General features: G+C 74.6%; 77 protein-coding genes, 1 tRNA gene and 1 pseudogene (1 of these 79 only partly in view). 30 read left to right on the forward strand and 49 right to left on the reverse strand.

Annotated elements, in window-relative coordinates:
* The 4 genes from ACFYXV_RS18500 to ACFYXV_RS18515 form a co-directional block, all read right to left on the reverse strand.
* Nucleotides 1-667, reverse strand: partial view of a ferritin-like domain-containing protein gene (locus ACFYXV_RS18500; RefSeq protein ID WP_389383465.1) — the 5' portion only. The gene continues 83 nt to the left of window position 1, outside the view; the window shows 667 of its 750 coding nt (coding positions 1-667); it begins with the start codon at nucleotides 665-667; its stop codon lies beyond the left edge, outside the window.
* Nucleotides 668-786: 119 nt separating this feature from the next.
* Nucleotides 787-2,058, reverse strand: a complete 1,272-nt coding sequence (locus ACFYXV_RS18505) for an HRDC domain-containing protein (RefSeq protein ID WP_383337652.1) — start codon at nucleotides 2,056-2,058, stop codon at nucleotides 787-789.
* Between the two features lie 173 nt (nucleotides 2,059-2,231).
* Nucleotides 2,232-2,894 carry a response regulator transcription factor gene (locus tag ACFYXV_RS18510; RefSeq protein ID WP_007267191.1) on the reverse strand — a complete coding sequence of 221 codons (663 nt, stop codon included), beginning with the start codon at nucleotides 2,892-2,894 and terminating at the stop codon, nucleotides 2,232-2,234.
* A gap of 321 nt (nucleotides 2,895-3,215) precedes the next feature.
* Nucleotides 3,216-3,872 (reverse strand): DUF3000 domain-containing protein, encoded by a 657-nt coding sequence (locus ACFYXV_RS18515; RefSeq protein WP_385460713.1) that lies wholly within the window; start codon nucleotides 3,870-3,872, stop codon nucleotides 3,216-3,218.
* A 91-nt stretch (nucleotides 3,873-3,963) separates the two neighbouring features.
* On the opposite strand from ACFYXV_RS18515, the gene hemE reads away from it, so the two are divergent.
* Nucleotides 3,964-5,028 (forward strand): uroporphyrinogen decarboxylase, encoded by a 1,065-nt coding sequence (hemE, locus tag ACFYXV_RS18520; protein WP_385460716.1) that lies wholly within the window; start codon nucleotides 3,964-3,966, stop codon nucleotides 5,026-5,028.
* A 307-nt stretch (nucleotides 5,029-5,335) separates the two neighbouring features.
* On the opposite strand, the gene ACFYXV_RS18525 is transcribed toward hemE, so the two are convergent.
* Together ACFYXV_RS18525 and ACFYXV_RS18530 are read right to left on the reverse strand one after the other, a co-directional pair.
* Entirely contained in the window at nucleotides 5,336-6,724 is a 1,389-nt protein-coding gene (locus ACFYXV_RS18525) for an FAD-dependent oxidoreductase (protein ID WP_385460719.1), read from the reverse strand.
* A gap of 78 nt (nucleotides 6,725-6,802) precedes the next feature.
* Nucleotides 6,803-7,822 carry a DUF4349 domain-containing protein gene (locus ACFYXV_RS18530; protein ID WP_389383467.1) on the reverse strand — a complete coding sequence of 340 codons (1,020 nt, stop codon included), beginning with the start codon at nucleotides 7,820-7,822 and terminating at the stop codon, nucleotides 6,803-6,805.
* Between the two features lie 164 nt (nucleotides 7,823-7,986).
* On the opposite strand from ACFYXV_RS18530, the gene hemG reads away from it, so the two are divergent.
* On the forward strand, nucleotides 7,987-9,441 hold the full coding sequence (hemG, locus tag ACFYXV_RS18535; protein WP_389383503.1) for a protoporphyrinogen oxidase: 1,455 nt from the start codon (nucleotides 7,987-7,989) through the stop codon (nucleotides 9,439-9,441).
* Between the two features lie 47 nt (nucleotides 9,442-9,488).
* A complete protein-coding gene (gene hemQ, locus ACFYXV_RS18540; RefSeq protein ID WP_376008474.1) occupies nucleotides 9,489-10,202 on the forward strand; it encodes a hydrogen peroxide-dependent heme synthase in 714 nt (237 codons plus the stop codon).
* A 130-nt stretch (nucleotides 10,203-10,332) separates the two neighbouring features.
* Here the strand turns inward: hemQ and ACFYXV_RS18545 are convergent, their stop codons facing one another.
* From ACFYXV_RS18545 to ACFYXV_RS18565, 5 genes are all read right to left on the reverse strand, one after another.
* Complete coding sequence (locus ACFYXV_RS18545) at nucleotides 10,333-12,027, reverse strand: alpha/beta hydrolase (RefSeq protein ID WP_385460725.1); 1,695 nt, start codon at nucleotides 12,025-12,027, stop codon at nucleotides 10,333-10,335.
* 100 nt (nucleotides 12,028-12,127) lie between these two features.
* Nucleotides 12,128-13,021: a TIGR04222 domain-containing membrane protein gene (locus ACFYXV_RS18550; RefSeq protein WP_389383468.1), complete on the reverse strand. Its 894-nt coding sequence runs from the start codon at nucleotides 13,019-13,021 to the stop codon at nucleotides 12,128-12,130.
* A complete protein-coding gene (locus ACFYXV_RS18555; protein ID WP_389383469.1) occupies nucleotides 12,922-13,995 on the reverse strand; it encodes a TIGR04222 domain-containing membrane protein in 1,074 nt (357 codons plus the stop codon). The genes ACFYXV_RS18550 and ACFYXV_RS18555 overlap by 100 nt, the downstream gene beginning before the upstream one ends.
* Nucleotides 13,992-15,314, reverse strand: coding sequence for a DUF692 domain-containing protein (locus tag ACFYXV_RS18560; protein ID WP_389383504.1), 1,323 nt, complete (start codon nucleotides 15,312-15,314; stop codon nucleotides 13,992-13,994). The genes ACFYXV_RS18555 and ACFYXV_RS18560 overlap by 4 nt, the downstream gene beginning before the upstream one ends.
* A 127-nt stretch (nucleotides 15,315-15,441) precedes the next feature.
* Nucleotides 15,442-16,209, reverse strand: a complete 768-nt coding sequence (locus ACFYXV_RS18565) for an aminoacyl-tRNA hydrolase (RefSeq protein ID WP_385460734.1) — start codon at nucleotides 16,207-16,209, stop codon at nucleotides 15,442-15,444.
* 71 nt (nucleotides 16,210-16,280) lie between these two features.
* Here ACFYXV_RS18565 and ACFYXV_RS18570 point away from each other — a divergent pair, with 71 nt between their 5' ends.
* The 4 genes from ACFYXV_RS18570 to ACFYXV_RS18585 are packed head-to-tail and all read left to right on the forward strand — an operon-like array spanning nucleotide 16,281 to nucleotide 18,638.
* Entirely contained in the window at nucleotides 16,281-16,955 is a 675-nt protein-coding gene (locus ACFYXV_RS18570; protein WP_385460737.1) for an AIM24 family protein, read from the forward strand.
* Nucleotides 16,952-17,767 (forward strand): ATP-binding cassette domain-containing protein, encoded by an 816-nt coding sequence (locus ACFYXV_RS18575; RefSeq protein WP_389383505.1) that lies wholly within the window; start codon nucleotides 16,952-16,954, stop codon nucleotides 17,765-17,767. The genes ACFYXV_RS18570 and ACFYXV_RS18575 overlap by 4 nt, the downstream gene beginning before the upstream one ends.
* Entirely contained in the window at nucleotides 17,764-18,423 is a 660-nt protein-coding gene (locus tag ACFYXV_RS18580; RefSeq protein WP_389383470.1) for an ABC transporter, read from the forward strand. Before ACFYXV_RS18575 ends, ACFYXV_RS18580 begins: the two co-directional genes overlap by 4 nt.
* A gap of 14 nt (nucleotides 18,424-18,437) precedes the next feature.
* Nucleotides 18,438-18,638 carry a hypothetical protein gene (locus tag ACFYXV_RS18585; protein WP_385460743.1) on the forward strand — a complete coding sequence of 67 codons (201 nt, stop codon included), beginning with the start codon at nucleotides 18,438-18,440 and terminating at the stop codon, nucleotides 18,636-18,638.
* Nucleotides 18,639-18,665: 27 nt separating this feature from the next.
* On the opposite strand, the gene ACFYXV_RS18590 is transcribed toward ACFYXV_RS18585, so the two are convergent.
* The 5 genes from ACFYXV_RS18590 to zapE all read right to left on the reverse strand — a co-directional run bounded on the left by ACFYXV_RS18590 (nucleotide 18,666) and on the right by zapE (nucleotide 23,896).
* On the reverse strand, nucleotides 18,666-19,610 hold the full coding sequence (locus tag ACFYXV_RS18590; RefSeq protein WP_389383471.1) for a polysaccharide deacetylase family protein: 945 nt from the start codon (nucleotides 19,608-19,610) through the stop codon (nucleotides 18,666-18,668).
* A gap of 84 nt (nucleotides 19,611-19,694) precedes the next feature.
* Nucleotides 19,695-20,525 carry a PPK2 family polyphosphate kinase gene (locus ACFYXV_RS18595; protein ID WP_389383506.1) on the reverse strand — a complete coding sequence of 277 codons (831 nt, stop codon included), beginning with the start codon at nucleotides 20,523-20,525 and terminating at the stop codon, nucleotides 19,695-19,697.
* A 327-nt stretch (nucleotides 20,526-20,852) separates the two neighbouring features.
* Entirely contained in the window at nucleotides 20,853-22,193 is a 1,341-nt protein-coding gene (locus ACFYXV_RS18600; protein ID WP_389383472.1) for an alkaline phosphatase PhoX, read from the reverse strand.
* Between the two features lie 88 nt (nucleotides 22,194-22,281).
* The gene (locus tag ACFYXV_RS18605; protein ID WP_385460754.1) at nucleotides 22,282-22,707 is read right to left on the reverse strand and encodes an OsmC family protein; all 426 of its coding nucleotides are present in this window, start codon (nucleotides 22,705-22,707) and stop codon (nucleotides 22,282-22,284) included.
* Between the two features lie 76 nt (nucleotides 22,708-22,783).
* Nucleotides 22,784-23,896, reverse strand: a complete 1,113-nt coding sequence (gene zapE / locus ACFYXV_RS18610; RefSeq protein ID WP_385460757.1) for a cell division protein ZapE — start codon at nucleotides 23,894-23,896, stop codon at nucleotides 22,784-22,786.
* A 36-nt stretch (nucleotides 23,897-23,932) separates the two neighbouring features.
* On the opposite strand from zapE, the gene ACFYXV_RS18615 reads away from it, so the two are divergent.
* The 4 genes from ACFYXV_RS18615 (at nucleotide 23,933) to msrB (ending at nucleotide 27,284) form a co-directional block, all read left to right on the forward strand.
* The gene (locus ACFYXV_RS18615; protein ID WP_385460760.1) at nucleotides 23,933-24,736 is read left to right on the forward strand and encodes a pyrimidine reductase family protein; all 804 of its coding nucleotides are present in this window, start codon (nucleotides 23,933-23,935) and stop codon (nucleotides 24,734-24,736) included.
* Nucleotides 24,737-24,882: 146 nt separating this feature from the next.
* Nucleotides 24,883-25,350, forward strand: a complete 468-nt coding sequence (locus ACFYXV_RS18620; RefSeq protein WP_383337688.1) for an indole-3-glycerol phosphate synthase — start codon at nucleotides 24,883-24,885, stop codon at nucleotides 25,348-25,350.
* Nucleotides 25,351-25,457: 107 nt separating this feature from the next.
* A complete protein-coding gene (murC, locus tag ACFYXV_RS18625; protein ID WP_385460764.1) occupies nucleotides 25,458-26,855 on the forward strand; it encodes a UDP-N-acetylmuramate--L-alanine ligase in 1,398 nt (465 codons plus the stop codon).
* 21 nt (nucleotides 26,856-26,876) lie between these two features.
* A complete protein-coding gene (msrB, locus tag ACFYXV_RS18630) occupies nucleotides 26,877-27,284 on the forward strand; it encodes a peptide-methionine (R)-S-oxide reductase MsrB (RefSeq protein WP_383337692.1) in 408 nt (135 codons plus the stop codon).
* On the opposite strand, the gene ACFYXV_RS18635 is transcribed toward msrB, so the two are convergent.
* The 4 genes from ACFYXV_RS18635 to ACFYXV_RS18650 all read right to left on the reverse strand — a co-directional run bounded on the left by ACFYXV_RS18635 (nucleotide 27,265) and on the right by ACFYXV_RS18650 (nucleotide 30,175).
* The gene (locus ACFYXV_RS18635) at nucleotides 27,265-28,032 is read right to left on the reverse strand and encodes a hypothetical protein (RefSeq protein ID WP_385460768.1); all 768 of its coding nucleotides are present in this window, start codon (nucleotides 28,030-28,032) and stop codon (nucleotides 27,265-27,267) included. The genes msrB and ACFYXV_RS18635 overlap by 20 nt on opposite strands.
* Nucleotides 28,033-28,051: 19 nt before the next feature.
* Complete coding sequence (locus ACFYXV_RS18640; RefSeq protein WP_385460771.1) at nucleotides 28,052-28,969, reverse strand: hypothetical protein; 918 nt, start codon at nucleotides 28,967-28,969, stop codon at nucleotides 28,052-28,054.
* A 97-nt stretch (nucleotides 28,970-29,066) separates the two neighbouring features.
* Complete coding sequence (locus ACFYXV_RS18645) at nucleotides 29,067-29,540, reverse strand: response regulator transcription factor (RefSeq protein ID WP_389383473.1); 474 nt, start codon at nucleotides 29,538-29,540, stop codon at nucleotides 29,067-29,069.
* On the reverse strand, nucleotides 29,537-30,175 hold the full coding sequence (locus ACFYXV_RS18650) for a LuxR C-terminal-related transcriptional regulator (protein WP_385460777.1): 639 nt from the start codon (nucleotides 30,173-30,175) through the stop codon (nucleotides 29,537-29,539). The genes ACFYXV_RS18645 and ACFYXV_RS18650 overlap by 4 nt, the downstream gene beginning before the upstream one ends.
* A 389-nt stretch (nucleotides 30,176-30,564) precedes the next feature.
* Between ACFYXV_RS18650 and ACFYXV_RS18655 the strand changes: the two genes are divergently transcribed.
* From ACFYXV_RS18655 to ACFYXV_RS18665, 3 genes are all read left to right on the forward strand, one after another.
* Nucleotides 30,565-33,891: a type 2 lanthipeptide synthetase LanM family protein gene (locus tag ACFYXV_RS18655; protein WP_389383474.1), complete on the forward strand. Its 3,327-nt coding sequence runs from the start codon at nucleotides 30,565-30,567 to the stop codon at nucleotides 33,889-33,891.
* 40 nt (nucleotides 33,892-33,931) lie between these two features.
* Nucleotides 33,932-34,162 (forward strand): hypothetical protein, encoded by a 231-nt coding sequence (locus ACFYXV_RS18660; RefSeq protein WP_383337704.1) that lies wholly within the window; start codon nucleotides 33,932-33,934, stop codon nucleotides 34,160-34,162.
* A gap of 108 nt (nucleotides 34,163-34,270) precedes the next feature.
* The gene (locus ACFYXV_RS18665; protein ID WP_389383475.1) at nucleotides 34,271-37,189 is read left to right on the forward strand and encodes a helix-turn-helix transcriptional regulator; all 2,919 of its coding nucleotides are present in this window, start codon (nucleotides 34,271-34,273) and stop codon (nucleotides 37,187-37,189) included.
* A gap of 14 nt (nucleotides 37,190-37,203) precedes the next feature.
* Here ACFYXV_RS18665 and ACFYXV_RS18670 read toward each other — a convergent pair whose 3' ends face one another.
* The 9 genes from ACFYXV_RS18670 to ACFYXV_RS18710 all read right to left on the reverse strand — a co-directional run bounded on the left by ACFYXV_RS18670 (nucleotide 37,204) and on the right by ACFYXV_RS18710 (nucleotide 61,448).
* Nucleotides 37,204-38,469, reverse strand: a complete 1,266-nt coding sequence (locus tag ACFYXV_RS18670; protein WP_389383477.1) for an MFS transporter — start codon at nucleotides 38,467-38,469, stop codon at nucleotides 37,204-37,206.
* A 32-nt stretch (nucleotides 38,470-38,501) separates the two neighbouring features.
* Nucleotides 38,502-39,866, reverse strand: a complete 1,365-nt coding sequence (locus tag ACFYXV_RS18675) for a cytochrome P450 (RefSeq protein ID WP_389383479.1) — start codon at nucleotides 39,864-39,866, stop codon at nucleotides 38,502-38,504.
* Entirely contained in the window at nucleotides 39,863-47,194 is a 7,332-nt protein-coding gene (locus ACFYXV_RS18680) for an amino acid adenylation domain-containing protein (RefSeq protein ID WP_389383480.1), read from the reverse strand. Before ACFYXV_RS18680 ends, ACFYXV_RS18675 begins: the two co-directional genes overlap by 4 nt.
* A gap of 52 nt (nucleotides 47,195-47,246) precedes the next feature.
* A complete protein-coding gene (locus ACFYXV_RS18685) occupies nucleotides 47,247-53,603 on the reverse strand; it encodes an amino acid adenylation domain-containing protein (RefSeq protein WP_389383481.1) in 6,357 nt (2,118 codons plus the stop codon).
* Between the two features lie 186 nt (nucleotides 53,604-53,789).
* Complete coding sequence (locus tag ACFYXV_RS18690) at nucleotides 53,790-56,081, reverse strand: lantibiotic dehydratase (RefSeq protein WP_389383483.1); 2,292 nt, start codon at nucleotides 56,079-56,081, stop codon at nucleotides 53,790-53,792.
* A gap of 9 nt (nucleotides 56,082-56,090) precedes the next feature.
* Nucleotides 56,091-56,372: an acyl carrier protein gene (locus ACFYXV_RS18695; RefSeq protein WP_385460801.1), complete on the reverse strand. Its 282-nt coding sequence runs from the start codon at nucleotides 56,370-56,372 to the stop codon at nucleotides 56,091-56,093.
* A 98-nt stretch (nucleotides 56,373-56,470) separates the two neighbouring features.
* Nucleotides 56,471-57,595 carry a threonine/serine dehydratase gene (locus ACFYXV_RS18700; protein WP_389383484.1) on the reverse strand — a complete coding sequence of 375 codons (1,125 nt, stop codon included), beginning with the start codon at nucleotides 57,593-57,595 and terminating at the stop codon, nucleotides 56,471-56,473.
* The gene (locus ACFYXV_RS18705; protein ID WP_389383485.1) at nucleotides 57,592-59,097 is read right to left on the reverse strand and encodes an amino acid adenylation domain-containing protein; all 1,506 of its coding nucleotides are present in this window, start codon (nucleotides 59,095-59,097) and stop codon (nucleotides 57,592-57,594) included. The genes ACFYXV_RS18700 and ACFYXV_RS18705 overlap by 4 nt, the downstream gene beginning before the upstream one ends.
* Nucleotides 59,097-61,448, reverse strand: coding sequence for a lantibiotic dehydratase (locus ACFYXV_RS18710; RefSeq protein WP_389383486.1), 2,352 nt, complete (start codon nucleotides 61,446-61,448; stop codon nucleotides 59,097-59,099). The genes ACFYXV_RS18705 and ACFYXV_RS18710 overlap by 1 nt, the downstream gene beginning before the upstream one ends.
* Before the next feature lie 232 nt (nucleotides 61,449-61,680).
* On the opposite strand from ACFYXV_RS18710, the gene ACFYXV_RS18715 reads away from it, so the two are divergent.
* The 5 genes from ACFYXV_RS18715 (at nucleotide 61,681) to ACFYXV_RS18735 (ending at nucleotide 65,827) form a co-directional block, all read left to right on the forward strand.
* On the forward strand, nucleotides 61,681-61,887 hold the full coding sequence (locus ACFYXV_RS18715; RefSeq protein ID WP_385460813.1) for an MbtH family protein: 207 nt from the start codon (nucleotides 61,681-61,683) through the stop codon (nucleotides 61,885-61,887).
* Nucleotides 61,888-62,118: 231 nt separating this feature from the next.
* Nucleotides 62,119-63,465 carry a serine/threonine-protein kinase gene (locus ACFYXV_RS18720; protein WP_389383487.1) on the forward strand — a complete coding sequence of 449 codons (1,347 nt, stop codon included), beginning with the start codon at nucleotides 62,119-62,121 and terminating at the stop codon, nucleotides 63,463-63,465.
* Complete coding sequence (locus ACFYXV_RS18725; protein WP_385460818.1) at nucleotides 63,458-63,865, forward strand: hypothetical protein; 408 nt, start codon at nucleotides 63,458-63,460, stop codon at nucleotides 63,863-63,865. The genes ACFYXV_RS18720 and ACFYXV_RS18725 overlap by 8 nt, the downstream gene beginning before the upstream one ends.
* Before the next feature lie 57 nt (nucleotides 63,866-63,922).
* The gene (locus ACFYXV_RS18730) at nucleotides 63,923-65,425 is read left to right on the forward strand and encodes a hypothetical protein (protein ID WP_385460821.1); all 1,503 of its coding nucleotides are present in this window, start codon (nucleotides 63,923-63,925) and stop codon (nucleotides 65,423-65,425) included.
* A 72-nt stretch (nucleotides 65,426-65,497) separates the two neighbouring features.
* Entirely contained in the window at nucleotides 65,498-65,827 is a 330-nt protein-coding gene (locus ACFYXV_RS18735) for a hypothetical protein (protein ID WP_385460824.1), read from the forward strand.
* A gap of 14 nt (nucleotides 65,828-65,841) precedes the next feature.
* On the opposite strand, the gene ACFYXV_RS18740 is transcribed toward ACFYXV_RS18735, so the two are convergent.
* From ACFYXV_RS18740 to ACFYXV_RS18775, 8 genes are all read right to left on the reverse strand, one after another.
* A complete protein-coding gene (locus ACFYXV_RS18740; protein ID WP_385460827.1) occupies nucleotides 65,842-67,173 on the reverse strand; it encodes a protein kinase in 1,332 nt (443 codons plus the stop codon).
* Nucleotides 67,170-68,150, reverse strand: a complete 981-nt coding sequence (locus ACFYXV_RS18745) for a protein phosphatase 2C domain-containing protein (RefSeq protein WP_385460830.1) — start codon at nucleotides 68,148-68,150, stop codon at nucleotides 67,170-67,172. Before ACFYXV_RS18745 ends, ACFYXV_RS18740 begins: the two co-directional genes overlap by 4 nt.
* Before the next feature lie 80 nt (nucleotides 68,151-68,230).
* The gene (locus tag ACFYXV_RS18750; RefSeq protein WP_383337816.1) at nucleotides 68,231-68,896 is read right to left on the reverse strand and encodes a tellurium resistance protein; all 666 of its coding nucleotides are present in this window, start codon (nucleotides 68,894-68,896) and stop codon (nucleotides 68,231-68,233) included.
* Nucleotides 68,897-68,932: 36 nt separating this feature from the next.
* Nucleotides 68,933-69,061, reverse strand: a complete 129-nt coding sequence (locus ACFYXV_RS18755; protein ID WP_385460833.1) for a hypothetical protein — start codon at nucleotides 69,059-69,061, stop codon at nucleotides 68,933-68,935.
* A 46-nt stretch (nucleotides 69,062-69,107) separates the two neighbouring features.
* Nucleotides 69,108-70,781, reverse strand: coding sequence for a hypothetical protein (locus tag ACFYXV_RS18760; RefSeq protein WP_385460836.1), 1,674 nt, complete (start codon nucleotides 70,779-70,781; stop codon nucleotides 69,108-69,110).
* Entirely contained in the window at nucleotides 70,778-73,321 is a 2,544-nt protein-coding gene (locus ACFYXV_RS18765; protein ID WP_389383488.1) for a GTPase-associated protein 1-related protein, read from the reverse strand. Before ACFYXV_RS18765 ends, ACFYXV_RS18760 begins: the two co-directional genes overlap by 4 nt.
* A complete protein-coding gene (locus tag ACFYXV_RS18770; protein ID WP_389383489.1) occupies nucleotides 73,318-74,613 on the reverse strand; it encodes a hypothetical protein in 1,296 nt (431 codons plus the stop codon). Before ACFYXV_RS18770 ends, ACFYXV_RS18765 begins: the two co-directional genes overlap by 4 nt.
* A 1-nt stretch (nucleotide 74,614) precedes the next feature.
* The gene (locus ACFYXV_RS18775; RefSeq protein WP_389383490.1) at nucleotides 74,615-76,933 is read right to left on the reverse strand and encodes a hypothetical protein; all 2,319 of its coding nucleotides are present in this window, start codon (nucleotides 76,931-76,933) and stop codon (nucleotides 74,615-74,617) included.
* Between the two features lie 187 nt (nucleotides 76,934-77,120).
* Between ACFYXV_RS18775 and ACFYXV_RS18780 the strand changes: the two genes are divergently transcribed.
* Nucleotides 77,121-79,181, forward strand: coding sequence for a phosphocholine-specific phospholipase C (locus tag ACFYXV_RS18780; protein ID WP_385460848.1), 2,061 nt, complete (start codon nucleotides 77,121-77,123; stop codon nucleotides 79,179-79,181).
* 153 nt (nucleotides 79,182-79,334) lie between these two features.
* Nucleotides 79,335-80,090: an alpha/beta fold hydrolase gene (locus ACFYXV_RS18785; protein WP_385460851.1), complete on the forward strand. Its 756-nt coding sequence runs from the start codon at nucleotides 79,335-79,337 to the stop codon at nucleotides 80,088-80,090.
* Nucleotides 80,091-80,151: 61 nt separating this feature from the next.
* Here ACFYXV_RS18785 and ACFYXV_RS18790 read toward each other — a convergent pair.
* Nucleotides 80,152-80,224 (reverse strand) — tRNA-His (locus tag ACFYXV_RS18790).
* Between the two features lie 285 nt (nucleotides 80,225-80,509).
* A complete protein-coding gene (locus ACFYXV_RS18795; RefSeq protein WP_385460854.1) occupies nucleotides 80,510-81,025 on the reverse strand; it encodes a hypothetical protein in 516 nt (171 codons plus the stop codon).
* A 281-nt stretch (nucleotides 81,026-81,306) separates the two neighbouring features.
* Between ACFYXV_RS18795 and ACFYXV_RS18800 the strand changes: the two genes are divergently transcribed.
* Nucleotides 81,307-82,428, forward strand: coding sequence for an aminopeptidase P family protein (locus tag ACFYXV_RS18800; protein ID WP_385477421.1), 1,122 nt, complete (start codon nucleotides 81,307-81,309; stop codon nucleotides 82,426-82,428).
* A 46-nt stretch (nucleotides 82,429-82,474) separates the two neighbouring features.
* On the opposite strand, the gene treZ is transcribed toward ACFYXV_RS18800, so the two are convergent.
* Nucleotides 82,475-84,229, reverse strand: a complete 1,755-nt coding sequence (gene treZ, locus ACFYXV_RS18805) for a malto-oligosyltrehalose trehalohydrolase (protein WP_389383491.1) — start codon at nucleotides 84,227-84,229, stop codon at nucleotides 82,475-82,477.
* Nucleotides 84,230-84,341: 112 nt separating this feature from the next.
* Here treZ and ACFYXV_RS18810 point away from each other — a divergent pair, with 112 nt between their 5' ends.
* Together ACFYXV_RS18810 and ACFYXV_RS18815 are read left to right on the forward strand one after the other, a co-directional pair.
* Nucleotides 84,342-84,905, forward strand: a complete 564-nt coding sequence (locus tag ACFYXV_RS18810; protein ID WP_383337760.1) for a DUF1707 and FHA domain-containing protein — start codon at nucleotides 84,342-84,344, stop codon at nucleotides 84,903-84,905.
* Between the two features lie 136 nt (nucleotides 84,906-85,041).
* A complete protein-coding gene (locus ACFYXV_RS18815) occupies nucleotides 85,042-85,569 on the forward strand; it encodes a GNAT family N-acetyltransferase (RefSeq protein WP_385476544.1) in 528 nt (175 codons plus the stop codon).
* Here ACFYXV_RS18815 and ACFYXV_RS18820 read toward each other — a convergent pair.
* Together ACFYXV_RS18820 and treY are read right to left on the reverse strand one after the other, a co-directional pair.
* Entirely contained in the window at nucleotides 85,559-86,944 is a 1,386-nt protein-coding gene (locus ACFYXV_RS18820; RefSeq protein WP_385476541.1) for a M14 family zinc carboxypeptidase, read from the reverse strand. The genes ACFYXV_RS18815 and ACFYXV_RS18820 overlap by 11 nt on opposite strands.
* A gap of 157 nt (nucleotides 86,945-87,101) precedes the next feature.
* Complete coding sequence (treY, locus tag ACFYXV_RS18825; protein WP_389383492.1) at nucleotides 87,102-89,372, reverse strand: malto-oligosyltrehalose synthase; 2,271 nt, start codon at nucleotides 89,370-89,372, stop codon at nucleotides 87,102-87,104.
* A gap of 82 nt (nucleotides 89,373-89,454) precedes the next feature.
* Here treY and ACFYXV_RS18830 point away from each other — a divergent pair, with 82 nt between their 5' ends.
* Nucleotides 89,455-90,807: an MFS transporter gene (locus ACFYXV_RS18830; protein ID WP_389383493.1), complete on the forward strand. Its 1,353-nt coding sequence runs from the start codon at nucleotides 89,455-89,457 to the stop codon at nucleotides 90,805-90,807.
* Here the strand turns inward: ACFYXV_RS18830 and glgX are convergent.
* Nucleotides 90,792-92,906 (reverse strand): glycogen debranching protein GlgX, encoded by a 2,115-nt coding sequence (glgX, locus tag ACFYXV_RS18835; protein ID WP_385476532.1) that lies wholly within the window; start codon nucleotides 92,904-92,906, stop codon nucleotides 90,792-90,794. The two genes, ACFYXV_RS18830 and glgX, sit on opposite strands and share 16 nt — an antisense overlap.
* 307 nt (nucleotides 92,907-93,213) lie before the next feature.
* Between glgX and ACFYXV_RS18840 the strand changes: the two genes are divergently transcribed.
* Nucleotides 93,214-94,512 (forward strand): SAV2148 family HEPN domain-containing protein, encoded by a 1,299-nt coding sequence (locus tag ACFYXV_RS18840; RefSeq protein WP_383337772.1) that lies wholly within the window; start codon nucleotides 93,214-93,216, stop codon nucleotides 94,510-94,512.
* Between the two features lie 72 nt (nucleotides 94,513-94,584).
* Nucleotides 94,585-95,310, forward strand: a complete 726-nt coding sequence (locus ACFYXV_RS18845; protein WP_383337774.1) for a 3'-5' exonuclease — start codon at nucleotides 94,585-94,587, stop codon at nucleotides 95,308-95,310.
* A 4-nt stretch (nucleotides 95,311-95,314) separates the two neighbouring features.
* Here the strand turns inward: ACFYXV_RS18845 and ACFYXV_RS18850 are convergent, their stop codons facing one another.
* Both ACFYXV_RS18850 and ACFYXV_RS18855 read right to left on the reverse strand, forming a co-directional pair.
* Nucleotides 95,315-95,950, reverse strand: coding sequence for a hypothetical protein (locus tag ACFYXV_RS18850; RefSeq protein WP_389383494.1), 636 nt, complete (start codon nucleotides 95,948-95,950; stop codon nucleotides 95,315-95,317).
* A gap of 23 nt (nucleotides 95,951-95,973) precedes the next feature.
* Nucleotides 95,974-96,834, reverse strand: coding sequence for a phosphotransferase enzyme family protein (locus tag ACFYXV_RS18855; protein WP_389383495.1), 861 nt, complete (start codon nucleotides 96,832-96,834; stop codon nucleotides 95,974-95,976).
* Nucleotides 96,835-96,910: 76 nt separating this feature from the next.
* Between ACFYXV_RS18855 and mgt the strand changes: the two are divergent.
* Nucleotides 96,911-98,193, forward strand: a pseudogene (gene mgt, locus ACFYXV_RS18860) (macrolide-inactivating glycosyltransferase).
* Nucleotides 98,190-98,741 carry a DUF1697 domain-containing protein gene (locus ACFYXV_RS18865; protein ID WP_385476523.1) on the forward strand — a complete coding sequence of 184 codons (552 nt, stop codon included), beginning with the start codon at nucleotides 98,190-98,192 and terminating at the stop codon, nucleotides 98,739-98,741. Before mgt ends, ACFYXV_RS18865 begins: the two are co-directional and overlap by 4 nt.
* Nucleotides 98,742-98,792: 51 nt before the next feature.
* Here ACFYXV_RS18865 and ACFYXV_RS18870 read toward each other — a convergent pair whose 3' ends face one another.
* Nucleotides 98,793-99,641, reverse strand: a complete 849-nt coding sequence (locus ACFYXV_RS18870; RefSeq protein WP_389383496.1) for an aldo/keto reductase — start codon at nucleotides 99,639-99,641, stop codon at nucleotides 98,793-98,795.
* A 45-nt stretch (nucleotides 99,642-99,686) separates the two neighbouring features.
* Here ACFYXV_RS18870 and ACFYXV_RS18875 point away from each other — a divergent pair, with 45 nt between their 5' ends.
* Entirely contained in the window at nucleotides 99,687-100,688 is a 1,002-nt protein-coding gene (locus ACFYXV_RS18875; RefSeq protein ID WP_389383497.1) for a ketopantoate reductase family protein, read from the forward strand.
* Between the two features lie 7 nt (nucleotides 100,689-100,695).
* Here the strand turns inward: ACFYXV_RS18875 and ACFYXV_RS18880 are convergent, their stop codons facing one another.
* The 3 genes from ACFYXV_RS18880 to ACFYXV_RS18890 form a co-directional block, all read right to left on the reverse strand.
* The gene (locus ACFYXV_RS18880; protein ID WP_389383498.1) at nucleotides 100,696-101,139 is read right to left on the reverse strand and encodes a hypothetical protein; all 444 of its coding nucleotides are present in this window, start codon (nucleotides 101,137-101,139) and stop codon (nucleotides 100,696-100,698) included.
* Nucleotides 101,140-101,268: 129 nt separating this feature from the next.
* The gene (locus tag ACFYXV_RS18885; RefSeq protein WP_389383499.1) at nucleotides 101,269-102,051 is read right to left on the reverse strand and encodes a sirohydrochlorin chelatase; all 783 of its coding nucleotides are present in this window, start codon (nucleotides 102,049-102,051) and stop codon (nucleotides 101,269-101,271) included.
* 8 nt (nucleotides 102,052-102,059) lie between these two features.
* Nucleotides 102,060-102,389, reverse strand: a 330-nt coding sequence (locus ACFYXV_RS18890; protein WP_389383500.1) for an ABC transporter permease, incomplete at its 5' end; no start/stop codon positions are given.

The following is a 102,389-nucleotide window of genomic DNA, read 5'->3' on the forward strand; positions in this document are numbered from 1 at the left end:
AGCGCAGCACGTCCGCGGTGAAACGGCCGCGCCGGACGCCGAGGTGGCGCAGGGCCGGGCCGTGGTCCACCGCCACGACCGCGCCCGCCCCGGCGAGCAGCCCCTGCCAGGCCAGCGTGGCCGCCCGGCGGGCCGGTGCCGGCAGCGGCGCCAGCGCCTCGCTCAGCCGCCGGCAGTGGAAGGGGACGTGGCGTTCCTCGTCCGCCAGGATCCGCCCCGCGACCTCCGCCACCAGCGGATCCGGGGCCCCGTCCCGCACCGCCCGGTAGTACCGCAGGGCCACCGCCTCCGCCACCATCAGGACCAGCAGCTCCACCCGCAGCCCCAGTAGCCGCCGCAGCCGAACGAACACCGCGTCGCTCCAGTGCCCGGCCAGGGTCCCGGCCCCGCCCGCCGCCAGGAGCAGCGCCAGCATCCGCGCGTGGTTCTGCTCCTCGGCCACGAAGAGCCGCACCGCCCGCGCGTAGACCGGGTCCCCGGCCCGGTCCGCCTTGCCGATCAGGGCCGAGCCGTCCCCGTCCTCACCCACCTGGAACCGCTGGAGGCTCCGTACGAGCGCCGGATCGAGGGCGGCTCCCCGCTCCCACTCCGGGTCCCCGACCGCCGCGCGGCGCTCCCGCTCGGCCTCGAACTGGCGTACCCATGTGTCGTATCCGTTGTTGAGCATGTTCAAAAGCTAGCCCTGTTTGAGCATGTTCAAAAGTGCCCCGGTGGCCCTGTTGCGGAACCGGGACGAAAAAGAGCCCCCGGCCAACGGCCGGGGGCTCTGCGTGATGTGGTGCCGTGTCAGGCGGTCGCCGCCAGTGCGCGCACCAGCGCCGGCGTCACCTGTTCGATCTGCCACGGGCGCGCACCGTGGCCCGCGAGGGCCTGCGCCACGGCCTCCGGCTCCGGCCGCTGCGGCGGCTCCCAGCACAGCCGGCGGACCGTGTCCGGGGTGATCAGGTTCTCCTGGGGCAGGTTCAGCCCCTCCGCGAGCGCCGACACGGCGGTCCGCGCCGCCGCAAGCCGCGCCGCGGCCGCCGGGTCCTTGTCCGCCCAGGAGCGCGGGGGCGGCGGACCCGCCGGGGTCGCCCCCGGCTGCGGCAGCTCGTTCTCGGACAGGGCCTTCGCCCGGTCGACGGCCGCCATCCACTGCTCCAGCTGGCGCCGGCCCATCCGCTGCCCGTACCCGGGCAGGGCCGACAGCGCGTGCACGTTCGCCGGCAGCGCGAGCGCGGCCTCGACGATCGCGGCGTCCCCCAGCACCTTGCCGGGCGACACGTCACGCCGCTGCGCGATCCGGTCCCGGGACTCCCACAGCTCCCGTACGACGGCCATCTGCCGGCGCCGGCGCACCTTGTGCATCCCGGACGTACGGCGCCACGGATCCTTGCGCGGCGGCGCGGGCGGGGCGGCGGCGATGGCGTCGAACTCCTGGCGGGCCCATTCCAGCTTGCCCTGCCGGTCCAGTTCCTTCTCCAGCGCGTCCCGCAGGTCCACCAGCAGCTCCACGTCGAGCGCGGCGTAGCGCAGCCACGGCTCGGGGAGGGGGCGGGTGGACCAGTCGACGGCGGAGTGGCCCTTCTCCAGCGCGTAGCCGAGCACGCTCTCGACCATCGCGCCCAGTCCGACCCGGGGGAAGCCGGCGAGGCGGCCGGCCAGCTCGGTGTCGAACAGGGAGGTGGGCACCATGCCTATTTCGCGCAGGCACGGCAGGTCCTGGGTGGCGGCGTGCAGGATCCACTCGGTTCCGGACAGGGCCTCGCCCAGTGCGGACAGGTCGGGGCAGCCGACCGGGTCGATCAGCGCGGATCCCGCGCCCTCGCGGCGCAGCTGCACCAGGTAGGCGCGCTGGCCGTAGCGGTATCCGGAGGCGCGCTCGGCGTCGACGGCCACGGGGCCGGTGCCCGCGGCGAAGGCCGCGACCACCCGGGCGAGGGCGTCCTCGTCGGCGACCACCGGAGGGATCCCCTCGCGGGGCTCTAGCAACGGAATCGGCGCCTTTTCGACGTCGTCCGGGGGGCCGCCCCCGGTGGTGGTGCGCAGGTCTGCTGCGGTCTCTTGGGCGTCGGTCACCGCTCAAGGGTATCCGTGGATGCGGCGCACCCGTCGCCGGAACGTTCCGTCGACGGGCGCGGGGCGCAGGCGGGGGCGTTTCTCCGGGTTCGCCGGGAGTTTGCCCGGGAGCCGCCGGGCCGGTGCGGGCGTCGGCCCGGGTGTGTCGGCCCGGGTGGGCCGGCGGGCGGGTATCAGTGGATGATCCCGGTCCGCAGGGCGACGGCGACCATTCCGGCGCGGTCACCGGTGCCCAGCTTGCGGGCGATGCGGGCGAGGTGGGACTTGACGGTCAGGGCGGACAGGCCCATCGAGACGCCGATGGCCTTGTTGGACTGGCCCTCCGCGACGAGGCGCAGGACCTCGACCTCGCGGCCGGAGAGCTCGCGGTAGCCGCCCGGGTGGCTCGGGGCACCCGGGGGGCGGCGGTGCATGCGGGCGGCGGCGGCGCCGATGGGGGCGGCGCCGGGCCGGGTGGGGAGCCCGATGTTGGTCCGCGTGCCGGTGACGACGTAGCCCTTGACGCCGCCCGCGAGGGCGTTGCGCACGGCGCCGATGTCGTCGGCGGCGGACAGGGCCAGGCCGTTCGGCCAGCCGGCGGCCCGCGTCTCGGAGAGCAGGGTGAGACCGGAACCGTCGGGCAGGTGTACGTCGGCCACGCAGATGTCGCGCGGGCTGCCGACGCGGGGGCGGGCCTCCGCGATGGACGACGCCTCGATCACGTCACGTACTCCGAGGGCCCACAGATGGCGGGTCACGGTGGAACGGACGCGCGGGTCGGCCACGACGACCATGGCCGTCGGCTTGTTCGGGCGGTAGGCGACCAGGCTTGCGGGCTGCTCGAGAAGAACGGACACCTAGGCCTCCTGGGGGAGTGGCGGGACGGCCGGCTCGGGGAAGGAAGCCGGTGCGAACCGTGCGGATGGTCACTGACTCCTTCGGCACGTCACCCGCCCGGCTTTAGGGAATGATCACGATTTGGTGAGTAACAATTCGGGCAATTCGGACGCACGATCGATCATCGGGTGATCAGAAGCCCACAACGGGCGCCCGGTTCCGACACGGGGCCGCCGAAGATCGATCGGCCGTTCTACGGGGCGCAGCGCATTCGGCCGCCCCGTCCGCCCGGCGGCGGCTCCGGCGTACGGCCGCACGCGTGCCGCCGTACGGGGGCACGGCTACGGGTGGTGCGGACCGCGCCGCTGTGGCAGGGACACCACGCCCGTCCCCGAGTCCGTCGGCCCCACCGGCGGCAGCCCCGCGATCTGGCACAGCAGCTCGCACCAGGCCGACAGGTGAGCCGAGGTGTCCGGGACCCCGCCGACGCCCTCCCGCGGGGTCCACGAGGCCCGGATCTCGATCTGGGTGGCGGGCCGCCGCTCCGACAGCCCGCCGAAGTAGTGCGAGCCCGCCATGGTCACGGTCCCGCTCGCCTCCCCGTACGCGAGGCCCCGCGCCTCCAGCGCCCCCGTCAGCCAGGACCAGCACACCTCGGGGAGGAGGGGGTCGGCGGCCATCTCGGGTTCGAGTTCGGCGCGTACGAGCGTCACCAGGCGGAAGGTCCCGTGCCAGGCCTCGTGGCCGGAGGGGTCGTGGAGCAGGATGAGCCGGCCGTCGGCCAGATCGTCCTCGCCGTCCACCACCGCGGCCTCGAGGGCGTAGGCGTGCGGGGCCAGGCGCTGGGGCGGTCTGGCGGGGTCGATCTCGATCCCCGGCCGCAGGCGAGCCTTCTTCAAGCCGTCGACCGCCCGCCGGAACGGGAGCGGGACGGAGCTCTCCTTCGCGCTGTCCATACCGTCAGCGCCATCTGAAAATCGTCCCTGAGCCGCAGCCATGCGGGGAAGACTAGGCGGAACGAGCGTCCGTGCGGCGCAGGGACACCCGCGCCGGGCCGGGCACTTCTTCATACGTGCGAAGATTTGGCGCGTGAGCGCCAACGACCGCCCCAAGGGCCAGCCGAGTCAGACGTACGATTCCGCCTTCCTGAAGGCGTGCCGGCGGGAGCCGGTGCCGCACACCCCGGTGTGGTTCATGCGGCAGGCCGGGCGCTCGCTCCCCGAGTACCGCAAGGTGCGCGAGGGGACCCAGATGCTGGAGTCGTGCATGCGGCCCGACCTGGTCACGGAGATCACGCTCCAGCCGGTCCGCCGCCACAACGTCGACGCGGCGATCTTCTTCTCCGACATCGTGGTCCCGCTCAAGGCCATCGGTGTCGACCTGGACATCAAGCCGGGCATCGGCCCGGTCGTCGCCCAGCCGATCCGCCGCCGCGAGGACCTCGCACAGCTGCGCGACCTCACCCCGGAGGACGTCTCGTACGTCACCGAGGCGATCGGCATGCTCACGGGTGAACTCGGCGCCACGCCGTTGATCGGCTTCGCCGGTGCGCCTTTCACCCTCGCGAGCTACCTGGTCGAGGGCGGCCCGTCGAAGAACCACGAGCACACCAAGGCGCTGATGTACGGCGACCCGCAGCTCTGGGCCGACCTGCTGGACCGCCTCGCGGACATCACCTCGGCCTTCCTCAAGGTCCAGATCGAGGCCGGCGCCTCCGCGATCCAGCTCTTCGACTCCTGGGTCGGCGCGCTCGCCCCGGCCGACTACCGCCGCTCGGTGATGCCGGCGTCGGCCAAGGTCCTGGAGTCCGTCGCCTCGTACGGGGTCCCGCGCATCCACTTCGGCGTGGGCACGGGCGAACTGCTCGGCCTGATGGGCGAGGCCGGCGCGGACGTCGTGGGCGTCGACTACCGGGTCGCGCTCGACGAGGCGGCCCGCCGCGTCGGCCCCGGCAAGGCGCTCCAGGGCAACCTGGACCCGGCGGTGCTCTTCTCCACCGAGGAGGCCGTACGGGCGAAGACGGACGAGGTCCTCGCGGCCGCGTCGGGCCTGGAGGGCCACGTCTTCAACCTCGGCCACGGCGTCCTCCCCACCACCCCGCCGGACGCCCTGACCCGCCTGGTCGACTACGTCCACACCCGGACGGCCCGCTGAGCCGGACGGGCTCGACAAGATCGCTGACGTCGGTACCGTGCCCTGCACCACATGGCACGGACCGACGTTTCGCATATCCGACGGAGAGCGGATCGACGGGGCCCGGTGCCTCGTACGGCGCAGGCACGACCTGATCGCGCAGCACCGCCCCGAGAACCTCTTCGTCCACGCGGACGGCCGGATCACCGTCGGCCGGTACGAGGAGACCGACCTCGCCGGGCCGGAGCGGTGGCCGGCCTCGGGGAGGATCGCCCGCTGCGCATCCTCACGACCGGCATCGGGCGGCCCGGGACCTGCCCCGGCCGGGCTACCCCGCCGCCCGCAGGGCCGAGACGGTCTTGCGGGCGGCCACCAGGATCGGGTCCCAGACCGGGGAGAAGGGCGGGGCGTAACCGAGGTCCAGGGAGACCACCTGGTCCACCGTCATCCCCGCCGTCAGGGCCACCGCCGCGATGTCCACCCGCTTCGCTGAGCCCGCTCCGCCGACGATCTGGACTCCGAGCAGGCGGCCCGTGCGCAGCTCCGCGAGCATCTTCACCGTCATGTCCGCGGCCGTCGGGTAGTAGCCCGCCGTCGTCGTCGAGGTGATCGTCGCCGTCACGAAGCGCAGGCCCACCGCCAGGGCGTCCTTCTCGCGCAGGCCGGTACGGGCGATCTCCAGGTCGCAGACCTTGCTCACCGCCGTGCCCACCACCCCGGGGAAGGTGGCGTAGCCGCCGCCCACGCCCGAACCGATCACCTGACCGTGCTTGTTGGCGTGCGTGCCCAGCGGGATGTGCCGCATGCACCCCGCCACCAGGTCCAGGACCTCCACGCAGTCGCCGCCCGACCAGATGTTCTCGTGGCCCCGCACCCGCATGGACAGGTCCGTCAGGATGCCCCCGGACTCGCCCAGCGGCAGCCCCGCCTCGCGGGCCAGCGCCGTACGGGGTTCCACGCCGATGCCGAGCACCACCACGTCCGCCGGGTACTCGTCGCCCGCGGCCGTGGCCACCGCGCGGACCGCGCCCCGGTCGTCTTCAAGGATCTTCGTGACCTCCGCCCCGGACACCGTGCGGATCCCCATCCGGTTCATCGCGGTGTGCACCAGCGTGCCCATGTCCGGGTCCAGCGTGGCCATCGGCTGCGGTCCGCGGTGCAGGACCGTGACCTCGTACCCGCGCGCGACCAGCGCCTCCGCCATCTCCACGCCGATGTAGCCGGCGCCGACGACGACCGCCCTGCGGCCCTCGGTGCCCTCGGTCCGCTCCAGGGTGTCCATCAGGCGCTGGCCGTCGTCCAGGGTCTGCACCCCGTGCACCCCGTGCGCGGCGATCCCGGGCAGCCTGGGGCGGACCGGCCGGGCGCCCGTGGCCAGGACGAGCTTGTCGTAGCCCGTCCACGCCTCGGAACCGGAGTCCAGATCGCGGGTGCGCACCCGGCCCCCGTCGAGGTCGAGTTCCACCACCTCCGTGCGCATGCGCAGGTCGATGTCCCGGGCGCGGTGCTCCTCGGGCGTACGGGCGATCAGGTCGTCCCGGCCGGGGACCTGGCCGCCGATCCAGTACGGGATCCCGCACGCGGAGTACGAGGTGAAGTGCCCGCGCTCGAAGGCCGTGATCTCCAGCTCCGCCGGGCCCTTGAGCCGCCGGGCCTGGGACGCGGCGGACATCCCCGCCGCGTCACCGCCGACCACCACCAGTCGTTCCGTCGCCATCGTCCGCCCCGTTCTCCGTGCTCCGCGCGTACGGTCACCGCCGTCTCGTACGGAACACGCTACGGGCGCAAGGCGTGTTCAGTCGGAGACCCCCGCCGTTTCCGTCGGGTCAGCGGGCCGGGCCGCCGGGATCGTCTTCGGGGTCGGGCCCGTCTTCGGCCTCGCCGGGCGCAGCCGCCGGTACACGCGCAGGGCCAGCAGCACCAGCGCCGCCGTCACCGCGAACGGGAGCACCACGGCGACCGCCAGGGCCAGGTAGCGCAGGATCTTCGTGAAGGCGTTCCAGCCCTTGCTCAGGGCGGCCGTGAAGGAGGGCTCCTCGTCCTTCTTCTCTTCCGCCTTCGGGGCCGGCTCCGAGACCTCCATCGTGATCGTGCCCATCGAGGTCTGGTCCTTCAGCGCCGTCTGCTGCGCGAGCAGCGACTCCAGGTCGGACTGGCGCTTGCTCAGCTCGCTCTCCAGCATCACCACGTCGGAGAGCGCCGTGGCCTTGTCCATCATGTCCCGCACCCGGGCCACGCTCGCCTGCTGCGATTTGACCCGGCTGTCGACGTCGGCGACCTTCTCCGTCACGTCCTGCGCCTCGACCTTGCGCTGGAGCAGCCTGCCGCTGCCCTCCATGGCGCCGAGCACCGCGTCGAAGCGGTCGCCCGGCACCCGCAGGGTCAGCGTCGAGGTCATCCGGCCGTCCCCGCCGCGCCGGGTCGACTCGTTGCCCACGTACCCGCCCGCGCCCTCCGCCGCCGTACGGGCCGCGGCCAGGGCCTTCTGCGCGTCCGCCGTCTCCAGGGCGAGCGTGGCCGTACGGATGACGTGCGGGCGTACGGCGGCCGGCTGCTGCCCGTTCTTGGCCGCGTCGGATCCCCCGGTGCCGGCCTGCCCGGCGGCCGCCGGGGGAGCCGCGGCCGCTCCCGGCTTGCCCTGGGCCGCCCCCTCCGGGGCACGGACCGCGGCCTTGTCGGCGGAGGCGGAGCCCGCCGTGTCCTGGCCGGCGGAGCACCCGGTGAGCGCGAGCGCCCCGGCCAGGGACAGCCCGGCCAGGGCGGCCGCGCCGCGGTGACGTACTGCGGTGCCTCTGGTGCTGCGGACGGTGCGCATCGGTGGTCCCCCCGGGGGTCGGCTGATGTCGCCGGTGAGACGTACGGGGTGGCGCCCCGGGTTTCGCCCGGGCGGTCCCGAGCCGATCCCGATGCGGTCACGGTCCGGCCTCGGTGATCGTCCGCGGCACGGTCTGAGACGATGTGTCCATGCACGAAGCGGACATGCGTACGGACGGCCCCGCCGGCGCGGCCGGCGAAGGCGCCCCGGCCCGCCACGCCGTCGTCATCGGCGGCGGCATCGCCGGCCTCGCGGCGGCCCACCGGCTGCTCGCCGACGGCCTGCGCGTCACGCTCCTGGAGGCCGGCCCGCGCCTCGGCGGCAAACTGCTCGCCGGCGAACTCGCCGGCGCCCCCGTCGACCTCGGCGCCGAATCCGTGCTCGCCCGCCGCCCCGAGGCCCTGGACCTGGCCCGGGCCGTGGGCCTCGGCGAGGCCCTCCAGCCGCCCGCCACCGCCACCGCCCACCTGTGGACCCGCGGCGCGCTGCGCCCCATGCCGCGCGGCCACGTCATGGGCGTCCCCGGCGACCTGGCCCCGCTCGCCGCCTCCGGGGTGCTCTCCGCCGAGGGGCTGGCCCGCATCGAAGCCGAACGAGAGCTGCCGCCCACCGAGATCGGCGAGGACGTCGCCGTGGGCGAGTACGTGGCCGCCCGCCTCGGCCACGAGGTCGTCGACCGCCTCGTGGAGCCCCTCCTCGGCGGGGTCTACGCCGGCAACGCCTACCGCATCTCCATGCGCGCCGCCGTCCCGCAGCTCTTCGAGGCGGCCCGTACGCACGCCTCGCTGGGCGAGGGCGTACGCGAACTCCAGGACCGGGCGGCCGCGCAACAGGCGGGGCAGGCCGGCCGGCCCGTCTTCGCCGGCATCGACGGCGGCATCGGCCGGCTCCCGCAGGCCGTGGCCGAGGCCTGCCGGGCGGCCGGGGCGCGGATCGCCACCGGTACCCCGGTCCGCGGGCTCCTGCGCACGGCCGGCGGCTGGAAGGTCGTCACCGACGGAGCGGCGATCGACGCCGACGCCGTGGTCCTGGCCCTGCCGGCCGGGCCCGCCGCCCGGCTGCTGGAGGCGCTCGCGCCGGCCGCGGCCACCGAGCTGCGGACCGTCGAGTACGCCTCCATGGCACTGGTGACGATGGCCTTCCGCCGCTCCGAGCTGCCCGCCGCGATTACCGGGGGCGGCGCCAGCGGATTCCTCGTACCCCCCGTCGACGGACGGACCATCAAGGCCTCCACCTTCTCCAGCAACAAGTGGGCCTGGGCCGGGGCCGATCCCGAGCTCTTCCTGCTGCGCACCTCGGTCGGCCGGTACGGGGACGAGGGCGACCTGGGGCGCGAGGACCCGGAGCTGGTCGACGTCTCGCTGGGCGACCTCGGCGAGGCGGTGGGCCTCGCGGCCCGGCCGGTCGCCTCCACCGTCACCCGCTGGGACGCGGGACTGCCCCAGTACCCGGTCGGCCACCTGGCCCGAGTGGAGCGGATCCGATCCGCCGTCGCGGCACTGCCCGGCCTCGCCGTGTGCGGGGCGCTGTACGACGGCGTGGGCATCCCGGCGTGCATCGCGAGCGCAGGAAGGGCCGCCGACGTGGTGAAGGCCACGTTTGCCGCGGTTTCCGCGTAAGGCACCCCTGGCACAGACCACTGATCAGCACACGGGACAATGGACACATGACTGCACCAGAGAAGATTCCCAACGCGGGGAAGAAGGCGAAGGACCTCAACGAGGTCATCCGCTACACCCTGTGGTCCGTCTTCAAGCTGAAGGACGTCCTGCCCGAGGACCGCGCCGGCTACGCCGACGAGGTCCAGGAGCTGTTCGACCAGCTGGCCGCCAAGGACATCACCGTCCGCGGCACCTATGACGTCTCCGGCCTGCGCGCCGACGCGGACATCATGATCTGGTGGCACGCCGAGACCTCGGACGAGCTGCAGACCGCGTACAACCTGTTCCGCCGCACGAAGCTCGGCCGCGCGCTGGAGCCGGTGTGGTCGAACATGGCCCTGCACCGCCCGGCCGAGTTCAACAAGTCGCACATCCCGGCCTTCCTGGCCGACGAGGTCGCGCGCGACTACGTCAGCGTCTACCCCTTCGTGCGCTCGTACGACTGGTACCTGCTGCCCGACGAGGACCGCCGCCGCATGCTCGCCGACCACGGCAAGATGGCCCGCGGCTACCCGGACGTCCGGGCCAACACCGTCGCGTCCTTCTCGCTGGGCGACTACGAGTGGATGCTGGCCTTCGAGGCCGACGAGCTGTACCGCATCGTCGACCTCATGCGTCACCTGCGCGCCTCCGAGGCCCGTATGCACGTCCGTGAAGAGGTGCCCTTCTACACCGGGCGCCGCAAGTCCGTCGCCGATCTGGTGGCCGGACTCGCCTGATACCTCCCCTGGGGGGAAGGAACCGGAAGACGCTCTCTTGACTGGGGAGCGGCCTCCGGTGGATCGGGAGGCTGGTCCGGATGACGGCCTGACCCCCGAAACGACGCAGCCGGAGATCCCGCCCGGAAGTTCAGACGACTGGCGGCAGCAGAGCCCTGGGTACCTTCCCGGGGCCTCGTGCTGCCCGGTCGTCCAGCGACACCGGTGCGGGCTCCGGATGCGGCGCACACGTGACACGCCACCCTGAGGTGTCACCCGTGAGCAAGTACCGCTCCACGTGACGGTCCACGCAGTCATTGCGTCCGCCGACCACTCCGTGGGTCCCCGCCCCCTCCTCCGTGACCAGCGCGGCCTGGGCGCCGAGCCGGCGCTGCAGCTCCAGCGCACCCGGGTACGGGGTGGCCCCGTCCCGTTCGGCCGCGACGACCAGGGTGCGGGGGAGCGCCGCCGATCGCGCGCCGACCGGTGCCGATCGCGCGCCGACCTCCACCGGCTGCTGCCGCTCGTGGACGGGCCAGTACGCGCACGGCAGGTTCAGGAAGGCGTTGGCCCAGGTCTCGAAGGGCGCCCGGCGGGCCAGTTCGGTGTTGTCGCGGTCCCAGGTCTCCCACGCGGCGGGCCAGGCGGCGTCGTTGCACAGCACCGCCGTGTACACCGCCCGCGCGTTCTCGCGCGCGGCCGCCGACTCCGGGTCCGATCGGGCCTGTTCGGCCAGCGGGCCCGCATCGCCGGCCAGGAACGCGCTGAGCGCGGCCGCCCGCTCCGGCCAGACGTCGTCGTAGTACGCCGCCTGGAGGAAAGCGGCCTGGAGCTCGCCGGTCCCCACCGCCCCGCCCGCAGGAGTGCGCGCCACCGCCTCCCGTACGCGCTCGTAGCTCGCCCGCACCGCCTCCGGGGTGGCGCCGAGCCGGTACGTGGCGTGGTGGCGGGCGGCCCAGGCGCGGAAGTCGAGCCAGCGGCGCTCGAACGCCGGGGACTGGTCGAGGTTGTCGAGGTACCAGATGCGGCGCGGGTCGGGGTCGACCGCGGAGTCGAGGACCATCCGGCGGACGTGGCCGGGGTGGAGGGTGGCGTAGACGGCGCCCAGGTAGGTGCCGTACGAGGCGCCGAAGAAGGACAGCTTCTCCTCGCCGAGCGCGGCGCGCAGCACGTGCAGGTCGCGGACGTTGTCGAGGGTCGTGTAGTACGCCAGCGCCGCGCCGGCCCGCCGCGCGCAGCCGCGGGCGTAGGCCCGGGCCTCGGCGACGCGCTGCCGCTTGTACGCGGCGGAGGGCTCGGCCGGGACCTGGGTCGGTCCCTTCGCCCGGACGGCGGGGTCCTCGCAGGACAGCGGGGCGGAACGGCCCACTCCGCGCGGGGCGTAGCCGACGAGGTCGTACGCGGCGCCGATCCGCTGCCACTCGGGGAGGTCGGCGACGAGGGGGAAGAACATCCCGGAGGCGCCGGGGCCGCCGGGGTTGTGGACGAGCGCGCCCTGTCGTGCGGCCCCGCCGCGCCGGGTCGCGGCGACGCGGCTGACGGTGAGCGAGATCTGCGGCCCGTCGGGCCGCGCGTAGTCGAGCGGAACCCGCAGGGTCGCGCACCGTACGGGCGCGGGCAGCTCCTCGGCGGCGGGGCAGGCCCGGAAGTCCAGCGCGCCGCCGGGTCGGGCTCCGGCCGCCTTCGCGGCACGCGCCGCCACGAGTTCGGCGCCCGCGTCCGCGGCGGCCGTCCGGGCCGCGGCGGAGGGGGCGTGGGAGTGGGCGTGGGCGTGGGGGGACGGGATGCACAGGGTGAGGGAGAGGACCGCCGCGGCGACTCCGCAGCGGGCGAGCGGAGTCAGCATCACGGGCCGCCTTCATCTCTTCGGATGAAGCGATCAGATGTGCTGAGCGGGGTTCTTGTACAGGACCGCCGCCCGGTGTCGGGCGCAATCCCCCCGTTGCCTAGGCCAGTGCCGCCCGGAGGGCGGGATCCGTCAGCACGCGGACCCCGCGCAGCGCCACCGCCGTGAGGCAGTCCCCCTCACCCCGCTCCCGGTCCAGCGCGACGAGCAGCCGCTGCCCGGCCGGGGAGGCCCACGCGGAATACGGGTACGTCTCGAAGCGGGCGATGGCCAGGCACCCCAGCGTGAGCAGCAGCGGCATCGAGAACCAGCCCAGGATCACGGCCCAGGTGGTCCCCTCCGCCGGGAGGCACAGCGCGGCCGCCGCCGTCGCCGCCACCATCGCGGCGGCCCGCCGCACCGCCCGGACCCCGCCGGCCACCGCGCTGCGCGCGGCGGCCGGCAGGGCCAGGCCCGCCGCGTCCAGCCGGTCCGCGAGGATGCGTACGGCCTCGTCCCGGGCCGCCGCTCCGCGTACGGCGACCACCGGAGCCTGTCCGTCGGGACCGAACGCGCCGAGCACCGACCGCTCGTGCGGATCCCGCCCCACCGGGTCGACGACGGTCGCCCAGCCGGTGTGGGCCAGCAGCAGCCGGCGGCCCCGCTGCATGGAGAGCAGCGTCAGCTCGGCGACCCGCCGGGGGCCGCCGGCGAGGTAGGCGGCCTCGTACAGGTTCAGTTCGCCGGGGCGGTGTCCGGCGCCCGCACCGACCTCGGGCGGAGCGGGCGAGGGCACCGAGGCCATGGCGGCGGCCCTCAGCAGGAGGGTGCAGGACGTCAGCACCCCCGCCCAGGCCGTCAGGAGGAGCAGGACCCAGAACATGGCTGACTCCCACGAGGTGGAGAAGTGCCCGGTCAGGAACTGCTGCTGCCGCAGCTCGAACCGGACGAACTGCTGCAACTCGAACTGCTGGAGCAACTGGAACCGCTGGAACAGCTCGATCCGCTGGAGCAACTCGATCCGCTGGAACAGCTCGAACCACCGGAACCGCCGGAGCAACCCGAACCGCTGCTCCCACAGCTGCCGGAGGAGGAGCCACCGTCGCTGCTCGCGCACCATACGACGGGCAGGACCTCCGCGGAAGACCCGCAGTTGACACCCGAGGAGGACGAGGACGAAGAACCGGACGAGGTGGCTGAGCCGCGCCGGGCGCCCCGCGCCTGCGCCGCCGCCAGCCTGGTGCTCCGCGCGGCCGGTACCAGCTGCCCCCGCAGGTGCGGATCCCGCAGCCCCCTCAGCCCGAACAGGGCCGTCTGCACGTGCGGGGTCCGGTCGTTCACGTAGTGCGTGCGGATCTCGCGCAGTGCGGCCTGCCCCGCCGGGGTGAGCCGCTGCCGGGCCTTGGCGGCGAGGACGCAGCCCAGGACGATCCCGCCCACCAGCACCGGGAGCACCTTGACCACGAACGGCACCTGCGGACCGGAATCGAGCGCCAGCGCCACGAACGTGAGGGGCAGCGAGACCACCACCCACACCGCGCACACCACGATCTGGGCCAGCGCCCACCGCCGCCACTTGCGCCCGGAGCCGGGCACCGCGAGCAGCCCGCGGCCGGCGAGCGCGTCGCCGGTCTCCTGGACGGCGGGGTCGAGCATGGCGGCGTACCGCACCTGGTAGAGCCAGCCGGACGGCGCCTGCCGCAGGGCCTCGAACACGGCCCGCTCGGCGATGTCGCCGGCCCGCGCCCCGGGCCGCAGCGCGACGATCCCCGGCCCGCCGGCCACCAGCCGGCCGTCCCCGAGCAGCGAGACGAGCGCGCTGTCCACGACCGCGCCCGGGCCGCCGGCCATGAACGCGGCCTCGGACAGATCGTGCAGGCGCGGCGCGGGGCCGGCCGGCGGGCGCGGCCGGGAGCGCCGTACGCCGAGGACCAGCAGGAGGGTGGAGAGGACTACGGCGATCCAGATCGCGAGGGCGAGAACGTTCATGCCGCACGCCCCACGAGCGTCCGGGCCCAGCGCACGATCCGGCGCGGCGGCCGCGCCCCGACCCGGTCCTGCCACCAGGTGGTGAGCCGCCGCCGGGCCGTGGGGTCGGCGGGCAGGTCCCGGATCAGCAGGTGCTCGGCGAAGTCGAGGGCGTCGCGCCGGTATCCGGCGGTCATGGGCCGGCTGCGGGCGTACCCGAGGAAGGCCTCGCGGTACGGGGCCTCACCCCCCAGGATCCCGGGCAGCTCGGGCGCGAGCTTCGCGACGACCCCGGCCCGCTTCGCGGCCAGCGCCCGCGCCTGCACCCCCACGCGCTCCCGGTCGAAGCCCTCGGGCACCTCCGCCCCCGTGACGAGCGCGGCGAGCAGCGCACCCTGCTCCTCCCCGACGCGGGCCCGCTTCCGCGGCCCCGCCGGCGTGTCCGGCGCGGCGTCCGGGGCGGCGTCCGCGGTGGAGCCCCGGGGCAGGGCGGAAGGCCGGCCGGGGGAGTCCACCGCCGGGCCCGCCGGGTCCACCCGGCCCACCACGGCCCGGATGGCGGCGAGTTCCCCGGCCAGCTCCGACTCCGCGGGGAAGTCGTCGTCCCGCTCCAGCAGCACGCCCGCGGGAGCGACCCGCTTGCGCAGCTCCGCCAGGACGTCCAGCACCACCGCGGGCACCGGATGGGCGTGCGTGTCGTGCCAGACCCCGTCCCGCTCCACGCCCCCGGCCACGTGCACGTACGCCAGTGCCTCCAGCGGGATCGCGTCGAGCACGGCGAACGGGTCCTCGCCCCGGTTCACCCGGTTCGTGTGCAGGTTGGCGACGTCGATCAGCAGCCGGACCCCCGTCCGCTCCACCAGCTCCGTCAGGAACTGCCCCTCCGTCAGTTCCTCCCCGGGCCACGAGACCAGCGCGGCGATGTTCTCCAGCGCCAGCGGCACCGGCAGGGCCTCCTGCGCGATCCGCACGTTCTCGCACAGCACGTCCAGCGCGTCCCGCGTCCGGCGCACCGGCAGCAGGTGCCCGGCCTCCAGCGCCGGCGAGGACGTCCGTACGAACGCGATGTGCTCCGTGACGAGCGGCGCCCCCAGCGCGAGGGCCCGCTCCCCGAGCGCGGCCAGCTTCCCGGCGTCGGGCCGCTCGGCGCCGCCGAGCCCCAGCGAGACCCCGTGCGGGACGACGCGCACCCCGCGCTCGCGCAGCCGCAGCAGCGGGGCGGGCAGGTGGCCGGGACAGATGTTCTCGGCCACCACCTCGACCCAGTCCAGGCCCGGCAGCCGCTCCACCGCGTCAGCGATCTCCGGCCGCCATCCGATGCCCACCCCCAGGTGCGCCATGCTCTTCATGTCCCCTCGCCCCCTCTCATCGGTCGTCTGCCGATGTGATGGCCCTCACGGAGTCGGGCCAACCGCGGAAAGGGACGTTCAGAGCAACATTTGAGGTTCCGCCCCGGCGTGGCCGATTTCAGCCCGTCACGCCGCCGGCGAGGCGGGTCCTGAGGGCCGGGTGGTCCGCGACCACCGTCGCCGAGCCGGGCGCGATCTCCGTGAATCCGGCGTCCCGGACCACCGGCAGGCCGCTGCCGCTCAGCTCCGCCCACCGCTCGCGCGGCGCCGTCCGTACGGCCAGCCGGAAGCCGGAGTCCTGCCAGGCGGTGCGCTCGGCGCCGGTCAGCTCCCACCACGCCAGCTGCGCCGCGTGCCCGGCCTGGGCCATCGCCTTGCCGGCGGACATCTCCAGCTCCGGGTTGAGCCACAGCACCGCGACTGCGGGCGCGGCCGGGGCGGCCGGCTCCGGGTCGTCCAGATCGGTCCCCGAGACCTGGAGCTTCGCGAGCTCCTTGGGCCAGCCGTCCAACGGCACCGGAGGGAAGACCCGTACCTCCGCCCTGTCCCCGTGCACCGTGACACCGGGCAGCGTCCCGGCCTTGCGCCACTCCGCCCCGCGCGCCCGCCGCACCACCTTCCGGATCCGCGCGTCCTGCCAGTCCCGGACCGCCTCGGCCCACTCGCCCTCGCCGTGGGACCGCTCGTCGGTCAGCAGGACCAGTACGGCGCGGGCCGCCGTCTCCAGCGCGTCGGTCCGGGCGGGCGGTTCGGCCTTCTCGATCCGCACGACCAGCGGCAGCACGAACTGCGGCGCCTCGTCGCGGGCGGCGTGCTCCTGCCGGAAGGGGCTGTCCGCCCCGACCGCCGGTACCTCTGAAGTGTGGTTCTGGTGCTGGCTGCTCATCCCGCCAAGGATGCCAGGCTCCCCCTTCAGGATGATGCCGCGGGGGGTGCGGCCGGGCGAGGATCAGGCGCATGAAGAGCGACCTTTTTGCCTCCGAGAACCTGGCCCAGCCGGCGGCTGCTCCGGGCATGACCCTGCAGAACGCCAAGTCCGTGAAGTACACCGTCAACGGTGAAATGCTCGCCCGCCAGGGCTCGATGGTCGCGTTCCGGGGGAACCTCCAGTTCGAGCGCAAGGGCCAGGGCATAGGCGGCATGCTCAAGCGCGCCGTCACCGGCGAGGGCCTCGCGCTGATGTCAGTACGCGGCCAGGGCGAGGCCTGGTTCGCGCACCAGGCCGGCAACTGCTTCATCGTCGACTTCGAGCCGGGCGACTCGCTGACCGTCAACGGGCGCAACGTGCTCTGCTTCGACCCGACGCTCTCCTACGAGATAAAGATGCTGAAGGGCGCCGGCATGACCGGTGGCGGCCTCTTCAACAGCCTCTTCACCGGAACCGGCAAGCTGGCCCTGGTCTGCGACGGCCACCCGATCGTCATCCCGGTCACGGCGCAGAACCCCGTGTACGTGGACACCGACGCGGTCGTCGGCTGGAGCGCCCACCTGGAGACGGGGCTGCACCGCTCCCAGTCCGTCGGCTCGATGATCCGCGGCGGCTCCGGCGAGGCCGTCCAGCTGATGCTGCGCGGCGAGGGCTTCGTCATCGTCCGGCCCAGCGAGGTCACCGAGACGGCGGCCGCGCACTGAGGCTCGACGGTGTGGGCCGCCGCCACGGAGTGCGGCGGCCCTGGGTGCTGCGCGGGGTCGACCTGGAGCTGCCGCCCGGCGCGCTCGTCCGCGTCGAAGGCCGCAACGGCGGAGGCAAGTCCACCCTGCTGCGGATCGTCGCGGGGATCGACACCCCGTCCGAGGGGCGGGTCACCGGGCGCCCGCGCCGGACTGCCTACGTGCCCGAGCGCTTCCCCGCGGCGCTGCCGCTCACCGCGACGGCCTACCTGACCCACATGGGCCGGGTGCACGGCCTCGGGCGTGCGCGGGCCGCGGACCGGGCGGCCCACTGGCTGGAGCGGTTCGGCGCGGCCGCGTACGCGCGGACCCCGCTGGCCGAACTCTCCAAGGGCAGCAGCCAGAAGGTGGCCGTCGCCCAGGCCCTGCTCGCCGAGCCCGGGCTGCTCGTCCTCGACGAAGCCTGGACCGGGCTCGACACCGCCGCCCGCGCCGAGCTGGACCGGGCCGTCGCCGAGCGGACCGCGGCCGGGGGCACCGTGGTCTTCGTCGACCACGACCCGGCACGGCTCGCCGGCGCCGCCGACGCGCACCACCGGGTCGAGGGGGCCGCGCTGGTCCCCGTACGGGAGCCCGCCGGCGCGGGGGCGTACGTACGGATCGAGGCCGCCGGAGCGCCGGGCGCCGAGCTGCCGCCGGGGCTGACCGGCGCGCCCGCGCCGGGCGGGGGACTGCTGCTGACGGTTCCCGCCGCCCGGTCCGACGCGGTGCTGCGCGCTCTGCTCACGGCGCCCGAGCCCTGGCACATCCGCTCCGTGGAGGAACTTCCGTGACCGGCCTGCTGCGCTACCAGTGCGCGCTGCTGCTGCGTTCCCAGCGCTGGATCGCCCCGCTCCTGCTGTACGCGGCCTTCCTGGCCGCCGGGGTCCGGCCGGGCGATCCGCTGCTGGACTCGCTGGGCTTCGCCGCCGCCGGGCTGGTGCCGGTCACGGCCTGGCTGGTCCGGGTCTGCGCGACCAACGAGCCCGCCGCCGCCCGCGACTGCGCGGCCGCCGCGGCCGGTCCCGTACGGGTGCACGCCGCGGCCCTGCTGACCGCGCTGGGCGGGGCGCTGCTGGCCGGGGCCGCGGGCACGGCGGCGGTGCTGCTGATCGGGGACTCCGGCCGGGCGGAGCACGTGGATCCGCAGGACGCCGCCCTGGCCGGGGTGCTGGCGGTCCTCGCGTGCGCACTGACCGGCGCGGCCGTGGGGGCGCTGTGCAGCCGGCCCCTGCTGCGCTCGACGGGGATCGCGGTCCTGGCGGGCGGCCTGGGATCCCTGCTGGCCTGGGGCCTTGCCGGCTCCCCGGCACGCAGTGCGGTGACCGCGCTGGTGGAGGGCTCGCGGGCACACGCCGTGACCCTGCCGGTGGCGGCCTTCGCGGGGGCGCTGGCGCTGGCCTGCGGGGCGGGAGCCGTGGCCTGCCTCGTCAGCGCGCGGCGGAGCTGAGTACGCTCGCGGACATGGACGAAGTGGACGCGCCGGCCGGAACCGAGTCGTACTGCGCCGCCCCGGCGGCGCCCGCCGGCGGGGTGCCCGGGCCGCCGTACGCGGACTGCGTGGAGTGCGGCAGGCCCACCGAGTACGGGGCCGCGACCCCGGGCCGGGTGCTGTGCCCGGTGTGCGAATGGCAGGACGCGCAGCGCACCGCCTGCTCCGGCTGACGCGGGGCCCGGCCCGCCCCGGCCCGCCTACTTTCCGATGAGCTCGGAGACCTTCACGAAGCGGTAGCCGCGCTTGCGCAGCTCCGGGACGATCTTGTGGATGGCCTCCTCGGTGACGGGGGCGGCGCTGCGCGTGCAGTGCATGACCACCACCGAGCCGGGCTTCACACCGGTGAGCACCTGCTCGGCCACCGCGTCCGGGTCCTTGGCGAAGGCGTCCCCGCTGACCACGTCCCACTGGACGGCCGTGACCTTGGCCGTGGAGATCGCCCGCAGCGCCTGGTCGTCGTAGCAGCCGCCGGGGAAACGGAAGTACGGGACGGTGTTGACCGCACCGGCCGTACGGAAGGCGGCGAAGGCCCGGTCCACATCGGCCCGGGCGGCGGCCGCGTCCAGCGTGGGGAGCCCGTAGCAGGGCGACTTGAAGGCGTGGTGGCTGTACGAGTGGTTCGCGATCTCGAAGTTCGGGTCGGTGCCGATGGCCTTGGCCTGGTCCGGGTACTCCTCGGCCCAGCGGCCGGTCATGAAGATCGTCGAGGGCACCTTCAGCGTGCGCAGGGTCGAGATGAGCTGCGGGTTGTCGAAGTGCTCCCCGTCCGCGGCGCGCTGCCCCTGGTCGGAGGTCATGTCGGCGTCGAAGGTCAGCGCGACGGTCTTGTCCGCCTGCTGCTTCGCCCGCTCGAAGACCGGGGTCAGGCCGTTCGGCCCGGGTGCCAGGGTCGGGGCCTTGGCGGGCGGCGGGGCGGCGGCCGGGGAGGAGCCGGCCGCCTGCGGCGCGCCGGCCGAAGCCGCGGCCGAGGGCGGGGTCGAGGCCCCGGGGGTGCCCAGGCGGGCGGCCTGGTGGCCGGAGCCGGAGCCGGAGCCGGAGCCGGACGCGGAGCTGCCGCTGCCGCCTCCGCATCCGGCGAGGGCGGTGCAGAGAGCGGCACTGAGGGCGGCCGCGACCGCCACATTGCGCACAGAAAGGGTCACGAACGCAAAATATATGACCATCTGCCAAGCGGATCGCAGCGGCGCCGGGGCAGGCATACGAATCGCCCGCCCGTGTGACGGGCATCAGGTCTCCAGCAGCCGCTTCCGGCTCTCCGCCACGTCGAAACGGGCTTCCGGATAGCGCGGATCCAGCTCCTCCAGATGCTCCAGCAGCAGCTTGGCGATCGCCCAGTTGCGGTACCACTTCCGGTTCGCGGGAACCACGTACCAGGGCGCGGCCCCGGTGGAGCAGCGCTGCACGGCCAGCTCGTACGCGTGCTGGTACTCGGGCCACAGGACACGGTCCTCGATGTCGCCCGGGCTGAACTTCCAGTGCTTCTCGGGGTTGTCCAGCCGCTCCAGCAGCCGCTCGCGCTGCTCCTCGCGGCCGATGTGGAGGAAGACCTTGACCAGCGTGACGCCGTCGTCGGCGAGGGACTGCTCGAACCGGTTGATCTGGGCGTAGCGGCGGTTCAGCTGACTGCGCGACACCAGCTCGCGGACGCGGGCGATGAGGACGTCCTCGTAGTGCGAGCGGTCGAAGATGCCGATCTCGCCGGCCATGGGGAGGGCCTTCCTGATGCGCCAGAGGAAGGGGTGCTCGTGCTCCTCCCGCGTGGGCGCCTTGAAGGACCTGACCCGGCAGCCGGCGGGGTTGAGGAAGCCGATCACGTGCTTCACCGTGCCGCCCTTGCCGCTGGTGTCCATGCCCTGGAGGACGAGCAGGACGCGGCGGCGGTCACCCGCGGTGCTCGCCGCGTACAGCCGCTCCTGGAGGGCGGCGAGGGGCTCGGCCAGCGCGGCGGTGGCGGCCAGGGCCGCGGCCTTGCCGGCCGGGCCGCCGGGGGTCGCGGCGGGATCGAAGGCGCCGAGGTCGAGGCGCTCGCCGGCCGGGGCGCGGAGCAGCGGACGCAGGGCGGTGTCCTGCCGCTCCGCCTCGGGCCGGGGCTTCGGGGCCTTGCGGCCCTTCTCCTTCCCGCCCCTCCCGTCGCCCTTGCCCTTCTCGCCGGCCCTGGCCTCTTTGGCGTCCTTGGCGGCTGTGCCGTTTTCGGCGTCCTTGGCGTCCTTCGCGTCCTTGGCGTCCTTCGCGTCCTTGGCCTTCTTGCCGCTCTTCCCGCCCTTGTCGGCCTTCTTGTTCTCCTTGGCCACAGCCACCTACCCCGATCCAGTCGATTCCTCCGATAATCCATCAGAACGGACGCGGTCGCGAGGGCGCGGCGGCGGGGCCGCGGGGCCGGCGGGTCAGTGCCAGGGGCCCGTCACGGCGAAGGTGGTCCCCGGGGCGTAGGCGTTGACGTACATCGTCCGCCCGTCGGGGGAGAAGGTGACCCCGGCGAACTCGCCCCATTCCGGCGCCCCGGGCCGGCCGATGTCATCGGCGCCCCGGGCCATCGGGTACACCTCGCCGCCCGGCGTGACGCCGAAGACGTACTGCGCCCCGCCGCCGTCCTCGCACACCATCAGGCCGCCGTCCGGGGCCAGGCAGATGTTGTCGGGGGAGTCCCCGGGCAGCCGGACGTCGGCGGCGGGCCCGAAGAGCACGTCCAGCCGGATCGTGGAGCGCCGCGGGTCGTGGAACCAGACCTGGCCGTGGTGGTCGGCGGGCGCCCCCTCGAGGCGGCGGGCGTAGCTGGAGACGAAGTGGACGCCTCCGTCGCCCCAGTAGCAGCCCTCCAGCTTCTGCGCGTGGGTGATCCCGCCCGGACCGAAGTCCTGGAACCGGATGGGGGTCCGAGCCGCCGAGGGGTCCGGTACGGGGACCCACTCGACCGGGAACTCGGCGCCGGGCACGTCCACGACGGAGAGGTCGGCCAGTCCCGGGACGCGCAGGGCGTGGAGGGTGCCGCCGGCCCGCAGGGAGCCGGGGCCGGCCAGGGGCCGCGCGGGCAGGAAGCGGTAGAAGAGCCCGAAGGGACGGGTGAAGGCGTCCTCGGTCTCGTAGACGGTCCCGCGGTGCGGATCGACGGCGACGGCCTCGTGCGCGAAGCGGCCCATCGCGGTGAGCGGGACGGCTCCGCAGCGGTACGGGTCGGCGGGGTCGACCTCGAAGACGTAACCGTGGTCCTCGGTGTAGCCGGAGGTCCCGGCGCGGTCCTCGGTCTCCTCGCAGCTGAGCCAGGTGTTCCAGGGGGTACGGCCACCCGCGCAGTTGACGGCGGTGCCGGCGAGGGCGACGCGCTCGCCGGTGACGGTGCCGTCCGCGTCGAGCTCCAGGAGGGTGCAGCCGCCGAGGGCGTGGGGGTCGTAGGTGAGGCCCCGGGCGGCGGGGACGCGCAGGGCGGCGGTGGCGCGGTTCTCGTGGTTGCGGACGAGGCGGACCCGGCCGGAGCCCGCGTCGAAGGCGGCCATGCCGTCGCAGTTGGCCGGTACGGGTCCTTCGCCGGAGCGCAGGGCGTCGCCGGCGCGGGAGAGCACGCGGTAGCGGAACCCGGCGGGCAGGTCGAGCAGCTTGCCGGGGTCGGGCACCAGCGGGCCGTAGCCCTCTGCGGACAGCGGGACGGCGCGGGAGCTGCCGGCGAAGACGGAGCCGAGGGATCCGCTGAAGGCGATTCCGGCGAGCAGGGTGCGGCGGCTGACGGACATCGGCGGCTCCCGGGGCGAGGGGGGTGACGGGCCCGTGGTACCACGGGCCCCCGCCCCCCTGCCCCGGACGCGCCGGGCCGCCGGAGGGCTAGATCAGCTCCGCGCTCAGGGTGATCGTCGTGCCGGTCAGGGCCTGGCTGACCGGGCAGTTCTTCTTGGCGTCCTCGGCGGCGGCGGCGAAGCCCTCCGCGTCCAGGCCGGGTACCTCGGCGCGCACCGTCAGGTGGATGCCGGTGATGCCCTCGCCCGGCTGGAAGGTCACGTCGGCCTTGGTCTCCACCCGGGTGGGCGGCGTGCCGGCCCCGTCGAGGCCGTGCGAGAGGGCCATCGAGTAGCAGCTGGAGTGCGCGGCGGCGATCAGCTCTTCGGGGCTGGTCTTGCCGTTCGCGGCCTCGGCGCGCGAGGGCCAGGAGACGTCGAACGAACCCCGACCCGAGGAGTCGAGGGTGACGACACCGGCGCCCTTGAGCAGGTTGCCTTCCCAGTCGGTGTGCGCGGTACGCGTGGTGGCCATGGTGGATCCCTTCGGAGAAAGTGGGAACGGCCGGACCGTGCCCGTAGCCCGTACGGAACGGCCGACGTCCCCAAACCTACTGGGACACCAGGGGTTTCGCGTCGCGCGCCAGTGCGGTGAGCCTTGAGATGGCCCGGAAGTACTTCTTGCGGTAGCCGCCGTTCAGCATTTCTTCACTGAAGAGCCTGTCGAAGGGCACGCCCGATGCCAGGACCGGTATCTCCCGGTCGTACAGGCGGTCGGCGAGGACGACGAGGCGCAGCGCCGTCGACTGGTCCGGGACCGGGCCGACGTCGGTCAGGCAGACCGCCGCTATGCCGTCCGTGAGGGCGCCGTACCGGCTGGGGTGGACCTTGGCCAGGTGCTCCAGCAGTCCCGGGAAGTCGTCCAGGCTCGCGCCCTCGGTCGCGTACGCGGCCTTCGTGACCTGCTCGTCCGAGAACGGCGCCGGGGCCTCCGGCAGGCCGCGGTGGCGGTAGTCCTGGCCGTCGATGCGCAGCGGGCGGAAGTGCGCCGAGAGCCCCTGGATCTCCCGCAGGAAGTCCGCGGCGGCGAACCGGCCCTCGCCGAGCTTGCCGGGCAGGGTGTTGGAGGTGGCGGCCAGCGCCACGCCCTGCTCGACCAGCCGGCTCAGCAGCGAGGAGACGAGGACGGTGTCGCCCGGGTCGTCCAGTTCGAACTCGTCGATGCACAGGAGGCGGTGGCCGCCGAGCGTCTGGACGGTCTGCTGGAAGCCCAGTGCCCCGACCAGGTTGGTCAGCTCCACGAAGGTGCCGAAGGCCTTGAGCGCGGGCTCGGCCGGGGTGGCGTGCCAGAGGGAGGCCAGCAGGTGCGTCTTGCCGACGCCGTAGCCGCCGTCGAGGTAGACCCCGCGCGGGCCGGTGGGGACCGGTGCCTTCTTCGCGAACCAGCGGCGCTTGGCGCCGCCGCTCGCGTGGGCCCCGCCCAGCCCGGCGGCGAAGCCGCTGAGCACGGTGACGGCCTCGGCCTGGCTGGGCTGACCGGGGTCGGGGTCGTACGTGTCGAAGCGCACCGAGTCGAAACGCGGAGGCGGCACCATCTCGGCCACCAGCCGCTCGGCGGGCACCCGGGGCTCGCGGGCGCACAGGGCCTGCGGGCCGGCCTCGGCCGGGCCGGCTATCGGGGGTCGCCCGTAGGTGGATCCGGAGGTGGAGAGTGATGTTGACACAGCTCTTAACTCTACGGGGCGTGGCACACTGCACCGATGCGACGCCTGTTCCCTGTGACCGATCAGACATCGGCCGACGAGACGTCGGCCCCCGCGGACCGCGGTGACCGCAGTGACCGCGAGTGGTCGCTGGACGAGCTGGCGGAGGCGTACGCGTACCCCGCACTCGGCCCGGAGGGGCACTGGCTGCGGGCCAACATGGTCTCCACCCTGGACGGCGCGGCCCAGCACGACGGGCGCTCGCAGCCGATCTCCAGCGAGACCGACATGCGGATCTTCGGCACCCTGCGGGCGCTGGCCGATGTGGTGGTCGTCGGCGCCGAAACGGTTCGCCAGGAGGGGTACCGCCCGGCGCGGGCCCGTGAGGCCTTCGCGGCCCGGCGCGCGGCCGCCGGACAGGGCCCCGCCCCCGCCATCGCGGTGGTCACGGCCGGCCTGGACCTGGACTTCTCGCTGCCGCTGTTCAGCTCGCCCCTCGTGCCGACCCTCGTGGTGACCGGGGCGGCCGCATCCGCCGAACGGGTGGCGGCGGCCGCCGGGGCCGGGGCCGAGGTCGTCCTGGCGGGCGACGGGGCGGCCGTGGATCCGGCCCGGATCGTACGGGAGCTGGCGGACCGGGGGCTGCGCCGCCAGCTCACCGAGGGCGGTCCCCGGCTGCTGGGGCAGTTCGTGGCCGCCGACGCGCTGGACGAGCTGTGCCTGACGATCTCGCCGATGCTGGCCGCGGGCGGGGCCCAGCGGATCTCCGGGGGACCCCCGGTGGCGGTGCCGCACCGGCTGGCGCCCGCCTCCGTACTGGAGGAGGCCGGGTTCCTCTACACGAGCTACCGTCGGATCTGAGAAGGAGCGGAATTTGTAGTTCCGCTTAGCTTCCGGTGGGCACATACCTGGGCAGATATATCCACGCAGGGCCCCGTGAGAGCGGGGCAGGATGGTTTCCGCAGGGGCCGGCCGACCGGCCCCGGCCCATGAAGGAGAGGGCGTCCGTGTTCACGAGCGTTTTGATGATCGAGCAGCCGCTGACCAGCGTCGACGTGGACTTCGTCACCAGCCTGCACGGGGACGACCCGGTTTCCTTCCTCGTCCTCCTCCAGCCCCGGGGCGACCAGGACCGGCTGCTGCGGGCCATCGACGACGTGGCGCTCGGCGAGCTCCCCGAGGCGCTCCACGAGGCGGACATCCCCGAGGGCCACGCCGCCCGCGGCCCGGCCGAGCAGGCACTCGTCCACTCCCTGGAGGCCCTGCGCAAGAAGGGCGCCAAGGCCAGCGGGCAGATCATCGAGGACCACCCGCTCGACAAGCTCAAGGCCGTCGTGGACGAGTCGAGCGCCGACGAGGTGATCGTCCTGACCTCCCCGCACTTCGTCGAGGAGTTCTTCCACCGGGACTGGGCCTCCCGCGCGCGCCACAAGGTCGGGGTTCCGGTGCTCAAGCTCTTCGCCCACAACGAATAGGCTGGCATCCGACACACGCGCCGGGACGTGCGAGCCGGGGGGACACCGCCCCGTACCGCCTCCCGCACACCGATTCCGTACCGACCCGTACCTTGGGGAGATCCCGTATGACGCCGCCCGGCCTGCCGAACGCCATGGAACGCCCGCACTTCATCGGCATCGGCGGCGCCGGGATGTCCGGCATCGCGAAGATCCTCGCCCAGCGCGGTGCACGGGTCGCCGGCAGCGACGCCAAGGACTCCGAGACCGCCCAGGCGCTGCGCGCCCTCGGCGCCACGGTCCACATCGGGCACGCGGCCGGGCACCTCGCCCCCGATGCCACCTGCGTCGTCGTCTCCAGCGCCATCCGCGCCGACAACCCGGAGCTGGCGCGCGCCGCCGAGCTGGGCGTCCCCGTCGTGCACCGCTCGGACGCCCTGGCCGCCCTGATGGACGGCCTGCGGCCGATCGCGGTCGCCGGTACGCACGGCAAGACCACCACCACCTCGATGCTGGCGGTGTCCCTGTCGGCCCTGGGCCTGGACCCCTCGTACGCGATCGGCGGGGACCTGGACGCCCCCGGCTCCAACGCCCACCACGGCGAGGGCGACGTCTTCGTGGCGGAGGCGGACGAGAGCGACCGCAGCTTCCACAAGTACACCCCGCAGGTCGCGATCATCCTGAACGCGGAGCTCGACCACCACGCGAACTACGCGTCCATGGACGAGATCTACGAGTCCTTCGAGACCTTCGTCGGCAAGATCGTGCCCGGTGGCACCCTGGTCGTCGCCCACGGACAGGAGGGCGCCGCCGAGATCGCCGCCCGGGTCCGCGGCACGGAGGGCCTCAACGTCGTCACGTACGGCGAGGAGGAGGGCGCCGACGTCCGGATCACGAAGATCACCCCGCGCGGCCTGACCAGCGAGGTCACCGTGCTCATCGACGGCCGGATGCTCACCTTCACCGTCTCCGTGCCCGGCCGCCACTACGCGCACAACGCCGTCGCCGCCCTCGCCGCCGGTGTGGCCCTCGGCATCCCGGTGCACAACCTGGCCTCCGCCCTCGGCAAGTACACCGGCGTCAAGCGCCGCCTCCAGCTCAAGGGCGAGGCCTCGGGCGTGCAGGTCATCGACTCCTACGCGCACCACCCGACCGAGATGACCGCCGACCTGGAGGCCATCCGCGGCGCCGCCGGGGACTCCCGGATCCTGGTCGTCTTCCAGCCGCACCTCTTCTCCCGCACCCAGGAGCTGGGCAAGGAGATGGGTCAGGCGCTCGCCCTCGCCGACTCCGCCGTGGTCCTCGACATCTACCCGGCCCGCGAGGACCCGATCCCCGGCATCACCAGCGAGATCATCATCGCGGCCGCCCGCAGCGCCGGCGCCGACGTCACCGCCGAGCACGACAAGGCCGAGGTCGCCGACGTCATCGCGGGAATGGCGAAGCCCGGTGATCTCGTTCTCACCATGGGCGCGGGTGACGTCACGGACCTGGGTCCGGCGATCCTCGCCCGCCTGACGGACTGAGAACGAGGGAGCGGGAGAGTCATGTCGTACGAGGTCGAGAAGACGGACGAGCAGTGGCAGGCCGAGCTGACGCCGTCCGAGTACCAGGTGCTGCGCCTGGCGGGCACCGAGCCTGCGTTCCGCGGTGAGTACACCGACACCAAGACGGCCGGCGTCTACTCCTGCCGTGCCTGCGGCTCCGAGCTCTTCCGCTCCACCGAGAAGTTCGAGTCGCACTGCGGCTGGCCGTCCTTCTACGACCCGAAGGACTCCGACGCCGTCGAGCTGAAGTCCGACACCACGCACGGGATGGTCCGCACCGAGGTCCTCTGCGCGAAGTGCGGCTCCCACCTCGGGCACGTGTTCGAAGGCGAGGGTTACCCCACCCCCACCGACCAGCGCTACTGCATCAACTCCATCTCGCTGCGCCTCACCCCAGACGCGGGCTGACGGGGGTCGCCGCCACGCGGTCCACGGCGGGCAGGAACTGGTCGTAGAAGCGGGTCTTGAGGCGCAGGGCCCGCTCCTCCAGCTCCCGGAAGCAGTCGGTCGACTCCTCCTGGGCGAGGAGCTCGGTGACCCGCGTGGCCAGGCGGTCGGAGTGGGAGCCGGACAGCAGCGACACCGTCGCCAGCGAGTGCGTCTTCGCGTCGTGGACGTGGTGCGGGTAGTAGAAGCGGGAGCGGTTCCTGCCCTCCTCGGTCAGCAGAGGGGCCATCCGCTCCCACAGCCGTCCGTATTCGACGGAGACCAGCACCTCGCCCCAGAACCGCAGGATCGTCAGCAGCCGAAGGTCGGAGTCGGCGTGGCCGCCCGCGTCCGCGATCAGCTCCAGCGTGTCCCGGACGACCTCCTGCGTGGCGGCCGTGGGCCGGGAGGCCGCCAGGGCCTGGCGGGAGATCCCCAGCCGCCGCATGTCCTGTGTCATGTCTTCCCGGTGCGAGGGCGTGTGGCCGTGGCCGTCCGGATACTCCTCGCGCAGGATGACCCGGGCGATCCGCAGCCCCGCCTCGTCGCGCAGCAGGTCGATCGCGAGGTCGTAGGAGGGGGTGAAGGCGAGCGAGACGAAGCGACGCTGGAGCAGGAGCGCGGCGAAGTCCTCCTCCGCGAGCCCGGAGACGTTCGCCAGGACCGGATGCGCCCGGAACTCCCCGATCAGTGCGTCCTCGAACCCGTCCAGAGCGTGCAGATCGTGCATGGCCGTACCCTTCCGTGGATCACAGGCTGATGCTTGCCACCGACGTGCGCCAGTCGAGGAGGTCCACGTCCCTGCCGACGCTCCACAGCGTGCGCAGCTCCTGCTGGACCTCTTCGCCCATGACCGTGTCCGCGCCGTCGATCTCGATCTGGGTGGAGTCGATGGCGAGCTGGCCGTGCAGGAACGAACTGACCAGGAAATGCTGATCGGCCTTGAACACGGCGATCGAGGGCAGGGAGTTGTAGAGCCTCACCTGGAGGCGCGCCCGGCACCCGGCCGGGAGCTCCGCGTTCAGCTGGGCGAGCCCGGCGAGGCAGGATTCCACGCCGGCGCGCACGTTCACCGCGAGGGCCGGATCCCGTACCGCCCTGAGCGCCTCGTCCCGCAGTCCCGCCACCGGCGACGAGGGGTGCAGGAGCAGGATGCGGACGTGGACCTGCCGGTCGGCGAGCGCCTTGTGCACTGAGGTCCTGAGGTGGTGCAGGTTGGGGATCCAGGTCTGCAGGATCACCAGCTCGTCCGCGGCGTCCGCGAGGAACCCGTTGAACACGTCCTCGGGGAAGCGGGTGTGCACGGCGACCACGCCGCCGTAGTGCTGCCGCTTGAGGCGCCGGGCGATGGCGTCGATGTCCAGCTTGGACAGGTGCGCCTCGACGTTGGCGTTCAGGGTGTCGATCTTCGTCTGGACACTGGTGTCCAGGGCCTTGACGTCGTCGTGGACCTCGTCGAGCCGTTTCAGCCGGTCGAGTTCGAGCAGCAGGAAGACCGTGACCGTGCTCAGGATGAGCAGCGTGACCTTGGGGAGCGCGCCCCCGGGGGCGAGCGCGTCGAGCCATCCGAACAGGTCGGCCAGCAGGACCACCACACCCGACGCGGCCATCAGGCCGAGCGCGATCTGTTCCACCCTGCGCCGGACGTCCGCGCTCCGACGTCGCATCGCGTCGCTCATGTTCCCCCGACCCCCCGACCGGTTCCCCCGCCTGAGCGCTGACCGTACACCCGCGGAGCGACGGGCAAGCGTGGCTTTCCGGCCATCAGATGATGCTGTGGCGGACGGCGCAGGCCACGGCGTGGGCCCGGTTGCGGGCCTGGAGACGGGACATCAGCTCGTAGATGACGTTCTTGATCGTGTGTTCGGAGCAGGACAGGGTGCGGGCGATCACCGCGTTGCCGTGGCCCTCGGCCATCAGCGTGAGGACGGCGGTCTGGCGGGCCGTGAGCCGGGGAGCGTCCGCCGGGGCCGCCGCGGAGCGGGCCGCGGGGGTGTCCGCGCCGGCGGCGACGGCCGTGGCGGAGGCGGCGGAGGTGGCCGCGCCGAGCAGGCGGACCAGGGCGGGGTAGGGCATCCGGCCGTCGCCGGCCTGGCGCAGCAGGGTCAGCCGGTCCGCGGCGGCGGGGGTCCGTACGGGCGCGAGTTCGTGCATCTCGTGCATCTCGCGCAGCTCAGGCAGCTCGCGCAGGTGACGCAATTCGTGCGTCCCGCGCGTCAGTTCGGCAACGGCGCTCACAGCAGGCCCACTCGCATCGCGTAGGCGACCGCGTGGGCGCGGTTGCGGAGCCGGAACCGCTGGGTGATGTCGTGGACGACGCTCGTCACGGTCCGCGGCGAGTAGCACAGCTGCTTGGCTATCTCGTTGGTCTCGTGCCCGTCGGCGACCAGCCGCAGCACGCTGCGCTCCCGGTCGCTCAGGCCCGCCGCCGCCCACGGGTCCGTGCCCCCGTCGGAGCCGCTGCCCGCCGCCCGGCCGCCGGCGCCGGAGCGCTCCAGCAGCCGGTCCAGGAGGTCCGGAGGGAGCGTGCAGTCGCCCCGGGAGGCGGCCAGCACCGCACGGGAGAGGCGGGTGACGTCCGCCTCGCGGCGGCGCAGCAGCCCCCGGGCGCCGGCGGCGATGGCGTGCAGGGCGCCGTCGGGTGACAACTCGCCCGCCACCAGTACGACATCGGGCCGGGACGGGGTGTCGCGGACGGTGCGCAGGACGTCGAGCTCCGGACGGCCGACCTGGTCCACGGTCATGACCACGACCCGCGCGGCCTCGCCCACGGCGGTCAGGGAGACCTCGGGGCAGGCGAACAGGGTGCTCTTGGTTCCGGCTTCCAGCACGGGGTCGAACGCGACGACGTCGACAGGGACGGGTACTCCCACCAGGTCCTCCGATGATCATCCGCCGGCCGGGGTGCCGGACAGGGCGGAAGGGGCACTGCACCCAGGTTGCGGGTGGGGGGCCGGGGGCGGCATCGGGTCGCAGCCCCCACATTTGTGAAGGACCCCTTCCACAGGCGTGGTTGCCGTACGGACCCGGCGTGTCCGGCGGGCCGGGCCCGGCCCCGGTCCGCGGGGCGGGCGCGGGTCCGCCGGCGCCACCCGGGCCCGGGCGCGCCCGCGACCTGCCGGAACGCCACCCCCGAGGACCCGGCGGGAGGCCTGCGCACCACCCCTGCCCGCAGGCCCGCCGCCCCCATGGGGGCGGTCCCGCGGAATATGGGGGATCGGCCCCCATGTGCGCGCCCCCCGCTCTCTGCGAGTTTTCTCCTGTGACCGACACCGCCACCACCGCCGAAGAAACCCAGGTCGGCGGCCTGGCCCCCACCTGGTGGGCCCGGGCCCTGAACCTGCGGGAGCGGCTCGCCGCCCCGGGTACCCCGGTACCCGCACCGGCCGACGCCCCCCACAGCCGACCGGCCTCCTGGTCCCTGGGGGACGCGGACGGCTTCGCGGCCCGGCTGGCGAACCTGGGTGTCACGCAGGACACGGCCCACGCCCTCGCGGCGGAGGCCCCCGGCCGGCTGGCCGCCCGTGCGGCCAAGCCCGAATGGGCCCGCTCCGTCGAGCGGATGCTGTCCGCGGCCCCCGTCGAGGCCCCCGCCTCCGACCTCGCCGCAGACGGTCCCTCCGCTGCGGCGGACGCCGCCGGCGCCGCGGTGTTCCTGCCGGCGCTGCGCCCCCTGACCGGATCCGCCTGGGAGCAGGCGGCCCCGCACCTCGACCTCGCCGACGGCGAACTCGACGCCGTACGGGCCGCCTTCGAGGAGCGCCTCGGCGACCGGCTGGTCCGCCAGTCGGCCCGCACCCTGGTCCTCGAACTCCACCGGGCCCGGACCGGAGGCCTGTTGGCGGGGGAGACCCCGCGGGAGCGGTTCGCGGACTTCGTGGCCCGGCTCGGCACCCGGCAGGGGCTCGCCGAACTGTTCACCCGCCACCCGGTGCTCGGCCGGATGCTCGGCCAGGCCTGCGACCAGGCGGCCGCGGCCACCGTGGAACTGTTCGCCCGCTTCACCGCCGACCGCCCGCGGATCCTCGCGGGCCTGCTGGACGGTACGGACCCGGGGGCCCTCGTACGGGTGGACCTCGGCCGGGGCGACGTCCACCAGGGCAACCGCTCCGTGGCCCTGCTGAGCTTCGCCGGCGGCGCGACCGTCGTCTACAAGCCCCGGCCGCTCGACCAGCACGTCCTGCTGGACCGGGCGGTCGGCTGGGCCAACGCCAAGGTGGCGGGCCTGGGCCTGCGGACCCCGCGTTCGGTGCGCGGCGAGGGCTACGGCTGGATGGAGTTCATCGAGCACGGCTGGTGCTCCACGCCCACCGAACTGGACCGGTTCTACCGGCGCCAGGGCGCGCTGCTCGCCCTGCTCTACGCGGTCGACGGCGTGGACATGCACTACGAGAACGTCATCGCCTGCGGTGACCAGCCGGTGCTGGTGGACGCCGAGACCCTGCTGCACGCCGGGCTGCCGGCGGCCGTGACCTGCGGTTCCGACCCGGCGGCGGAGGCCCTCGCGGCCTCGGTGTACCGCACCTGCCTGCTGCCGAGCCTGCTGATCGGCGAGAACGGCGCCATGGACATCTCGGCCCTCGGCGGCGGGGACGGCGGCTCGTACCCGAGCGACGGACTGCGCTGGGAGGCCGCCGGAACGGACGAGATGCGGCTGCTGCGAGCGCCGGTGGCCACGGGGGCCGGGCAGAACCGGCCGGGCCCGCAGGGCGGGACGGCCGGCCACGCCGACCACCGCGCGGCGCTGCTGGAGGGGTTCCGGGCCGGGTACGACGCGATCACCGAACACCGGGCGGAACTGCTGGGCGCCGGTCCGGCCGACGGGGGGCTGCTGGCCCGCTGGGCCACCAGCCCGGGGCGCCTGATCGCCCGCTCGACCCGCCTCTACACGACCCTGCTCGACGAATCCACCCACCCCGACCTGCTGCGCGACGCGCTGACCCGGGACACCGTGCTCGCCGTGCTCTGGACGGAATCCGAGCACGACCCGGCGCGCGGGCGGCTGGTCGAGGACGAGATCGCCGACCTGTGGTCCGGAGACGTGCCGCTCTTCTTCCACCACCCCGCGGACACCGCGCTGAAGACCTCGCGGGGCACCCGCATCGACGGGGTGCTGCCGGCCCCGAGCCTGCACGCGGCCCGCGCCAAGATCGCCGCGATGGGGGAGGTGGACCGCCACGACCAGGAGTGGATCATCTCGGCCACGCTCGCCGTCACCGGCGCCAACCTCAGCTTCGGCGGCCCGCGTTCGACCCTGGCGGGCCCCGCCGCGCCGGTCGTCGTCCCCGAGCCCTCCCGGCTGCTGGCAGCGGCCTGCGGGATCGCCGACGAGATCGCGGCCCGGGCGGTGCACGGCGCGGGACGCGTCAACTGGCTGGGCCTGGAGCAGGTCTCCGGGGACCACTGGGCCGTCCTGCCGATGGGCGGCGGGCTCGCCCAGGGCTACTGCGGGGTCGCGCTCTTCCTGGCCCAGCTCGGCGCCCTGACCGGGGCCGAGCGGTACACCGCGCTGGCCCGGCAGGCCGTACGCCCGCTGCCCGCGCTGCTCGCCGCGCTCGCCGCCGACCCCGAGCTGGGGGCGGCGGTGGGACCCGGGGCCCTGCACGGGATCGGCGGCATCGTCTACACGGTGGCCCGGCTGGCCCCGCTGCTCGGCGGGGAGCTGGCCGACTGCCTGCCCGAGGCGCTCGCCGCCCTGGAACGCGCCGCCCTGGCCGATGCCGGGGAAGGCGCCGAAGGGCCGGCCGGTCTGGCCGACGGTCTCGCCGGAGCCCTGGCCGCCGCGGTCGCCGCACAGCGCGCGCACGGGTCCGTGGCGCGGGGAGCGGCCAGGCGGCTCGCCGACCGGCTGCTGGTCCGGGGCGAGAAGATCCTCGCCGAACAGCGCCCCGCGGCCCCCGGCTTCGCCCACGGCGACGCCGGCATCGGCTGGGCCCTGCTGCGCTACGCCACCGTCCTGGAGGAGGCGGGGGAGCCGGGGGCCGCGTACGCGCGGACCGGCGCGGCCCTGCTGCGCCCGGCGCTGGACGAGGCCCTGCTGCGCCCCGCCGACCTCGACTGGCACACGGGCCTCGCGGGCACCGCGGTGGCCGCCGCCGACGTACTCGGGCGCGGGCTGCCCGGAGCCGAGCTGCCCGGAGCCGACGTGTCCGGAGCCGACGTGTCCCGAGCCGGCGCGCCCGGGGTCACCGGGCAGCCGGTCCCGGCGCCGGAACTCGACCGGTGTGCCGCCCTGTTGGGCGCTCCCAGCGCCTCGTCCGACCTCAGCCTGCACCGCGGCGCCCTCGGATCCCTGGAACTGCTCGGCGTGCTCGCGGGGCAGGGCCACGAGGGGGCCCGGGCCGCCCTCGGGCAGCGCGCCGGGGAGGTTCTCGGCCGACTGGAGGATCACGGCAACCGCTGCGGCACCCCCGACCACGTACCGTCCCCCGGCTTCCTCACCGGGCTCTCCGGCATCGGATACGCCCTGCTCAGGCTGGGCTTCCCGGCGAGCGTCCCGTCCGTCCTGCTCCTCGAGACCGCACAGCGCCCCCCGTACTCCGGCACTCCGGCACTTCGCCCCTTGAGCACTTCAGCACTTCAGCACTGAGCACCACTCCCTTCAGGCATCGAGAAAGGTACTCACCACCATGCAGAAGCCCCAGGTCAACGCCCAGTCCGTCGCCGCCGCCGACGAGGCCGCCCGGACGGCCGTCACCGAGGCGCGGACCGAGGACCCGGCCGGCGGGATCACCCTGTCGGGACGGAACAAGGCGTGCGCCAGGGCCCGTGCCCTGGCCGGTGTGGTGCTCACCAGCGGCATCGTCATCACCCTGAGCACGATCGACACGAGCGTCTCGGCCCCGAACGTCACCTGGTAGAGCGTGTCCGATCTTCTCCGGATCTCTCCCGGATCTTCACCCCGCCCCTGTTCGAAACGGCCAACTTTCGTCGCACAATCGGTCGATCCCATGAACTAGATTGCGGACATGCGTTCCCGTTCGCGGTACATCGTCGGTCGTGACCCGCAACTGCGTGAGATCAAGCAGGCACTGACCGACGCGGGCGAAGGCCGCGGCGGGGTGGTCTTCCTGGTCGGCGAGGCCGGAATCGGGAAATCGAGGCTCGCCGCCGAAGCGGTGGGCATGGCCTTCGGCATGGGCGTGCGGGCCCTGCGGGGCCGCAGCAGCACCACCGGCCCCACCGTCCCTTTTCGGCCACTCACCGAAGCGCTGATGTCGCTCTTCCGCAGCGGCGAACCCCTGGACGACCTGCCGCTCGGCCCCTACCGGCCCGCACTCGGCAGGATCATCCCGGACTGGAGCAGCGACGCCCAGAACAACAGCTCCATGGTCATCCTCGGCGAGGCCGTCCTGCGGCTGCTCATCGCCACCGGCAAGGAGCACGGCCAGCTCCTCCTCCTGGAGGACCTGCACGACGCCGACCCCGAGACGCTCGCGGTCGTCGAGTACCTCGTGGACAACCTGGAGTACACGAACGTGGTGCTCCTGGCCACCATCCGTACGGAGCCCTGCGACGCGCTCGACATGGCCGACTCGGCCCGCCGGCGCGGCGTGGGGACCGTACTGGAACTCGCCCCGCTCACCCGCCCCGAAGTCGGCGCGGTCATCGCGGCCCAGCTGGACACCGAACCCGAACTCGTCCCCCAGGCGGCCCTGGACCGGCTCTGGGACGACAGCGCCGGCAGCCCCTTCCTCGTCGAGGAACTCCTCCAGGGCATGATCGGCAGCGGCGCCCTCGTCCGCTTCGAGGACGGCTGGCGGGTCGTCGGCGACCTGCGCAGCGACGTGTCCACCGCCCTCGCCCGGGGCATCCTGCGGCGCATCGACCGGCTCGGCCCGCAGGGGCTGACCCTGCTCTCCGCGGCCGCCGTCATCGGCCGGCGCTTCCCGCTCACCGTGCTCCAGCGGATGACCGGCATCGACGACCGCGGCCTGCTCAGCCACCTGCACGCCGGCGTCGCCGCCCAGCTCGTCGTCCCCGACGAACCCGCCCCCGACTGGTACGCGTTCCGCCACTCGCTCACCGCCGAAGCCCTGCACACCCAGCTCACACCCGGCAACCGCGCGCAGATGTCGGGCCGCGCCGCCGACGCCGTACAGGCGCTCTACCCCGACCTCGAAGGCGACTGGTGCCCCCTGGTGGCCGAGCTGCGCTCCCAGGCCGGCGACGACGCCGAGGCCGGGCGCCTGTTCACCACCGCCGGCCTGCGCGCCCTCGCGGCCGGGGGGATCGGCTCCGCGATCACCCTGCTCAGCCGCGCCGAACGGCTGCTCGCCGCCAGCCAGGACCCCGCCGGGCGCACCGACGCCCTCGAAGCCCTGCTCCCCGCGCTCGCCGAAGCCGGGGACTTCACCCGGGCCTTCGGCTTCGCGGAGAACCTGCACACCCTCGGCGGCAGCGGCCTGAGCGCCACCCGGCTCGCCGCACTGCACACCCGGCTCGCCAAGGTGGCCCACACCGCGGGCCGCTGGGAGGACGGCAACAGACAGATAGCCCAGGCCAGATCCCTCCTGGGCGCCCACCCCGACGAGCGCACCACCGCCTCGATCGACGTGACCGCCGCCTACCTCGCGCTCGACACCCCCGGCCCGGACCGCACCCAACTGGCGGAGAAGCTCGGCAACTCCGCCCTCCAGGCGGCCCAGCGCCACGGCCTGGCCACCGTCGCCTGCCAGGCGCTGGAACTCCTCGCCACCCTCGCCCGCGAACGGGACTTCGACGAGGCCACCGCCCTGCTGGAATCGGCCCTGCAGACCGCCGAACAGCACCAGCTCCCGCTCCAGCGCATGTACGCGCTGACCCGGATCGGCGGCAACTACTGGCTCACCGAGGGCTCCACCGCCCCCCTGCTGGCCGCCCGGAGCGAGGCCCAGCGGCTCGGCTCGGCCACCATCGTCCACACCATCGACGGCATCATGATCCTCGACGCCGTCCTGCGGGGCGAGTTCACCGCCGCGCAGCGGTCCGCCGAGGAGTGCCTGGCCGTCGTACAGCGCTTGCGGCTGGCCCCGGCCACCCGCTACGTCCTCATGGCGCTGGCCGCGCTGGCCGCCCACCGGGGCGACCGGCCCGCGATGGAGGGCGCGCTCGCGACCTTCGCCGGATGCGACGGCGCCGGCTCCCAGGAGGAACCCCTGACCCTCGGCCTCGCCCGGGCCTTCTGCGCGCTGATGGAGGAGGACCGGCCCGGCGCCGTCGGTGAACTGCGCGCCGTCGCCGACATGGAGGACACCAACCCCAGTACGTACTACCTCAGCGGGCGGTACGGCATCGGCCTGCTCCTGGACGTGCTGTCGGGGGAGGCCGACCGCGCCGCGTACGAGGAGATCGCCGCGACCGCACCCGGCCGGATGCGCTGGAACCGGCAGTTCGTCCTGTTCGCCGGGGCCGTCCTGCTGGGCCGCGAACGCCGCCCCGAGGAGGCCGCGGCGGCCGTGGCCGAGGCCCTGCGCGTAGCCGCCCCGTACGCCACCGCCCTCCACCTGGGCCTGAGGCTGATCGCCGACGCGGCGTACGAGGACGGCTGGGGCGAGCCGGTGGCCTGGCTGCGCCAGGCCGAGGAGCACTTCCACCAGGGCGGGGTGGCCACCGTCGCGGGCGCCTGCCGCGCGGCCCTGCGCCGGATGGGCGCCCCGGGCCGCCAGCGCCGCACGGGTTCGAGCACGATCCCGGACGTCCTGCGCACCCAGGGCGTGACCGTCCGCGAGTACGAGGTCTTCCGGCTCCTCGCGGAGCGCCTCGGCAACAAGGACATCGCCGACCGCCTCTACATCTCCCCGCGGACGGTCGAGAAGCACATCGCGGCCCTCGCCGCCAAGACCGGCCGGGCCAACCGGGCCGCGCTCTGCGAACTCTCGGCTTCCCTGGAGGCGGCGGGGAGCTGAGGGCCCGGGGACGGTCATCGCATCTCGCGGACCGTGCGCGAGCCGAGGATGCCGATCGCCGTCACCGCCAGGACCGCCGCCGAGACCGCGAACATCGGGGCGGTGCCGGACTGCGCCAGGGCGCCGCAGAGGACCAGGGAGAGAGGGGCCACCGCGTAGCCGATCACCATGTCCACCGAGATCACCCGGCTCAGCACGGAGCCGTCGATGGTGCGCTGGATCCAGCTGAGGCCGAAGACCCCCTGGAAACCCATCCCGAAGCCCATCGCGAGCACCGTGGCGAGCGCCCCCGCCGTGTTGCCGACGAAGCCGAGCAGGCCCGTGCCGATCGCCAGCCAGCCGGCCAGCGCGGCGATCAGCAGGCCGATCCGCGGGCGGCTGCTCACGGCGCCGCCGACCAGGGTCCCCAGCATGGCCCCGCCGGCCAGCGCGCCGTTGAGCAGGCCGAGGGTGGCCGAGCCGCCGTGCAGGTCGACCTTGGCCAGGGTGGCGAAACCGACGGTGAACGGCCCCGCCTGGCAGAAGGTCACCGCCGCGTCGACGGCCAGGATCGTACGGATCCGCGGGTCCTCGAAGGCGTACCGCAGCCCGGCGCGGATCCGGGCGCCCAGCGAGAGCGGAGGCTCGGGCGGGTCGCCCCCCGCGGCCGGGCCCTTCTCCTCCTCGGCGGGGCGCGGCAGCGGGCGGATCCCCGCCACGCACACACCGCAGAGCGCGAAGCACACCCCGTCGACGAGGAAGGCGACGGGAGCGCTGGAGAAGGCCACCACCATGCCCCCGACGGCCGGGCCGAGCACGGCCGCCACCTTGGTGCCCACCGCGAGCAGGGCATTGGCCGGGGCGAGCTGCTCCTTGCCGACCACCGACGGCAGGATCGACGCCCGGGCCGGCTGGAAGAAGGCGTCGACGGCCCCGAAGGCGGCGGCGGCGCAGCACAGCATCCACAGCGTCAGGGATCCGGCGAGGCCGGCCAGGCCCACGCCCGCCATCAGGGCGGCCCGGGCCCAGCTGGAGAGCTTCATCAGGGTCCGCGAGGACCACTTGTCGCTGAGGGAGCCGCCGACCAGGGTCAGCAGGGCCCGCGGCACCGCCTGGAAGGCGAGGACGTAACCGAGGGCCAGCGTGGACTGCGTGAGACCGAGCGTGATCCAGGAGAAGGCGATGTAGCTGAACCCGTCGCCGAGCAGGGACAGGGACTGCCCGAGCCACAGCAGCCGGAACGAGGGCAGCCGGGCGGGGGCGCTCAGCCGGTCCCGCGCGTCCACCAGGGTCGAAGCCATGAACAACATCCCATCCGTAGGGCCGGCCGCGGTCAGTAGCGGACGGGCAGGGCCGTCAGCGCGCGGTTGAGGAGGGAGGGCTGCCAGGTGTGCTGCCCGCCGAGCAGCTCCAGCCCCGGGTACTCGCGGACCAGTACGTCGACCACCGCGCCCGCCACCAGCCGGGCGAAGGCCGCCCCGATGCAGAAGTGCGCGCCGAAGCCGAACCCGAGGTGCGAGGCGCTGCCGCGCCGGACGTCGAACGCGTCCGGGTCGGCGAAGCGCGCCGGGTCCCGGTTGGCGGCCGCCGTGACCAGGAACAGCCGGTCCTCGGCGCGGACGGGGCGCCCGTCGAGGTCGAAGTCGCGGGCGGCGGTGCGGATCGACATCTTGGAGGGGCCGTCGAAGCGCATGGCCTCCTCCACCGCCATCGGCACCAGCGCCGGGTCCTCCCGTACGGCGGCCATCTGCTCGGGGTGCTCCAGCAGGGCGAGTACGGCGTTGACGATGAGGTTGCTGGTGGTCTCGCCGCCGGCGAAGGCCATCTGGGTCAGCATCCCGACGAACTCCTCCTCGCTGACCGACTTCCCGATCTGCCCGCCCGCCAGCACGGCGCTGATCAGGTCGTCCTTGGGGTCGGCGCGGCGCTGCCGCACCAGGTCGGCGAGGTAGTCGTCCAGGTTGACCAGGGACTGGAGCGAGGTGCGGTACTCGCGCTCCTCCTGGGCGGCCCCGAGCACCAGGTCGCCGACCCGGGCGTTCCAGTACCAGAAGGACGGGCCGTGCGCCTGGGGGACGCCCAGCCAGCGGGCGAAGACGAGCGCGGGCAGCGGCCGGGCGATGTCGGCGACCAGGTCCCCGATCCGGCCGGGGACGGCCCGGCGGGTGAGCATGGCGCGGGTGGCGCGCTCGACGAAGGCCCGGTAGCGGCCGATGGAGCGGGCCGCGAACTGCTCCTGGAACACCTGGCGCAGTCGCCGGTGCTGCGGGGCGTCGTTGAACACCATCCAGCGGGACAGGATCCCGAAGGCGCGCTCGGCGTCCTCGCGGGCGCCCTCCGGCACGGCGTCCATCAGCGGGCGCACCCGCTCGGCGGAGACGGCGGGGGCGCGCAGGCAGTGCATCAGCTGGGCGTGCCCGGTGACGAGCCAGGCCCGGTGCATGGCCGACCAGTACACGGGGTCGTGGTCGCGCAGGGAGTTGAGGTACCCGTACGGGTCCGCGTTGACGGCGGGGTCGAGGAGGTAGCGCTCGGTGAAGGGGGCCGCGGGGGCCGCCGGGGCCGCCGGGGCCGGAGGGCTCGTACGGGTTGCGGCGGCCGGCGGGGCGGTGCGCCCGGTGACCGGGCACACCAGCGGGGACAGGTCCGCGGCGGTGGCGGCGGCAGGGGTGTTCGTGTTCGTGGTCAGGACGGTCATCGGCGTGCCTCCGACTGGATCCGGCCGAGCGCAGCAGCGGTCTTGTGCATCAGCCGTTCGGACATCATGGACATGTGGTCGCCTTCGGTGACGTGGACGGTCAGTCCGCCGAGCGCGGTCTCGCGCCAGCGTTCGACGTAGGTGCGGAAGTCCACGTCCAGCCCGGGCATCGGTTCGCCGTCGGGCAGTTCCGCGGCCGCGCTGCCCACCAGGAGGTGGACGTGGCCGGCGTAGGGGCGCAGTTCGTACGCGGACAGGGCGGTCAGCAGCGAGTGCCAGACCTCGATGGGGGCGTGCTCCACCAGGGCCGCCTCGCCGGGGCTCATGCCGGCCCCCAGCAGCAGGGTGGTGAGCTCGGCCACGGCCGCCTCCCGCTCCGCCGAGGGCGGCAGCGTACGGAGGCGGTCGCGCATCCGCAGCCCCCGCTCCATGTCCCGGCCGACCGCCGCGAGGCGTTCGCGGGAAGCCGGGTGGGGCAGGTGCGGTTCGATCAGGGTCAGCGGGGCCACGGTGTGACCGGCCGCGTGCAGCTGGGTGGCCATCTCCAGGGCGATGTTGGCGCCCATGGACCAGCCCAGCAGGTCGTGCGGGCCGTGCCCGCCGTGGGCGGCGAGCTCGGCGGCGTAGTTGGCCGCGATCCCGGCGATGGTGGTCGGGTCCACCCCGCCGAGCAGGCCCCGGGCCTGGAAGGCCCGGACCGGCCGGCCGGGCGGCAGGGCCCGGGCGAGCGGCACGTACCAGGCGCCGCTGCCGCCGCTGGGGTGCACGCACCACAGCGGGGCGCCGTCGCCCTCGCGCAGCCGGACCTCCGAGGTGACGGCCCGGGCCCCGGGAGGAGCCTCCTCCGCACCCGCCGCCGCCTGCGCGGCGCGGGCGGCGAGCCGGGCGATCGTGGGCAGTTCGAGGAGGTCCCGTACGGAGACGCTCAGTCCCCGGGCGGCCGCCTGCGCGGCGACCCGGACGGTCGACAGCGAACTGCCGCCGAGGGCGAAGAAGTCGTCGTGGACACCGACCTGCTCGATGCCGAGCACCGTGCGCCACACCTCGGCGAGCACCACCTCGGCCGGCGTGCCCGGCGCGACGTAGTCCGTGGCGCTGCCCAGCCGGTCCGCCGCGGGCAGCGGCAGGGCCTTCTTGTCCACCTTGCCGCTGCTGTTGACCGGCATCGCGTCGAGGAAGACGAACCGCGCGGGGACCATGTACGCGGGCACCTTGGCCCGCAGCGCCTGGCGGAAGGGCTCCACCACGGGCTCCACGCCCGCCTCCGGCACCACGTACGCCACCAGCGCCGGCTCCGGCAGGTCGCGCCGCAGCAGGACCACCGCCTGCTGCACCTCGGGCAGCTCCCGCAGCCCGTGCTCGATCTCGCCGAGTTCGATGCGGAACCCGCGCAGCTTCACCTGGCTGTCGCGGCGGCCGAGGACCTCGACCGCGCCGTCGGGAAGCTGGACGCCGATGTCGCCGGTGCGGCACAGCCGGCCGCCGGGGGTCCCGTACGGGTCGGGGACGAAGGCGGCGGCGGTCAGGTCGGGGCGGTTCACATAGCCCCGGCCGATGGCGCGCCCGCCGAGGTAGACCTCGCCCTGCACCCCGACCGGGACCGGCTGGAGGTCCTCGTCGAGTACGTAGACCTGCGTGTTCCGCATGGGCCAGCCGATCGGCGGGCGCTTGCAGTCGGACTTCAGGAGGGTGGAGACGGACCACACGGCCGTCTCGGTGAGCCCGTACACGTTGTAGAACCGCCGTCCGCGCGCCCACTTCTGGGGCAGTTCCGCCGGGCAGGCCTCGCCGCACACCTGGAGGATCCGCAGCGCCGGGAAGCGGTCCTCGCCCAGGGCCGCCAGGGCGCTCGGGGCCAGCATCGCGACGGTGATCCCGTAGTCGAGCAGAGTGTTCGCCAGATCGGCCCCCGCGCGCAGCGCCTCCCGGGGCGGGGTGCACAGCTGGGCGCCGTTGGCCAGGGCCCACGTCAGGTCCATGATCGAGACGTCGAAGCTGAGCGAGGCGAACTGGAGCACCCGGTCCTCGGCGGTCACCGGGAACAGATCGCGCTGCCCCTCCAGCATGTTGGTCAGGCTGCGGTGCTGGATGGTGACGCCCTTGGGGGTGCCCGTCGAGCCCGAGGTGTACAGGATGTACGCGGCGTTGTCCGCGGTGACGGGCGGCGCGGGCACCGGCGCCCCGGCGGGAGCGGCCCACGTCCGCGGGTCGTCCACGACCAGGGTCGGCCCCTCGAAGGGCACCGTGTCCAGCAGCGAGGACTGGGTGATGAGCACCGGCATCCCGCTGTCCTCGACGATGAACTTCAGCCGGTCGGAGGGGTGCTGGGACTCCAGCGGCAGGAAGGCGCCGCCCGAGCGGAGCACACCCAGCACGGCCCGGACCATCTCCGGCCCGCGGTCGAGGCAGATGCCCACCGGCACCTCCGGCCCGACCCCGAGCGCCCGCAGCCGGTCGGCCAGACGCTGCACGGAGGCGTCCAGTTCGGCGTACGTGACCTCCTGGTCGCCCTGCCGGACGGCCACCGCGCCGGGTGTCAGCACGGCGTGCTCGGCCACGCACTCGTGGAACATGAGCGAGGTGTTCGGCAGTTCGGGGCCCCGGCCCCACTCCTCCAGTGCCCGCATGCGCGCCTCGCCGGCCAGCGCCGGCGCCGTGACCGGGGCCTGCGGCCCCGCGGTCATCGCCTTCAGCACCTCGCACATCAGGTCCGCGAGCTGCTCGGCCGTGGCGGGGGCCAGGTAGTCGGGGTCGACGTCGAGGATGAGGGACTCCACGCTCGCGTTGAGCATCAGCGGGAACGCGGTGCGGGCGATCTCCAGCGAGTCGTCCCAGCTGTCCCCGGACAACCGGTGGAAGTTGACGTAGTTGAAGAGGGTGTCCGCCACGCTCGGCGCACCGGGCCTCAGCTGCGCCATCCGCGCCAGCGGCACCCTGCGGTACGGGAGCATCTCCTGCTCGGCGGCGAACGCGGCCTTCAGGTACTCCAGCCAGCTGCCCCGGGGCCGCCTGACCCCGAACGGCACGGTGTTGAGGAACAGCCCGCGCATCCGGTCGGCGCCCGGCACCTCGGGCCGGCCGTTGGTGACCAGGCCGACCGAATGCCCCTCGGCGGAGCCGTCGCGCTCGGCGAACAGGCTCATGGTGTGGTGGAACGCCGTGAGCAGGACGGTACGGCGGGGCACCCCGGCCAGCCGGGCCAGCCGGCCGATCGGTTCGGCCAGGGACGCGTACGAGCGCCGCACCTCGTGGACGAAGTGACCGCTGTCGGAGGCCTCCGTGCCGCGGCGGGTGAACAGGACCGGGCTGAGGTCCGCGAGCGCCGTCCGCCAGTGCTCCAGAGCCTCCTCGTCGGCCAGCGCGGCCCGCTCCAGCGCCACGTACTCGGCGTAGGGGGGTGCCGGGGGAAGCTCCGGGGTCCGGCCCTGGGCCACGGCCTGCCGGTGCAGGTCCAGCAGGTCGGCGATGAGGGAGGTCAGGCTCCAGCCGTCGAGCACCACGTGGCAGTCGGTCAGCGTGAGCCGCAGCTCCCGGTCGGTGAGGTGGTGCAGGTGGATGCGGACCAGCGGCGGGGCCGCCAGGTCGAAGCGCCGGGCGAACTCCGCGTCCACATAGCCCCGTACGGAGGCCCACTGCTCCTCGTGCGGCAGAGCGCGCAGGTCGCTGTAGCCGACCGGGAGCGCGGCGGTGGCGTGCACCAGCTGGAGCGGCTCGGAGAAGGAGACCAGGTCGATGGAGGAGCGCAGGATGCTGTGGCCCCGTACGACCGTGTCCACGGCGGTCCGGAAGGCGGCGAGGTCGAAGCCCTCCGGAACGGTGATCTTGAGGTCGGTGACGTTGTGGTAGGCGCCGCGTCCCGGGTCGGCCAGCATCTCGTGCAGCATCCCGGCCTGGAGCATGGTCAGCGGGTACGCGTCGTCGAGCCCCTGCGGCAGCCGGGCCGCATCGGCCGGATCCAGCTGGGAGAACGGCTCCACGGGCGCGGGGCCGGCGCCCTCGGCCGCCTCCGTGGCCAGCGCCGCGAGGTCGCCCAGGGTGCGGGCCCGGAACAGGTCCGGGACGCTCAGGCCCAGACCGGCGTTGCGGGCCTGCCCGATCACGCGCAGGGCCAGCATCGAATCGCCGCCCAGGTCGAAGAAGTTGGCCGTACGGCTGACCCGCTCCGCGCCCAGCACCTCCGACCAGATGCGGGCCAGCGCCTCCTCGGTCGCACCGGCCGGCGGGACGTGCCCGGCGGGCGCGCCGGCCCCCTCGACGGCGACCGCCACCAGGGACTTGCGGTCCACCTTGCCGTTGGCGGTGATCGGCAGCTTCGGGTGCCGGACGAACAGCGCGGGCACCATGTACTCCGGCAGCGTCAGCCGCAGCCGGTCGCGCAGGTCCGGCGCGTCCAGCGGCCGGCCCTCGGTCAGCACCACGTGGGCGACCAGGCGCGCACCGCCGTGCGCGTCGGGCCGGGCCACCACCGCGGCGTCCCGTACGCCGGGCAGGGCGCGCAGCGCGGTCTCGATCTCGCCGGGCTCGATGCGGAAGCCGCGGATCTTGACCTGGTGGTCGGCACGCCCGGCGTACGCCAACTGCCCGTCGGGCAGGACCCGTACGAGGTCCCCGGTGCGGTACATGCGGGTCCCGGCGGGACCGAAGGGGTCGAGGGGGAAGCGCTCGGCGGACAGCTCCGGCCGGTTGCGGTAGCCGCGGGCCACCCCGCCGCCGGACACGTACAGCTCGCCCACGGTGCCGTGCGGCACCAGGCGGCCCGCCCGGTCCAGGACGTAGCCGTGCTGGCCGGCCAGGGGCCGCCCGATCGGCGAGTACACGGGCGAGACCGTGTCCTCCTCGGTGATCAGCCGGTACGTGACGTGCACCGTCGTCTCGGTGATCCCGTACATGTTCACCAGCGCGGGCCGCCCGCCCCCGGGTACGGCGAACCAGTCGCGGTAGTCGCGGGCGTCGAAGGCGTCACCGCCGAAGACCACCGTGCGCAGCGCGAGCGAGCCGAACTCCTCGCCCTGCTGGGCCATGTGGGCCCGCAGTCCCTTGAAGGCGGCCGGGGTCTGGTTGAGGACGGTGACGCGCTCGTCGCGCAGGACGGCGTGGACGGCGGCGGGGTCGCGCACCTCGTCCTCGGTCAGCACGACCACCCGGCCGCCGGAGGTCAGCGGGGCCCACAGCTCCCAGACGGAGAAGTCGAAGGCGGGGGAGTGCAGGAGCGTCCACACGTCGTCGGCGCCGAAGTCGAAGTGGTGGTCGGCGGCGCCCAGCAGCCAGGCCAGGTTGGCGTGGGTGATCTCGACGCCCTTGGGCCGGCCGGTGGAGCCGGAGGTGTAGATGACGTACGCGAGGGTCTGGGGGCCGGGAGCGGCGCAGTGCAGGTCGTCCGTGTCGTCGCGGCGGTCGTCGGAGGTGTCGTCGGCGGGGTCGGCCAGCGGGATCACGCCCACCGGCAGCCCCTGCACCGCGGCGCGGCCCACCGCGTCGGCGACCACCCACTCCACCCCCGCGTCACCGACCGTGAACTCCCGCCGGGCCCGCGGGTGGGCGGGGTCCAGCGGCAGGTACGCCGCGCCCGCCCGCCATACGCCGAGCAGCGCGACGGCCAGGTCGACCGAGCGGCCCAGGCACACCCCGACCAGGGACTCCGGGCCGATGCCCGCCGCCCGCAGCCGCCGGGCCAGGGCCCGCGAGGCCGCGTCGAGTTCGGCGTACGTCAGGCTGCGGCCGCCGCCGGAGACGGCCACGGCGGTGGGGGCCAGCCGCATCCGCTCGGCCAGGCGCTCCATCGCGAGCCGGGGAGCCGGCTCGGGCACGGCGCCGGCCGGCAGGCGGTTCGCCGGGCCGTCGGGGCCGAGCAGCGCGGCCCGCTCGCCGGCGGTCAGCAGGTCGGCCATGGCGAGCGGCACGTCCGGGGCCTCGGCGAAGGCACGCAGCACCGCGACGGTGTGCTCGGCCAGCCGGGCCACCGACCCCGCCTCGAACAGGTCGGGGCGGTAGACGAAGCGGAGCCGGATGCGGTCCGCGTCCTCGCTGACGTCCAGCGTCAGGTCGAACTTCGCGGTGGTCAGGTCGATCGGGAAGGCGGTGCCCGTCGCCCCGCCGAGGGCGTACCCGCCCTGCCGCGCGGCGGCGGAGTGCGAGAACAGCACCTGGAACAGGGGGTTGCGCGACAGGTCCCGCTCGGGGCTCAGCTCGTCGACGATCCGCTCGAACGGCAGGCTCTGGTGGGACAGGGCGCCCAGGACGCTCTCCCGGGTCCGGGCGAGGAGCTGCGCCGAGGTCGGGTCGCCCGCCAGGTCGGTGCGGATGACCAGGGTGTTCACGAAGAAGCCGACCAGCTGCTCGATCTCCGGGCGCTCCCGGTTGGCGACGACGGTCCCGATCGCGATGTCGTCCTGGCCGCTGTGGAAGGCGAGCGCCGCCTGGAAGGCCGCCATCAGGGTCATGTACGAGGTGGTGTCGGCCCGGCGGCCGAGCTCGGCCAGCGCCGCCGTCAGCCCTTCGGGGAGCTCCACCGTGTGCACGGCGCCGGCGGAGCTGCGGACGGAGGGCCGCGGGTGGTCGGTGGGCAGTTCGAGCGGGGTCAGACCCGCCAGCGCCGTACGCCAGTAGTCCAGGTCGGTGCTCTCGTCGGCCCCGCGCTGCCAGTGCGCGTAGTCGGTGTACTCGACCGGCGGCTGCGCGGGCTGCGGGGCCATGCCCCGGCATCTGGCGCGGTAGCAGGTGCCGAGGTCCTCCGTCAGGATGTCCAGCGACCAGCCGTCCGAGACGATGTGGTGCATGGCCAGGACCAGTACGTGGTCCTCGGCGCCGATCCGCAGCAGCGTGGCACGGAACGGGGGCGCGGCCGCCAGGTCGAAGGGGCGCAGCGCCACCTCCCGTACGGCCGCGGAGATCGCGTCGGGGCCGCCTTCGCGGACCGCCGGGGGCAGGTCGGTCACGTCGAGGCCGGCCGCGTCGGGGGCGGGCAGCACGCGCTGGGCGGGCACGCCGTCCTCGTGGGAGAAGACCACCCGCAGCTGCTCGTGGCGGGCGGTGAGGTCCCCGATCGCGGCGCTCAGCGCGGCGGTGTCCAGGGGGCCGGTGAACCGCCAGGCGGCGGGCATCAGGTATTCGACGCCGCCCGGGTCGAGCTGGTCGAGGAAGTACAGGCGCTGCTGGGCGGCCGACAGGGGGGCCTGCGCGGGGCGCGGGTCGAGGCGGGGGATTCCGGCGGGCGCGGCGGCGGCCTTGCCGCGCAGGCGCATTTCGAGGAGCCGGCGGGCGGCGGGGGAGAGGCCGCCGGGGGTGTTCGACGAGGCGGTGGTGGAGGGTTCGACCTGTGCAGTGGTCATCGCAAGTGCCGTCCAATCAAGGCTGGGATCGAGGTCCGGAACGCGGGGGCGGTCAGAACTCGGAGGTCAGGGACAGGTCGATCTCGTCGTCGCTCATCGAGGAGATCTGGTCGATGAGCTGTCGTTCCACTTCGATGGCGAGCAGTTCGACCGTCGGGTGGTCGAACAGGTCGCGTACCTGGATCGGGCAGTCGAAGGCGGTGCGCAGGCGGGAGGCGGCCGCCACGGCGCGCAGCGAGTGGCCGCCGAGGGAGAAGAAGTCCTCCCGGATCCCGACCTCGGGCAGGCCCAGGACCTCGGCCCAGATCTGGGCCGTCACCACCTCGGTCGGGGTGCGCGGCGCCACGGACGCGGCCGGCGCGGGCAGTTCAGGATCGGGCAGGGCGGCGGTGTCCACCTTGCCCTGCACGGTCCGGGGCAGGGCGTCGAGCAGGACGAAGGCGGCGGGCACCATGTAGCCGGGCAGCAGGGTCCGGCACCAGGCGGCCAGCGCCTCGGCGTCCGGCCCCCGGTCCTGGACGGCCGCGTAGCCGACGAGGGCGCGCTCCCCGCGCAGTTCGCGGACCAGGACGGTCGCCGCGTGCACCTGCGGGTGCTGTTCGAGGACGGCCGCGATCTCGGCCGGTTCGATGCGGAAGCCGCGGATCTTGACCTGGTCGTCGGTGCGGCCGAGGAACTCCAGCTCCCCGGAGGGCAGCCGGCGCACCAGGTCGCCGGTGCGGTAGAGCCGCCCGCCGGTTCCGCCGTACACGTCCGGTACGAACCGCTGCGCGGTGAGGGCGGGCTGCCCGAGGTAGCCGCGGGCCAGCTCCGGGCCGCCGATCAGCAGCTCGCCCGGCACCCCGACGGGGACGAGCTGGTCGAGCGCGTCCACGACGTACGCCCGGCGGGAGCCCAGCGGCCGGCCGATCGCCACCCGGCCCTCGACGGGCGCGGTGACGGTGTGGGCGGTGGCCGAGATGACCGATTCGGTCGGGCCGTACGTGTTGACGACCGGCACGTCGGGCAGGTGGGCGAACCAGCGGGCCAGCGGCGCCGAGGGCAGTGCCTCCCCGCCGGTGACCAGCAGCCTCAGGCCCTTGAGGTCCCCCGCGACCGTGTCGAGCCGGGCGACGATCTCCTCCCAGTAGGCCGGGGTGGCCTCCATCACCGTGATGTCCCGGGTCCGTACGGCTTCCGCGAGCTCCTCCACCGACCACACCTCGTCGGGGCGGACCACCACCGAGGCTCCCGCTCCGAGGGCGGGCAGCACCTGCTCCAGCGAGGCGTCGAAGGAGAAGGAGGCGAAGGCGAGGACCCGGTCTTCGGCCGTGATGCCGAACAGCTCGCGGGCCGCGGCGGTGTGGGCGGCCAGGGCGTGGTGTTCCACGCCGACGGCCTTGGGCCGGCCGGTGGAGCCCGAGGTGAAGATGACGTAGGCGAGGTCGCCGGGACCGGGGGTGTGGCGCGGCGCGTCCGGGTCGGGCACGACGGAGTCGACGGGGACGGTCCGCGGTCCGAGCGCGGCGGCCAGCTCCCGCGTCGAGCCGTCGCTGAAGACGCTGTGCACGCCCGCCTCGGCGCACATGAACCGCAGCCGGTCCTCGGGCAGCCGCGGGTCCAGCGGTACGTAGACCCCGCCGGCCCGCCAGATGGCGGCCATCGCGGCGACCGAGCGGATGCCGCGGCGCAGGCACACGCCGACCGGTGTGCCCGGCCCCGCCCCGGAGGCCGCCAGGGCCGCGGACAGCCCGCCGGTGAGGCCGTCCAGCTCCGCGTACGTCAGGGTCTCGTCCCCGCAGAGCAGGGCCACGGAGTCCGGGGCGCCCGACACGGCGAACGGCTGCGCGGGTGCGGCCACCGCGGTGCCCGCCGCTTCGGCCAGCTCCTCGTACTCGGAGGCGGACAGCAGCTCCAGCCGTCCGACCGCCTGCTCCGGATCGGCCACCACCGCCCCCAGCACCCGGCCCACGTGCCCGGCGAACCGGGTGACCGTGGCGGCGTCGAAGAGGTCGCTCGCGTACTCCACGTTCAGCGCGAAGCGGTCCGGATAGAGCAGGAAGGTGGCGGTCAGGTCGAACTTGGCCGAACCCCAGGGCAGGACGAAGTGCTCCACGTCGAGGCCCTCGACGCGCGGCCCGCCCGCCGCGCTCTCCTGTACGTCGAACATCACCTGGAACAGCGGGTTGCGGGAGGGGTCCCGCTCCGGGCGCAGCTGCTCCACCAGCCGCTCGAAGGGCACCTCCTGGTGGTCGAAGGCCCCGAGCACCGACTCCCGCACCCGGTCCAGGAACTCCGTGAACGAGGGCTCGCCGGACAGGTCCCCGCGCAGTACCACCGTGTTCACCAGCAGCCCCACCAGCCGCTCCAGCTCCAGCTGTCCGCGGCCCGCGACCGGGGTGCCCACCGCCACGTCCCGCTGCCCGGACCAGCGGACCAGCACGATCTGCACCACGGCCAGCAGCACCGTGAACCGGGTCACCCCGTGCCGTCGCGCCAGCTCGCCGAGCGCGGTCTCCAGCTCCTTCGGCAGGTCGATCTCGACCGCCCCGCCCCGGCCCGACCAGCCCGCCGGACGCGGCCGGTCCGTCGGCAGCTCCAGTACGGGCACACCGGCCAGGGCCTCCTCCCAGTACGCCAGCTGCCGCTCCAGCACCTCGCCGGCCATCCGGTCGCGCTGCCAGACCGCGAAGTCCCCGTACTGGAGCGGAACGGGCGGCAGCTCCGCCGGGCGCCCGGCCACGCGGGCGGCGTACGACTCGGCGAGCTCACCGATGATCACGTCCTTGGACCAGCCGTCGGTCGCCGCGTGGTGGAAGGCGATGACCGCCACGTGGTCCGCGGGGTCCAGCTCCCACACCCCCGCCCGCAGCAGCGGCGGACCGGCCAGGTCGAAGCGGCGGGTGGCGTACGGGACGGCCACCGCGCGCAGCCGCTCCAGCCGTACGGCCTCCTCGTCCCCGGGCGGGGCCGACTGCCACACCAGCGGTACGCGCACCCCGTCGACCACCCGCTGCGCGGGCTTGCCGTCCACCTCGACCAGGGCGGTGCGCAGCGCCTCGTGGCGTGCCACCACCTCGTCGAGGGCGCCCTGCCAGGCGTCGCGGTCGAGTCCGCCGCGCATCCGCCAGGAGAACCAGAGCACGTATTCGTCGCCGACGTCGGACATCCGGTCCAGGAACCACATCCTCTCCTGCCCGAAGGACAGCGGCAGCGGTCCCGAGCGGTCCACCGGGACGACGGTGGCGGCTCCCGCCTGCCGGGCCGCGGCCACCAGCGGGCCGAAGGCCCGGATGGAGGGGTTCTCGAACAGGGTGCGCAGCTCGACCTCGCGTCCGAGGCGCTCGGCGATACGGGAGACGGCCATGGTGGCGAGCAGCGAGTGGCCGCCCAGGTCGAAGAACCCGTCGTCGATGCCGACCCGGTCGACGCCCAGGACCTCCGCCCAGATGTCGGCGACGACCTGCTCGGTGGCGTCGCGCGGTGCGATGAACTCGGGGCCGCCCGCGGCCGCCCGGTCCCGCTCGGTCCGCTCCCCGTCCGGGCGGGCGGCGGGCAGGGCGGCCCGGTCCAGCTTGCCCGAGGCGTTCACGGGCAGTGCGTCGAGTGCCACGAAGTCCGCGGGCACGGCGTAGTGCGGCAGCCGGCCGGCGCAGAAGGCGCGCAGTACGGCGGGCTCCACCGGGCCTTCGGGGCCGGCCACCACGTAGCCGGTCAGGCTCTTGCCGCCCTGGGCGTCCGCGCCGACGGCGACCGCGGCGGCCACCACCCCGGGGCATTCGCCCAACGCCGCCTCGACCTCGCCGAGTTCGATGCGGAAACCGCGGATCTTGACCTGGTCGTCGGTGCGGCCGAGGAACTCCAGCTCCCCGGAGGGCAGCCGGCGTACGAGGTCGCCGGTGCGGTAGAGGCGTCCGCCGTCCCCGCCGTACGGGTCGGGCACGAACGCGGCGGCGGTGAGGGCCGGCCGGCCGAGGTACCCGCGGGCCAGTTCCGGACCGCCGATCAGCAGCTCACCCGGCTCGCCCACCGGAACGAGCTCGTCGTGCGCGTCCACCACGTACACCCGGCGGGAGCCCAGCGGCCCGCCGATCGGCACCCGGCCGGGGTCGGCGTCCCCGGCCGCGCCGATCTCGTGGGTGGTGGCGGTGACCGTGGTCTCGGTCGGCCCGTACGCGTTGAGGATCCGTACGTGCGGGGCGCGGGCCCGCCAGGCGGCCAGTGCCGCGGCCGGGACGGACTCTCCGCCGAGGACCAGCAGGCGCAGCGGGGCCAGGGAGGCGGCGGTGCGGTCGGTGAGCGAGAAGGCCAGCTCGGCCCAGTAGGTGGGGGGCAGGTTCAGCACGGTGATCCCGTACCGCTCGACCACCAGGGGGATCTGCGCGGGCAGCCACTGCTCGTCCGGCCGGACCACGAGCGTGGCCCCGCAGCCGAGCGCGGTGAGCAGCTGGTCCAGCGAGGCGTCGAAGGAGAAGGACGAGAACGCGAGCACCCGGTCCCCGGCGGTGATCCCGAACTCCGCCCGGGCGGCGGCGACATGGGCGTCGATCGCGCCGTGCTCGATCCCGACGGCCTTCGGGCGGCCGGTGGAGCCCGAGGTGAAGATGGTGTACGCGAGGTCGTGCGGGTCGGGGGTGTGGTGCGGGGCGCCCGCGTCGGGCCCGGCGTCCTCCACCCGCAGCACCCGAGGGCCGAGCGCGCCGGCCAGTTCGGCGGTGGCGGCGTCGGTGAGGACGTACGCCAGCCCGGCCTCCTCGGCCATGAACCGCAGCCGCTCCTCGGGGAGCGCCGGATCCAGCGGTACGTAGACCCCGCCGGCCCTCCAGATCGCGGTCATCGAGGCCACGGACCCGACCCCGCGCTTCATGCACACGCCGACCGGGGTCCCCGGGCCGGCGCCGGCCGCCCGCAGGGCGGTGGCCAGGCCGCCGCCGAGGGCGTCCAGCTCGCGGTAGCGCAGGATCCGCTCCCCGCAGACCAGCGCCACCGCGTTCGGCTCGCCCGCCACGGAGAACGGCGTGGCCGCCGGCGCGGGGCGCTCCGAGCCCGCCATCGCGAGCAGGCGGGCCCGCTCCTTGCCGGGCAGCGGCTCCAGGCGGCCCGCGAGTTGGGCCACCGGGGCCTGCGGCTCGGCCGTCACCGCGCGCAGCAGTTCCAGGTACCCCTCGGTGAAGCGGACCATCGTGCTCTGGTCGAACAGGGTGGTCGAGTACTGGAGCCGCGCCGCGATGTCCCCGTTGGCGCGCAGGCTCAGGTCGAGGAACACGTCGAGCGGGGTGCCGGTCAGCGGCGTCCGTACGAGGCCGACGTCCAGATCGTCGAGGCGGGCCGCCGAGGGGACGGTGTTGAGCAGGGTGAAGGAGGCCTGGGCGAGCGGGTGGCGGGACAGGTCGCGCTCGGTGACCACCTCGCCGACCACCCGGTCGAAGGGTGCCTCGGAGTGCGAGAAGTCCCGCAGGGCCCCCGCACGGACCCGGCCCAGCAGTTCGGCGAAGGTCGGATCCCCGGACAGGTCGGTGCGCAGGACGATCGTGTTGACGAACGGGCCGATCACATCGGCCACTTCGGCCCGCCCGCGGTCGGCCAGGGTGGTGCAGACGGCGATGTCGCGGCGGCCCGAGTAGTGGCCCAGCAGGGTCTGGTACACGGCGAGCAGCAGCATGTAGCGGGTCGCGCGCTGTTCGCGGGCCACCCGGTCCACCTCGGCCACCAGCTCGGCCGGCAGCTCGAAGCGGACCACGTCGCCGGAGCCGTCCCAGAAGGCCGGCCGCGGGCGGTCGGCGGGCAGCGCGAGCGGGGCGACCCCGGCCAGCCGCTCCCGCCAGTACCCGAGCAGCCGCTCCATCCGCGGCCCGCTCAGCCGCTCGGCCTCGGTCCGGGCGACGTCGGTGTACTGCAGCGGCGGCGCGTCCACCGCCTCGCCCCGGTAGCCGGCGTCCAGTTCGCGCAGCAGCACGTCCCAGGACCAGCCGTCCACCGCGATGTGGTGCACCACCAGGAGCAGCACGTGCTCGTCCGGGCCGATGCGGGCGAGGGTGGCCCGCATCGGGTGCTCCTTGGCCAGGTTCAGCGGCCGCGCCAGCTCCCGGTCGAAGAGCTCCTCCGTGCTCCCGGCCTCCGTCCGCGCCAGGCGGGTGCGTCCCGCAGGGTCCACCACCGGCACGGGCTCGCCGTCGACGGCCGTGAAGCGGGTGCGCAGCACCTCGTGCCGGTCCACGATGCCGGCCAGCGAGCGCTCCAGTGCCGAGGCGTCCAGGGAGCCCCGGATGCGCAGGGCCAGGGGGAGGAGGGACTCGGCGGAACCTCCGGTGAGCTGGTCGAGGAACCACAGCCTCCGCTGCGCGAACGACACTCCGTCACCGTCACGTACGGCGTCGCCGGCTTCGCTGCCGTGCCTCGCCGGTCCGCCGTGCGCTGCGACAACCTTCACTGTGGGCCTCCAAGCGGTGTTTTCCTCAACACTGCTGTCTGCGGAGATCCGTCAGTAGGGAAGAAGACGCAGCCGCGCACGCAGCCGCGGGGGGTAGAACGCGCAACGGCGGCCCCGCACGGCGTCTGTCGCTCCGCCGTGCGCGCCGCCGGTACGCGTCGCTCCCCGCGTGGTGCCGTGTTCGGGTCAGCCCTCGTCCACCGCCACGAAGCGCAGCTCGGAGGTGTAGGTCCCGCCCCGGTCGTCGGTCAGCCAGGCCTGTTCGGGGCTCGGCAGCATCTCGGTGAACACGGCCCGGCCCCCCGGCTCCTTGCGGGCCATCCTGCGGACCGCCTTGGCGAGGATGTTGACGTACACCGGGCTGTCGAAGTCCACGTAGAACGGCCTGGTCTCGGTCGGCAGCACGACGAACACGAACCGCGGCAGCTCGCGCAGCTCCCGCCACTGCCGGGCCCGTACGAACCGGCGCGCCTCGTCCTTCTCGTCGGCGAAGTCCATGTCCGACGGCGGCAGCCGCCAGGTCTCGCGCGCCACGACGAGGCGGTCCACGGTGACCCGGGGGGAGTGGTCCGCCCCGTCCGGCAGGATCTGGAACAGGTCCATCGCCAGGGTGGTCAGCACGTGCGAGAACACGTCCACCGCAGGGAACTCGGACCCGTCGGGCAGCACCACCGCCAGCTCGCCGTCCACCCGCTCGGTCACCACCACGTCGGCGCTGAGCACCGTCCGGGGCCGGCCCGGATCGGCGGTGAAGTCGACGAGGGCGACGTAGTGGTCCTCGGGGCGGACCAGGACCTGCCGGGTGCGCACGGAGAGCCGGGAGCGGTGCTCCTTGGGCAGCAGCGGCAGCAGCCGGGGACCGGGATGGTCCCGGCCGGTCAGGGCGAGCAGCTCGCCGGCGTCCGGGTGCTGGTTGACGAACAGGGAGGAGCCCAGGGTGTTGGCCGCGACGTGCAGTTCGCCGAGGACCAGCTCGAAGTCGCCCCGGGCCACGGCCTGTTCCCCGGAGGCGGCGATCATGATGTCGGGGCTGAGGTAGCGGGCGGTGGCCCAGCCCCCGCCCGGGCCGCCGAACTGCTCGGCGACGGGCCCCGCGACGGCATCCAGCGGCAGCCTGACCCGGCGGGTGCCCGGCGGCGGCGACAGGATGGCGTCCCAGCGCCTGCGGAACTCCTGCTGGAGTGCGGCGGATTCCTCGCGGGCGGCGCCGTGCAGGATCGGCATGCAGGCGAACCAGAACGCGGCCAGGTCGACCGGCCCCTGCCCGGCGAGCCGGCGGTACACCTCCCGCGCCCGGGCCATCACGGCATCGGCGAGCCGCGCGGTGAGCCACCCGGCGCTGGTCAGCAGCGGGTCCAGAGGGGCGAGGGCCTCGTGCACGGTCCGCCCGAGGGTGGCGGTTGCCGCCCGCCGGCAGTCGGAGTACACCAGCGCCCGGCAGGGCGCCGTACCCGCCGCCTTCTCGCGTACGGCGGCGGTCTCGGTCAGCGCGACGAACTCCGTCTCCAGCTCCGTCAGCGCGGCCACCAGCGCCTCGGGCCCGTCCGCCTCGCCCACCCGGTCCCGGCCCCGCTCCAGGGCGTCCAGGGCGGCCAGGCCGCTCTCGCGCGGCTCCGCGTCCCCGACCCGGTCCAGCCAGGCCCGCAGATGCCGCTCGGGGCGGGCGTCGGCGGGCACCTCCAGCTTCCACACCACCCACCGGCGGGCGACCAGGTCGGCCAGCACGGCGGACACGTCCACCTCCGGCAGCGCGGCCCGGATCTCCCGCGCCGGGCGTACGCCGTCACAGAGGGCGAGCACCGCGCGCGCTCCCCCGTCGAGGGCCTGGCGCGGCCGGCCCGGCACCGTCACGTCCATGCCGGACTGGCGGACGAACGGCACGCGCCGGGGCGCCACCCACTCCCGTACCGCCGGGTCGCTGTCGATCCGGGCGGCCAGGGCGTCGATGGCCCAACTGGCGAAGTACACCTGCGATCCGGCGATCAGACCGGTGCCGGGGTCGACCTCCACCCCGTGGGTGGAGAGGTCCCAGCGGCCCCAGCCGACCGGGCCGAAGAATCCGATGGTGTCGTTCTTGACGCAGAACCGCTGCCAGTAGTGGGCCACCAGCTCCTCGCGCTGGCGGGGCATGCTGGTGCGGCCCGCCGCGGTCGGCGTCCAGTTCAGGAAGGGTGTGATCCCGGAGGTGAGCACCGGGCGGTTCTGCCAGGCCACCGCCTCCCGGAAGGCGGGCGTCCGGGCGATGTCCTGGAGCGCGTGCGCCGTCTCCACCTGCGCGTCGGCGAACAGGGCGGCGAACTCCCCCCACCGCTCACCGGCCAGGCCGGCCGCGCCCTCCCCGGGATCGAACTTGTCGGCGGCCGAGGCCAGACCGGCCGGGGCCAGCCGCAGCACGCCCCCGGCCGGAAAGCCCGCCCCGCGCAGGGCGAACTGGTCCCACAGCCGCCAGCGGCCGCCGGGTACGTAAGTGTCCGTCATGACCGGCCCTCACGCCTGGACGAAGTCGGCGTGGACGACGTCGGCGAGGTCCGCCGGCGAGGGGTAGGCGAAGACCAGGGCCACCGGGACCTCCGCCCCCAGTGCCTCTTCGAGCCGTGCGGTGATCCGGAAGGCGGTCAGCGAATCGCCGCCCCACTCGTAGAAGTCGCTCTGCTCGTCGAGCTCGGCGACCCCCAGCGTCTCGCGGTAGACGGAGACGACCAGCTCGGTCAGGGCGGTGGCGGTCAGCTGCGCGGTCGGGTTCACGGTCTCGTTCACGGTCGCGGTCATGAGGTCTCCTCCAGGAGCGGATCGGTGAGTGGTGCGGGGGCCGTGCGGGTGGTGCAGGTCGGGGGGTTCAGGTGGTGCAGTGCGTACAGGCAGGGGGTTCAGGTGGTGCAGTGCGTACGGGCAGGGGGCGCGGCCGCGGCGGCCGCCATCAGCGCCGCCTTGGTGTTGCCGCCCGAGACGACGGCGACACGGGGGCCGCTGCCGCTGCCGCCGCCGCCCGCGCGGATCGCCCCGGCCAGCGCGACCGCGCCGGAGGGCTCCGCCTCGATCCCGCGCCGGCGCAGCAGCGCGGCCGCGGCGAGGATCTCCGCGTCGGACACGGCGATCAGGTCGTCGACCCGGTCCCGGATGACGGGGTAGGGCACCTCCCCCGGCTGCTGCCCGCGCAGCCCGTCGGCGACGGAGTCGCCCGGCGCCAGCCGCACGGGATGCCCCGCGGCCAGCGACCTGGCGTAGCGGGGGGTGCCGGCGGGCTCGACGCCCACCACCCGTACCGGGTGCCCGTACGCGGCGAGGCACACTCCGGCGAGCAGCCCGCCCCCGCCGGTCGGTACGTACACGGTCTCGGTGTCGGGCGCCTCGGCCAGGATCTCCAGGCCGACCGTGCCCTGCCCGGCGACCACCAGCTCGTGGTCGGAGGAGGGGATGAGGACCGCGCCCGTCTCCTCGGCCAGCTCCCGCGCCCGGGCGTCGCGCTCGGCGACCCCGCCCGGCACGCGGACCGTGCGCCCGCCGAGGGCCTTGATCACGGCGATCTTGGCGGGATGCGCCCCGCCGGCCAGGACCACGGTCACCTCGGCGCCGAGCGCGCAGGCCAGCCGGGCCAGCGCGATGCCGTGGTTCCCGGAGGAGCCGGTCACCATCCGGCGGGCGCCGAGCGCCAGCACGGCGTTGGCGGCCCCGCGCAGCTTGAACGATCCGCCGTACTGGAGGTGTTCGGCCTTCAGCAGCAGCCCCCGGCCGGTCCGGTGGAGTCCGGGCGCGGGCAGTCCCGGCAGCAGCGGGGTCCGCCGGACCCGGCCGGCGATCCGTGCGGCCGCGGCCTCCACGTCGGCCCGGCCGAGCGGGATTCCCCGGGCGGCGTGGGCGGTCCGTGCGGCCGGTGCGGCAAGTGCGGCCAGTGCCCCGGGTGTCAGGGGCGCGCGCGGTCCGGGCAGTGAGACGGGGGTCATGGGGGTCTTGGCCGTCACGGGCGGGCGCGGTGCGCTCGGTGCGGTGGTCATGTCCGGCCTCCGGTCTGCGACAGGGCGCGGCGGTCGGCCTTCCCGCCGCGGGTGGTGGGCAGTTCCGCCAGCCGCGCGAACCGGCGCGGCATCAGGTGCGGGGGCAGCGTGGCGCCCAGATGGGCGCGCAGCGCCGCGTCCTTCACCTCCGCCAGTTCCCCGGTGACGTGGGCGATCAGGAACACCCGCCCCTGGGCGTCGGTGTCGGAGGTGACGACCGCCCCCGTCACCCCGGGATGGGCCAGCAGCGCGCCCTCCACCTCGGCCGGGTCCACCCGGTAGCCGCGGATCTTGACCTGGCGGTCCCGGCGCCCCAGGTACTCCAGCCCGTTCGGGCCCCGGGCCGCGAGATCGCCGGTCCGGTACATCCGCGCGCCGGGCGGCCCGAACGGGTCCGGTACGAAGCACTCGGCCGTACGGGCGGGACGCCCCCGGTACCCCCGGGCCACCCCCACCCCGCCGATGCAGACCTCCCCGGCGGACCCGTCGGGCACCGGCGACAGCCCGGGGTCCAGCAGCCGGACCACGACCCCGTCGATCGGCGTGCCCACGACGTCGGCCAGGACGTCCGGCTCGGCCGGTACGGCGTGGCGGGTCGAGGTCATCGTGCACTCGGTCGGCCCGTACTGGTTGACCAGCGCGCCCGGCACGAAGGCCCGGCCGCCGGCGGTCAGGAACGGCCGCAGCGACTCACCGCTCGACACCACCACCCGTACGCCGTCGAGCAGTCGCTCCCCGTCCGGCTGCCCGGCCAGGAAGGACAGGAAGGACGGCGTCACGCTGAGCAGCGCCGTCACCGCGTGCTCCCGTACGGCGGCGCCGAACTCCTCGGGCCGCAGCAGCGCCGAACGCGGCACGACGACCAGCCGCCCGCCCGCCAGCAGCGGGGCGAAGGTGTCCCGCAGCGAGGCGTCGTAGCCCAGCGGGGCCACCTGGAGGGCCACCGTGTCCGGGCCGAGGCCGTAGTCGCGGGCGACGAAGCGCAGGTACGAGTCCAGACCGGCGTGTTCGACCAGGACGGCGCTGGGCTCCCCGGTGCTCCCGGAGGTGTGGCTGACGTAGGCGAGGGCCCGCCCGTCGAGCGGACCGCCGCCCCGCGGCTCCGCCCCGTCCGGGCTCCCGGGGCGGTCGAGCAGGACCGGGGGCCCCGGGATCGGCAGGCCGAGCCCGCCGGCGAGGGCCGAGGAGGTCAGCAGCATGTCGGCGCCGCCGCTGCGCACCAGCGCCGCCAGCCGGGCCGGCGGCTGTTCCGGGTCGAGGCTCAGGAAGGCCGCCCCGGAGCGGATCACCGCGGCCGGCGCGACCACGGAGTCCACCCCGCGTTCCACGGCCACCGCGCACACCGTCTCGGGCCCGGCGCCACGCGCCCGCAGAGCCGCCGCCAGCACCTCGACACGGGCGATGAGCTCCCCGTACGTCAGCTCGCCGGCCGGGGTGGTCACCGCGATCCGCCCGGGGTCCAGGGCGGCGTGCCCGGCGATGTCGTCGACGAAGGTCCGCATCACGCGCCCCCGTCCCCGGCGGGCTCCCGCGCCGGCCGCGAGACGTCGGTGACGGTCTGGTCGACGGCGACGAAGCGCAGCTCCGAGGTGAACGCGGCGCCCTCGTCGTCGGTCAGCCAGGCCTGCTCCGGGGTCGGCAGCATCTCGCTGACCTTCAGCCTGGCGCCCGGGTCCTTGCGGGCCAGCCTGCGGGCCGCCTTCGCGAGGATGGTCAGGTAGACCGGACTGTCGAAGTCCACGTAGAACGGACGGGGTTCGGTCGGCGAGACCACGAACACGAAGCGGGGCAGGTCGTGTTCCTGCCGCCAGTGGCGGGCCCTCACGAACCGCTTCGTCTCGGACTTCTCGTCGGCGAAGGCGAGTTCCGACGCCGGGAAGGCCCAGGTCTCGCGCGCCACCACCATCTTGTCGATGCTGATGCGCGGGGTGTGGTCGCCCTCCGGGCGCAGCGTGAACCGGTCCATGACGCGCTGGGTCAGGGTGTTCGCGTACACGTCCAGCAGGTCGAACGCGGCCCCGTCGGGCAGCACCGCCATCAGCAGGCCGTCCTGGTCCTCGACCCGGACGTCGGCGCACAGGACGGTGCGCGGGCGGTGCGGGTCACCGGTGTCGTCGACCAGGGAGACGTAGTAGTCCTGCGGCCGGTCCAGCGAAGGCCTGCTGCGCGTCGACCACTTGAGCGGCAGCTCCTTGGGCAGCATCGGAAGCAGCCGGGGCCCGGGGAAGTCGCGGGTGGTCTCCGCGATCAGCTCCTCGCGGTCCGGGTGCTGGTGGACGAAGAGCGAGGCGCCCATCGTGTTGAGCGCGCTGTGCATCTCGCCCAGCACCATCTCGAAGTCCCCGCGGGCCACCGCGTCCGCGCTGTCGGCGAGCAGCAGCACGTCCGGGCTGAAGTAGCGGGCCAGCGACCAGCCGGCGCCCGCCTCCTCGAACTCCTCGCGCACCCGCTCCGCGATGTCCGCCGAGGAGACCCGGACCCGGCGCGCGCCCTCGGGCACGGCCAGGATCCGCGCCCATTTCGCCCGTAGTTCGGCCTGGACGGCGTCCAGGTCGCGGGTCGCCTCCGGGTACGGGGAGGGCAGGCAGCCCAGCCACATCGCGCCGAGGTCCACCGGCCCGTTCGCGCTCAGCCGCTCGTACACCTCGCGCAGGCGCGGCCGGACCCGCTCCGCGAACCGGTTCGTCATCCAGCGCGCCGCCGTCAGGCACTGCGCGAGCGGGGTCAGCTCGTCCAGCAGGGCGGTGCCGAGGGTGGCGGTCGCCGCGCGCCGGGCGTCGGAGTACACGAGCCCCCGGCAGGGCGCGGTCCGCTCGCCCTTGGACCGCTGGGCGTCGGTGGAGGTCAGCGCCGCGAAGTCCGCTTCCAGCGCGGCGATCGCCGAGGTCAGCGCTTCCGCGTCGAGGCCGGCCGCCTGCACGGCGTCCCGTCCGCGCTCCAGTACGGCCAGCTTCTCCAGGGCCGGCCCGCGCAGGGCCGGGTCACCGATCCGCTCCAGGACGGCGCGCAGCTCGCGCTCGGGGTAGGTGCCCGTCGGCACGTCGAGGCGCCAGTGCACCCACCGCTTGGACACCAGCCACTGCACGGCCTCGGTCGCCTCGGCCACCGGGATCCCCAGCGCGGCGGCGATCGCGGCCGGCGGCCGGGTCCCGTCACACAGGTCCAGTACGGCCCGGGCGGTCTCGCCGATGGGCTGCGCCGGCCGGCCCGGCAGGTGCACGGACAGGCCCTCGGCCCGTACGAAGGACACCCGGCGCGGCGGGATCCACGCCCGCATCGCGGGGTCGGCGTTCAGCGACTTGGCGAGGGCGTCGACGGCCCAGCTGGCGAAGTAGACCCGCGAGTCGGCGAGGAACCCGCCGGTGCCGGGGTCGACCTCCACCCCGTGGGTGGAGAGGTCCCAGCGGCCCCAGCCGACCGGGCCGAAGAATCCGATGGTGTCGTTCTTGACGCAGAACCGCTGCCAGTAGTGGGCCACCAGCTCCTCGCGCTGGCGGGGCATGCTGGTGCGGCCCGCCGCGGTCGGCGTCCAGTTGAGGAACGGGGCGATGCCGGTGCGCAGCACGGCCGGGTTCTGCCAGGCCACGGCGGCCCGGAAGCGCGGCGAGGCGGCGATGGACTGGAGCAGTCCGGCGGTGGCGACGGCGCCGTCGTCGAAGGCCCCGGTGAAGGCCTCCCAGTCCGGGCCGGCGAGGGCGTCCGAGGGGCCGAACTTGTCGGCGGCCGGCGCGAGTCCGGGCGGAGCCATGCGCAGGACCCCCTCGGCCGGGAAACCCGGACCGCGGAGTGCGAAGTGCTCCCACAACCGCCACCCGCCGGTGGGCAGGTGCACGGTCTCTGGGGTGTCCGACATGGCGGAGCTCCTTCCAGCCTGATGGGGTGACGTGGCCGGCGGCGCTGTACCTCTCGGTCGCCACCCTGGCTGCCCCGAACACTGCCGCCGCGCGCACCGGCGCCACCAGGGAAGGAGCGGCAGCACCGACCGCCGGTCCTTCTGCGCGTTTGTCCCTATGGCGCCCCCGCCCCGGCCCTGCACGCTGTGACCCATCACGGAACAGCCGAACAACAAAGGGAGGGCCGGACCGATGACCGAGACGGACGAGAGCGGCTACCGCGTCGTACGCAATGACGAGGAGCAGTACTCCATCTGGCGGGCGGACCGGGAGCTTCCGGCCGGCTGGCAGGCCGAGGGCACGCAGGGCACCCGCCAGGAGTGCCTGGACCACATCGCGCAGGTGTGGACGGACATGCGCCCGCTGAGCCTGCGCCGCCGCATGGCCGCGGCATCCTGAACGGGGGCTCGAAACGCCGGTCGGCGCGGCTGAGCCGCGGGGGAACGGAGCCCCGCCGACCGGTGCACCACCCGGGGCCGCAGGGAGGCCCGCCGCCGACGGCGCGCGGGCGCGCGGGCCGTGGCACGCGGGCCGTGGCGCCCGAAAACAGCTCTTTCCCGGCGGGGCGCGGCGGTTCGGGGTAGAACTGGTGCTCCGCCGAAGCCGTGATCGGACGCCGCGAGGGGGGCCATGGCGCAGGAGAGAGGGCCCGGATCGCTGGTCGGTGGTCGCTACCGGCTGATCAGCGGGTCCGCGTCCAGTGCTCATACGGAGCCCGTCGTCGTATGGGAGGCCCTGGACGAGACCCTGCACAGACGCATGGACATCCAGGAGGTGCGGGCTCCCTACGGGCTGACCGACGAAGGACGCGCGCGGTGGCGGGAAGGCGTCGTACGCAGGGCCCGGGTCCTCGCGGCCGTCAGCTCCCACCCGAACATCGTGCCCGTGGCCGACCTCTTCGCCACTGACGAAGTCCTCTGGCTGGTCACCGAGCACGTGGCGGACCGGACCGCGTACGAGTACGTGAGGGAGCACGGCCCCGTGCCCGCCCTCCGGGCCCGGCGGGTCGCGAGGGCGCTGATCGGAGCACTGGCCGCGATGCACGACGTCGGCATGGTGCACGGCAACGTGACACCGTCCAGTGTGCTGCTCGACGACTCCGGCCGGGCGTGGCTCACCGGCATCCGGTTGTCGCCGGCGGGATCCGCGCAGGGGAGCGTCACCGGGGTTCCGCAGTACATGTCCCCGGAGCAGCTCGAAGGCCGCGAACCGAGCGTGGAGAGCGATCTGTTCGCCCTGGGGGCGACGCTCCACCACCTGGTCCAGGGTGTCGGGCCGTTCCATCGGGACACCCTGGCGGCGACCCTCGCGGCGGTCCTGGGTGTGAGCGAGGACCCACCGCAACCGTTGCGCGACCCTGCTCTCGCTCCGCTGATCAGCGGACTTCTGCGGAGAGATCCCGCACGACGCCTGACGCCCGGCGAGGCACGCCGCCTGCTCGACGACCTCGACCACGGGTATGAGGCTGCCGCGCGGGCGTCCGCCCGTAGCACCGCCGCCCTTCCGCAACCGGCCACCTTGGCATCCGCGCCGCCGGATCCGGATCCCGCCCCCGCGATGACCCCGTCCCCCGGCCGGCCGGTGCCGGTCGGCCCGTTCGGTCTCGACCTGGTCCGGGTGCTGATCCCGGCCGTACTGGTCGTGTGGCTGCTCGTCGCGGGCATCAGGACCGAGGGCGCGCCGGCGTTCCTCGCGGCGGCGGTGCCATGGGCCGTGTTCGGGCTCGCGCTGGCTCTGCTGGGCCTTGAGGCCCGCACCGCACTGCGCCGGGGCGGACGCGTACGGGGGACCCGCGCCGCGGCACCCGCCGCTCGGGTCCTGAGGTCGGTGGCGCCGCCCGCGCCCTGGTCGGCGCAGGAGCACCGGGCACGACGCGAGCGCGCCGGGAGAACGGTCGACGAGGCACTCCTGAGGCTGGACCGGCTGACGGCCGAGGTCTCACGAGGCCGTGGCGGGGACGGTGGGACCGATGTCTGAGTACGACTCCTCGCCCCGCCCCGTACCACCGTCGCCCCCGGCGGCGGCTCTCGGAGGCGTTGACGGGCAGCCGGCGTTCACGCCGTCGTCCGCGGGCCTCGTACCGCCGTTCCCCGACGCCGAAGAGGCGTTGAAGTGGAACGGCATCGAAGCCGACCACCTCGCTTGGCGCCGCCAACTGGTCGAGCGCCAGTTGCGGCAGGAGCGACTGGACCAGTGGATGGGATACGGGTTCCGCCTGCTGGAATACCTGATCGTCATCGGCTTCGGCCTGGCGTTCGTCTGGCTGGGCGTCTACGCCGTGGACCACGAGGCCTCCCTGCAGGCGGTGCCGCTGATCGGCGGTGGAATCGCCGGACTGGCCGGGGCGGTGCTCGCGGTGCGCAACAGGCGGGGGTAATCGGCGGACACGGTGGGGTCGGATCCGTAGGGTGGCGGGAACACGGGGGAGGTGTGCATGGGGGCACGGCGGTTACCCGCGCTCGCGCAGTACCGGAACGACGCGGTCACGCGCCATCTGTGCGCCGGCGCGCATCTGGACGAGGGCTTCGCGCGGGACGTGGACGTGGAGCTCACGGAGGACCGGCTGCGCGCCACCGGGCTCTCCCTCGGCATCGATCTGGTGGCGCTGGCCCGCCACGGCCGCGCCGCGGTCCGGCGGATCGACGTACGGGACCGACGGCTCGCCTGGATCTGCGGCGCCGGGGTGTGGGCCGCCGTGCCCTTGCTGCTGTACGCGCTGGTCAGCGGCGCGTGGGGGCTGGTGTACACGGCCGCCGGGCTCGTCCTCCTCGCCTACGCGAGCGCCTGGTGGCTCGTCCACCAGGCCGAGAGCCGGGCCCGTACCGCCGCCCTCGCCGTGGAGCACGGCGCGGAGCGCCCCGCAGATCTCGCCCCGGCCGTCGAACCCGAGGTGGAGCGGCGGCTGCTGGAGCAGAAACGGGCCAACGTGGTCCCCTACACCGCGAGCGCCGAGCGCACCAACCCCTTCGTCGGCAGCGGCTCCAGGCTCAAGGAGATGGTCTGGCAGCCCATCGACGTCAGCCGGCCCGCCGACGACCCGGCGGGCAACGGCGCCAAGCTGGTGATCAAGCCCTTCGACGCGGTCGACCTGCACACCTACGTGGCCCGCGAGATGGAGAACATCGCCGGCCTCAAGGGCCTCCAGGTCCGCAACCGGCTCTACGTCATCGGCAATCACGTGCCGTACGTCGGGGACGAACTGCTGCCGGACCGGCTCCGCCGGCCGCTCGCCCAGATCCCCAAACAGCTCGTCCAGGCCGGCCTGATGCAGTCCGGGGCCGGCATGCGCACCTATCTGAGCCTGGTCCGGGCCGGCGAGGGCGGCCGCGCCATCGTTTCCATGCACCTGCGCGCCCGCCTCCACCACCCCAGCCTCACCTGGGAGGTCTCCGCGTACGGCATCCCCCCGCTCCAGGAGCGCTTCGACCGGGTGAACAGGCTGCCGGTGGACGGCTTCGAGCGCTGGTGGAGCCTGGTGTCCCACGCCACCGGAGCCGCCGGGCCCGCGCTGCTCGGCGCGGCCTCACGGATCTCCCGCCGCTCCTCGGCCCGCCGCGGGCGCGTGCGCGCCCTGGAGAAGGTGCGCCGCGAGATCGACAAGCGACACGTGCTGTACGACTACGGCGCCGTCGACAGCATCCGCGAACGGGTCGCGGACTGGAACCAGTTGGGCTACACCGAACGCACCGACTCCCAGGACTTCCTCCAGCGCCTCCAGCAGGGTGTGCTGATAGCGACGGAGCGGTTCCTGAAGGACCACAACGTCGACACCAGCTCCTACGACCAGGCGCAGCAGGTCATCAACACGCACACCTACACCTTCCAGGGCAGTGTGCAGGCCGGCGTCATCGGCGACAACGGCACCGTCAACCACCACGGCGGTCAGGGAGCCCCACCCGGCGGACCTCCGGGGGGCCAGGGCCGCGGCGCGCCCTGACCGCGCCGCCGCCGACCGCCGACCGACCACCCACCCCCCCCGACCACCGGCCTTCGGAACACAGGAGAGCGAATGGGCACCTTCAACTTCAACGGGGACGTCAACGCCGGCGTCATCGGCGACAACGGCACCGTCAACATCGGGCAGCAGGACGGCGGAGCCGCCCAGACCCTGCGGCTGGCCGCCGAGCTCGCGCAGTGGCTCCGCGACCAGGGTGCGGCCCCGGGCCGCATCGAGGCGGCGGACGTCCTGCGCGGCGAACTGGACCGGGCCGCGCAGGAGGGCCGCCCCGCCGAGCCGGGGGTGATCCGCCGCTCCCTGGAGACCATCACCCTCGGTCTGGGAGTCGGCAGCGGCGGACTCGCCCTCGCCCAGGAGATCAGCCGCCTCCTGGGCAGCTGAGCCGCCCGAAGGCGCTATTTCGCCCGTACGACGGCCCGCGCGCCGCCGAAGTCCAGCTCCAGGCCCGAGCGCAGCGGCACGGTCTGCCCCGGGTCGATCCGCTGCGTGGAGCCGTCCGCGCGGGTGCCCGTCCAGGTCGAGGCCGACCGGTTCGCGAGCCCGAACCGGCCCGGCTTCTGCGGGTGTTCGGTCAGCACCGCGACCAGCGTGCCGTCGCCGTAGTCGTGCCGGGCCGGCTCCGGGGCCAAGTGGTGGGCCTGCACCCGCGAGGACCGGTGGAGCAGGATGTGGTGCTCGGTGCGGGGCGGGGGAGTGATCAGCACCAGCCGCGGCGGCAGCACCAGCCTGCTGCCGCACCCCCAGCAGGTGCCCGGATCGGCGGACCGGGGCTCCGTCATGTTCTGCCGCCCGCAGTGCGCGCACTCCACGACCGCGTCGAGCACCGCCCGCAGGGTGTCCCGCCACTGCGACTCGCGGACGCGCGTCGACGGATCGTGCAGGCCCGCCGTGAAGTTCTTCGTGAACAGCTCCCGCAGCGAGTCCGGAGCCGCCGCCCACGTGGCCAGTACGGTCGCCTGCTCGGCCGGGTCGGGCTCGTTGGACCGGTCCTGCGGATCGAAGACGAACAGCGGCTGCCTCCCGTACAGCTTGCGCTCCGCCACCTCGTCGAGGCAGTGGATCGCCAACTCGCGTTTGCCCTTCAGCGGATGATGGTTCATCAGCAGCATGAACAGCAGCACCGACAGGGAGTGCAGATCGCTCTGCGTCCCGGGGGTGACCCCCGGGTCGCCGCGCACCAGCTCGGGCGCCATGAACTCCATGGTCCCCGAGATGCCGGTGCTGTCGCCCTCCACCACCGCGTTGTCGTTGTCGCAGACCAGCACGTCGCCGGTGGCCGGGTCGAAGAAGATGTTGCCCCAGGAGATGTCCCGGTACGCGATCCCCCGCGAGTGCAGGGCCTGGTACGCCTCGACCGTGTAGAGACAGGCCTTCAGCAGGGCCCGCGTCGAGGTGCGCAACTGCCGACGGAACAGCAGGGGCAGGCCCTTGAACCGGTCCGGGCGGATGTCCATCAGGTACCCGAACCCGCCTCGCCCGTCGGCCACGAAGTCCAGGGGCCACAGGAAGCGGTCGTCGTCGAAGCCGCGGCCCACCAGCTGGCGGACGATGCCCTCCTGCGCGGGGGTCGCGCAGGCCGGGTAGTACCACTTGAGCGCCTGGTACCCGGCGGGGGTCCGCACCCGGTAGACCTCCCCCTGGCCACCGGCACCGAGCAGGTCGAACACCTCCACGCCCAGACCGCTGTCGGTGGTCAGCAGGGTCCCGCTGTCGAGCATGCCGCTCATTCGTCTCTCCCGTGAGGGTCGGTCGGTGGTGCCGGGTCGGTGGCGGGGCCCGGTCCCGCGGCCGCCGCCGGTTCCGGGGCCGTGTCCGTGGCCGGGGCCGGCGTCGGAACCGGCGTCGGAACCGGCGGGGCGCTCTGGTGCCAGGCGGCCACGAGGGTGGTGTCGTCCCCCGAGTGCTGCGAGGCCCGGGCCAGCCACTGGGGCAGGACCGCCCGTACGGTGGCCGTGCCCTCCTCCGACAGCCGGTCGTCCAGCCCGGCCATGAACTGCAGGAACCCCCGGTCCGAGGCGAAGCTCTTCGACAGCCCGTCGGTGGAGACCGCGACCAGCCGGGGCGCCCGCCAGGGGGCCGTCACCGGCGCCCAGTACGTGCGTACGCGCAGCCACGCCTCCGGGGTGCACAGCGACTCCGTCTCGTCCCCGAGGTCCGCCTCGGCCGGCGCGAGCGGTACGGTCACCCGCCCGGCGTCGTCCACCACCGTCAGCTCACCGTCCCCGAGCTGCCAGGCCGCGAACACCCGGGGTGTGAGCACCGCGCCGACGAGCGTGCTCCCGTACAGCAGCACCTTGTGTTCCTCGGACAGCCCCGGCTCCTCGTGGGAGCTGGTCCGCTCCCAGTTGCCGAGCACCTTCATCCGCCAGGCGTTGACCAGCTGGCGGGGGAAGGCGTGCTCGGCGTAGTGCATCAGCCAGGCCAGGCTGGGCGGCCGCTCGTCACCGCGCGGCTGCGCGAGCACCCCGAACCGGCGGGCCTCCTGGACGAAGAGGTCCACGGCGTAGCGGGAGCCCAGGTGGCTGCGGGCGTGCGCCGCCGAGCCGTGGCCGTCGGCCACCGCCATGATCAGCGGCTCCTCCGCCGTGCCGCGCCCCGAGACCTCGCAGTAGTCCTGGTTGCGGCTCTTGTTCACGCCCTGGACGCTCTCGCGGAGCGTGGTCCACAGCGGCAGCGGCGCGGCGGGCGGAGGCCCGGACGACACGGCCGACACGGGTGGTTCGGCCGGTAGGGGCGGTTCGGCCGGTGTGGGTGGTACCGGTGGTTCCGGTGGCACGGGCCCGCTCACCACACGTCGTCGTCATCGTCGTCGTCGAGCACGGGCGGGGCGTACGCCGGCTGTTTCGCCAGCGGGTCCGTCGCGCCCGCCACCATCTGCGAGGCCGCCTTGACCGCCGCCGTCGAGGCCCACCGGATCGCCGCCGCCAGCTGCTTGGGCGTGTTCGCGTCCAGCGGCTGCAGCTCGGGATTGCCGAGGAACTCCTGGAGCACGGTGCGGTCGGCGTCCGCACCGATCGCGATGGCCACCCGTACGGCCTTGCGCCCCCACGGGGTCGCGTCGACCGCCCGCAGCCCCGCCTTCCAGTCGTCCGTCGGCACCCCGTCGGAGACCAGCGCCAGCACCGGCTTCAGCGCCCGCTGCGGCATCGGCGGGGTGTCCAGCTCGCGGGCCACCATCTGGAGCGCCTCGCCCAGGTTCGTCATGCCGTCCACCTGGACGTCCTGCCAGGTGAAGTTCTCCACCGGTACCGGGTCCCGGTGGTGCCAGCGGGCCGTCGTGGAGAACGTCAGGGTGCGCAGCAGCAGCTGGGCCGCCGGATTGTCCTGCGCCACCGAGCGCATCTCCGGAACGGCCTCTCTGATCGCGTAGTTGAGCTGGCCGATCTTCTCGCCCTGCATCGAGTACGAGCAGTCGAGCAGCCAGATGAAGTGGACGGGCCGGTTCGCCATCGGCCCGCCGGGGATGTCACTCACCGCTAATCTCCTTCAACTCCCGAGCCATTGCGGTACGTACCGCACGAGCGCCGCCACCGCGGCGGCCACCGTCATCACGACCGCCGCCACGAACAGGACCAGCATCAGCAGCCGTCCCCGTGCGATCTGCGGTGTCACCATGGGCAGTTGCTCCTCTCAGTGACCATAGGGGCTCCCTCGCCCCACGTCACAGGCTTGATCGATCCGGTGCGGCCGTGTCGGTACGGCGGCGCGGGCGCGGCATCCGGGGCAGGCGCGGCCCGGGCGCCGCCGCAGGCCGCCCGCCGAACCGCAGGCCCGTCCGGGACAGCAGCCACAGCACGGGCTCCGCCGCCCGCCGCTGTTCCGACACGAGGGCGCCCGCCCCGGTGGCCGCGCGGGCGCTGACCGCCCAGTAGCGGCGCGCCGCGAAATCGTGGCCCAGGATGCGGACCAGCTCGCCGAGGCCGATCTCCTCCAGCCACGCGTCGACCGGGTCCTGTGGCCGCGGCAGCGAGCTCAGCCGGTCCAGTACGTCCCGCTTGGTCACCACCACCGCCACCCCCAGGCGCCCGCGCCGGCCGCCCAGGCCCTGGAGCTCACCGGTGAACGCCGCGTACGTGTCCACCGGACCGAGGTCGGCCGGCCGGGCCTCCACCGCCAGCCTCCCGTCGCCCCCGTGCAGCGCGCGCCGTACGCCGAGCGCGGCCAGCACGTCCGCGACCAGCACCACCCCGTCGGCGTGGGCGAGGTACTGCTGGAGCCGCGTGGTGGCCGCGTCGCGCAGCGACTCGCCCATCGGGTCGTACAGGTACAGCAGCCGCCTGCGCTTGAGCGGCCCGCGCCCCCACCCGATCAGCAGCATCAGCGCCCGCGGCTGTCCGCCCTGCGTCTTGAGCGCCCACCCCGAGGTCTCCAGCTGCCGGCCCAGGGTGTTCGCCTCGCGCCGGTCGGCGGTGGAGGCGAACTCGACCGTCAGCGCGCTCTCGTGCGACCAGGACCGCAGCCCCTCCAGCACCGCCGCCATCAGCATGGTCTTCCCGGCCGAGGTGCCCCCGATCAGCGGCAGGTGCACCACCCGCGTCGTCCCCACGGCGGCCGGCAGCTCCTTGTCGCAGTGCGGGCAGCGCAGGGTCAGCTTGCGCCTCCCGGCCAGGGCGGTCGTGGGCAGCGCCCGCCCGCACCGGCAGACGTGCCGCAGCGCCCCGAACCGCCCGGGCCACAGCTCGCGGTGGGCCGCCCCGCAGCCCGGGCACACGTGCACGGCCAGCGGGAACGGCCGGTAGCAGCCCGGGTACGGGCATTTCATGCGGATGCCGCGTGCCAGCTTCCACAGCCGCTCCGCGCTCCTGCCGCCCGTCACCCCGGCCAGTGCGACGCCCCCGACGAGCAGCAGCTGCACGGCGAAGGCCGCGGCGACGGCGAGGAGCAGGGCGGAGGCGAGGAGCGCGGACAGCAGCGCGGCGAGTGCCGTAGCCGGGGCGACCAGCCGCAGCACGAGCCGCCCGAAGGCGTTCCCGGCGCGCACCCCGCTGGATCCGCCCCGTCCTCTCAGCAGCCGGCCGCGGACGATCTCGTCGAGCCAGTGGTACACCAGCAGGTACCACACGGTGTGCGCGGCCGCCTGCACGGCGGCCACCGCGTCGATCCACATCTGCCGGGCCCAATAGGCGGGCTGGACGGGTTCCGGCCCGGGGTACGGGTCGATTCGCGGGTCGGCGACACCGGGGGTCCGCGGCGCGAAGGAGGCGATGACCGCGCCCAGGGCCAGCGCCAGGAACCGCCACAGCCCGTACCCGAGGCAGACGAGCACCCCGATCGCCACCGTGGTCCAGCCGAACGTCCTCGCGAGGAACCCGGGGTCCACCCCGCCGACGTTCACGGCCGTCTCCGGTCGTCGCCGGATCCTCCGGACCCGCCGGACGCGAGGGGGCCGCCCGCGTCGCCGGGCGCGATGGGGCCGCCCGACCCGCCGCGCGGCGGCGGGTCCGCGGGCGCGCCCTTCGCGCCGCGCCGGCCGGAGCCGGCGAAGCGGTCGCGCAGCCGTCCGAACGCGCCCGGCCGCTGCCAGCCGCGGAAGTCCGCCCCCCGGCCGCCCAGCACCTCCTCCAGCGCGGCGAGCTGCGGCGCCGGCAGGCCCCGTACGACCGGGCGCAGCACGCCGTCGAGCAGGTCGGCGCGGGCCTCCTGCCACACCGGGCCCGCCTGGGGCTGCGAGGACCAGGTGGCGAAGCACTCCGCCGCGTACCGGGGGTCGAGCCTGAGCCGGTCCGCGACCCGCGGCTGCCGGGCGGCTCGGCGGTACGCCGCCAGCAACTCGGCGTCCTCGCTCTCGATCAGGGCCCGGACCTCGCCTTCGTGCCGGTTCTCGTCGAGCAGTTCGGCGGCCACCGCCGCGTAGGCGTGCTCCCGGGCCGTGGGCGTCGGGTCCGCCGTGACCAGGGCCAGGGCCCGGCGGACCCATCCGGGTCCGGTCTGCCGGGTCCGTACGTTCAGGGCCAGCTCCAGCAGCAGCAGTGAGGACCGCAGCGGGGCGGGCAGTGGAGATGCGGAGCGTCGCAGCAACTCCACCGCCAGCACCTCCGCGTCCCGGTCCCCGGCCGGGGCGGAAGCGGCGGCCCGCGCGAGCAGCTCCCAGGTGCCGGCCTCCTGGTGGGCCCGCTCGCCCAGGGCGGACAGCGCCAGTGAGGCCTCGCCCGCGGTCGGCGGCTGCTCGCCCCACACCAGCCGCATCGCCGTCCGCAGCACCAGCGGATCCTCCTCCAGCGAGGCGCCGGACGTTTCCACGAGCCGGGTCAGCGCCCGCACCCGGTCCCCGACCGCCGCCCCCCAGGCCTGTGCCTGCGCGCACATCCGCAGGTTCGGCAGCGGCCCGGCCCCGGCCAGCGGCAGCGGCGGGCCGGCGAACAGCCGGGCTCCCGCCGCCGGATCCCCCGCCGCGCGCCGGTCGAGCCGGTGGAGTACGAGCTCCCGCAGCCGCGGCAGCTCCGCGAGCGCGTCCCGTACCGCCTCCCCGTCCGCCGTCCCCGGGTCGTCGATCAGGGCCTGCGCCAACTGCCGTGCCAGGTCCGGCAGCTGCTCCCCGGTGTCCACGCCGAGCTCCGCCGCGACCCGCAACAGGGCGACCCGGTCGGCGGGCCGGCGTGCCGGGTCGGTGAGCGCCGCCCGCAGCTCCGGCGCCAGCCCGGCCGCGAGCCGCAGCCGGGCGGGTTCGCCCAGCAGCCCGGCGGGCGGGGCCGTGCCGCCCGAGCGGACCGCCGCGGCCAGCGCCGGCTCCACCAGCGGCTCGATCACCTCCGGGGGCGCCCACCCGGCCAGCGCCGACAGCAGCCGCCCGCTCGCCGCCGTCTCCTCGGGCCCCCGGTCCTCGGCCGGCCGGGCCAGCGCCAGCGTCAGGGCCCGCAGGTGAGCGTCGTCCAGCGCGGTCCGGTGCGCTGCCGCCCAGTCGGCGGCCGCGGCCCGCCCCGCCGAGTCCAGGCCGACACCGGCGGCGAGCGCGAGCGCGGCCAGCGGGCCCGCCTCGTACGGCCCCGGCCGGCCGGACGGATCGCCGGGCCGCACCGGCAGTCGCCGGACGTGGGCGAACAGCTCCTGCCGCCGCGCCTGCCAGATCCGCGCGGCCGTCTGCGCCCACGGGTCGGGGGCCGCGGCGGGCGCCGCCGCGCGGGCGGCGTCGTACACCCGGTAGCGGTGCTCCTGCCCGGCGAGGCCCAGGCCGTCCTCCGGCACCACGCCGATGATCTGCTGCCGGGCGAGGTGCGGGCGCCGGGTGTACGTGGTGAAGGTGAGCCATTGCCCCCGCCGGTGCGGCAGCACACTGCAGGCCAGCATGATCCACCAGGCCACGGCCTCGCTGTCCTGCTCCACCAGTACCAGCTGCGGGGCCGCCGGATCCTCGACGAGCCGCCGCACGTCCGCGAAGAAACCCGCGAGCCAGCGCCCCCGGGCGGCCACGAAGGCCGCGAGCGCACCGAGGTCCAGGGGGCCCGGGGCCGGCACCGAAGCCAGCGGCGGCACGGGCGCCCCGGCCGGCGGGGAGTCGGCCGCCCACTGCGGGGAGCCCCAGGCGGTGATCGGCAGCTGCCCCGGGGCGGGCCGCTGCGTGTCCGCGGGCTCGGGCAGGTGCACCGCGTGGGCGTGGAAATTGCCCCAGCGGCCGCTGTAGTCGGCGCCCGTGTACACGGAGCGGGCCAGCAGCCGGCTGCCGTCGGACAGCACGTTCAGACTCAAGGCCTCGGGAAAGGAGCCCAGTTGGTCGGCGCTCGGGCGCGGCGGCGCGTCCCGGGGCGGCTCGTACCCGATCAGCTGCTCGGCCTCGCGCAGCAGCGAGGCGGGCACGCCGGGGCTGACGGCGGTGAACCGGAAGCCCGAGCCGTCCGGACCCGGCGGCGCCGAGGTGTAGTGCAGTTGCGCGAGGTTCACGCCCGTCCTCCCTCGTTCACGCCCGCGGCCGTGGCCGTACGGCGCCCCGCACCACCGGCGCCGCCGGTGGTGCTGCGCGGCAGCAGCCCGCCCAGCCCCAGCAGCCACAGCAGCGGATCCTCCACCCGCAGCGGCTGCGGCCCCGATCTGGGCGCGTCGGCCGGGGCGTGCGCGGGCGGCGGGGAGCCGAGCGCGGAGAGCCCGAACAGCGACAGCTGCGCGAAGTCCCGGTCCAGCTGCCGGAACAGGGCTCCCGAGTCCCAGCCGTCGAGCAGCCCCCGCATCTCCTCGTGCACCGCCATCCGGTCCTCGTCGTCCACGGCCCCGCCCGCGTGGCCGGCGTTGCGCCGCAGCGGCGAGTGGTCCCCCAGCAGCGAGAACAGGGAGTCCGTCTTGGTCACCGCCACCGCCACCGGCGTGGTGACCCGGCCGCGCGAGGTGCCCCGCCCGTGGGCCCGCAGCTGCGCCGCGAGGTCCGCCGCGATCTGCTGCGGCGGGGTCTCCACCGTGGGCAGCGGAAGGTCCGCGTCCACCGGCAGCTGGTCCCGTACGGCCCGCATCTGGAGCGGGTCCACCAGCAGGATGATCCCGTCGGCGGCCGCCAGGTAGTGCGTGTAGCGGTCCATGGCCTCGGCGCTGCCGAGGTCCTCGCCCGCCGCGTCGAAGAACACCAGCGCGGTGTGCCGGCTGCCGTCCCCGCGCAGCCGGCGGCGCAGCGGCAGGCTCAGCCGGTACAGCAGCGGGTCGTTGAAACCGAGCGCCGCGGGTCTGGTCGCCTCCGGCAGCCGCAGCCGGTCGTACAGGTCCTCGGCCATCTCCCGGTCGCGGCGCTGGGTTTCGCCGCCCATCGCCGTGATGGACGCCCCGTACGCGCGCCCCACCCGGTTGCGCAGTTCGTTGATCAGGACGGAGACGTACGTGCTCTTCCCGGAGGCCTTGGGGCCCAGCAGGGCGATGATCCGGGTGTCCTGGTCGGTGTAGTCGCTCGGGAAGTCGCTGTGGCAGCGCAGGCAGACCCGGACCGGGGTGGAGACCCCGCAGTGCGGGCAGTCCGCGCGGGTGGCGCCGCCGCTGCCGAGGCGGCCGGCGAGGCCGCGCGCGGCGGTGAAGACCGGTCCGCGCATCTTCAGTGCGGGCGGCACGCTGGGGCCCATGAACTCCGCCCAGGTGTCGTCCAGTTCGGCGGTGCACGGTTTTCCGCCCCGGACGCCGGTGGCGGACATCTGGCAGCGGTACGGCAGCCGGGCGGCCGCCGAGCGGTCGAAGCAGTAGGGGCAGACGACGGAGGTCATGTCAGCGGACCACCAGGGAGGTGAGGGAGGGCTCGTCGAGCCGGACGGAGGCGGCACGGCCGCCGAGGAGGAAACCGCGTACGGCGTACGGGCCGCCGGGAGAGTGGGGGAGGATCTCGCGCTCGACGGTCCCCGAGGCCGCGAGCTCGGCGCCGGTCACCCGGCACAACTCGGCGCCGTCGGTGGCCCGGCGGGGCCGGGGCCCGCCACCGGCCGCCCCGCGTACGAGGACGAAGTCGGGCAGCCCGGAGCCGGGGTCCCCGCCGGGGGAGAGCAGGCTCACCCGGAGCACGGCGGGACCGCGCCGCAGCATCCGCCGGGGCCCGGGCACGAGCCGGTACGCGATGGCCACATCCGCCGGGAGGGAGACCTGCCCGGCGCCGCGCGGGGCGGCGGCGACCGCGTGCGCGCTGCGCGGGGCGGCGTACGCGGTCACGCGGACCTGCCCGGCACCGACGGGCAGTTCCAGCCCCTCGCGGAGGAACACCGCGCGCACGACGGGGTGTTCGGTGCGCTCGCCGTCGGACTCGGGGGTGACGGCGACCGTGACCCGGCCCGCACCCTCGGGCCAGTCGAAGCTGACCCTGGCCCGCCCGCCGGAGGTCCGCCGGACCGTGAGCCCGGTGACCGCCTCGGGGGCCTCGACCGCGACGCCCGGTCCGGCCAGCGCCCGTTCGCCGAGGACAGAGACGGCGCTGACGGTGGCCAGCGTGCCGGGTGGCGGCTGCGCGATCCCGGCGGCGTCCACCCAGGCCAGCGCGGGCGGCAGGGCGGAGGCGGCCAGCTCGGCGCCCTCCGCGGGAGCCGCCCCCGGCCACTGCACGAACCGTACGCCGCCCCCGGCGCCCCCGTTCCAGCGCAGCTCCAGCCCCCCGGCGCCGCGGGCGCTCGCCCTGAGGCCGGTCACCGGCTCGGGCCAGGGGTGCACGGTGACGGCGGCCCCGACCCCGCCGGACACCACCTCGTCCCCGGCCCCCGCGTACCGGCACCGCACCCGCAGCACGTACTCCCCGGCCCCGAGCCCGTCGGCCCGTACGCCCTCCCGGCCGGTCTCCCGCACGCCTTCCCGCACGCCCTCCCGGCCGGTCCCCGGCCCGGTCCCCGCGGAGCCGGCGTCCGCGGCGTCCGCCGGGCCGGCCGCGCTCGGGTCCCCGAGCTCCCTCGTACGTCCCTGGGGGTCGGTCAGGGTCACCCGTACCCCCGTCGCGCCGGGCGGGCGCAGCCAGGTGGCCTCGACGCGGGAGCGGCCGTCCGTGAGGCGCAGTTCCGTCACCTCGGGGGCCACCAGCAGCGGGGCGCTGATCAGCGGGGTCCCGCCGTCGCCCGGCAGGGCCACGTACCGCACCTCGCGGCCGAGCGGGGCCCGCAGGTCCGTCAGCGGCCCCGCGCCGAGCGGCCCCGGCACCTGCGGGAGCGGTGTCGTGACCGGCTCCCGCCGGGTCAGCCGGACCACCCGCCAGATCCCGTCGGGGTCGGCGCCGGCCGGCCGCCGCAGCGCCACCCCGCCGGGTACGGGCGCCGCCTCCAGCGGGCCGGGACCCCCTTCGGCCGGCCGGTGCGTGCGGACCAGGCCCCGCACCGCGCGCGGGCAGTCCCAGGCCAGCAGGGCCGCCCGCCCGTACGCGGCCGCGGCCCGCTCCCGGTCGCGGCGGCCCTCGTGCGCGCGGGCCTCGTCCAGCAGGGTGTCGGCCGCCCGTACCCGTTCGGCGAGCCCGGCCAGCCGCCCCGCCAGCAGCGGGTCGCCGCCGGCCGCGGCCCGCGGCAGTACGGCGGCGCTCCGGGCGGCGGCCCGCACCCGCCCGGCCAGCAACTCGTCCTCCAGCCCCTCGGCGGCGGCCCGCTGGGCCGGATCCAGCCGGGGGCCCGCGTGAGCGGCGTGCACCAGGGCCGCCGCCTCGTCGGGGTCGACGCCGAACCCGACGGCCGTGTCCGGCAGGTCCCCCCGGGGGTGCTCGTGGAGCAGCCGCACCAGCTGGTAGAGCAGGATCCGCCGCAGCGCGGCCGGGTCGCGCTCCTGGATCCCGGCCAGGCGTTCCAGTAACGCGCCCGCCTCGTCCTCCGCGTCCCCGCGGCCGGCCCGCAGTCCGCGCAGGACCTGCGTCCCCACGTGCCTGCGCCGCCCCGGGCCTTCGACCGTGAAGACTCCGTCGAGCACCCGCAGCCGCCCCCCGGCCGGAATCAGCAACTCGCCCAAGTGGCCTAAGCCCAGGGCCTGTTGCGCGGACAGGAGTTCCCCGTACCGTGCCACCAGCGGCGCGGAGGGCAGGCCGGAGAGTGCGCGGGACCGCCCCAGGGCATGCCCGAACTCGGTCCCCGCCATCTGCTCCGCACCCCCCGTGCAGTGTGTATGGGAGGTCATTCCAGCAGATGCGCGCAGTGTCCGGGAGGTCTTTCCGTTCTCCAGCTGTACCGCGCCGCGTCACGAACCGATCTCCATCCGGTACCCCGGGACCGCTCTCCTTGGGGCGCCCCTCGACATCCCCCTCACCCGCAGAGGTCGTCACCCCATGGCTGAACTCAATCGCCGCAGGTTCCTGCAGATAGCGGGCGGAACCGCCGCGGCCGCGATGCTCAACGAGAGCATCGCCCGCGCGGCCGCCATCCCGGCCCAGGGCGCCACCGGCACCATCCAGGACATCGAGCACATCGTGGTGCTCATGCAGGAGAACCGCTCTTTCGACCAGTACTTCGGCTCGATGAAGGGCGTACGCGGCTTCGGCGACCCGCGCCCCGTCCTCCAGGACAACGGGAAGTCCGTCTTCCACCAGTCCAACGGGACCAAGGACGTCCTCCCCTTCAACCCCCAGGTCTCCAACCTGGGCATGCAGTTCGTCGAGGGCCTCAACCACGACTGGGCCGGCGGTCACGCCGCGTACAACAACGGCAAGTACGACAAGTGGGTCCCGGCCAAGACGGCCACGACCATGGCGTACATGACGCGGAACGACATCCCGTTCCACTACGCGCTCGCCGACGCCTTCACGGTGTGCGACGCCTACCACTGCTCGTTCATCGGCGCGACCGACCCGAACCGCTACTACATGTGGACGGGCCACACCGGCAACGACGGAACCGGCGGCGGCCCCGTCCTCGGAAACCAGGAGGCCGGCTACGGCTGGAAGACCTACCCGGAGCGCCTGGAGGCGGCCGGGGTCTCCTGGAAGATCTACCAGGACATCGGCGACGGCCTGAACGCCGCCGGCGGCTGGGGCTGGATCAGCGACTCCTTCCGCGGCAACTACGGCGACAACTCGCTGCTGTACTTCAACAGCTACCGCAATGCCGCCCCCGGCAGCGCCCTCTACGAGAAGGCCCGTACGGGCACCAACGCCAAGGCGGGCGAGAGCTACTTCGCCAAGCTGCGCGCCGACGTCGTGGGCGGCACGCTGCCCCAGGTCTCCTGGATCGCCGCGCCCGAGGCCTTCAGCGAGCACCCGAACTGGCCCGTCAACTTCGGCGCCTGGTACATCTCGCAGGTCCTGGACGCGCTCACCGCGAACCCGGCGGTGTGGGCGAAGACGGCGTTCTTCATCACCTACGACGAGAACGACGGCTTCTTCGACCACGTCGTCCCGCCCTACCCGCCCGCCTCGGCGGCCTGGGGCCTGTCCACGGCCGACGTCACCCGAGACCTCTACGCCGGTGGCGGCGGCTACGCGGCCGGCCCCTACGGCCTCGGCCCGCGCGTCCCGATGATCGTGGTCTCCCCGTGGAGCAAGGGCGGCTACGTCTGCTCCGAGACCTTCGACCACACCTCGGTCATCCGCTTCATGGAGAAGCGCTTCGGCGTGCAGGAGCCCAACATCTCGCCCTGGCGCCGCGCGGTGTGCGGCGACCTGACCTCGGCGTTCGACTTCACGAAGGCGGACGCCTCGCCCGCGGCCCTGCCCTCCACGGCCGGCTACGTCCCGCCGGACCACAACGCCCACCCGTCCTACCACCCGGTCCCGCCGGCGACGGGCTCCCTGCCCAGGCAGGAGGCGGGCCGCAAGCCCACGCGCGCGCTGGGCTACGCCCCGTACGTGGACGGCAGGGCGGTCACCTCCACGGGCCAGTTCACCCTGACCTTCTCCTCCGGCACCGCCCTCGGCGCGCACTTCCACAGCACCTCGGGCAACCGGACCGACGGCCCCTGGCCCTACACGGTCGAAGCGGGCAAGACCCTCTCGGACACATGGAGCACCAGCAGCTCCACCGGCAACCAGATCAACCTGACGGTCTGGGGACCGAACGGGTTCCTGCGCACCTGGAAGGGCCCGGCGAAGAAGACCGGCCCGGAGGTCACGGCCCGCCACGACGCGGCGACCGGCAACCTGAAGCTGACGCTGGCCAACTCCGGCACGGCGGCGGTCGACCTCACGGTGACCAACGCCTACGGCGGCGCCGCCCAGACCCTGCGGGTCGCGGCGGGCGGCACGGCCACGTACACGGCGGACCTCTCCGCGACGGGCCGCTGGTACGACGTCACGGTCGTCTCCGGCGCGGACACCACCTTCCTCCGCCGCTTCGCCGGCCACGTCGAGACCGGCGCCCCGGGCCTCTCGGACCCGGCCATCAAGACCGTCTGACGTCACCCCCAAGGGGCGCCCGCCCCGGCATTCGCGCCCGCGAGGCCAACGCCCGCGTTGCCTCGCGGGTTCGGGCCGGCGGTGTGACGGCGGGGCGGCTGGGCAGAACGTACGACGTCCGCCTCCGCCGCCCCCGTCACCGAGGGAGAACGCATGGCCATCGCCCACCGCAGGATCGGCACCGGCCCCGTCCGCGTCATCGTGCTGCACGACTGGTTCGGCACCTCCGCGAACTGGGGCTCCGCCCTCGACTACCTGGACCCGGAGGGGTTCTCGTACGTCTTCCTCGACTACCGCGGCTACGGGGACCGCAGGGACGTCACCGGCCGCTACACCCTCCCCGAGATCGCCGACGACGTCCTCGCGCTCGCCGACGAGATCGGCTGGGACACCTTCTCCCTCATGGGGCATTCCATGGGCGGCAAGGCCATGCAGCAGGTGCTGGTCCGGGCCCCCGAACGGATCGAGAAGCTGATCGGGATCAACCCGGTCCCCGCCGCCCCGTACGAGATGGACGACGCGACCCACGCCCTCTTCCGCGGAGCCGCGGGCAGCGCCGAGAACCGGCGGGCCATCCTCGACCTCGTCACCGGCCACCGCGCGGGCCGCCACTGGCTGGACCGGATGGTCGCCCACTCCTTCGGCGTCTCCCGTCCCGAGGCCTTCGCCGCCTACCTCGAGAGCTGGCAGCCGCTGGACCTGTCCGCCGCCGTGAAGGGCAGCACCGTCCCGGTGCTGGTCCTGGTGGGGGAGAACGACCTCGCCCTCACGCCGGAGGTGATGCGGGCCACCTGGCAGGTCTCGTACCCCGACTGCCGCGTCCACCCCGTGGCCGGCGCCGGGCACTACCCGCCGCACGAGACCCCGGTCGCCTTCGCCGCGGAGGTGGAGGGGTTCCTGCGGGGGTAGCCGGAGGCGGACACGAAAAAACCCCCGGGGTACGAGGAAACCTCGTACCCCGGGGGATCAGGGTGAGTGACGGGACTTGAACCCGCGGCCACCTGGACCACAACCAGGTGCTCTACCAACTGAGCTACACCCACCACGAAGGGCGGCGAACGCCCGTCGATGTGCATGCACAGCATAGCTGATCAGGAGGGTGGTCCCGCCACGCGATATCCGGCCGCGGCGTGTGCGGCGGCCGCCGTCGCGCACGCCTTCACGACGGGGTGCGGGCGCCTCCCGTCCCCCGACGGCTCCGGCCGGAAGAGCGTGGCCGGGAAGAACGGGCGCCCCGGCAGCTCGGCGATCCGCACCTGCCCGTCCTCGTCGTGCCCGGGGATCCGGGACTCCGGGCGGTACGGCCGCCTCCCCAGGACCGGCCACGGCTACTTCAGGGCGACCTTCGTGGCCACGATGATCAGGCCGAGGAACAGGTTCACGACCCCCTCGGTCGCCAGCTGGCCGCGGCTGGCCCCCGCACGGGCGGCGCCGACGCACGCCCAGAGGACCTGCTGCGCCACGGACACGCCCATGGCCAGCCAGGCCGTCCCCCAGTAGTCCAGATCGAGGAGGGCGCTCAGGGCGACGGCGGCCGCGGGCAGGACGGCGGCCTCCACGATCGGCCACTCGTGGATCGCGACCCGCCGGATCTCGCCCCTGCTCCACGGCTCGCCGAGCACCCGCTCCCCGGCGAGATGGGCGTAGACGTGCGTGGCCCAGAACACCAGGCCCGTGACCAGCAGGAGCAGGACGAGATGGAGCCGCGGCCGGTCGCCGACCGTGGTGGCCGTCGCCACCACGGAGGTGGCGAGGAGAGAGCCGTACACGGCCCCCGCGGAGTCGGTCCGGGAGGCGCGGTGCGGCCTGCTGCGACCTGCGGACATGCCACTGGGGATGCTCACGCCCCCACGATAGGGAGCCCGCCCCCCACCGCCGCCCGGGCACGCCGGGCCGTCCGGGCGGCGGTGGCAGGGGGCGGCCGGCGCCGGGGTCGCCGTACCGCTGTCCGACCCGCGCCCGGTGCCGTACGGAGCTCCTCGCCCCCGGCACCGCCACCCCGGCACCGTCACCCCGGCACCGTCACCCCGGCACCCCCACCCCGGCCGCCGCGGCCCTCGCGGCCCGGCTCGCCGCGGCGCGGTGACCACTCGCGCGGCGCCCGGCCCGGCGGGAGGATCGCCCCATGGACCTCGAACCCGAACCGTTCACCCACGCCGACTACGCCGCCCGGATGGCCGCCGCCGCGCAGAGCGCCGCCGACGCCGGGCTGGCCGGCCTGCTCATCGCCCCCGGGCCCGATCTCGCCCACCTCACCGGCTACCGGCCCGCCGACACCGAGCGGCTGACCCTGCTGGTGCTCGCCGCCGGGCGGGAACCCGTACTCGTCGTGCCCGCCCTGGAGGCCCCCGACGCCGCCGAGGCCCCCGGGGCGCCCGCCCTGACCCTGCGGGACTGGACCGACGGGAAGGACCCGTACGGGGTCACCGCGTCCCTCCTCGACGGCGCCGGCCGCTTCGGGGTCAGCGACAACACCTGGGCGCTGCACCTGCTGGGCCTCCAGCGGGAGTTGCCGGCCTCCTCGTACGCCCCGCTCACCGACGTCCTGCCGATGCTCCGCGCCGTCAAGGACCGTCGGGAGCTGGAGCGGCTCGCGGCGGCCGGCGCGGCCGCCGACGCCGCGTACGCGCAGATCCTGGGGGTCCCCTTCGCCGGCCGGCGGGAGCGCGACATCGCCGCCGACCTGGCCGCGCTGCTGCGCGAACACGGGCACTCCCAGGTGGACTTCACGGTCGTCGGCTCCGGCCCCAACGGAGCCAACCCGCACCACGAGGCCGGTGAGCGGACCATCGGGCACGGGGACATGGTGGTCCTCGACTTCGGCGGGCTCAAGCACGGCTACGGCTCCGACATCTCCCGCACGGTGCACGTCGGCGAGCCGGGCGCCGAGGAACAGCGCGTCCACGACATCGTCCGCGAGGCGCAGCGGGCCGCCTCCGCCGCCGTCCGCCCGGGCATCGCCTGCCAGGACGTGGACCGGGCGGCCCGCGCGGTGATCACCGAGTTCGGCTACGGCGACCGGTTCATCCACCGCACGGGCCACGGCATCGGCGTGACCACCCACGAACCCCCGTACATGGTCGAGGGCGAGGAGCTGCCGCTGGTCCCCGGGATGTGCTTCTCCGTGGAGCCGGGCATCTACCTGCCCGGGCGCTTCGGGGTGCGCATCGAGGACATCGTGACGGTCACCGGGGACGGCGGCCGCAGCCTCAACAACGCCCCGCGCGAGCTGGCCGTCGTGGAGTGAGGGGCCGACCGGTCACAACTCCCCGTCGGCGACGGGCCGGTGGCCGTCACGGCCCCAGCAGCACCGCCGACTCGGCGGGGAGGTGCACGCGGCCGTCGGGCCCCGGGTGGTCCACCGGGTCCCATGCGGCCAGCACCCGGACCCCGTTGCGGCCGAGGGCGATCGTCACCGGCTCGGGGGACAGGTTCACCGCGACCCGCACGTCGCCCCGCCGGAACGTCACCCAGCGGCGCTCCTCGTCGTAGGCCACCCGCACCGCCGCCAGGTCCGGATCGCGCAGGTCCGGATGGGTGCGCCGGAGGGCGATCAGCGTCCGGTACCAGGCCAGCAGCCGGTCGTGCGGGGCGCGTTCGGGCTCCGCCCAGTCCAGGCAGGAGCGGTCCCGGGTGGCCGGGTCCTGCGGGTCCGGGATCTCTTCCGCCTTCCAGCCGTGCGCCGCGAACTCCCGGCGCCGGCCGCTGCGCACGGCCTCGGCGAGCTCCGGGTCCGGATGGTCGGTGAAGTACTGCCACGGCGTGCCCGCGGCCCACTCCTCGCCCATGAACAGCATCGGCACGAACGGCCCGGTCAGCGCCAGCGCCGCGCCGCACGCCAGCAGCCCGGGGGAGAGCGAGGCGGCGAGGCGGTCACCCAGGGCCCGGTTGCCGATCTGGTCGTGGGTCTGCGTGTAGCCGAGGAAGCGGTGCGCGGCGGTGCGGCGCCGGTCCACGGGACGGCCGTGGCTGTGGCCCCGGAAGGAGGACCAGGTCCCGTCGTGGAAGAACGCCCGGGTCATGGTCTTGGCCAGCGCCGCGAGCGGAGCCTCGGCGAAGTCGGCGTAGTACGCCTGGGACTCGCCGGTCAGCGCGCAGTGCAGGGCGTGGTGGAAGTCGTCGTTCCACTGCGCGTGCAGCCCCAGGCCCCCGGCCGCGCGCGGGGCCGTGGTGCGCGGATCGCACCGGTCGGACTCGGCGATCAGGAACAGCGGGCGGCCCGTCTCGGCGGCCAGCTCGTCCACGGCCGCCGACAGCTCCTCCAGGAAGGTCAGCGCCCGCCCGTCGGCGAGCGCGTGCACCGCGTCCAGCCGCAGCCCGTCGATCCGGTAGTCCCGCAGCCAGGCGAGGGCGCTGCCCAGCAGGTACGCGCGCACCTCGTCGGAGCCGGCCGCGTCCAGGTTGACCGCCGCGCCCCACGGGGTGTGGTGGGTCTCCGTGAAGTACGGGCCGAAGGCCGGGAGGTGGTTGCCGGAGGGCCCCAGGTGGTTGTGGACCACGTCCAGCACCACGCCGAGCCCGGCCGCGTGGGCCGCCTCCACGAACCGGGCCAGCCCGGCCGGGCCCCCGTACGGCTCGTGCACCGCCCACGGCGCCACCCCGTCGTACCCCCACCCGTGCCGGCCGGGGAAGGGGCAGACCGGCATCAGCTCCACGTGTGTGATCCCGAGCGCGGTGAGGTGTCCGAGGCGGGCGGCGGCCGCGTCGAAGGTGCCCTCGGGGGTGAAGGTGCCGATGTGCAGCTCGTACAGGACCGCCTCCTGGAGCCGGGTGCCGGGCGCCGGCCCCCGCGGGGTGAGCGGCTCGAAATCGACCACCGCCGAGAGGCCGTCGGGCCCGTCCGGCAGCCGCCGCCCGCGCGGATCGGGCCGTACGGTCTCCTCCCCGGCTGCCACGCCCACCAGGAACCCGTACCGGTCCCCGTCGGCGGCCGGTGCCCCGGCGGTCCACCAGCCGGTCCGGTCCGGATCGCGTGCCATCTCGTACGTCGCGCCGCCGAGTCGCAGCGCGACCCGGTCTGTCTGCGGTGCCCACACCTCGAACTGCACGGACGGTTCCCCTCGTCTGCTGCGGTACCCGGAACGTGTGCCGGGCCCATCATCGCGTGGACGGCCGGAGGAGTTCTGGACACTCCGGCCCTGACGGGCCGACAATCACCCTGTGACGTCGAGTTTCGAGTTCCCCGCCTTCCCGGTACCGCGCCTTTCGGACGCGGAGCGCGACCGGGCGCTGGAGCAGCTCCGCGAGGGTGCCGCCCTCGGGAAGCTGTCCCACGACACGTTCCTGCGCCGTATGGAACTCGCCCTCGTCGCCCGCCGCTCCGAGGACCTCGCGGTCCTCACCGCCGACCTCGGCAGCCGCGGGAGCGGCGAAGGCGCGTGGACCCGCCGCGTCTTCGGCTGGGTGGGCCGGGTCTCGGCCGTGTCCGCCGGGGTCCGGCGGGCCTGGAACGCCGAGCGGCTGCCGAAGCTGCTGCTGCCGCACCCGAGCGCGCGCTCCCTGAGGATCGGCCGGGACCCGGGGAACGGGCTGCGGCTCACCGACGAGACGGTCTCCCGGGTCCATGCCGAGCTCGGGATGCGCGACGGGGTGTGGGTCCTCACCGACCTCGGCTCCTCCAACGGCACCACGGTCAACGGCCGCCGGGTGACCGGCTCGGTGGTGGTCCGGGACGGGGACCAGATCGGCTTCGGCCGGATGAACTTCCGGCTCTCGTCGAGCTAGGCCGTACCGTCGAAGTCCCGTCCGGTCGGCAGAGTCCGGCGCGCGCTCCCGCCTGATCTTCCGGATCGTTCGGGATCATTCCGGGTTCCCCGGGCCGCCCGACGCCGTGATCACGCCGGGCCCGATGATGGTGCCCATGGAACACGGAGACCCGCAGCGGCAGCCGCCCGTCGTGCGCCCGGCCCGCCCCGAGGACCTGCCCCGCCTCGTCGAGCTCGTCCACGAGCACGTCGCGTACGAGAGGTCCGCCCCGCGCCCCCCGGGCCTGGCCGACCGGCTCGGGCCGCAGCTGTTCGCGGACGGGGCGCGGCTGTGGGTGCTGCTGGCCGAGGCCCCGGACGGATCGGTCGCCGGATACGCGGCCTGCTCCGCCGAGTTCGCGTTCTGGGACGCCCGGCACCACCTCCACATGGACTGCCTCTACCTCGCCGAGGAGGCCCGCGGCCACGGCCTCGGCGCCGCCCTGACGGCCGCCGTCGCGGACCTCGCCCGCTCGCTCGGCCTCGACCAGGTCCAGTGGCAGACCCCGGACTGGAACGAGGGCGCGATCCGCTTCTACGACCGGCTCGGTGCCACCGGCGCGGCCAAGCGCCGCTACGCCCTGGCCGTGCCGCCGCCCGGGGAGCCGGCGGCCGGCGCCGGGGGAGTACCTCCTACGCACTGACCGTCCCGTCGGGTTCGGCCGGCCGGCCGGGTTCCCCGGCACCGTCCAGTCCCTCCGCGACGAGCCGCTCGTACGCCGCCAGGACGGTACGGGACTGGTGCTCGACCTGGGTGGCCACCGGGATCCGGCGCGCCCGGAAGCGGGCGCCGAACTCCTCGCACCAGCCGGTGACGAGCCGGTCCAGCCCCGGGGCCGCAGGGTGCCCCTGGGCCCGGAGCACCCGCAGCAGCATCGAGGCGGCGCGCAGCGACAGCCGCCGCGCGAAGGCGTCGATGCTGCCGATGGCGGCCGCGGTGGCCTCGGCGGGGGCCCCGGCGCCGGTCCACTCCACGGTGATCCGGGGGATCAGCGCGAGCGTCCAGTCGACGGCGCGCAGCAGCGCGGCCGCATCGGCGTCCGCGCCGGGGCCCGGGTGCCTTCGGGGGCCCTGCGCCGGATCGCCTCCCGGTCCCCGCGCCCCCGGCGCCCATGCCCCCGGCTCCCACGCCCCCGCCACCCGGTCCCGTACGCGGGCCACGAGCGCGGCGTCGGCGGCGAGCCGTCCCGCCAGGACCCGCAGGGCTCCGCGCGGGTCCGGGTGCGGGGCGGGGTCGTCCACCAGGTCCGAGGCCCACATGGGGACTTCCACGATGGCGGTGGTGCCCGCGTAGCGGTGCGCGTGGTACCAGGTGCTGAGCCGGGTGTCCTCCGGGTGGAACGCCCCGTTCGGGTCGGCCCCGGCCTGCGGCATCACGAAGATCCCGGGGCCGGGGGAGGGCCAGCCGGCCGCGTCCGAGGCCCCGGTCTCCACCGGGATCCGCAGCTCGGCGGCCGATTTGGCGAAGGGTTCCGCGAGGCCCGGTATGTCCCGGGTGAGCTGGACCCAGGACCCGCCGAGGTCGGTGCCGTGCAGGGAGACCTGGAGGGCGGGGCGCAGCTCGTCGATGAGGGCGGTCAGGGCCAGGGTCTCGGGCGGCAGCCGGTCCGGAGGCAGTAAAGACGGCGCCCATTCGGGCTGTTCCGGACCGGGGGGCCGGAAGAAGTTCCGGTGGTAGTCGAGCAGGGAGCGGGGCCGGGGCGTGCGGTGCAGGGCCGCCCCGTCGGGATCGGCGCACAGCAGGAAGTGCCAGCCGCGGCCGGCGCGGACCGCCGGCTCGCGCAGCACGCGCCGGGCGAGGGAGAGCGCGGTGGCGCCGCCGACGGGCTCGTTGGCGTGGGCTCCGGCGACGACGAGCACGCCCGCGCCCCGCGGGCGGCCGCTCGGCTCGACCGAGAGCAGCCACAGGGGCCGGCCGCCCCGGGAGGTGCCGGCCCGGCGGAGCCGGGCCGGGCCGGGGTGCTCGTCCGCCAGTGCGCGGGCGGCCAACGCGAGTTCGGACGGTGTGGGGTAGCACATGTCACGAAGGAGGGTCACGTCTGATGCAATGCCCGCCGCGCACGCCCCCTACTGCTCCGCGCGCCCCACACTTCCCGGAAACCCCTGGCCAACGCCTCGGGGCGGCGGCCTCCCGCGCGAGCCCGCAGACCGTCCTCAGCCGCCCCCGTTTCTGCCCTCACGTTCGCCTCCCGCCCCCGCCGTCGCCCTCGCGCACGAGGAGGGCCACCGGCTGCGCCGAGAGCAGCTCCGCGAGCCGCGCCTCGCCCTCGTACGACGCACCCCGGTCCAGCACCGCCGTCCACCTCCCCGGCGGGAGGGGCAGGGCGGTGTCCCGCCAGCCGCCGGCCCCGGCCAGCCGGTGCGAGAGCCGGGTGGCCGCCGCGACGAGCCCGCCCGGGCGGGCGAAGGCCAGGCAGTGCTCGGCCGCGGGGCCCCGGGCCGCCAGCGGGGTGTAGCCGGTGAACAGCCCGGGCCGGTTCCGGCGCAGCCGCAGCAGGGCGGCAGTCAGCGCCAGCTTCTCCTCCGCAGGGCCCCGCGGCGCGGCCCCCGCGTCCAGCCGGGCCAAGGCCTCGTGCGGGAACCGGGCCGGGCGCCGGTTGTCCGGGTCCACCAGGGCCCGGTACTCCGTCTCGGCGCCCTGGTAGACCTCCGGCACCCCGGGCATCGCCAGGTGCAGCAGCGTCATGCCGAGCAGGTTCGCCCGGGCCGCCGCGGCGAGCTCGGGCGGCAGCTCCGGGTCCTGCGGCGCGTACCCCGCCACCGTGTCCTCGTACGCCGGGTCCTGGTCGGTCCAGCTCGTGTGCAGGGCCGCCTCGCGGACGCCCTTGAGGAGGGCCTCCGCGAGGCGCTCGGCGCGCTCGGGAGCCTCCCCGAGGCCGAGCGCCGTCTGCCGGGCCACCCAGGCCAGTTGGGGATCGGGTCCGGTGGGCCGGCCCATCACCCCGGGGGTCTGGGAGAGGGCCGAGATCCGGGCCCGGACGTCCGCGCTGCGCTTGGTGTCGTGCGTGGACAGCACGGTCCCGGAGCCGGGCCAGTCCCGGTCGAGCTCGGCGCAGTACGCGTGGAACTCGGCGGGCGCCAGCGCCGGTTGTCCGGGATCCCCGCCGACCTCGGTGGCCGACAGCAGGGGGGCGTACCGGTAGAAGGCCCGGTCCTCCAGCGACTTGGCCCGCAGCGCCGCCGAGGTCTGGGCGAAGCGGGCCGCGAACGCCGGATCGCGCCGTACGAGGTCGCGTACGCCCGCCACCGCGCCCGGCCCGGCCGGCGCGGCGGCCTCCGCCAGGGCCTGGGGGTCGAGCGGCTCCGGCTCGCCGGGGTAGGGCCGGTAGACCGGATAGGCGATCAGCAGCTCCCGCACCCCGGCGGCCAGCTCCGGTCCGGCGGCCCGCTCCAGCGCCGCCAGCTCGGCCGCCAGGTCGCCGGTCAGCACCTCCCGCGCGGACGCCCGGGCCGTCTCCTGCCAGTCCGCGCTTCCGGTGAACTCGACGTACCGGCGGGCCAGTTCCGAGGCGCCCACGGGGTCGGTGAGCACGCCGTCCACCCGGTGCAGGGCGTCGTAGCCGGTGGTCCCGGCCACGGGCCAGCCGGGCGGCAGCCGTTCGTGGCGGGCCAGGATCTTCTCCACCACCACCCAGCAGCCGTCGCCCACGGCCGTCCGCAGCCGCCGCAGGTACCCCTCCGGGTCCGCGAGCCCGTCCACGTGGTCGATCCGCAGCCCTCCGGCCACCCCGTCCCGCACCAGTTCCAGGACTTTCGCGTGCGTCGCCGCGAACACCTCCGGATCCTCCACGCGGACCCCGATCAGGTCGGAAATGGTGAAGAACCGACGGTAGTTGAGCTCGGTCCGGGCCGTCCGCCAGCAGGCCGGCCGGTACCACTGCGCGGCCAGCAGGTCCGGCAGCGCCAGCCCCGCCGTCCCCTCCCGCAGCGGGAACTCCAGCTCGCCGTGGAGCAGGAGGCCGCGGTCCCGGTCGGCCGTGAACCCGTCCGGCGCGGGCGGCTCCGCGAGCACCGGCAGCAGCACCTGCCCGCCGCCCGCCTCCCAGTCGATGTCGAACCAGCGGGCGTACGGGGAGTCCGGACCCTCCCGCAGCACCTCCCACAGGGGCCCGTTCAGCCGCAGCGGGGAGGGCACCGCCATGTGGTTCGGGACGATGTCCAGCACCAGGCCGAGCCCGTGCCCCCGGGCGGCCGCGGCCAGCGCGCGCAGCCCCGGCTCGCCGCCGAGCTCGGCCCGGACCCGGCTGTGGTCGGTGACGTCGTACCCGTGCGCCGATCCGGGGACCGCCTCCAGCACCGGCGAGAGGTGCAGGTGCGAGACCCCCAGCGAGGCGAGATGGGGTACGACCGCCTCGGCGGCGGCGAAGGGGAACTCGGGTCGCAGTTGAAGCCGGTACGTCGAACTCGGGGCTGGTTCCGTCTGGATGCGCGCATGCGACTGGCTCATGAGAACGTACGTACCCACCTTCCCGGATTCCGTGCCATTACCCAATGCATCCGGGTGACTGCGTCGCGTTAGCGTTGATCAAGTGGCCGGAACCGTCAACACCTATCGAAGAGTCATCGCCCTGACCGGGCCCCTCCTCCCGCTCCTCTCCTTCCTCGCGCGGCTGCCCGTCGCGATGTCCCAGTTCGGGAGCGTGCTGCTGGTCGCCGAGACCAGCGGTTCGCTCGCCACCGCCGGCATCGTCGGCGGCACCCTCTCCGCCGGCCAGGTGGTCTTCGGGCCCGTCCTGGGCCGGCTCGCCGACCGGTACGGGCAGCGGTCCGTGGTGCTGGCCGCGGCGGCCGTCAACGCGGTCGCCACCGGCGCCCTGGTCGCCGGGGCCCTCGGCGGCCTCGCCACCGTCCCGCTCGCCGCGATCGGCGCCGTCACGGGTGCCTCCGTGCCGCTGATCGGCCCGCTCGCCCGGACCCGCTCCGTGGCCCTCGCCCACCGGGCCGGAGCCGACGAGGGCGTGATCGGCGCCGTCCACTCGCTCGAAGGCACCCTGGACGAGGTCTCCTTCGTCTTCGGGCCCGCCCTCGTCGGACTCGCCGCGCTCACCCTGCACCCCGCGATCGCCCTCGGCGGGGCCGCCGCCCTCGTCGCCGTCTTCGGCACCGCCTTCGCCCTGCACCCGACCGCCGCGGTCGCCGCAGGGGCGGGCCCGAAGGCCGCCGACGGCGTCGCCGGCGGCGCCCCGCGCCCCGCCCGTCACCCGCGCGTCGTGTACGCCGTACGGGCCTCCCTGTTCCTCCAGGGCGCCATGTTCGGCGCCTGCCAGGCCGGAATCGCCGCCCTTACCGCTCGTCTGGGCGTCCCCGGCCAGGCGGGCATCGTGTACGCCGCCATGGGGGTGGTCAGCGCCGCCGTGGGCCTCGCCCTCGGTGTGCTGCCCGCCCGGATCGGGCTGCGGGTGCGCTGGCGGGCGGCCACCGCCGCCGCGCTGGTGCTCTCCGTACCGCTCCTGTTCACCCACGCCCTGTGGCCGCTGTACGCGGTCGTCACCGTGCTCGGCGCCGCGTACGCCCCGCACCTGATCACCGCGTTCGCGCTCACCGAGCGGGTCGTGGAACCTGCGCGGCTGGCCGAGGCCACGGCCTACGCCGCCAGTTCGCTCGTGGCCGGCCAGGCCGCGGCGCTCGCCGCCTCCGGGCGGCTCGCCGAGTGGTACGGGCCCGCCGGGGCCTTCGCGGTCGCCGTCGGGGCGGCCGCGCTGGCCCTCGTCCTCGCCCTCGTGGCCGGCGTGCCGGCCGCCCGCGCGCACCCCGCGTCGCCGAAGGTCTTCATCCCGGCGCAGCAGACGGCCTCCCCGGAGGGGGAGGGCCCCGCGCGGCCGCCGTCGGCGGGCTCCTCCGGCTCCTCCGGTTCCTCCGGCTCCTCCTACGCCGGGCGCTGAAGCAGCACCAGACACCGTCCCGTCAGCGCCACCCGGTCCCCGGCCGCGTACTGCGGTCCGGTGCCGGGTGGCAGTACGTCCGGCCGCGCCGTGTCCACGACGAGCCGCCACTGCGCGCCGTGCCCGGCCGGGATCGTGAAGTCCTGCGGATCGGCGCCCGCGTTGAACATGAGCAGGAACGAGTCGTCGGTGATCCGCTCCCCGCGCGAGCCCGGCTCGGAGATCGCCTCCCCGTTGAGGAACACCGTCAGCGAACGCGTGTTCTGGGCCTGCCAGTCGCGCGCCCGCATCGGTTCCCCGTGCGGGGTGAACCAGGCGATGTCGGACAGCTCGTCGTTGGTCCCCTCCACCGGCCGCCCGTGGAAGAACCGGCGCCGCCGGAACACCGGGTGGTCGCGGCGCAGCCACACCATCCGCCGGGTGAACTCCAGCAGCGCGGGCGCCGGTTTGCCCGGCTCGGGCCAGTTCACCCACGACAGCTCGTTGTCCTGGCAGTACGCGTTGTTGTTTCCGCCCTGCGAGCGGGCGAACTCGTCGCCGTGGCTGAGCATCGGCACGCCCTGCGAAAGCATCAGCGTGGCCGTGAAGTTGCGCATCTGGCGCTCGCGCAGCTCCAGGATCTCGGGATCCTCCGTCGATCCCTCCACCCCGCAGTTCCAGGACCGGTTGTGGGTCTCGCCGTCCCGGTTGCCCTCGCGATTGGCCTCGTTGTGCTTCTCGTCGTACGAGACGAGGTCGTGCAGGGTGAAACCGTCGTGGCAGGTGGTGAAGTTGATGGAGGCCAGCGGACGGCGGCCGTCGTCCTGGTAGAGGTCCGAGGAGCCGGTGAGACGGCCCGCGAACTCCGCGAGGGTGCGCGGCTGCCCGCGCCACAAGTCCCGCACGGTGTCGCGGTACTTGCCGTTCCACTCGGTCCACAGTGGCGGGAAATTGCCCACCTGGTAGCCGCCCTCGCCCAGGTCCCAGGGCTCGGCGATCAGTTTGACCTGGCTCACCACCGGATCCTGCTGGACCAGGTCGAAGAACGAGGACAGCCGGTCCACCTCGTGGAACTGCCGGGCGAGGGTGGCGGCGAGGTCGAAGCGGAAGCCGTCCACGTGCATCTCGGTGACCCAGTAGCGCAACGAGTCCATGATCAGCTGGAGCACGTGCGGGGACCGCATGAGCAGCGAGTTCCCGGTCCCCGTGGTGTCCATGTAGTGCCGGGGGTCGTCCGTGAGCCGGTAGTACGAGGCGTTGTCGAGCCCGCGGAAGGACAGCGTCGGGCCCAGGTGGTTGCCCTCGGCGGTGTGGTTGTAGACCACGTCGAGGATGACCTCGATCCCCGCCTCGTGCAGGGCCCGTACCGCCGATTTGAACTCCAGCACCTGCTGGCCGCGGTCCCCCGAGGCGTAGCCGTTGTGCGGGGCGAAGAAGCCGATCGTGTTGTAGCCCCAGTAGTTGCTGAGCCCGTCGTCCACCAGCCGGTGGTCGTTCACGTACTGGTGTACGGGCATCAGCTCCAGCGCCGTCACCCCCAGCTTGGTGAGGTGCCCGATGACCGCCGGATGGGCCAGGGCGCCGTACGTGCCGCGCAGCTCCTCGGGCAGGTCGGGGTGACGCATGGTCAGCCCCTTGACGTGTGCCTCGTACAGCACCGTGTGGTGGTACTCGTGGCGCGGCGGGCGGTCGTTCGCCCAGTCGAAGTACGGGTTCACCACGACCGAACTCATCGTGTGCGGAGCCGAGTCGAGGTCGTTGCGCGAATCGGGCCGGCCGAAGTGGTAGCCGTACACCTCCTCGCCCCAGTCGACGTTCCCGGCGATCGCCCGCGCGTACGGGTCCAGCAGCAGCTTCGCCGCGTTGCAGCGCAGCCCGCGCTCGGGCTCGTACGGCCCGTGCACGCGGAAACCGTAGCGCTGCCCGGGCATCACCCCGGGCAGGTACGCGTGGCGTACGAAGGCGTCGGTCTCGCGCAGTTCGACCGCCGTCTCCGAGCCATCGTCGTGCAGGAGGCACAACTCGATGCGTCGGGCGGCCTCGGAATAGACCGCGAAATTGGTCCCGGCGCCGTCGTACGTGGCGCCGAGCGGATACGCCTGTCCCGGCCAGACCTGCATGGATACGGCTCTTCCCCTCGTTCCCCCGGCTGGCGGGCTGATGTGTCGGTGCCGATCCGGCGTGGACCGCGTCTCGGCTAGATCTTCCCCGAAAGTGGGCTCACAAGCGGGGACTTGGCATGCTCCTACCGGGTGACCCGGAGAGCTGATATGCGGGTCAGCGGACCATGTGGGCATCCGATAATGGGTCAACGGACCACCTGCGCAGGGACCGTCGGACCCCATCGGGCTGCATCGGGCACCGAGCTCGGAGTACCCTTCCGTGATCACTGGAGACGGGCGTCCAGACGCAGAAGGCGGTGCACGGGTGAGCTCGGGAGGTCTGGAGCTGCCCCCTGGTGACAGCGGTCACGAGGGCGGCCCGGCGGACGCCCCAGGAGGTGCACCCGGTGGTGCGCCCGGCGGGGTCTCCGGCGGCGCGGCGACGGGGGTGCCGGCCGGGGCGGTGTCGCTGGCCCCGACGGCGGCCGGGAGCGTGCCGGCCGGGGCCGAGCTGGACTGGGGCGCGGACGCGTGGAGCGAGGTCCGCACCCGCGCGCAGCGGGCCGGCCGCGCGTACATCTGGCTGAATCTGATCGAACAGCGGTTGCGCGCCGTCGTCGGCGCCGTTCTGCGGCCGATCTACGAGCCCGTGCACGGCGGGGACGACTGGGTGGTCGCGGCCGCCGGGCCCGCCGGTCAGGAGTGGGTGCAGCGGGCCGTGGCCGTACGCGAGGTCAGCCGGCGCAAGGGCTACCTGCTGGACCCGGCCGACGACAACGTGCTGAGCTTCCTGACGCTCCCGCAGCTGCGGGAGCTCATGGTCCAGCACTGGCCGTGCTTCGAGCCGTACTTCGACGACCGGCGGGAGATCGAGCTGGCGCTCGACGAGCTGGAGGTCACCCGGAACGTGGTCTCCCGCAACCGGGCCCTGTCGCGGGCGGTGCTGGAGCAGGCCGAGCGGGCCTCGGCGCGGCTCCTGGAGGTGCTGGGCGGCGGCGCGGGCTCCCCGGGCGCGGACCGGCTGCCGATCGACGCCGTCGAGGACCTGGTGGGCGACCGGTACGCGGACGTCATCTCCGTCCACCCGGACCGGGTGCGGCTCCAGCGGCAGCTCCCGGCGGAGGACCTGTTCGGCGGCGCGCGCCGGCTCGACGCCATCGGCATAGGGCTCAACCTGCTGGTGCAGAACTTCTCGGGCCGAAGACTCGTGCGCCTGACGGAGGCCGGCTGCCGGGTCCGGCTGCTGTTCCTGAACCCGGCCAGCAGCGCCGTGAAGCGGCGCGAGCGGGAGCTCGGGCTGCGCAAGGGCGAGCTGAGCCGCTCGGTGGAGATGAACATCCTGCACGTGCGCCGGGTGCGGGCGGGGCTGCGGGACCCCTCGCGCTTCGAGATCCACGTCTTCGACGAGACGCCCCGCTTCACCGCGTACCTGGTGGAGGGGGAGAGCTCGGGCATCGCCGTGGTGCAGTCGTACCTGCGGCGGGCGCGCGGAATGGAGGCGCCGGTGCTGGTCCTGCGGGGCGGCGGCACCCGCGGCCCGGCGCGGGACGCGGAGCACGGACTGTTCCCGACGTACCGCGAGGAATTCGAGTCGATCTGGGAGGACTCCCGCCCGGTGTCCTGACTGTCAGTGCCCCGTGGCAGGCTGAAAGTCATAGACCGAAGATGTACGGGGAGTGTGGGGGAGGGGCGCGGCATGGGGGACTGGCACGGCGGTGTGCTGATCGGATTCGACCTGGAGACGACCGGCACGGAGCCGGGGGAGTCGCGGATCGTGACGGCGGCGGTGGTCGAGGTACGGGCGGGCGAGGTGCGCGAGCGGCGCGGCTGGCTCGCGGATCCGGGGATACCGATCCCCGAGGAGGCCTCGGCGATCCACGGGATCGGCACGGAGCGGGCGGTGGCGGAAGGCCGCCCGGCGCGGGAGGTCGCGGACGAGGTGGCGCGGGCGCTGGTGGAGCACTGGGGCCGGGGAGCGGTGGTCGTCGCGTACAACGCGGCCTTCGACCTGACCCTGCTGACGGCCGAACTGGCCCGGCACGGGCTGCCCTCGCTGGCCGACCGGCTGGGCGGGATGGAGACCGGGCCCGTGGTGGACCCGCTGACCATCGACCGGGCCGTGGACCGCTACCGGCGCGGCAAGCGGACGCTGGAGGCGGTGTGCGGGGTGTACGGGGTCACCCTGGACTCCGCGCACGACGCGGGCGCGGACGCGCTGGCCGCGGTGCAGGTGGCCCGGGCGATAGCCGCCCGGCATCCGGAGGTCGCGGCCCTCACCCCGGCCGCGCTCCACGCCCGCCAGGGCACCTGGCACGAGCGCTGGGCCCGCGACTTCCAGTCGTACCTGCGCCGCCAGGGCACCCCGGACGCGGTGATCGACCCCCACTGGCCCCTGCGCGAAGCCCTCCCGGCGACGGCCTGACGGCTCAGGCCGGCCACTCCTCGCGGTGGACGATGTGCAGGTCGCGGTCGGCGGGATGGCAGCCCACGCTGCGGCAGTGGTGCCGGCCCCCGTGGTTGAACGCCTGTCCGGGGCCCGTGCGGGCGAGCTCGGCGAACTCCCCGGCGGCCTCCCGGAGCGTGCGGGCGCTGCCGGTCATGAACAGCGTCTCGCTGTGGACGTCCTGGCGGAACCGGTCCCGGTTCTCCCGGTGGTACCGGCCGGATGCGTACGGCGCCGCGTCGGGACCGGGGCAGGGCAGGTCCACGGTGCGGGGGCGGCCGGGTCCGAGTCGGCCGCGCAGCTCCTTCCACCGGGACGGGGCGAACTGCAGGGAGTGGTGCAGCAGGACGAGTTCGAGCGGGCGCCGGACGCCGGCGTCCTGCGGTTCGCCCGCCGCCGCGGCGTTGGCCCGCAGCGGCAGGTGGACCAGCGACCGGGGCGAGGTGGCCGCGAGGGCCCACAGCCCCGCGGTGATCCGCGCGGCTTCCCGGTCGAACCAGCCGTTCACGTACCAGGGGTCGTCGACGAGCAGCGCGCGGACCGGCGTCCGGGCCGGGCGGATGACCTTGAACTCCGCCGCGCCCAGCCGGGCGGTGTGGATCGTGGTGTGCAGTTTCATGTGCCGTCCTTGGTACGGCATTCCTAGAACGCGTGCCAGCGGGTTTCCGGGTCGCCGTCGCGCAGGGAGGTGACGCGGCGGCGGAATTCGGCCAGGGCCTTCGGGTTGGCCGGGGCGTGCTGGGCCACCCAGGCGCAGCTGGCCGTTTCGCGGGCGCCCCGGAGCACCGCGCAGCCCTCCCAGTCGCGCACGTCCCAGCCGTACGCCGCCGTGAAGGCCTCGTACGACCGCGCCGGCAGGCCGTACCGGTCGCGGGAGAGGGCCATCACCACCAGGTCGTGCTCGCGCAGATCGGCCGAGACGGTCTCCAGGTCCACCAGGACCGGTCCGTCCGGGCCCACGTGGACGTTGCGGGGCAGGGCGTCGCCGTGGATCGGACCCGGCGTCAGACGCGGGGTGAGGGCGGCCACCTCGCCGGCGTACGCGTCGCGCCGGGCCCGCAGGTACGCCGCGTCGGCGGGGTCGACCGATTCGCCCGCCAGCCGGAGCCAGCGCTCGACCCCGCCCAGCAGGTCCCGCGCGGGCAGCGCGAAGGGCGCGGCAGGGAGGGCGTGGATCTGCCGCAGCAGCACCGCCAGGTCCTCGGGGCCGGCCGGGCGGACCGCGTCCTGGAGGCGGTGCCACACCGTCACCGGACGGCCCGCCACCAGCCGCGCCCGCGGCTCGGCCGCGCGGACGGCCGGGACCCCGGCCCGTTCGAGCCAGCCGGCCACCGCGATCTCCCGTTCCGCCCGCTCCAGCAGCGCGGCCTCCCGGCCGACCTTCACCACCAGATCACCCACCGCGAACACCGCGTTCTCGCCGAGAGCGAGCAGCTCGGCCGGCCGGGCCGGCCCCGTCAGACCCGCTGCCGTCAGTACGTCCCTGGCCTGCGCCTCGTCCATGCCCTGTCTCTCCGGATCCGGATCTTCGTGAATCCGCCCAGTCTCGCACCCGCGGTCCGTGCCCGGCCGGACATCCATGTTGCACGAGACGTATCGTCTCGTTAGCCTCGATGCATGACCCCAGCCAAGCCCGCACACATCGCCATGTTCTCCATCGCCGCCCACGGGCACGTGAACCCGAGCATCGAGGTGATCCGGGAGCTCGTCGCCCGCGGCCACCGCGTCAGCTACGCCATCCCCGCCTCCTTCGCCGAGAGGATCGCGGAGACCGGCGCCACGCCGGTGATCTGGAACTCCACCCTCCCCACCGACGACGAGCCCGATGCCTGGGGCACCGAGCCCATCGACAACATCGAGCCCTTCCTCGCGGACGCCGTCCAGGCACTGCCGCAGCTCGCGGCCGCCTTCGAGGGCGACGAGCCCGACCTCGTCCTCCACGACATCACCTCCTACCCGGCGCGCGTCCTCGCCCACCGCTGGGGCGTCCCCGCCGTCTCCCTCTCCCCGAACCTGGTCGCCTGGACCGGGTACGAGGAGGAGGTCGGCGAGCCGATGACGGCCGAACTGCGCGCCACCGAGCGCGGGCGGGCGTACTACGCCCGCTTCCGCGCCTGGCTCGACGAGAACGGCATCGAAGAGGACTGCGACCCCTTCGTCGGCCGGCCGCGGCGCGGCATCGTCCTCATCCCGCGCGCCCTCCAGCCGCACGCCGACCGCGTCGACGAGTCCGTCCACACCTTCGTCGGCGCCTGCCAGGGCGACCGCAGCGCCTCCCAGGGCACCTGGCAGCGCCCGGCCGCGGCCGCGGGGAAGAAGCTGCTCCTCGTCTCCCTCGGCTCCACCTTCACCAGGCAGCCGGCCTTCTACCGGGCCTGCATCGAGGCCTTCGGGGACCTCCCCGACTGGCACGTCGTCCTCCAGATCGGCAAGTTCACCGACGAGGCCGAACTCGGCGCCGTCCCCGCCAACGTGGAGGTGCACCGCTGGGTTCCCCAGCTGGACATCCTGCGCCGGGCCGACGCCTTCATCACCCACGCGGGCGCGGGCGGCAGCCAGGAGGGCCTCGCCACCGGCACCCCGATGGTCGCCGTCCCGCAGGCCGTCGACCAGTTCGGCAACGCCGACATGCTCCAGGGTCTCGGAGTCGCCCGGCACGTCCCCATGGGGGAGGCCGACGCCCGGACCCTGCGGGAGGCCGTCCTCGCACTCGTCGGGGACCCCGAAGTCGCCGCCCGCGCCGAGGCGGTCCGCGCGCGGACGGCCACCGAGGGCGGTACGCGACAGGCAGCCGACCTCATCGAGGCCGAGCTGGCCGCATCGGCGGCACCGTCGGCGGACCGTCCTATCGTTCGTCCATGACCACGAAGAAGTACGCGGCCCTGCTGCGCGGAATCAATGTCGGCGGGGCCAGGAAGGTCCCGATGGCCGAGCTGCGCGAGGTCCTGGCCGACCTCGGCCTGACCGGGGTGCAGACGTACCTCCAGAGCGGCAACGCCGTCTTCACGAGCCCGGAGAAGGAACCGGCCGCCCTCGCCCGCGAGCTGGAGCGGGCCATCGAGGCCCACTTCGGCTTCCGGGTGGCCTGCCTCGTCGTCGACGGGGAGTACCTGCGCGCCGTCGCCGAGGCCTGCCCCTTCCCGGCCGCCGAGCTGGAGGGCAAGCAGCTGCACGCCACCTTCCTCTCCGCGCAGCCCGGTGAGGAGCGGTTCGCGTCGATCGACGGGCCCGTCTTCCTCCCGGAGGAGTACCGGATCGGCGACCGGGTCGTCTACCTGTACGCTCCGGACGGCCTCGGCCGCTCCAAGCTGGGCGAAGCCCTCCACAGGCCCGCCGTGTTCAAGGGCATCGACGCGACGACCCGCAACTGGAACACCGTCGTCAAACTCGTCGAGCTGACGGAGGAATGAGGACTGAGGACTGAGGACTGAGGCCGAGGACGCCCGGACGCCAGGCCGTCGCTACCCGCCGAGCGCGTCGAGGACGGACAGCTCCCGTGGTGTCAGGCGGATCGCCGCCGCGTCCAGGTTCTCGGCCAGGTGGACGGGAGAGCCGGTCCCCGGTGCGGGGCACAGCACGGGAGAGCGGTGCAGCAGCCAGGCCAGCGCGATCTGCCCCGGCCCCGCCCGGTGTTCGGCGGCCACGGCGGTCACCGCCGCCGCGCTCTCGCGCGTCAGGGCGCCGCTGCCCAGCGGGTAGTACGGCAGGAAGGCGATCCCCCGCGCCGCGCACAGCGCGAGCACCTCCGCCGAGGACCGGTCCATCAGGTTGTACGGGTTCTGCACGGCGGCGACCGGCACCACCTCCAGCGCCCGCCGCAGCTGTTCGGCGCCCACCGTGTCCAGGCCGATGTGCCGGATCTTGCCCTCCGCGCGCAACTGCGCCAGCGCGCCCAGCTGTTCCGCCTCCGGGACCGCGGGATCGAAGCGGTGGAGCTGGTAGAGGCCGATGCTCTCCACCCGCAGCCGCCGCAGGCTCGCCTCGCACATCGCCCGGAGCTGCTCGGGCCGCCCCGCGGCGTGCCACCGGTCGGGACCGGTGCGCACCACCCCGCCCTTCGTGGCGACGACGAGCCGCTCCCCGTAAGGGTGAAGGGCCTCGGCGATCAGCTCCTCGGCCAGGTCGGGGCCGTAGTTGTCGGCGGTGTCGATGAGCGTGACACCGCGTTCGACGGCGGTGAGCAGCAGGGTCCGGGCCTCGGCGCGACTGCCGCGCGGGCCCCAGTACCCGGGGCCGACCAGGCCTCCCGTACCGAGGCCGAGCCGCCGTACGGGGAGTTCCCCGCCGAGAAGGAACGCGTCGTTCACCATGCCCCGACGGTAACCCGGAGCTCCGGATGTGCCAGGCTCCGGATCATGCGTTACATCATCATCGGCGCCGGGGCGATCGGCGCGACCATCGGCGGACGGCTGGCGGAGGCGGGCGCCGAGGTCGTCCTCGTCGCGCGCGGCGCCCACGCGGAGGCACTCAAGGCGGACGGGCTGCGGCTCACCACGGCGGACGGGACCCGGGTGCACCGGATCCCGGTGGCCGAGGGCCCGGCGGAACTCGGTGAACTGCGGCCGGACGACGTGCTGCTGCTGACCGTCAAGACGCAGGACGCGATCGCCGCGCTCGACGCGTGGGGCGATGCGGAGGTGGCGGGCGGCGGTACGGCGGCGCAGCGGCTGCCGGTGCTGTGCGCGCAGAACGGGGTGGAGAGCGAGCGGCTGGCGCTGCGCCGCTTCGCCCGCGTGTACGGGGTCTGCGTCTGGCTGCCCGCCACCTTCCTGGAGCCGGGCGTGGTGTCCGCGCTGTGCGCGCCGCTGACGGGCATCCTGCACCTCGGACTCGCGGCCGGCGGAGCGGACGCCCGGGCCGGGCGGATCGCCGCCGACCTGGAGAAGTCCGGCTTCGAGGCCCCGGTCGTCGAGGACGTGATGCGCTGGAAGTACGCCAAGCTGCTGGGGAACCTGGGCAACGCCGTCCAGGCGACGACGGGCCCCGAGCCGCACCCGGCCAAGGCGGCCCTGCTGCTGCGCGCCCAGCGGGAGGGACGGGCGGCGCTCGTGGCGGCGGGGATCGCCCACGCCTCCGACGAGGAGCAGGCGGCGGCCCGTGACGGCAAGGTCGAGCAGCCCCCGGGCGTGCGCGGCGGCTCGTCCTGGCAGTCCCTGCACCGGGGCACCGGCTCCATCGAGGCGGACTACCTCAACGGCGAGATCTCGCTGCTGGGGCGCCTGCACGGGGTCCCGACCCCGGTGAACGACACCCTCCGCCACGCGGCGAACATCTTCGCCCGCGAGGGCCTGCCGCCGGGCGCCATGTCGGTCGAGGACCTGACGGCCCTGGCCGACGAGGCGTCGGCCAGGGTTTGACGCTGGGTCAGAAGGTGCGGTCGCTGCGCCAGGTCGCCTGGCTGGAAGGGTTGTTCATGTCGTAGGTGGTGCCGGAGAGGAGGCGGTCCGCGCCGCGGGTGCCCGTGTAGCGGCCCTTGGGCCCGTGGTTCCACTGGACGATGAAGTAGATGTCGTTCCCGGTGACGGACCCCTCCCGCACGGTCCCCACGGTGTTTCCGGAGGACGTGGATCCGGTGAGGTTGCCGTCGCTGTCCTGCCTCAGATCGATGTGCACGGTGGCGTTGGACTGATAGATGGTCCAGACCCCGCCGGCGTTGAAGTAGGCCGCTGCCGGGGCTTGTCGCACCGCGGCCGGCGCGCTCGCGGGGACGGCGTTCGCGGGGGCGGTGAGACCCGCCCCCGCGGCGGACAGGATCAGGGCGGCGGCGGACGTGGTGAGGAGTGTGCGCATACGGCGTGAGATGGACATCTGCCCTCCAGGGGCGGCCAGGACGATCGATCCCGTTGTGTGGTGCACGGAATCTCGCGGCTGGACTACCCATGATCCACTGGCCCGAGCCCTTGATTCACCCGAACGGGAATCGGGCGGGGCCGGGCATCACGCCGCGGCGAGCAGGGGCAGGCCGCGCGGCGCCGTGTCGTAGCGGCGCAGCAGGAGCCGGGCCAGCTCGGGGGCCGCGCCGAGGACGCCGGCCACCAGATCCGCCCCGGCGGCTTCCGCACCCGCCTCGATACGGTCCGGCAGGCGCCCGGGAGCGATGACGTACGGGGCCACCGCCACCCGGCGGACGCCCTCGGCGCGCAGGGCCCGTACGGCGTCCTCCGTACGGGGCAGGCGGGCGGAGGCGAACGCAGGCCGCACGGCGCACCAACCGGTGTGCCGCCACTCCCGCGCGATTTCAGCGATCACTGCGATCGCCTCCGGGTCGGAGGAACCGGCGGACGCGAGCACCACACCGGTGGTGGCGCGGTCCGCCGGGGTGAGGCCCGCTTCCGCGAGGCGGCGCTCCAGGGCGCCGACCAGCAGCGGGGACGGGCCGAGGACGTCCGCGATCCGGACCGAGAGGTCCGGCATCCGGGACGTGGCCTCGGCCAGCACCGCGGGTATGTCGGACTTCGCGTGGAACGCCCGCGTCAGCAGCAGCGGGAGGGCCACGATCTCCCGTACGCCGGACCGGTACAGGGACGAGGCCACCTGGGGCACCGTCGGGGTGTCGAAGTCCAGGAAGGCCGTCTCCACCCGCAGCCCCGGCCGCAGCGCCCGCACCCGCCGGGTGAGGGCGTGCACGGTCGCCGCGTGCCGCGGGTCGCGGCTGCCGTGGGCGATGACCAGCAGGACGGGGTCGCTCGCCGGTGCGGTGGGACGGAAGAGGGGACGCATGGCGCGGCTCAGCTCTTGACCAGGAGGCCGCGGGTGCGCAGGACCCATCGTTCGGCCGGGCTGAAGATGAGGAGGTCGATGGCGATGCCGACGACGAGGATGAGGATGATGGCGAGGAAGACGCCGGGGAGGTCGATGTTGTTGCGGCCGTTTTCGAGGAGTTGGCCCAGGCCCAGGCCGAGGTCGGGGGAGCTGGCGATGATTTCGGCGGCCATGAGGGAGCGCCAGGAGAAGGCCCAGCCCTGCTTGAGGCCGGCGAGGTAGCCGGGGAGGGCTGCGGGCATGACGATGTGGCGGGCTCCGGCGAGGCCGGTGGCGCCGAGGGTGCGGCCGGCGCG

Origin of the sequence: Streptomyces sp. NPDC002181, from assembly GCF_042890485.1 — a bacterium.
In the GTDB taxonomy this organism is placed as follows: domain Bacteria; phylum Actinomycetota; class Actinomycetes; order Streptomycetales; family Streptomycetaceae; genus Streptomyces.

Coding starts and splice junctions, on each gene's coding strand:
- ACFYXV_RS18515 (WP_385460713.1), bottom strand. CDS start 3,872: ATGGCTGCGGCTCAGGGACGATTTTCAGATGGCGCTGACGGTATGGAC.
- ACFYXV_RS18525 (WP_385460719.1), bottom strand. CDS start 6,724: ATGGCGACGGAACGACTGGTGGTGGTCGGCGGTGACGCGGCGGGGATG.
- ACFYXV_RS18530 (WP_389383467.1), bottom strand. CDS start 7,822: ATGCGCACCGTCCGCAGCACCAGAGGCACCGCAGTACGTCACCGCGGC.
- hemG (WP_389383503.1), top strand. CDS start 7,987: ATGCGTACGGACGGCCCCGCCGGCGCGGCCGGCGAAGGCGCCCCGGCC.
- hemQ (WP_376008474.1), top strand. CDS start 9,489: ATGACTGCACCAGAGAAGATTCCCAACGCGGGGAAGAAGGCGAAGGAC.
- ACFYXV_RS18545 (WP_385460725.1), bottom strand. CDS start 12,027: ATGCTGACTCCGCTCGCCCGCTGCGGAGTCGCCGCGGCGGTCCTCTCC.
- ACFYXV_RS18555 (WP_389383469.1), bottom strand. CDS start 13,995: ATGAACGTTCTCGCCCTCGCGATCTGGATCGCCGTAGTCCTCTCCACC.
- ACFYXV_RS18560 (WP_389383504.1), bottom strand. CDS start 15,314: ATGGCGCACCTGGGGGTGGGCATCGGATGGCGGCCGGAGATCGCTGAC.
- ACFYXV_RS18565 (WP_385460734.1), bottom strand. CDS start 16,209: ATGAGCAGCCAGCACCAGAACCACACTTCAGAGGTACCGGCGGTCGGG.
- ACFYXV_RS18570 (WP_385460737.1), top strand. CDS start 16,281: ATGAAGAGCGACCTTTTTGCCTCCGAGAACCTGGCCCAGCCGGCGGCT.
- ACFYXV_RS18585 (WP_385460743.1), top strand. CDS start 18,438: ATGGACGAAGTGGACGCGCCGGCCGGAACCGAGTCGTACTGCGCCGCC.
- ACFYXV_RS18600 (WP_389383472.1), bottom strand. CDS start 22,193: ATGTCCGTCAGCCGCCGCACCCTGCTCGCCGGAATCGCCTTCAGCGGA.
- ACFYXV_RS18605 (WP_385460754.1), bottom strand. CDS start 22,707: ATGGCCACCACGCGTACCGCGCACACCGACTGGGAAGGCAACCTGCTC.
- ACFYXV_RS18615 (WP_385460760.1), top strand. CDS start 23,933: ATGCGACGCCTGTTCCCTGTGACCGATCAGACATCGGCCGACGAGACG.
- murC (WP_385460764.1), top strand. CDS start 25,458: ATGACGCCGCCCGGCCTGCCGAACGCCATGGAACGCCCGCACTTCATC.
- msrB (WP_383337692.1), top strand. CDS start 26,877: ATGTCGTACGAGGTCGAGAAGACGGACGAGCAGTGGCAGGCCGAGCTG.
- ACFYXV_RS18635 (WP_385460768.1), bottom strand. CDS start 28,032: ATGCACGATCTGCACGCTCTGGACGGGTTCGAGGACGCACTGATCGGG.
- ACFYXV_RS18640 (WP_385460771.1), bottom strand. CDS start 28,969: ATGCGACGTCGGAGCGCGGACGTCCGGCGCAGGGTGGAACAGATCGCG.
- ACFYXV_RS18660 (WP_383337704.1), top strand. CDS start 33,932: ATGCAGAAGCCCCAGGTCAACGCCCAGTCCGTCGCCGCCGCCGACGAG.
- ACFYXV_RS18665 (WP_389383475.1), top strand. CDS start 34,271: ATGCGTTCCCGTTCGCGGTACATCGTCGGTCGTGACCCGCAACTGCGT.
- ACFYXV_RS18670 (WP_389383477.1), bottom strand. CDS start 38,469: ATGGCTTCGACCCTGGTGGACGCGCGGGACCGGCTGAGCGCCCCCGCC.
- ACFYXV_RS18675 (WP_389383479.1), bottom strand. CDS start 39,866: ATGACCGTCCTGACCACGAACACGAACACCCCTGCCGCCGCCACCGCC.
- ACFYXV_RS18680 (WP_389383480.1), bottom strand. CDS start 47,194: ATGACCACTGCACAGGTCGAACCCTCCACCACCGCCTCGTCGAACACC.
- ACFYXV_RS18690 (WP_389383483.1), bottom strand. CDS start 56,081: ATGACGGACACTTACGTACCCGGCGGCCGCTGGCGGCTGTGGGACCAG.
- ACFYXV_RS18695 (WP_385460801.1), bottom strand. CDS start 56,372: ATGACCGCGACCGTGAACGAGACCGTGAACCCGACCGCGCAGCTGACC.
- ACFYXV_RS18700 (WP_389383484.1), bottom strand. CDS start 57,595: ATGACCACCGCACCGAGCGCACCGCGCCCGCCCGTGACGGCCAAGACC.
- ACFYXV_RS18705 (WP_389383485.1), bottom strand. CDS start 59,097: ATGCGGACCTTCGTCGACGACATCGCCGGGCACGCCGCCCTGGACCCC.
- ACFYXV_RS18710 (WP_389383486.1), bottom strand. CDS start 61,448: ATGTCGGACACCCCAGAGACCGTGCACCTGCCCACCGGCGGGTGGCGG.
- ACFYXV_RS18715 (WP_385460813.1), top strand. CDS start 61,681: ATGACCGAGACGGACGAGAGCGGCTACCGCGTCGTACGCAATGACGAG.
- ACFYXV_RS18720 (WP_389383487.1), top strand. CDS start 62,119: ATGGCGCAGGAGAGAGGGCCCGGATCGCTGGTCGGTGGTCGCTACCGG.
- ACFYXV_RS18725 (WP_385460818.1), top strand. CDS start 63,458: ATGTCTGAGTACGACTCCTCGCCCCGCCCCGTACCACCGTCGCCCCCG.
- ACFYXV_RS18730 (WP_385460821.1), top strand. CDS start 63,923: ATGGGGGCACGGCGGTTACCCGCGCTCGCGCAGTACCGGAACGACGCG.
- ACFYXV_RS18735 (WP_385460824.1), top strand. CDS start 65,498: ATGGGCACCTTCAACTTCAACGGGGACGTCAACGCCGGCGTCATCGGC.
- ACFYXV_RS18740 (WP_385460827.1), bottom strand. CDS start 67,173: ATGAGCGGCATGCTCGACAGCGGGACCCTGCTGACCACCGACAGCGGT.
- ACFYXV_RS18750 (WP_383337816.1), bottom strand. CDS start 68,896: ATGGCGAACCGGCCCGTCCACTTCATCTGGCTGCTCGACTGCTCGTAC.
- ACFYXV_RS18755 (WP_385460833.1), bottom strand. CDS start 69,061: ATGGTGACACCGCAGATCGCACGGGGACGGCTGCTGATGCTGGTCCTG.
- ACFYXV_RS18770 (WP_389383489.1), bottom strand. CDS start 74,613: ATGACCTCCGTCGTCTGCCCCTACTGCTTCGACCGCTCGGCGGCCGCC.
- ACFYXV_RS18775 (WP_389383490.1), bottom strand. CDS start 76,933: ATGGCGGGGACCGAGTTCGGGCATGCCCTGGGGCGGTCCCGCGCACTC.
- ACFYXV_RS18780 (WP_385460848.1), top strand. CDS start 77,121: ATGGCTGAACTCAATCGCCGCAGGTTCCTGCAGATAGCGGGCGGAACC.
- ACFYXV_RS18785 (WP_385460851.1), top strand. CDS start 79,335: ATGGCCATCGCCCACCGCAGGATCGGCACCGGCCCCGTCCGCGTCATC.
- ACFYXV_RS18800 (WP_385477421.1), top strand. CDS start 81,307: ATGGACCTCGAACCCGAACCGTTCACCCACGCCGACTACGCCGCCCGG.
- ACFYXV_RS18815 (WP_385476544.1), top strand. CDS start 85,042: ATGGAACACGGAGACCCGCAGCGGCAGCCGCCCGTCGTGCGCCCGGCC.
- ACFYXV_RS18820 (WP_385476541.1), bottom strand. CDS start 86,944: ATGTGCTACCCCACACCGTCCGAACTCGCGTTGGCCGCCCGCGCACTG.
- treY (WP_389383492.1), bottom strand. CDS start 89,372: ATGAGCCAGTCGCATGCGCGCATCCAGACGGAACCAGCCCCGAGTTCG.
- glgX (WP_385476532.1), bottom strand. CDS start 92,906: ATGCAGGTCTGGCCGGGACAGGCGTATCCGCTCGGCGCCACGTACGAC.
- ACFYXV_RS18845 (WP_383337774.1), top strand. CDS start 94,585: ATGGGGGACTGGCACGGCGGTGTGCTGATCGGATTCGACCTGGAGACG.
- ACFYXV_RS18850 (WP_389383494.1), bottom strand. CDS start 95,950: ATGAAACTGCACACCACGATCCACACCGCCCGGCTGGGCGCGGCGGAG.
- ACFYXV_RS18855 (WP_389383495.1), bottom strand. CDS start 96,834: ATGGACGAGGCGCAGGCCAGGGACGTACTGACGGCAGCGGGTCTGACG.
- ACFYXV_RS18865 (WP_385476523.1), top strand. CDS start 98,190: ATGACCACGAAGAAGTACGCGGCCCTGCTGCGCGGAATCAATGTCGGC.
- ACFYXV_RS18870 (WP_389383496.1), bottom strand. CDS start 99,641: ATGGTGAACGACGCGTTCCTTCTCGGCGGGGAACTCCCCGTACGGCGG.
- ACFYXV_RS18875 (WP_389383497.1), top strand. CDS start 99,687: ATGCGTTACATCATCATCGGCGCCGGGGCGATCGGCGCGACCATCGGC.
- ACFYXV_RS18880 (WP_389383498.1), bottom strand. CDS start 101,139: ATGTCCATCTCACGCCGTATGCGCACACTCCTCACCACGTCCGCCGCC.
- ACFYXV_RS18885 (WP_389383499.1), bottom strand. CDS start 102,051: ATGCGTCCCCTCTTCCGTCCCACCGCACCGGCGAGCGACCCCGTCCTG.